General features: G+C 61.2%; 110 protein-coding genes, 2 tRNA genes, 3 rRNA genes and 1 other RNA gene (1 of these 116 cut by a window edge). 65 read left to right on the forward strand and 51 right to left on the reverse strand.

Annotated features, from left to right (window positions below):
• Positions 1-7: 7 nt before the first annotated feature.
• On the reverse strand, positions 8-193 hold the full coding sequence (locus M1D97_RS10465) for a Cro/CI family transcriptional regulator (RefSeq protein WP_456267678.1): 186 nt from the start codon (positions 191-193) through the stop codon (positions 8-10).
• 55 nt (positions 194-248) lie between these two features.
• Here M1D97_RS10465 and M1D97_RS10470 point away from each other — a divergent pair, with 55 nt between their 5' ends.
• The 13 genes from M1D97_RS10470 (at position 249) to M1D97_RS10530 (ending at position 6,613) form a co-directional block, all read left to right on the forward strand.
• Positions 249-1,016, forward strand: coding sequence for an XRE family transcriptional regulator (locus M1D97_RS10470; RefSeq protein ID WP_456267679.1), 768 nt, complete (start codon positions 249-251; stop codon positions 1,014-1,016).
• A 148-nt stretch (positions 1,017-1,164) separates the two neighbouring features.
• Positions 1,165-1,542, forward strand: a complete 378-nt coding sequence (locus tag M1D97_RS10475) for a helix-turn-helix transcriptional regulator (RefSeq protein WP_456267680.1) — start codon at positions 1,165-1,167, stop codon at positions 1,540-1,542.
• On the forward strand, positions 1,539-1,685 hold the full coding sequence (locus M1D97_RS10480; RefSeq protein WP_456267681.1) for a hypothetical protein: 147 nt from the start codon (positions 1,539-1,541) through the stop codon (positions 1,683-1,685). The genes M1D97_RS10475 and M1D97_RS10480 overlap by 4 nt, the downstream gene beginning before the upstream one ends.
• Before the next feature lie 29 nt (positions 1,686-1,714).
• A complete protein-coding gene (locus tag M1D97_RS10485) occupies positions 1,715-1,906 on the forward strand; it encodes a hypothetical protein (RefSeq protein WP_456267682.1) in 192 nt (63 codons plus the stop codon).
• The gene (locus M1D97_RS10490; RefSeq protein ID WP_456267683.1) at positions 1,903-2,112 is read left to right on the forward strand and encodes a hypothetical protein; all 210 of its coding nucleotides are present in this window, start codon (positions 1,903-1,905) and stop codon (positions 2,110-2,112) included. Before M1D97_RS10485 ends, M1D97_RS10490 begins: the two co-directional genes overlap by 4 nt.
• Positions 2,109-2,294: a hypothetical protein gene (locus M1D97_RS10495; protein ID WP_456267684.1), complete on the forward strand. Its 186-nt coding sequence runs from the start codon at positions 2,109-2,111 to the stop codon at positions 2,292-2,294. Before M1D97_RS10490 ends, M1D97_RS10495 begins: the two co-directional genes overlap by 4 nt.
• On the forward strand, positions 2,287-2,436 hold the full coding sequence (locus M1D97_RS10500; protein WP_456267685.1) for a hypothetical protein: 150 nt from the start codon (positions 2,287-2,289) through the stop codon (positions 2,434-2,436). The genes M1D97_RS10495 and M1D97_RS10500 overlap by 8 nt, the downstream gene beginning before the upstream one ends.
• 64 nt (positions 2,437-2,500) lie before the next feature.
• The gene (locus M1D97_RS10505; RefSeq protein WP_456270210.1) at positions 2,501-3,235 is read left to right on the forward strand and encodes a DNA cytosine methyltransferase; all 735 of its coding nucleotides are present in this window, start codon (positions 2,501-2,503) and stop codon (positions 3,233-3,235) included.
• A 90-nt stretch (positions 3,236-3,325) separates the two neighbouring features.
• On the forward strand, positions 3,326-4,207 hold the full coding sequence (locus M1D97_RS10510; RefSeq protein ID WP_456267686.1) for a DNA adenine methylase: 882 nt from the start codon (positions 3,326-3,328) through the stop codon (positions 4,205-4,207).
• Positions 4,204-4,533: a hypothetical protein gene (locus M1D97_RS10515; protein WP_456267687.1), complete on the forward strand. Its 330-nt coding sequence runs from the start codon at positions 4,204-4,206 to the stop codon at positions 4,531-4,533. The genes M1D97_RS10510 and M1D97_RS10515 overlap by 4 nt, the downstream gene beginning before the upstream one ends.
• Positions 4,534-4,535: 2 nt before the next feature.
• Entirely contained in the window at positions 4,536-4,799 is a 264-nt protein-coding gene (locus M1D97_RS10520; protein WP_456267688.1) for a helix-turn-helix transcriptional regulator, read from the forward strand.
• Positions 4,800-4,877: 78 nt separating this feature from the next.
• Entirely contained in the window at positions 4,878-6,116 is a 1,239-nt protein-coding gene (locus tag M1D97_RS10525; RefSeq protein ID WP_456267689.1) for an AAA family ATPase, read from the forward strand.
• Positions 6,113-6,613, forward strand: a complete 501-nt coding sequence (locus tag M1D97_RS10530; RefSeq protein WP_456267690.1) for an RloB domain-containing protein — start codon at positions 6,113-6,115, stop codon at positions 6,611-6,613. Before M1D97_RS10525 ends, M1D97_RS10530 begins: the two co-directional genes overlap by 4 nt.
• Here M1D97_RS10530 and M1D97_RS10535 read toward each other — a convergent pair.
• From M1D97_RS10535 to M1D97_RS10545, 3 genes are all read right to left on the reverse strand, one after another.
• The gene (locus tag M1D97_RS10535) at positions 6,597-7,781 is read right to left on the reverse strand and encodes a tyrosine-type recombinase/integrase (protein ID WP_456267691.1); all 1,185 of its coding nucleotides are present in this window, start codon (positions 7,779-7,781) and stop codon (positions 6,597-6,599) included. The genes M1D97_RS10530 and M1D97_RS10535 overlap by 17 nt on opposite strands.
• Positions 7,782-8,081: 300 nt before the next feature.
• Positions 8,082-9,569, reverse strand: a complete 1,488-nt coding sequence (gene trpE / locus M1D97_RS10540) for an anthranilate synthase component I (RefSeq protein ID WP_456270211.1) — start codon at positions 9,567-9,569, stop codon at positions 8,082-8,084.
• Positions 9,570-9,767: 198 nt separating this feature from the next.
• Positions 9,768-10,442, reverse strand: coding sequence for a phosphoglycolate phosphatase (locus M1D97_RS10545; RefSeq protein ID WP_456267692.1), 675 nt, complete (start codon positions 10,440-10,442; stop codon positions 9,768-9,770).
• A 224-nt stretch (positions 10,443-10,666) separates the two neighbouring features.
• On the opposite strand from M1D97_RS10545, the gene M1D97_RS10550 reads away from it, so the two are divergent.
• The 4 genes from M1D97_RS10550 to M1D97_RS10565 all read left to right on the forward strand — a co-directional run bounded on the left by M1D97_RS10550 (position 10,667) and on the right by M1D97_RS10565 (position 15,134).
• Positions 10,667-11,965 carry an NAD(P)/FAD-dependent oxidoreductase gene (locus tag M1D97_RS10550; RefSeq protein WP_456267693.1) on the forward strand — a complete coding sequence of 433 codons (1,299 nt, stop codon included), beginning with the start codon at positions 10,667-10,669 and terminating at the stop codon, positions 11,963-11,965.
• 189 nt (positions 11,966-12,154) lie between these two features.
• Positions 12,155-13,222: a LacI family DNA-binding transcriptional regulator gene (locus tag M1D97_RS10555; RefSeq protein ID WP_456267694.1), complete on the forward strand. Its 1,068-nt coding sequence runs from the start codon at positions 12,155-12,157 to the stop codon at positions 13,220-13,222.
• Between the two features lie 70 nt (positions 13,223-13,292).
• Positions 13,293-14,045 carry a sugar phosphate isomerase/epimerase family protein gene (locus M1D97_RS10560; RefSeq protein WP_456267695.1) on the forward strand — a complete coding sequence of 251 codons (753 nt, stop codon included), beginning with the start codon at positions 13,293-13,295 and terminating at the stop codon, positions 14,043-14,045.
• Positions 14,046-14,144: 99 nt separating this feature from the next.
• On the forward strand, positions 14,145-15,134 hold the full coding sequence (locus M1D97_RS10565; protein ID WP_456267696.1) for a 2-hydroxyacid dehydrogenase: 990 nt from the start codon (positions 14,145-14,147) through the stop codon (positions 15,132-15,134).
• Positions 15,135-15,417: 283 nt separating this feature from the next.
• Here the strand turns inward: M1D97_RS10565 and M1D97_RS10570 are convergent, their stop codons facing one another.
• The 3 genes from M1D97_RS10570 to M1D97_RS10580 form a co-directional block, all read right to left on the reverse strand.
• Positions 15,418-15,729, reverse strand: a complete 312-nt coding sequence (locus M1D97_RS10570) for a GIY-YIG nuclease family protein (protein WP_456267697.1) — start codon at positions 15,727-15,729, stop codon at positions 15,418-15,420.
• Positions 15,713-16,408: a ribulose-phosphate 3-epimerase gene (rpe, locus tag M1D97_RS10575; RefSeq protein ID WP_456267698.1), complete on the reverse strand. Its 696-nt coding sequence runs from the start codon at positions 16,406-16,408 to the stop codon at positions 15,713-15,715. The genes M1D97_RS10570 and rpe overlap by 17 nt, the downstream gene beginning before the upstream one ends.
• 144 nt (positions 16,409-16,552) lie before the next feature.
• Positions 16,553-16,729, reverse strand: a complete 177-nt coding sequence (locus tag M1D97_RS10580) for a hypothetical protein (protein WP_456267699.1) — start codon at positions 16,727-16,729, stop codon at positions 16,553-16,555.
• Between the two features lie 180 nt (positions 16,730-16,909).
• Here M1D97_RS10580 and ggt point away from each other — a divergent pair, with 180 nt between their 5' ends.
• From ggt to M1D97_RS10605, 5 genes are all read left to right on the forward strand, one after another.
• On the forward strand, positions 16,910-18,628 hold the full coding sequence (gene ggt, locus M1D97_RS10585) for a gamma-glutamyltransferase (RefSeq protein ID WP_456267700.1): 1,719 nt from the start codon (positions 16,910-16,912) through the stop codon (positions 18,626-18,628).
• A gap of 178 nt (positions 18,629-18,806) precedes the next feature.
• Positions 18,807-19,826 (forward strand): thiosulfate ABC transporter substrate-binding protein CysP, encoded by a 1,020-nt coding sequence (gene cysP / locus M1D97_RS10590; protein ID WP_456267701.1) that lies wholly within the window; start codon positions 18,807-18,809, stop codon positions 19,824-19,826.
• Complete coding sequence (gene cysT, locus M1D97_RS10595) at positions 19,826-20,662, forward strand: sulfate ABC transporter permease subunit CysT (RefSeq protein ID WP_456267702.1); 837 nt, start codon at positions 19,826-19,828, stop codon at positions 20,660-20,662. Before cysP ends, cysT begins: the two co-directional genes overlap by 1 nt.
• Position 20,663: 1 nt before the next feature.
• Positions 20,664-21,491, forward strand: a complete 828-nt coding sequence (gene cysW / locus M1D97_RS10600) for a sulfate ABC transporter permease subunit CysW (protein ID WP_456267703.1) — start codon at positions 20,664-20,666, stop codon at positions 21,489-21,491.
• Positions 21,488-22,546, forward strand: a complete 1,059-nt coding sequence (locus M1D97_RS10605) for a sulfate/molybdate ABC transporter ATP-binding protein (RefSeq protein ID WP_456267704.1) — start codon at positions 21,488-21,490, stop codon at positions 22,544-22,546. Before cysW ends, M1D97_RS10605 begins: the two co-directional genes overlap by 4 nt.
• A gap of 81 nt (positions 22,547-22,627) precedes the next feature.
• Here M1D97_RS10605 and M1D97_RS10610 read toward each other — a convergent pair whose 3' ends face one another.
• The 3 genes from M1D97_RS10610 to M1D97_RS10620 form a co-directional block, all read right to left on the reverse strand.
• Complete coding sequence (locus tag M1D97_RS10610) at positions 22,628-23,305, reverse strand: thiopurine S-methyltransferase (protein ID WP_456267705.1); 678 nt, start codon at positions 23,303-23,305, stop codon at positions 22,628-22,630.
• 2 nt (positions 23,306-23,307) lie between these two features.
• Positions 23,308-23,919 (reverse strand): TIGR04211 family SH3 domain-containing protein, encoded by a 612-nt coding sequence (locus M1D97_RS10615; RefSeq protein WP_456267706.1) that lies wholly within the window; start codon positions 23,917-23,919, stop codon positions 23,308-23,310.
• Positions 23,920-24,121: 202 nt separating this feature from the next.
• The gene (locus tag M1D97_RS10620; protein WP_456267707.1) at positions 24,122-24,448 is read right to left on the reverse strand and encodes a DUF1820 family protein; all 327 of its coding nucleotides are present in this window, start codon (positions 24,446-24,448) and stop codon (positions 24,122-24,124) included.
• Positions 24,449-24,777: 329 nt separating this feature from the next.
• Between M1D97_RS10620 and miaB the strand changes: the two genes are divergently transcribed.
• The 7 genes from miaB to M1D97_RS10655 all read left to right on the forward strand — a co-directional run bounded on the left by miaB (position 24,778) and on the right by M1D97_RS10655 (position 32,604).
• The gene (gene miaB, locus M1D97_RS10625; RefSeq protein WP_456267708.1) at positions 24,778-26,127 is read left to right on the forward strand and encodes a tRNA (N6-isopentenyl adenosine(37)-C2)-methylthiotransferase MiaB; all 1,350 of its coding nucleotides are present in this window, start codon (positions 24,778-24,780) and stop codon (positions 26,125-26,127) included.
• Between the two features lie 162 nt (positions 26,128-26,289).
• Positions 26,290-27,291, forward strand: coding sequence for a PhoH family protein (locus M1D97_RS10630; protein WP_456267709.1), 1,002 nt, complete (start codon positions 26,290-26,292; stop codon positions 27,289-27,291).
• Positions 27,288-27,815 carry an rRNA maturation RNase YbeY gene (gene ybeY, locus M1D97_RS10635; RefSeq protein ID WP_456267710.1) on the forward strand — a complete coding sequence of 176 codons (528 nt, stop codon included), beginning with the start codon at positions 27,288-27,290 and terminating at the stop codon, positions 27,813-27,815. Before M1D97_RS10630 ends, ybeY begins: the two co-directional genes overlap by 4 nt.
• Positions 27,812-28,705, forward strand: coding sequence for an HlyC/CorC family transporter (locus tag M1D97_RS10640; protein ID WP_456267711.1), 894 nt, complete (start codon positions 27,812-27,814; stop codon positions 28,703-28,705). Before ybeY ends, M1D97_RS10640 begins: the two co-directional genes overlap by 4 nt.
• A gap of 95 nt (positions 28,706-28,800) precedes the next feature.
• Positions 28,801-30,288 (forward strand): apolipoprotein N-acyltransferase, encoded by a 1,488-nt coding sequence (gene lnt, locus M1D97_RS10645; RefSeq protein WP_456267712.1) that lies wholly within the window; start codon positions 28,801-28,803, stop codon positions 30,286-30,288.
• Positions 30,289-30,318: 30 nt separating this feature from the next.
• Positions 30,319-31,062, forward strand: coding sequence for a YdcF family protein (locus tag M1D97_RS10650; RefSeq protein ID WP_456267713.1), 744 nt, complete (start codon positions 30,319-30,321; stop codon positions 31,060-31,062).
• 141 nt (positions 31,063-31,203) lie between these two features.
• Positions 31,204-32,604 carry an MFS transporter gene (locus tag M1D97_RS10655; protein ID WP_456267714.1) on the forward strand — a complete coding sequence of 467 codons (1,401 nt, stop codon included), beginning with the start codon at positions 31,204-31,206 and terminating at the stop codon, positions 32,602-32,604.
• A gap of 4 nt (positions 32,605-32,608) precedes the next feature.
• On the opposite strand, the gene M1D97_RS10660 is transcribed toward M1D97_RS10655, so the two are convergent.
• A complete protein-coding gene (locus M1D97_RS10660; protein WP_456267715.1) occupies positions 32,609-33,163 on the reverse strand; it encodes a zinc ribbon-containing protein in 555 nt (184 codons plus the stop codon).
• Between the two features lie 259 nt (positions 33,164-33,422).
• Here M1D97_RS10660 and leuS point away from each other — a divergent pair, with 259 nt between their 5' ends.
• The 6 genes from leuS to M1D97_RS10690 all read left to right on the forward strand — a co-directional run bounded on the left by leuS (position 33,423) and on the right by M1D97_RS10690 (position 39,973).
• Positions 33,423-36,014: a leucine--tRNA ligase gene (gene leuS, locus M1D97_RS10665; protein ID WP_456267716.1), complete on the forward strand. Its 2,592-nt coding sequence runs from the start codon at positions 33,423-33,425 to the stop codon at positions 36,012-36,014.
• A gap of 83 nt (positions 36,015-36,097) precedes the next feature.
• Positions 36,098-36,643: an LPS-assembly lipoprotein LptE gene (locus M1D97_RS10670; RefSeq protein WP_456267717.1), complete on the forward strand. Its 546-nt coding sequence runs from the start codon at positions 36,098-36,100 to the stop codon at positions 36,641-36,643.
• Positions 36,644-36,656: 13 nt separating this feature from the next.
• On the forward strand, positions 36,657-37,730 hold the full coding sequence (gene holA / locus M1D97_RS10675) for a DNA polymerase III subunit delta (RefSeq protein ID WP_456267718.1): 1,074 nt from the start codon (positions 36,657-36,659) through the stop codon (positions 37,728-37,730).
• Between the two features lie 4 nt (positions 37,731-37,734).
• On the forward strand, positions 37,735-38,829 hold the full coding sequence (locus M1D97_RS10680; RefSeq protein WP_456267719.1) for a DUF5924 family protein: 1,095 nt from the start codon (positions 37,735-37,737) through the stop codon (positions 38,827-38,829).
• Between the two features lie 98 nt (positions 38,830-38,927).
• Positions 38,928-39,380: a transcriptional regulator SlyA gene (slyA, locus tag M1D97_RS10685; RefSeq protein WP_456267720.1), complete on the forward strand. Its 453-nt coding sequence runs from the start codon at positions 38,928-38,930 to the stop codon at positions 39,378-39,380.
• Between the two features lie 134 nt (positions 39,381-39,514).
• Positions 39,515-39,973 (forward strand): universal stress protein, encoded by a 459-nt coding sequence (locus M1D97_RS10690; RefSeq protein ID WP_456267721.1) that lies wholly within the window; start codon positions 39,515-39,517, stop codon positions 39,971-39,973.
• Between the two features lie 87 nt (positions 39,974-40,060).
• On the opposite strand, the gene M1D97_RS10695 is transcribed toward M1D97_RS10690, so the two are convergent.
• Positions 40,061-41,977 (reverse strand): ATP-binding cassette domain-containing protein, encoded by a 1,917-nt coding sequence (locus M1D97_RS10695; RefSeq protein ID WP_456267722.1) that lies wholly within the window; start codon positions 41,975-41,977, stop codon positions 40,061-40,063.
• 124 nt (positions 41,978-42,101) lie between these two features.
• Between M1D97_RS10695 and M1D97_RS10700 the strand changes: the two genes are divergently transcribed.
• On the forward strand, positions 42,102-42,953 hold the full coding sequence (locus M1D97_RS10700; protein WP_456267723.1) for a TatD family hydrolase: 852 nt from the start codon (positions 42,102-42,104) through the stop codon (positions 42,951-42,953).
• 21 nt (positions 42,954-42,974) lie between these two features.
• Positions 42,975-43,490: a hypothetical protein gene (locus tag M1D97_RS10705; RefSeq protein ID WP_456267724.1), complete on the forward strand. Its 516-nt coding sequence runs from the start codon at positions 42,975-42,977 to the stop codon at positions 43,488-43,490.
• An 18-nt stretch (positions 43,491-43,508) separates the two neighbouring features.
• On the opposite strand, the gene M1D97_RS10710 is transcribed toward M1D97_RS10705, so the two are convergent.
• Entirely contained in the window at positions 43,509-44,090 is a 582-nt protein-coding gene (locus M1D97_RS10710) for an elongation factor P hydroxylase (RefSeq protein WP_456267725.1), read from the reverse strand.
• Between the two features lie 148 nt (positions 44,091-44,238).
• On the opposite strand from M1D97_RS10710, the gene M1D97_RS10715 reads away from it, so the two are divergent.
• Both M1D97_RS10715 and M1D97_RS10720 read left to right on the forward strand, forming a co-directional pair.
• A complete protein-coding gene (locus M1D97_RS10715; protein ID WP_456270212.1) occupies positions 44,239-45,618 on the forward strand; it encodes an MATE family efflux transporter in 1,380 nt (459 codons plus the stop codon).
• Between the two features lie 175 nt (positions 45,619-45,793).
• Positions 45,794-46,489 carry a hypothetical protein gene (locus M1D97_RS10720; RefSeq protein WP_456267726.1) on the forward strand — a complete coding sequence of 232 codons (696 nt, stop codon included), beginning with the start codon at positions 45,794-45,796 and terminating at the stop codon, positions 46,487-46,489.
• Here the strand turns inward: M1D97_RS10720 and tusA are convergent.
• The 7 genes from tusA to M1D97_RS10755 form a co-directional block, all read right to left on the reverse strand.
• Positions 46,486-46,737, reverse strand: a complete 252-nt coding sequence (gene tusA, locus M1D97_RS10725) for a sulfurtransferase TusA (RefSeq protein ID WP_456267727.1) — start codon at positions 46,735-46,737, stop codon at positions 46,486-46,488. The genes M1D97_RS10720 and tusA overlap by 4 nt on opposite strands.
• A 32-nt stretch (positions 46,738-46,769) precedes the next feature.
• Positions 46,770-47,852, reverse strand: coding sequence for a 23S rRNA (cytidine(2498)-2'-O)-methyltransferase RlmM (rlmM, locus tag M1D97_RS10730; RefSeq protein ID WP_456267728.1), 1,083 nt, complete (start codon positions 47,850-47,852; stop codon positions 46,770-46,772).
• Between the two features lie 196 nt (positions 47,853-48,048).
• Positions 48,049-48,164 (reverse strand): 5S ribosomal RNA (gene rrf, locus M1D97_RS10735).
• A 108-nt stretch (positions 48,165-48,272) separates the two neighbouring features.
• Positions 48,273-51,166: ribosomal RNA gene (locus M1D97_RS10740) — 23S ribosomal RNA — on the reverse strand.
• 352 nt (positions 51,167-51,518) lie between these two features.
• Positions 51,519-51,595 (reverse strand) — tRNA-Ile (locus M1D97_RS10745).
• 71 nt (positions 51,596-51,666) lie between these two features.
• Positions 51,667-53,206 (reverse strand): 16S ribosomal RNA (locus M1D97_RS10750).
• Together the 16S, 23S and 5S rRNA genes with 1 tRNA gene alongside form the textbook arrangement of a ribosomal RNA operon.
• 478 nt (positions 53,207-53,684) lie before the next feature.
• Positions 53,685-54,431: a GntR family transcriptional regulator gene (locus M1D97_RS10755; RefSeq protein ID WP_456267729.1), complete on the reverse strand. Its 747-nt coding sequence runs from the start codon at positions 54,429-54,431 to the stop codon at positions 53,685-53,687.
• 152 nt (positions 54,432-54,583) lie between these two features.
• On the opposite strand from M1D97_RS10755, the gene pabB reads away from it, so the two are divergent.
• The 4 genes from pabB to M1D97_RS10775 all read left to right on the forward strand — a co-directional run bounded on the left by pabB (position 54,584) and on the right by M1D97_RS10775 (position 58,650).
• Entirely contained in the window at positions 54,584-55,951 is a 1,368-nt protein-coding gene (pabB, locus tag M1D97_RS10760; protein WP_456267730.1) for an aminodeoxychorismate synthase component I, read from the forward strand.
• A 108-nt stretch (positions 55,952-56,059) separates the two neighbouring features.
• Entirely contained in the window at positions 56,060-57,124 is a 1,065-nt protein-coding gene (locus M1D97_RS10765) for a FecCD family ABC transporter permease (protein WP_456267731.1), read from the forward strand.
• Positions 57,121-57,927: an ABC transporter ATP-binding protein gene (locus M1D97_RS10770; protein ID WP_456267732.1), complete on the forward strand. Its 807-nt coding sequence runs from the start codon at positions 57,121-57,123 to the stop codon at positions 57,925-57,927. Before M1D97_RS10765 ends, M1D97_RS10770 begins: the two co-directional genes overlap by 4 nt.
• Positions 57,928-58,029: 102 nt before the next feature.
• A complete protein-coding gene (locus M1D97_RS10775) occupies positions 58,030-58,650 on the forward strand; it encodes a phosphoadenosine phosphosulfate reductase domain-containing protein (protein WP_456267733.1) in 621 nt (206 codons plus the stop codon).
• Between the two features lie 111 nt (positions 58,651-58,761).
• Here M1D97_RS10775 and cysB read toward each other — a convergent pair whose 3' ends face one another.
• Positions 58,762-59,733, reverse strand: coding sequence for an HTH-type transcriptional regulator CysB (gene cysB / locus M1D97_RS10780; RefSeq protein ID WP_456267734.1), 972 nt, complete (start codon positions 59,731-59,733; stop codon positions 58,762-58,764).
• A gap of 169 nt (positions 59,734-59,902) precedes the next feature.
• On the opposite strand from cysB, the gene M1D97_RS10785 reads away from it, so the two are divergent.
• Positions 59,903-60,682 carry a sulfite exporter TauE/SafE family protein gene (locus M1D97_RS10785; RefSeq protein ID WP_456267735.1) on the forward strand — a complete coding sequence of 260 codons (780 nt, stop codon included), beginning with the start codon at positions 59,903-59,905 and terminating at the stop codon, positions 60,680-60,682.
• Between the two features lie 125 nt (positions 60,683-60,807).
• A complete protein-coding gene (gene trxA, locus M1D97_RS10790; RefSeq protein WP_456267736.1) occupies positions 60,808-61,131 on the forward strand; it encodes a thioredoxin in 324 nt (107 codons plus the stop codon).
• 77 nt (positions 61,132-61,208) lie between these two features.
• On the opposite strand, the gene M1D97_RS10795 is transcribed toward trxA, so the two are convergent.
• From M1D97_RS10795 to M1D97_RS10825, 7 genes are all read right to left on the reverse strand, one after another.
• Positions 61,209-62,303 (reverse strand): AI-2E family transporter, encoded by a 1,095-nt coding sequence (locus M1D97_RS10795; RefSeq protein WP_456267737.1) that lies wholly within the window; start codon positions 62,301-62,303, stop codon positions 61,209-61,211.
• Positions 62,304-62,367: 64 nt separating this feature from the next.
• Positions 62,368-63,570: a Bcr/CflA family multidrug efflux MFS transporter gene (locus tag M1D97_RS10800; RefSeq protein ID WP_456267738.1), complete on the reverse strand. Its 1,203-nt coding sequence runs from the start codon at positions 63,568-63,570 to the stop codon at positions 62,368-62,370.
• Between the two features lie 62 nt (positions 63,571-63,632).
• Entirely contained in the window at positions 63,633-64,124 is a 492-nt protein-coding gene (locus M1D97_RS10805; RefSeq protein WP_456267739.1) for an STAS domain-containing protein, read from the reverse strand.
• Positions 64,117-65,259, reverse strand: coding sequence for a PP2C family protein-serine/threonine phosphatase (locus M1D97_RS10810; protein WP_456267740.1), 1,143 nt, complete (start codon positions 65,257-65,259; stop codon positions 64,117-64,119). Before M1D97_RS10810 ends, M1D97_RS10805 begins: the two co-directional genes overlap by 8 nt.
• Positions 65,260-65,291: 32 nt before the next feature.
• Positions 65,292-66,032, reverse strand: a complete 741-nt coding sequence (locus M1D97_RS10815; RefSeq protein WP_456267741.1) for an MlaA family lipoprotein — start codon at positions 66,030-66,032, stop codon at positions 65,292-65,294.
• A gap of 186 nt (positions 66,033-66,218) precedes the next feature.
• Positions 66,219-70,190 carry an ATP-dependent RNA helicase HrpA gene (gene hrpA / locus M1D97_RS10820; RefSeq protein WP_456267742.1) on the reverse strand — a complete coding sequence of 1,324 codons (3,972 nt, stop codon included), beginning with the start codon at positions 70,188-70,190 and terminating at the stop codon, positions 66,219-66,221.
• 170 nt (positions 70,191-70,360) lie between these two features.
• Entirely contained in the window at positions 70,361-72,037 is a 1,677-nt protein-coding gene (locus tag M1D97_RS10825) for an AMP-binding protein (protein WP_456267743.1), read from the reverse strand.
• Positions 72,038-72,220: 183 nt separating this feature from the next.
• Between M1D97_RS10825 and cysK the strand changes: the two genes are divergently transcribed.
• Positions 72,221-73,189 (forward strand): cysteine synthase A, encoded by a 969-nt coding sequence (gene cysK / locus M1D97_RS10830; RefSeq protein WP_456267744.1) that lies wholly within the window; start codon positions 72,221-72,223, stop codon positions 73,187-73,189.
• A gap of 91 nt (positions 73,190-73,280) precedes the next feature.
• Here the strand turns inward: cysK and M1D97_RS10835 are convergent, their stop codons facing one another.
• Genes M1D97_RS10835 through M1D97_RS10845 form a run of 3 tightly spaced genes read right to left on the reverse strand, consistent with a single transcriptional unit; the run spans position 73,281 to position 76,316 of the window.
• The gene (locus M1D97_RS10835; RefSeq protein ID WP_456267745.1) at positions 73,281-74,069 is read right to left on the reverse strand and encodes a class II glutamine amidotransferase; all 789 of its coding nucleotides are present in this window, start codon (positions 74,067-74,069) and stop codon (positions 73,281-73,283) included.
• The gene (locus M1D97_RS10840) at positions 74,062-75,846 is read right to left on the reverse strand and encodes a VWA domain-containing protein (protein WP_456267746.1); all 1,785 of its coding nucleotides are present in this window, start codon (positions 75,844-75,846) and stop codon (positions 74,062-74,064) included. The genes M1D97_RS10835 and M1D97_RS10840 overlap by 8 nt, the downstream gene beginning before the upstream one ends.
• A 5-nt stretch (positions 75,847-75,851) precedes the next feature.
• Positions 75,852-76,316 carry a hypothetical protein gene (locus tag M1D97_RS10845; protein ID WP_456267747.1) on the reverse strand — a complete coding sequence of 155 codons (465 nt, stop codon included), beginning with the start codon at positions 76,314-76,316 and terminating at the stop codon, positions 75,852-75,854.
• Positions 76,317-76,367: 51 nt separating this feature from the next.
• Here M1D97_RS10845 and M1D97_RS10850 point away from each other — a divergent pair, with 51 nt between their 5' ends.
• Entirely contained in the window at positions 76,368-78,464 is a 2,097-nt protein-coding gene (locus M1D97_RS10850; protein WP_456267748.1) for a S9 family peptidase, read from the forward strand.
• 88 nt (positions 78,465-78,552) lie between these two features.
• On the opposite strand, the gene M1D97_RS10855 is transcribed toward M1D97_RS10850, so the two are convergent.
• The 7 genes from M1D97_RS10855 to ffs form a co-directional block, all read right to left on the reverse strand.
• A complete protein-coding gene (locus tag M1D97_RS10855) occupies positions 78,553-79,002 on the reverse strand; it encodes a YcgN family cysteine cluster protein (RefSeq protein ID WP_456267749.1) in 450 nt (149 codons plus the stop codon).
• 20 nt (positions 79,003-79,022) lie between these two features.
• Complete coding sequence (locus M1D97_RS10860; RefSeq protein ID WP_456267750.1) at positions 79,023-79,334, reverse strand: YcgL domain-containing protein; 312 nt, start codon at positions 79,332-79,334, stop codon at positions 79,023-79,025.
• Between the two features lie 28 nt (positions 79,335-79,362).
• The gene (rnd, locus tag M1D97_RS10865; RefSeq protein ID WP_456267751.1) at positions 79,363-80,517 is read right to left on the reverse strand and encodes a ribonuclease D; all 1,155 of its coding nucleotides are present in this window, start codon (positions 80,515-80,517) and stop codon (positions 79,363-79,365) included.
• Positions 80,518-80,637: 120 nt separating this feature from the next.
• Positions 80,638-81,261: a recombination mediator RecR gene (gene recR / locus M1D97_RS10870; protein WP_456267752.1), complete on the reverse strand. Its 624-nt coding sequence runs from the start codon at positions 81,259-81,261 to the stop codon at positions 80,638-80,640.
• A gap of 14 nt (positions 81,262-81,275) precedes the next feature.
• Entirely contained in the window at positions 81,276-81,602 is a 327-nt protein-coding gene (locus M1D97_RS10875; protein WP_456267753.1) for a YbaB/EbfC family nucleoid-associated protein, read from the reverse strand.
• Between the two features lie 49 nt (positions 81,603-81,651).
• Positions 81,652-83,820 carry a DNA polymerase III subunit gamma/tau gene (gene dnaX / locus M1D97_RS10880; RefSeq protein WP_456267754.1) on the reverse strand — a complete coding sequence of 723 codons (2,169 nt, stop codon included), beginning with the start codon at positions 83,818-83,820 and terminating at the stop codon, positions 81,652-81,654.
• Between the two features lie 242 nt (positions 83,821-84,062).
• An RNA gene (ffs, locus tag M1D97_RS10885) (signal recognition particle sRNA small type) lies at positions 84,063-84,159 on the reverse strand.
• A gap of 191 nt (positions 84,160-84,350) precedes the next feature.
• Between ffs and M1D97_RS10890 the strand changes: the two genes are divergently transcribed.
• From M1D97_RS10890 to M1D97_RS10905, 4 genes are all read left to right on the forward strand, one after another.
• Positions 84,351-85,019 carry a response regulator gene (locus M1D97_RS10890; RefSeq protein WP_456267755.1) on the forward strand — a complete coding sequence of 223 codons (669 nt, stop codon included), beginning with the start codon at positions 84,351-84,353 and terminating at the stop codon, positions 85,017-85,019.
• Positions 85,020-85,022: 3 nt separating this feature from the next.
• Positions 85,023-86,390 carry a sensor histidine kinase gene (locus M1D97_RS10895; RefSeq protein ID WP_456267756.1) on the forward strand — a complete coding sequence of 456 codons (1,368 nt, stop codon included), beginning with the start codon at positions 85,023-85,025 and terminating at the stop codon, positions 86,388-86,390.
• On the forward strand, positions 86,390-87,496 hold the full coding sequence (locus M1D97_RS10900; RefSeq protein ID WP_456270213.1) for an ABC transporter substrate-binding protein: 1,107 nt from the start codon (positions 86,390-86,392) through the stop codon (positions 87,494-87,496). Before M1D97_RS10895 ends, M1D97_RS10900 begins: the two co-directional genes overlap by 1 nt.
• A gap of 71 nt (positions 87,497-87,567) precedes the next feature.
• On the forward strand, positions 87,568-88,329 hold the full coding sequence (locus M1D97_RS10905; RefSeq protein ID WP_456270214.1) for a TlyA family RNA methyltransferase: 762 nt from the start codon (positions 87,568-87,570) through the stop codon (positions 88,327-88,329).
• 6 nt (positions 88,330-88,335) lie between these two features.
• Here M1D97_RS10905 and mscK read toward each other — a convergent pair whose 3' ends face one another.
• Entirely contained in the window at positions 88,336-91,734 is a 3,399-nt protein-coding gene (gene mscK / locus M1D97_RS10910) for a mechanosensitive channel MscK (RefSeq protein WP_456267757.1), read from the reverse strand.
• 196 nt (positions 91,735-91,930) lie between these two features.
• Between mscK and M1D97_RS10915 the strand changes: the two genes are divergently transcribed.
• The 4 genes from M1D97_RS10915 to M1D97_RS10930 all read left to right on the forward strand — a co-directional run bounded on the left by M1D97_RS10915 (position 91,931) and on the right by M1D97_RS10930 (position 93,948).
• Positions 91,931-92,836 (forward strand): phospholipase A, encoded by a 906-nt coding sequence (locus tag M1D97_RS10915; protein WP_456267758.1) that lies wholly within the window; start codon positions 91,931-91,933, stop codon positions 92,834-92,836.
• 92 nt (positions 92,837-92,928) lie between these two features.
• Positions 92,929-93,255: a DUF883 family protein gene (locus M1D97_RS10920; protein WP_456267759.1), complete on the forward strand. Its 327-nt coding sequence runs from the start codon at positions 92,929-92,931 to the stop codon at positions 93,253-93,255.
• 86 nt (positions 93,256-93,341) lie between these two features.
• Entirely contained in the window at positions 93,342-93,680 is a 339-nt protein-coding gene (locus tag M1D97_RS10925) for a phage holin family protein (protein ID WP_456267760.1), read from the forward strand.
• Positions 93,667-93,948 (forward strand): YqjK family protein, encoded by a 282-nt coding sequence (locus tag M1D97_RS10930; protein ID WP_456267761.1) that lies wholly within the window; start codon positions 93,667-93,669, stop codon positions 93,946-93,948. Before M1D97_RS10925 ends, M1D97_RS10930 begins: the two co-directional genes overlap by 14 nt.
• A gap of 48 nt (positions 93,949-93,996) precedes the next feature.
• On the opposite strand, the gene M1D97_RS10935 is transcribed toward M1D97_RS10930, so the two are convergent.
• Together M1D97_RS10935 and gnd are read right to left on the reverse strand one after the other, a co-directional pair.
• On the reverse strand, positions 93,997-95,178 hold the full coding sequence (locus tag M1D97_RS10935) for an NAD(P)/FAD-dependent oxidoreductase (RefSeq protein ID WP_456267762.1): 1,182 nt from the start codon (positions 95,176-95,178) through the stop codon (positions 93,997-93,999).
• 98 nt (positions 95,179-95,276) lie between these two features.
• Positions 95,277-96,272 carry a phosphogluconate dehydrogenase (NAD(+)-dependent, decarboxylating) gene (gnd, locus tag M1D97_RS10940; RefSeq protein ID WP_456267763.1) on the reverse strand — a complete coding sequence of 332 codons (996 nt, stop codon included), beginning with the start codon at positions 96,270-96,272 and terminating at the stop codon, positions 95,277-95,279.
• A 351-nt stretch (positions 96,273-96,623) separates the two neighbouring features.
• Between gnd and M1D97_RS10945 the strand changes: the two genes are divergently transcribed.
• Both M1D97_RS10945 and acuI read left to right on the forward strand, forming a co-directional pair.
• Entirely contained in the window at positions 96,624-97,895 is a 1,272-nt protein-coding gene (locus M1D97_RS10945; RefSeq protein WP_456267764.1) for an acyltransferase family protein, read from the forward strand.
• A gap of 536 nt (positions 97,896-98,431) precedes the next feature.
• A complete protein-coding gene (acuI, locus tag M1D97_RS10950) occupies positions 98,432-99,418 on the forward strand; it encodes an acrylyl-CoA reductase (NADPH) (protein ID WP_456267765.1) in 987 nt (328 codons plus the stop codon).
• 87 nt (positions 99,419-99,505) lie between these two features.
• Here acuI and M1D97_RS10955 read toward each other — a convergent pair whose 3' ends face one another.
• Positions 99,506-99,802 carry a hypothetical protein gene (locus M1D97_RS10955; protein ID WP_456267766.1) on the reverse strand — a complete coding sequence of 99 codons (297 nt, stop codon included), beginning with the start codon at positions 99,800-99,802 and terminating at the stop codon, positions 99,506-99,508.
• Between the two features lie 483 nt (positions 99,803-100,285).
• On the opposite strand from M1D97_RS10955, the gene M1D97_RS10960 reads away from it, so the two are divergent.
• Positions 100,286-101,470 (forward strand): tyrosine-type recombinase/integrase, encoded by a 1,185-nt coding sequence (locus tag M1D97_RS10960; protein ID WP_456267767.1) that lies wholly within the window; start codon positions 100,286-100,288, stop codon positions 101,468-101,470.
• Between the two features lie 314 nt (positions 101,471-101,784).
• Here M1D97_RS10960 and M1D97_RS10965 read toward each other — a convergent pair whose 3' ends face one another.
• From M1D97_RS10965 to M1D97_RS10985, 5 genes are all read right to left on the reverse strand, one after another.
• Positions 101,785-102,123, reverse strand: coding sequence for a LysR substrate-binding domain-containing protein (locus M1D97_RS10965; RefSeq protein ID WP_456267768.1), 339 nt, complete (start codon positions 102,121-102,123; stop codon positions 101,785-101,787).
• A gap of 858 nt (positions 102,124-102,981) precedes the next feature.
• Complete coding sequence (locus M1D97_RS10970) at positions 102,982-104,172, reverse strand: MFS transporter (RefSeq protein WP_456267769.1); 1,191 nt, start codon at positions 104,170-104,172, stop codon at positions 102,982-102,984.
• Positions 104,169-104,576 (reverse strand): GlcG/HbpS family heme-binding protein, encoded by a 408-nt coding sequence (locus tag M1D97_RS10975; protein ID WP_456267770.1) that lies wholly within the window; start codon positions 104,574-104,576, stop codon positions 104,169-104,171. Before M1D97_RS10975 ends, M1D97_RS10970 begins: the two co-directional genes overlap by 4 nt.
• A gap of 148 nt (positions 104,577-104,724) precedes the next feature.
• Positions 104,725-105,414: an IclR family transcriptional regulator gene (locus M1D97_RS10980; protein ID WP_456267771.1), complete on the reverse strand. Its 690-nt coding sequence runs from the start codon at positions 105,412-105,414 to the stop codon at positions 104,725-104,727.
• A gap of 113 nt (positions 105,415-105,527) precedes the next feature.
• On the reverse strand, positions 105,528-105,899 hold the full coding sequence (locus tag M1D97_RS10985; RefSeq protein ID WP_456267772.1) for a winged helix-turn-helix transcriptional regulator: 372 nt from the start codon (positions 105,897-105,899) through the stop codon (positions 105,528-105,530).
• Between the two features lie 228 nt (positions 105,900-106,127).
• Between M1D97_RS10985 and M1D97_RS10990 the strand changes: the two genes are divergently transcribed.
• The 7 genes from M1D97_RS10990 (at position 106,128) to M1D97_RS11020 (ending at position 110,657) form a co-directional block, all read left to right on the forward strand.
• Positions 106,128-106,715, forward strand: a complete 588-nt coding sequence (locus tag M1D97_RS10990) for an NAD(P)H-dependent oxidoreductase (RefSeq protein ID WP_456267773.1) — start codon at positions 106,128-106,130, stop codon at positions 106,713-106,715.
• Between the two features lie 29 nt (positions 106,716-106,744).
• The gene (locus M1D97_RS10995; RefSeq protein ID WP_172977712.1) at positions 106,745-107,092 is read left to right on the forward strand and encodes a cupin domain-containing protein; all 348 of its coding nucleotides are present in this window, start codon (positions 106,745-106,747) and stop codon (positions 107,090-107,092) included.
• Positions 107,093-107,211: 119 nt separating this feature from the next.
• Positions 107,212-107,919 (forward strand): SDR family NAD(P)-dependent oxidoreductase, encoded by a 708-nt coding sequence (locus tag M1D97_RS11000; protein ID WP_456267774.1) that lies wholly within the window; start codon positions 107,212-107,214, stop codon positions 107,917-107,919.
• 102 nt (positions 107,920-108,021) lie between these two features.
• The gene (locus M1D97_RS11005; RefSeq protein WP_224908279.1) at positions 108,022-108,738 is read left to right on the forward strand and encodes a glutathione S-transferase family protein; all 717 of its coding nucleotides are present in this window, start codon (positions 108,022-108,024) and stop codon (positions 108,736-108,738) included.
• A 137-nt stretch (positions 108,739-108,875) separates the two neighbouring features.
• Positions 108,876-109,550, forward strand: a complete 675-nt coding sequence (locus M1D97_RS11010) for an NAD(P)H-dependent oxidoreductase (RefSeq protein ID WP_456267775.1) — start codon at positions 108,876-108,878, stop codon at positions 109,548-109,550.
• Positions 109,550-109,951 carry a cation:proton antiporter domain-containing protein gene (locus tag M1D97_RS11015; protein WP_456267776.1) on the forward strand — a complete coding sequence of 134 codons (402 nt, stop codon included), beginning with the start codon at positions 109,550-109,552 and terminating at the stop codon, positions 109,949-109,951. The genes M1D97_RS11010 and M1D97_RS11015 overlap by 1 nt, the downstream gene beginning before the upstream one ends.
• A gap of 115 nt (positions 109,952-110,066) precedes the next feature.
• Positions 110,067-110,657, forward strand: a complete 591-nt coding sequence (locus M1D97_RS11020; RefSeq protein ID WP_456267777.1) for a hypothetical protein — start codon at positions 110,067-110,069, stop codon at positions 110,655-110,657.
• 367 nt (positions 110,658-111,024) lie between these two features.
• Here the strand turns inward: M1D97_RS11020 and M1D97_RS11025 are convergent.
• The 4 genes from M1D97_RS11025 to M1D97_RS11040 all read right to left on the reverse strand — a co-directional run.
• Positions 111,025-111,112 (reverse strand) — tRNA-Ser (locus tag M1D97_RS11025).
• An 82-nt stretch (positions 111,113-111,194) separates the two neighbouring features.
• Positions 111,195-111,755 (reverse strand): nitroreductase family protein, encoded by a 561-nt coding sequence (locus M1D97_RS11030; protein ID WP_456267778.1) that lies wholly within the window; start codon positions 111,753-111,755, stop codon positions 111,195-111,197.
• Positions 111,756-111,769: 14 nt separating this feature from the next.
• Positions 111,770-112,594, reverse strand: coding sequence for an NADPH-dependent 7-cyano-7-deazaguanine reductase QueF (gene queF / locus M1D97_RS11035; protein WP_456267779.1), 825 nt, complete (start codon positions 112,592-112,594; stop codon positions 111,770-111,772).
• A 2-nt stretch (positions 112,595-112,596) separates the two neighbouring features.
• Positions 112,597-113,016: the 3' portion of an ABC transporter permease gene (locus M1D97_RS11040; protein WP_456267780.1), read on the reverse strand. It continues 354 nt past the right edge of the window; the window shows 420 of its 774 coding nt (coding positions 355-774); its start codon lies beyond the right edge, outside the window — the gene reads right to left on this strand; it ends in the stop codon at positions 112,597-112,599.

The raw sequence follows: 113,016 nt of genomic DNA on the forward strand, positions 1-113,016 counted from the left end.
TACATGGTCAGGCGACGCTTAAAGGCTTCCTGTCAGCTTTTAAGCGACCGCGAGTCAAAGACTCGATCTGAAATTGACGCAGCATCGGGATGCTTTCGCCCCACAAAGTGATTGCCGATGCGGAAATGCCGAGGGCTTTGGCCAGATCGATTTTCCTGCCGCCGTAGTAATTGATTGCTTCATCCAAGGTCATGAGGAATCTCCCGTTGATGCCAAAATTTAAGCATTCTCAATTAAGTGCGTCAAGCATGCTTAAAAACATCTCGTTTAACCTTGCTAAAATGGACATCACAGAAAGAATCGCTAAAGCGATAGAACACTCGCAGATGAGCAAATCCGGCATCGCAAAGATGTGCGGGGTTTCCCCTTCAGCCATTTCTCAGTGGCTGAACTCGGAAACCAAGGCTCCCACAGCTGCAAACCTACTGAAGCTCTCCAGGGCTACAGGGGTTTCCTATGCCTGGCTGATAGAGGGTACTGGTGGAATGCTGGATATACATACAGTAACATCAGACACAGGTCCTAAAGAGAACGCCAAATCACTGGGTCACGTCGTACCCTTCGAGGACGACGACCAGTTGGCACCTGGGGAGGTTGCTGTGTCTTTTTTCAGGGAAGTAGAGCTATCCGACGGGAGCGGTGGCTTTGCTGTTCAGGAAGTTCGCGACGAGTTCATGCGAATGCCTCTGCGGGAGCTTCAGGAAGCCGGTGTTGAGCCATCGCTTGCAGCATGCATAGTTGTATCTGGCGACTCGATGGAGCCCGTTTTGCCCGACGGCTCCACTATTGCGATAAACAAGGGCGTGACGCGCATCAAGGATGGAGAGATATACGCGATCGACCATGGCGGGTTACTTCGTGTAAAGCGCTTGTATCGACTCCCGCATGGAAGAATCAGCCTCAGAAGCTTCAATTCTCAGACTCATCCGGACGAAGACCTCTCAGCCGAAGAATCAAAAGGTTTAAGGATTATCGGCCACTGCTTCTGGTGGAAGGTGGTCAGAAAGTTCAGTTGATATAGCCAAATTCCAGAGGCCTTCATTCGAAGGCCTTTTTTTACCTTCAATTTAAGCATTCTGAAAAAAAATCGGGTTAAGCGCTTGACTGAATAATTTAGCATGCTTAACCTATTTCCATCAGCTCAACGCAGGGACTGGTGGAAAAATGAAAATCATCGAATCAAACGGCTGGAAAGCGATCACGCCAGAGAAGCGTGACGGACAGCACTTATCCCCGAAGCAGGCGCTCTACCTTCTGGGGCTCGCCCAGGGCATGACGCAAAAGCAGATTGCCAGGCAGTACGGCGTCAATCCAAACACCGTGACGGTCGCCATGCGCGTCATCTATCACAAGTTGCAGGTCGAGCGCGCCACGGCCGCCGTGGCCGAGGCCATGCGCCGGGGATGGATCAGTCCGCTGTGCATCATGCTCGTGATGTTCTCGCTCTCTGCCGGCATGAACCAGCAGGCCGTGCGGGTACGCCCTACCCGCCAGCAAACCGCCAGCTCTATCAGCGCAACGCGTCGGGAGATGTCGGCATGATCCGCACCACTCGCATCAGCACCCCGCGCGGGCCGGTTTCACTCGCCTATAGCACGCCTACCCGTGCCGCCGCCGAGCTGGCGGCACACAATGGCTGGCGACTATCAGTACGCGCTGGCCGGCTGGCCATGGTCGAGCAATAGGCATCATTCGAACAAAGCAGGAAGCAATCATGCACGTCACTACTCACCCCGGCGCAGAGGGCGCCACTCACGTCACGCTGCGCGACGACGATGGCAACGGCGTTGATGCCTTGAATATGTCGCCATTCATCTTTGAGCTGTTCCTAGCTTACTGCCAGACCATGACAGAGCGCGAAGCATTCGTATTTACCCGGGACGGCAAACAGCAGGAGGCCGCATGACACCGGCCACCGAAGCAGCCGGTATCAGCCTGCTGCAGGAACAACAGGCCATTGATATCGTCGTGCAGTCACTACTGGCGGACGCCGACAAGAAAGAGCGGCACTGCCTGATCAATCGCCAGCTCTATCGAATCACCGCCGAGCGCCTTACCGAGCCGGCTGAGATTGAGGCCGCGACACATCAAATTGTTGGAGACCGATCATGACGCGTAAAGAAGCAGCATCCATCGCCGCCGGAATTGGTTTTGTAGTTCTTTGGCTGGTCGCCATCGCAATGGGTGCCGCTGCCAAATTCCGGGCGCAGCACCAGAGCTGCATCAAAACCGGTAAAAGCACTCTCCACTGCTCACAGGGTTATGAGCCCGACAGGGAGGACGGTCATGAATGAAATGGAAATCGGCGGCTGGATTCTGTGGAGCATCACAGGCGGTGGATATGCACTGGTCATGCTATTCATGGTCGGTGCCGTGTGTATCAACCCGCGCGACCCAGTTGATCCGCCAGCGACGGCAGGAGACAGAAGTGAATGAGCTGGCTCTTTTCGCAGGCGCTGGAGGCGGCATTCTCGGCGGGCACCTGCTCGGATGGCGAACCGTGTGCGCAGTTGAACGTGATGCCTACTGCGCATCCGTTCTGGCACAGAGACAAAACGATGGAGCCCTACCGGTTTTCCCGATCTGGTCTGACGTCACGACTTTTGACGGACGCCCATGGCGAGGAATTGTTGACGTGGTTTCAGGCGGATTTCCTTGCCAGGACATCAGCGCCGCAGGATCCGGCGACGGACTCGAGGGGAAGCGATCGGGACTCTGGTCACACATGGCGCGGATCATTCGCGAGATACGACCACGACGCGTGTTCGTGGAAAACAGCCCAATGCTCACTGCTCGAGGACTCGGACGAGTACTCGGAGACCTGGCCGAGATGGGGTTCGATGCGCGCTGGGGTTGCCTATCCGCTGCCGACACAGGCGCTCCCCATAAGCGAGACCGATTCTGGCTTGTGGCCGACACCGACGGTATGTGGGAACTACAACAAGCCGGGCAAGGGAAAGAGCGGCACCGGGTTGGCCACGGCAGTCACCAAGTGGCCCACACCAACGGCCAGTGCCTGCAAGGGGTCGAGCCCGGGGGCACTGAAACGGAAAGACGGACGCAGACGCGACAACGACCGACTCGATCATGCCGTTATGAGCCGCGAGGGTGGCCAACTGAACCCGGAATGGGTCGAGTGGCTGATGGGATGGCCAATCGGCTGGACCGCATTAAAGCCCTTGGAAATGGACAGGTTTCGCGAGTGGCAGCAACAGCATTCGACTGCCTCCGATGAGCATGAGATCGCCGCCAGCCAATCATCACCGCATCCGCTGGGCCCCAAGGTCGCGGCATGGGTGCGAGAAATCGAACAGGGAGTAGAGGCATGACGAGCTTGCCACCCGTAATGCGCTACCACGGTGGGAAGTGGCGCGTCGCTGACTGGGTTATCTCGCATTTCCCGCCCGCCACACTTTATGACACCTACGTCGAGGCATTCAGCGGATCCGCCAGCGTCCTGATGCGCAAACCCCGCAGTCAGTACGAAGTTTACAACGACCTCGACAGCGAGATTTGCAATGTCTTTCGCGTGCTACGCGATCCATCCCAAGCCGAGCGCTTGACCGAGCTTTTGATGATGACGCCGTACTCGCGCGATGAGTTCGATCTGACGTACCGCGAAGAATCGTCAGACTCGATCGAGCAGGCACGCCGCACATTGTTTCGCGCTGCCTCCGGATTCGGATCGGCGTCAGCGACCAAGGGCCGGACAGGTTTTCGAGGGTTTTCCGGCAGTGAAGGACGCGGGGTGAACCCAGCCGACTATTGGGCCCGTTATCCGCAGCATATCGCCGCATTCTGTGAGCGTCTGACCGGCGTCGTGATCGAGAACAGACCGGCTATCGACGTCCTGAGAGATCGTGATGGTGAGCGAGTGCTGCATTACGTGGATCCGCCATACGTCACAAGCGCACGAGTCATGGAAGCCAATGCACGCTATTACCGCCATGAGATGACCGATGATCAGCACATCGAGATGATAAAGGCTGTGCAGGGCCTCGACGGTTTTGTGGTTCTGTCGGGGTATGCCACTGATCTTTACGCCGATCGCCTGCAGGGCTGGCAAATGCTGAATCGCGACGTCACTGCCGGCGGCAATCGCGGGACAGTGAAGCGAACAGAATGCCTCTGGCTTTCTCCGCGAGTATCTGACGCATTATCTCGAGCGGAACAGCAGGCAGATATGTTTGCTGGGGGCGTGGCATGAGCAAGACAAGGCCGCTGCACTGGCAGGAACCGGCCACGGCGCCCTGCCCGAGCTGCAACGGCACTGGTGAGTGGTCGGGCATGTTTTCGTCCGGCCCGTGCGCGACATGTGACGGCACCGGACTGGTCGGCGAAGACAGCGAACCACTGCCGCTGCAGGATCTACTGCCGGTCATGCGCCGTCAGCGCGACCGCCAGCACAACCGACTCAAGCGGCTCTGGGGTACGCCGGGCGTGCCGGAGGCTGTCGAGCGTCACCGCCAGCAGCAACAGCAGAACGAGCGTGATCAACACTCAGAGCGAAAACGGCAACTGAAGGGAGCGTGACCATGGAAATGCAAAGCGATGAACGGCTGATCAGCCTGGTCGAACGGATGGAGGCGGCGCTGGCGAACCAGCCCGAGCAGGAAGTGCTGCTGTCGATGAATGACGTGTGCGATCGCACCGGCTACAGCAGCACCAAGATGTATCAGATGGTACGAGACGGTCATTTCCCGGCCGGGCGCCGGATGTTCAACGGCGGCGTGCGCTGGCGGGCTGCCGATGTGAACGACTGGATCAAGCAAGAATGGGAGCGATCAAAAAAAGTGTAACCACACTAGGAATTTGACACAAAAATGTGAAAAAATGCTTCTATTGACATCGTGCATAAGCACTTAAAGGGTACTTTCATGTACATATTAAATATAGATTTTAAAAACTTTTATTCTGTAAAAGAAGAAGTAACTCTGGATTTTACATGTAAATCCAAAGAAGATGATCATTATCTTTATGATGGTAAAAAAATAAACAAAATTAGCGCTTTTTTCGGTGCGAACGGATCAGGAAAAACCAACCTTCTAAAAGCTCTGGCTTTCTTAAACTATTTTATGCTGGGCTATAATCCTAACAATAAGCAGGATATAGCTTATGAAGGTCATGCATTATGCCCAAGCGAAGAAGAGTCATATTTTTGCCTTGAATATATTAATGAAAATGAAAAATTTAAATTAAGAACGACTCTTGCAGAAAAGAAAGTAAAAGAAGAATCTCTTTTATGGTTTAATCCTGAAACAAAAAAATATCTAAAAATATATGAAAGAAAAGTAAGCGAAAACATATCGAAAATAACATCATCTCGGAAAATAAAAATTCCCAGCATAGCTTATAGTTCTACACTTGATTGCTATTCTCTTGGATCAATGCTTAATAGCCTTGCCAGTGAGCTTAATCTTGAAAACGACTTTCCTCTTTTGTTTAAAGGTATCGATGGCTTCAAGCACATCCAAACAAATATAAGGGAACAAGGTAAAGATGAGGACCACTTTGAAGCTTTAATGTCTCTTTCTGAATCACTAGTAGACTACAAGCCGGTTCTTAATCTTATACAAGAAGTAGTTTGCAAACTCGACTTGGGTATAGATAGCTTAAAGTTGGACAAGATACAATACCGTGCGAATAAGGAGATGGAAGAACAAAATATTATCTTTGCAAACCATGTTGACTCAAATGGTAATGAATACTCTTTACCATTTTTTAAGGAGTCTACTGGGACTCAGAAAATACTGAGCGCGTTATGGAGGCTACTACCCATAATGGTCTCAGGTGGTGTTGCTGTGTACGATGAGCTTGATAGCGACTTACACCCATATATGATGTCTTTCATCATAGAAGTTTTTATGAACCCAGACATAAATATTGGTAAAGGCCAGCTAATATTTAGTGGCCATACTTTAGAGGCAATGAAAGAACTTGGTCGGCACCAAATTTACTTTGTAGAAAAAGATGACCTTTGTACTTTTTGCTATAGAGCAGACGAAATTGAAGGTCTCCGTACCGAGGACAACATCTATAGAAAATATATAAAAGGAGGGCTCGGGGGAATTCCTGAGCTTGATGCTTCAGAGATCGACTTAGGGGAAATTAAATGAGTAAACGTGCCCCTAGAATAAAACTTATTGTTTCAATAGTGGTAGAAGGATACACGGAGAAAGCTTTTTTTGAGTTACTCCGTGAATATTTTTCAGACTCTAGGTACAAATTCAACATTAACAATCGCAAAGGTGGAAGCCCTGAAGCAATTTTAGAACATGCAAAAGAGGAATCTAAAGACTGTGAACAAACTTACATGGTAATCGATAGCGACAAAGGTAACATCAGAGACATTGAAAGAGAATCGCAAAGAGAAAATATAAATGTTATTTTAAACGAGCCTTGTATTGAGAGAACTTTCTTGAACATCTTGGGCGAATCAGCACCTGAGTCAAGTCAAAACTGTAAAAAGAAATTTCAAAGATACATTAACACTGAAAAAGTAGACAAGAGAATTTATCGTAGCCATTTCACTAGAGAGTTATTGCTTGAAAAGCAAAGACACAACACTACTTTAAAAGCCATGATCGCTATATTTGTTAATGGACAAAATTAGTTATTTCGTCAATGTAATCAGCCCACCACTGTAGCATGCGGCGTCGATCATCCAAATAGTCTGCATGATTGTACGCCGCTCTCACCTTGTCGCCTGGCGAGTGCGCCAACTGCTTCTCGATCAGGTCACCCCGCCAGCCGTGCTGATTCAGCAGCGTTGAGGCCGTCGCGCGGAACCCGTGACCGCTGAACTCCCCACCCCAGCCCATACGCATCAGCGCCGTATTGATGGTCGTGCTCGTCATGAAGTCGTTCGGATGACGGTTGTTCGGGAACATCACATCCCTGCCCCCGGTGTATCCGTGTAGCTCGGTCAGCAGCGTCATGACTTGATCAGACAGCGGCACCACATGCGGCACCCTGCGCTTCATCTTCTCTTTCGGCACCCGCCATTCCCGCCGCTTCCAATCGATCTCCTGCCAGAGCCCTTGGCGCATCTCTCCCGTTCGCAACATCGTCAACATCAGCACCTGCATCGCGATCTGCGTCAGCCGGTAACTCTGTGATCCATCAATATCGCGCGCCAGATTCGCCAGCCGCGCTGGGGTTAGGCTGGTGGAGTGCTTGGTGGGTACACGCCGGATAGTGCGCCTCAGCGCCTGCGTAGGATCAGACTCGACGCGTAGAGTATTGATGGCATGGCCATAGACGGCGCCGATCCATTGCCGGCACAGCGTGGCCACCGATGGCGCGCCGCGGTCCGAGATCGCGGTGATCAGCTCGAGTATGTCCGCCGGCGTGACCTCACGGACAGGTCGATCACCCAAGGTTGGCAGTATGTCGCGATCGAGCCCCTTCCTGACCTGCTGACAGTAGTAGGCCGACCAGCGCGGCGATTCGTTGGAGTACCACTCTTCGGCCAGCTTGCCGAACGTGTTTACCTGCTCGCGCCTAGCCGCCAGCCGCTCGGCCTCGCGCGCCTTCTTCGGATGCACACCCCGGGCCGCCTGATCCTTCGCCCAGTCCCGCGTGGCACGCGCTTCCTTGAGCCCGACTCCCGGATACTGCCCGATCGTGAACATGCCCTCTTTGCCGTCCACGAAGTAGCGCACCCGCCAGCTTTTCCGGCCGCTGGGCTGAACGTCCAGATACAGGCCGTTATCATCCGCCAGGCGGTACGCTTTCGCCTTCGGCTTTGCCTGTCGCGCCTTGGTGTCCGAGATCGCCATGCTGGGTAAAAACTCCGCATTCGCCTAGGTAAAAACGATTTACCCAGCATTTTACCCAGATCATGGCAGGATGGTCATGCACTGCTATGCACCAAAAAGGAAAAGGCCCCGCCATTGGCGGGGCCTCAAGAGCGGCATATGTCTTTATATACAGTACATGGGAGGGGCGTAGTGATTATCGATCATCAGGATTTTCATGGCTTTCCCTCCCCACGATGGCCGGGCGGTCGGTACATCGACTCAAAAGCGACCCGGCCGGTATTCTGTGTTGGCGCCCGGATTTCGAAACAAGATCCGGCGCTATTCGAGGTTGTCCAGTCCGCGTTCCGCCATGGCAACGGCGCGGAACATGGCACGGCGCTTGTTGAGCGTCTCCTGCCATTCATTATCGGGGTCGGAGTCGGACACGATACCACCCCCGGCCTGCACGTGAAGCTCCCCGTTTTTGATCACGGCGGTGCGGATGGCGATCGCCATGTCCATGTTGCCCTGCCAGGAGAGATAGCCCACGGCGCCGGAATAGATACCGCGCTTGACCGGCTCGAGCTCATCGATGACTTCCAGCGCGCGCACCTTGGGCGCACCGGAGAGCGTGCCGGCCGGGAAGGTGGCGCGCAGCACGTCCATCGGCCCGAGTGACGGCTTGAGCCGCCCGGTCACGTTGGAGACGATATGCATGACGTGCGAATAGCGCTCGATGGTCATTTTATCGGTCAGCTCGACCGAGCCGGGCTCGCTGATGCGCCCCACGTCGTTGCGTCCCAGATCGATCAGCATGACGTGCTCGGCGATCTCCTTGGGGTCACCGAGCAGGTCCTGCTCCAGCGCGCGGTCCTCCTCCTCGCTGGCCCCGCGATGCCGGGTGCCGGCAATCGGGCGCAGCGTGACCTCGTCGCGGTCCAGGCGCGCCAGAATCTCGGGCGAGGCGCCCACGACGTGGTGATCGCCGAGGTTGAAAAAGAACATGTAGGGCGACGGGTTGAGGCTTCGAAGTGCGCGGTACAGATCCAGCGGCGGCGCCTGATAGCCGATGGTCATGCGCTGGGACGGCACGCACTGCATCAGATCGCCGGCCGCCACGTAGTCGCGAATGCGCGCCACGGCATCCTTGTAGCCCTGCTCCGAGAAGCTGGCAAAGAAGTCGTCCTCGGCCACTGCACTGCGGCCGGTGCCGGGGCTCTGGGTGGTCATCGGCGTATGACGCAGCTGATGCTCGAGCGTGGCCAGCCGCGCCCGGGCCTGCTCGAGCGCATCGGCCTCGCCCGGGTCAGCGTGGACCAGCAGCGTGAGACGCCCCGACAGGTTGTCGAAGACCACCAGCTCATCGGCCACCATCAGCAGAATGTCGGGCACATCGATCGGGTCGGGCTTTTCGACCCCGCGCAGTCGCGGCTCGATCAGGCGGATGGTGTCATAGCCGAAATAGCCGACCAGCCCGCCGTCAAAACGCATCGCATCATTGGTCTCGGGGGCCCTGAAACGCCTTCGAAACTGCTCGATCCACTCGAGCGGGTCCTCGACCTCACTGGCGCCCTGCAGGTAGTCATCGACGTAGTGGCGTACGGTAAAGCCGCTGACCTCGATGCGCTCGCGACACGGCAGTCCGATAATCGAGTAGCGACCCCACTTCTCGCCACCGGTGACCGACTCGAGCAGAAAGCTCCAGGGGGCGTCGGCAAGCTTGAGATAGGTCGACAGCGGTGTCTCGAGATCGGCCAGCACCTCACGGGTGATCGGAATGCGGTTGTAGCCTTCGGCGGCGAGTTCGGCGAAGCGCTCGGATGTCATCATGTCGCTGGGTCCTGTAAAAGAGAAACAATACGTCGTGGCTGTTCGGGCGCCGGCATCACCAGCGCCAGCGCTTGACGTTTCTCATCAATCCGCAGGCCTTTGAATCGAGTGACATGATGGTATCTCGCAAGCTGAAATGTCCTTCGCGGGAAGGGAGAAAAGGGGCGAGCAGCGCCGCCATGGCGCGCTTCAACCCTAAACGAGTTCCTCAAGTGAATCAAGAAGATGGTCGGGGTTCAACGCCGCGATGGGCTCGCCGTGATTGTAGCCATAGGTGACGGCCAGACAGCGACAGCCCGCGGCTCTGGCGGCCTCTACATCGCTGCGTGAATCGCCGATCATCAACACCCGCTCGGGGGCAATATCCAGCGCGCGAGCAACATGCAGAAGCGGCGCCGGATCGGGCTTTTTCTCCGGCAGCGCCTCGCCCCCCAGGGTATGGGTGAAAAAGCCTTCCAGTCCCATGGCCTCAAGCAGCGAGTCGATAAAACGTGACGGCTTGTTGGTCACCAGCGCCTGATGGATACCGCGCTCGCGCTGCGCCTCGAGACAGTCGATCACGCCCGGATAGCAGTACGTGCTGGACAGCATGTGCTGCTCGTAGAACTGCATGAAAAGTGCCAGCGCATCGTCAAGCTGTGCGCTGTCGGGCCCTTCGGTGCCAAAGGCGCGGGCGTGCAGCAGCGCCCGCTCGACCAGCCGCCTCGAGCCGTTGCCCACCCAGTCCCGCACCCGCTCGATACCGACGGGGGCCAGATTCATGGTGTCGAGCACGTCATCGACGGCCCGCGCCAGATCCGGCGCCGAGTCGATCAGGGTGCCATCCAGGTCATAGATGATCAGATCAATATTGTGGAGCGCATCGTGCATTATCGGGCCATCGCTACGGGTGAATTCGGGGCATGATGCCCCCATATACAGGAAAGCGGGTCTTCCGGCGATCGCCGGATCGAATGCGCCGCTGCAGTGTCGAAAGTATCGGCGCCAGCCGATGACATGTCACGGTTCATTGTGACCGGAAGCCTTCAGGCCGTGGTCCGGGCGCCGGACCACCGCCTGAACGTTTCCCCCCTTTATTTTTTACGGAGCAATCAATGGCGACTCCTCGCATTGTGGTCGTCGGTGGCGGTGCCGGCGGCTTTGAACTGGTGACGCGCCTGGGGCGCAAGCTGGGCAAGTCAAACAAGGCCGAAATCATTCTGGTCGATCGCAACCCGACCCACATCTGGAAGCCGCTGCTGCACGAAGTGGCCGTCGGCGTCATGGACTCGAGCCTTGATGAGGTCTCCTATCAGGGCCATTCGGCCAATGCCGGCTATCGCTATCAGATCGGCACGCTGTGCGGTCTCGACCGCGAACAGCGCCAGATTCGTCTGGCCGCCATTCACGATGATAAAGAACGTGAAGTCCTGCCCGAGCGGCGGCTCGACTACGACTATCTGGTGCTCTCGGTCGGCAGCGTCTCCAACGACTTCGGTACGCCGGGAGTGGCCGATCACTGCTATTTTCTGGACAGCGTCAGCCAGGCGGAAGCCTTTCGCAAGCAGATGCTCAACACCTTTCTGCGCTGCAGCAACCGTGAGGAGTCGGGCAAATCCGGCATGTCGGTGGCCATCGTGGGCGGCGGCGCCACGGGCGTAGAGCTCTCCGCCGAGCTTTTGAACGCCACGCAGATGCTTCACGGCTATGGCTTTAGCCGCATCAGCCGCCAGCAGCTCAAGATCCATCTGCTGGAAGCCGCCCCGCGGGTGCTGCCGGCCCTGCCCGAGCGTATCAGCCAGTCGGTACACCGCGAACTCGAGCAACTGGGGGTGGAGATCCACACCGATACCCGCGTCACCCAGGCCGACGAGCAGGGCTTCGAGATTGCCGATGGCTCACGCATCGATGCCGACCTGACCGTCTGGGCGGCCGGCGTTCGCGCCCCTGCCGTCATGTCGGAACTGGGGCTGACCACCCAGCGCAACCACCAGCTCGTCGTGCAGCAGAACATGCAGAGCGTGGATGACGAACGTATCTTCGCCCTGGGCGACTGCGCCGCCTGCCCGCAGCCGGGTGACAAGATGGTCCCGCCGCGCGCTCAGGCGGCCCACCAGCAGGCCAATACGCTCTACAAGAATCTGAAAGCGGCCATGGCCGGGCGCCAGCTGAGCGATTTCCACTACAAGGACATGGGATCGCTGATCTCGCTGGCACACTTTGATGCCGTGGGCAATCTCATGCGCGGCGCCTCGGCCCGGGGCGTTCTGGTCGAGGGCTGGCTGGCCAAGATCTTCTACGCCTCGCTCTATCGCATGCACCAGGCCGCCATCCACGGCTACACGCGCACCGGGATTCGCATGCTGGTCGATCGCATCAACACGATTATTCGCCCGCGCCTCAAGCTGCACTGACCCCTGCCCGCTTCCGGGGCCGCTCGATGGCGGCCCCTGCCATCGCTTCCCCGCCTGTCAGTGCCGCCCGGCCGGGCCGTTCCTGCGACCAAGGTCTGGTTTCCCATGCCCCCGTCATGTCACATCCTGAACCGACAATGGGAACGTTCCCAGACATTATTTCACCGTTTCGGCAAATCAGGCAGCGCCATGACAGCGTCCCGTCCATCAGCGTCCAGCGGTGAACGCCGCCGCCCGACCATCCACGATGTGGCCCGCGATGCCGGCGTCTCCAAGACCAGCGTCTCGCGCTATTTCGGGTGCGAACGCGCCCTGCTGTCCGATGCCATGATCGAGCGCATCGAGACCGCCATCGAGCGCCTCGGCTTTGCCCCCGACCGCATCGCCAGCAGTCTACGCGGGCGCCGCACCGGTCTGATCGGCATGGTGGTGGCCGACATGCGCAATCCTTACACCGTCGACATGCTGCATGGCGCCGAACAGGCCTGTCGCGATCATGGCTATTCGCTGCTGGTCTGCAACACCGACAACGATGACCGGCTCGAGCGCCGGCACCTGGACGTGCTGCACGGCTACAGCGTCGAGGGGCTGGTCATCAATACCCCGGGCGGCAACGTGGCACCACTCACCGCCCGCCAGGAGGAAGGTCTGCCCATGGTGCTGGTGGATCGCCACATCGACGGGCTCGACTGTGACATGGTCGGTCTCGACAACGAGCAGGCGGTCACTCTGGGCGTGTCGCACCTGGTCGAGCAGGGCTACCAACGCCTTCTGATGATTACCGAACCGGTCGCCGGGGTCAGCTCGCGCGAATCGCGCGCCCGGGTCTTCCGGCGCCGGGCCCATGAGGCGGGCCTGCCCGCCACGGTACATGAGGCCGCCGGAGACGCCCTCGAGCCGCCCGGCCTGGCCGTCACGCTGGATCAGTGGCTGAAGGCAGACGATACCCCGGGGGCCCTTTTGTGTGCCAACGCCGTGGTCACCCTGAAGGTGTGCCACGCCCTCTCCGCCCTGCTGGCGGCGCCGTTCGAGCGGCTCGGCCTGCTGGGCATCGATGAGCCTGCGTGGAGTGCACTGGTGGGCCCGGGCATCACGACCGTGGCCCAGCCGGTCGGTGACATCGGCTACAGCGCCATCGAGACGCTGATCGATCGGATCGGCAATACGACGAGCGCACCGCAGACGACCCTGTTTCCGGCGCACCTGTACTCGCGCGGCTCCACGACACTGAACACGACATGCGCCTGTCGCCCTTGATCAATGTCGGTTGCGACACGACCACATCCTCCGATCTCGTTTTCCAACCACAGGACACAAGGAGTCTGCCATGGGTCCGGTCATGATCTGCACCTCCGCCTTCGGCACCGATACGGTCACGCGACTGGGTCAGGCCGGCGTCTGTGACCATATCCGGGCGGCCGGCGCCCAGGGCGTCGAGATTCGTGAAGAGCTGCTGGGCGAGCACGACTGGCCCCTCGAGCAGCTGCGCGCGGCGATCGAGCAGGCCTCGCTGGTCTGTGCCCTGTCTGCCGCCACGCTACTTTTCGACAGCCAGGGCCGGCTGAACGCAAAAGACATGGCCCAATCGCTGGCACGCGCCGAGGCGCTGGGGGCGCAGTGGATCAAGTTCGGGCTCGGCCAGCTGTGCGCCGAATGCATCGACGACGGTGCCGCCGCGCTTGAGGCCGGGCTGGCCGGCCACACCCTGCCGGTGCTGATCGAAAACGATCAGACGCCCTGCGGCGGCGACCCGCTGATTCACGCCGCCCTGCATCGCACACTCGATTCGGCGCAGCTCGGCACGACGCTGGATCTGGGCAACGGTTACTGGACGGACCATGACCTGTCACAGGCGGCCCGTCGACTGGGGCCGCGGGTGCGCTATGTCCACTGCAAGGCCGTCACGCATACCAGCGGTGTGCCTCGCGCCTGCCCGCCGGATGACGCCACGCGTTCGCACTGGGCCGAGCTCTGGCACCATTTCCCGGCCGGGGTACCGCGGGCCATCGAGTTCCCGCTGGACCATGACGACCCGGAGAGCACCGCACGTCATGTCGAGCGACTGCGGTCGCTGGCCTGAGCGCCGTCGGGCCCATGACACCACGGCTGTTTACCCCCATCACCCATCAGACCGGAACGCTGCCGCCGGCAGCTCCTTCCGGTAACACCAGGAGAGATCATGTCTTCAAGGAAAACGGTCATTGTCTATCAGCGCGCCCTGAAGCCGGCCCTGCGGGACAAGCTGGAGCGTGAATGCGAGGTGCTGGATTTTTCGCAGACCTCGAATCTGACGCAAAACGATGACTTCCAACAGGCGCTGTCCCGGGCCCACGGCCTGATCGGCTCCAGCGTCAACCTCACCCCCGAACTGCTCGATCAGGCGCCCCATCTCGAGGTGGTCTCGAGCGTGTCGGTCGGTGTGGACAATTACGACATCGACTACCTGAGCAAGCGGGGCATTGCGCTGTGCCATACGCCGGACGTGTTGACCGAGACCACTGCCGACACGGCCTTTCTGCTGATTCTGGCCAGCGCCCGACGCGCCGTGGAAATGGCGGAGATGGTGAAACAGGGCGAGTGGACCGGCGGTATTGCCGAGCCGCAGTTCGGGGTGGACGTACAGGGCAAGAAGCTGGGCATCATCGGTATGGGCCGCATCGGCGCGGCGATCGCCCGGCGTGGCAGGTTCGGCTTCAACATGTCGGTGAGCTATCACAACCGCTCGCGCCATGAGGATTTCGAGCGCGAGCTGGGCGCCGACTGGCAGGAACTCGATGATCTGCTGCGCGAGTCGGACTTTGTCTGTGTGACCGTGCCGCTGTCCGATGCCACACGGCACATGTTCGGCAAGCGCGAGTTCGAGCTGATGGGTGACAACACCATCTTCGTCAACATCGCCCGCGGCGGCGTGGTGGACGAGCCGGCCATGATCGAGGCGCTGCAAAACGGCACCATCCGCGCCGCCGGTCTTGATGTCTTCGAGACCGAACCCCTGCCCGCCGACTCCCCGCTGGCGCACATGGACAACGTCGTCGCCCTGCCCCACATCGGCTCGGCCACCCATGAAACCCGCTACGCCATGGCCGAGCTTGCAGTGGACAACGCCCTGGCGGTGCTCCGGGGAGAAAAACCGCGCGCGCCCTACAACCGGGACGCGCTGGAGCGCTGAGCACCAGGGCGCTGCCGGTCGATGCGACAGCGACCGACAGGCATGAAAAACGCCGGCTCGGGAGCCGGCGTTTTGTCGAGCGTTTTCCACAGCGAGAAAACAGGGCACCTGCGGCTTATGCCGACATCAGCGGCCCCGGGGTTGTCGGGTCGTCCCTGCGCCCCCTTTTGATGCATGGCTAATGACAACAAGACAGTATTTCAGGTTTCGGCTCGAGGAACAGGGCAAAAGACAGGTGATGGCCTGCACGTCTGCCGGGTCAGGCCATCGCCCTGCCGGCTGGTTATTCATCGGGGAGTCTGCCCGACTCGATGATGGCCAGACGCTGAAGACGGGAGAGTTTCTTGATACGTCGCTCGAGGCGAAGCGCCCGGCGCCTGTCACCGACCGGGCAGGCAAATCGCAGCTGCAGTGGCCCCTTGCCACGCAGCGATCGGGCGCAGCGCGTCCCGCCGCGCTGATGCTCGTCAAAACGGCGCGCCACGTCCGTGGTCACGCCGGTATAGAGATGCCCCAGCCGGTTTTCGATGATGTAGAGCGACCACACCGCAGGCCCGGATGCCACATCGACCCGGCGGTCAGCCCGGCAGACCATCCAGCGGTTCCCTGAAGGCGCGCATGATTGAATCGTAGCGGTTCGGATCCGACTCGCTGCGTTTGGCAAAGATGGAGGAGCCGGAGACAAAGGTATCAGCGCCGGCCGCAGCAATTTCGGCGATGTTGTCGGCGTTGATGCCGCCGTCGACTTCAAGGCGGATGGGCTTGCCGGTGGCATCAATCATGGCGCGTGCCATGCGCAGCTTGTCCATCATGGCGGGAATGAAGGACTGCCCGCCAAAGCCCGGATTGACCGTCATCACCAGCAGCATCGACAGCTTGTCGAGAATGTGATCCAGCGTGGACAGCGGCGTCGCCGGGTTGAGCGCCAGCCCTGCGGTGGCGCCGCCGTCGATGATCAGCTGCAACGAGCGGTCGATGTGCAGACTGGCCTCGGGATGAAAGGTGATGTGGTTGGCACCGGCATCCAGAAAGGCACGGATCAGGTCATCCACCGGCGATACCATCAGATGAACATCAATCTCGGCGGTCACGCCGTAGTTGCGCAGGGCATGGCAGACGGCCGGCCCAAAGCTCAGGTTGGGCACATAATGATTGTCCATGACATCGAAATGCACCATGTCGGCACCACTGGCCAGAACATCGTCCACTTCCTGCCCCAGACGTGCGAAATCCGCCGACAGAATGGAAGGCGCAATCCTGAAGGGTTGTTGCACTGTAAACACCTCATCAAACCGGTTTGATATCAATCAGCGTATACCGCGATCACACAGGGTAACAGGGTTACGCCGACCGGACGTCAACACGCGGCACAAAAAAGGGGCCGCAACGGTGCGGCCCCTGATCAAAACGCTGATCGATCAGTTTTCACACTCGTAGCGCTTGACGGCATCGAGCGCCTCCTGCTCGGTCTCGTACTCGCTGAGCAGGGTGTCGGTGTCGGGGTTGACGCCGCGGACTTCATACACGGTTTTGCCACACCCCTTTTCGACCTTCTTGACGCAGGCAGTGCGGGGCGTGGGCGTTTGATCAGGCATGGCAATAACCTCTGTGTGAACGTGCGAAAATCACTATAGCGCATCCCCGCCGGAAGGCGAGCCGCCGGCCGGTCTGTCGAAACGGTCCGGCTTTTGAAAGCCGGGCGGGTATTCTATTTTGGCAAGGCTGCATTAAACCGGGCTGATGCAATAACGTAAACAACCACAAGGGGAACGCCAATGCGGGCAAGAACACGATGGACGCTGGCCGGTATGCTGATCATGCTGATATCACCGGTCGCCGGCGCCCAGCCCCCGATCATCGAGGGCGAACGCTTTCATGCCGAGCATGGAGAGCACGCCATGGTCGTCACCAGCCATACACTGGCAAGCCGGGTGGGCCGCGACATCCTGCGCGAGGGCGGCAACGCCGTGGACGCCGCCGTGGCCATCGGTTTTGCGCTGGCCGTGGTTCAGCCCCGCTCGGGCAATATAGGCGGCGGCGGCTTCATGGTGATCTCCGATGAAAAAAGCGGCGATGTGACCTCGATCGACTATCGCGAAACCGCTCCCGCCGGCGCCTCCAGGACCATGTTCCAGGATGACGAAGGCAACGTGATCGAAGAGGCCTCGCGCTTTTCGGCCAACGCCTCGGGCGTGCCCGGTACGGTCGCCGGCATGGCAATGGCGCTTGAGCGCTTTGGGACCATGTCGCTGGATCGGGTTCTGGCCCCCGCCATCCGCCTGGCACGAGACGGCTTTGCCGTCCCGCAACGTTTCGCCGATGGCCTCAACGGCAGTCGCGAACGGCTGGCGCAGCGCGACGGCACGCGCCGGCTATTCTACAAGGCCGACGGCAGCGACTGGCGTGCCGGCGAGGTGTTCAAGCAGCCCGAACTGGCCGCCACGCTGACCCGCATCGCTCAAAACGGCCCGCGCGAGTTCTATGAGGGCGAGACGGCCCATCAGCTGGTCGAGACCCTTCAGGCCCATGGCGGCATCATGACCCGGGCGGATCTGAAGGATTACCGGGCCATCGAGCGCGCGCCGGTTCACGGCACCTATCGGGGCTACGACATCTACGCGATGGCCCCGCCCTCCTCCGGTGGCGTGCACATCGTGCAGATTCTCAACATGCTGGAAAACGATGACCTCACGGACATGGGCTTTGGCTCGGCGGCCACCATGCATCTGATGAGCGAGGCGATGCGTCGCGCCTACGCCGATCGCTCGAAGTATCTGGGTGACCCGGCCTTTTTTGATGTCCCGGTCGAGGCGCTGACCTCGAAGGATTATGCCCGCGAGCTGCGTGCGCAGATTTCTCCTGACCGCGCGACGCCCTCTGACAGCATCGGTCCGGGCAACATCACCCCGTATGAATCCAGTGAAACCACTCACTATTCGGTCGCCGATGACTCGGGGCTGGCCGTGGCCAACACCTACACGCTCAACTTCAGCTACGGCTCCGGCATCGCCGTGAACGAGGCCGGCTTTCTGCTCAACAATGAAATGGATGACTTCTCGGCCAAGCCCGGCGTGCCCAACGCCTACGGCCTGATCGGCGGCGAAGCCAATGCCGTGGCACCCGGCAAGCGCATGCTCTCCTCCATGACGCCCACCATCGTCAAGCGCGAGGGCAACAACTTTCTGATCACCGGCAGCCCCGGCGGCTCCCGCATCATCACCACCACGCTTGGCGTCATCAGCAATGTGATCGATCACGGCATGAACGTTCAGTCGGCCGTCAGCGCGCCACGCCTTCACGATCAGTGGCTGCCCGATGAACTTCGCATCGAGGATGGCTTCAGCCCGGACACCGTGCGCCTGCTGGAAGACATGGGCCATCACGTGGTTCAACAATCGGCCATGGGCGCCAGCCAGTCGGTCCTGATCAACGAGGACGGTTTTCAGGGCGGCGCCGATCCGCGCCGGGAAACTTCCTCGGCGATGGGGCTCTGATCCCGCCGGCAGGCGCGGCCATGGCGCGTCTGCCGGCACACCCCTGCCCGGACTTAAAGAACGAAATGGCATAACCGGATGGATTGTCATTCCCGAAGGTTTTGTTTAGCCTTTGCTCAATGCCGGAATGACCGGCGTTCGATAACAATCCTGCCGATCAGATGCCGGGGAACATGACATGTCCGTACGCTCGACCCTTCTACGTCGCATGGTGGCGACCGCCGCGCTGAGCATGGCGCTTGGCAGCACGCCGGCCGTCAGCGCCGACCGCGAGCTGCTCAACGCCTCCTATGATATCGCGCGCGAGCTCTTTGCCGAACTCAATCCGCAGTTCATCGAGCAGTGGCAGGACGAACACGATGAATCGGTCAGCATCAAGCAGACCCATGCCGGCTCCTCGACCCAGGCCCGCGCCATCCTGCAGGGCCTGCGCGCGGATGTCGTGACCTTCAATCAGGTTACCGACGTCAACGTACTGGCCGAGAAAGGGGGCCTGATTCCCGACGACTGGCAGTCGCGTCTGCCCAACTACAGCTCACCCTATTACTCGACCATGGCCTTTCTGGTCCGAAAGGACAATCCAAAGGATATTCGTGGCTGGTCGGACCTGGCGGACGATGACGTGGCCCTGGTGTTCCCCAACCCCAAGACCTCCGGCAATGGACGCTACACCTATCTGGCGGCCTGGGCGGCCAGCAATCACGACAACGGCGGTGACGACGACGCCACACGCGACTACATGAAGCGGATGCTCGCCAATGTCGAGGTCTTCGACACCGGCGGGCGCGGCGCCACGACCACCTTTGCCGAGCGCGGCATTGGCGATGTGCTGATCACGTTCGAGTCGGAAGCCAACAACATCCGCAACCAGTACGGTCCGGATGACTACGAGGTTGTGGTGCCCTCGGTGGATATCATGGCCGAATTCCCGGTGACCTGGGTGGACGAGAGCGTCGAGCGCAACGGCACCGAGGATCTGGCGAAGGGCTATCTGGAGTATCTCTACTCGCCCGAGGCGCAGCGCACGCTGGCGCAGTACTACTATCGCGTCAACGATGACGACATCAGCGAGGAGTTCGCCGATCGCTTTCCGCAGACCACGCTGCTGCGGGTCGAGGAAACCCTGGGGAGCTGGGAAGATGTGATGCAGACACATTTTGCCAGCGGGGGTGAACTCGACCAGCTGCAGCGGCGTTGATGCGTGCCCGCACCGCCCGGGTTCTGCCCGGGTTTTCACTGTCACTGGGTGTGACGCTGCTGTTTGTCTCACTGATTCTGCTGCTGCCGATGACCAGTCTCATCGGCCAGCTGTCGAGTCTGTCGTGGTCGCAGTACTGGGCCGCGATTACCGATCCGCGCCTGATTGCCAGCTATCGGGTGACGCTGCTGGCCGCACTGGCCGCGTCGCTGTTCAATGCGCTGTTCGGCCTTTTGATGGCCTGGGTGCTGGCGCGCTACACGTTTCCCGGCAAGCGCATTCTGGATGCGCTGATGGATCTGCCCTTTGCCCTGCCCACGGCCGTGGCCGGCATTACGCTGGCCACCCTCTATTCACGCAACGGTGCGGTCGGCAGCCTGCTCGATCCGCTGGGCATCGAGGTGGCCTACACCTGGCTGGGCATAGCACTTGCCATGGCCTTTACCAGCGTGCCCTTTGTGGTGCGCACGGTGCAGCCGGTGCTGGAGGATCTGCCCGCACAGGCCGATGAGGCCGCACTGACGCTGGGCGCCAGCAACCTGTACGCCTTTCGCCGGGTCATCCTGCCGCACATCTGGCCGGCCGTGGTCACCGGCACCGGGCTCTCCTTTGCCCGCTCACTGGGGGAATTCGGCGCGGTCATCTTCATTGCCGGCAACATGCCCTATCGCACCGAGGTGGTCTCGCTGATGATGGCCACGCGCCTGGAGGAGTACGACTACGCCGGGGCCGCCGCCATCGCATCGCTGGTGATGCTGGTATCACTGCTGCTGCTGCTGGCCATCAACCTGTGGCAGGGGCGTTTCTATCGCCGTCTGCATGGCGGGAGGCACTGACATGAAGCGCATTGGAGATGGCACCGCCACGCGCGTGGGACTGATCACGCTGGCCGTGGTGATGACAACGCTGTTTCTGGTCATCCCGCTGGCCGGCATCTTCTATCAGGCGTTCGCCGAAGGCCTGGCACCCTTCTGGCAGAACCTGACCAGCAGCTTTACCCGGGAGGCGATCGGCCTGACGCTTTTGATCGCGCTTTTGACCGTGCCGGTCAATCTGATCTTCGGCATCTTTCTGGCCTGGCTGGTCACCCGCTTTAGCTTTCCCGGCCGACGCCTTTTGCAGACGCTGATCGACATTCCCTTTGCGGTGTCGCCGGTGGTCGCCGGCCTGCTCTATCTGCTGCTGTACGGCCGCACCGGCTGGCTGGGCAGCGTGCTGTCCGAACACGACGTGCAGCTGATGTTTGCCTGGCCCGGCATGGTACTGGTGACCATTTTTGTCACCTGCCCCTTCGTGGCGCGCGAGCTGATTCCGCTGATGCAGGCCCAGGGCAGCGCCGAGGAAGAAGCCGGCGTGACGCTGGGCGCCGGCGGGTGGACGCTCTTTCGCCGCATCACCCTGCCCAACATCCGCTGGGCGCTGGTCTATGGCGTGATTCTGACCAACGCTCGCGCCATCGGTGAGTTCGGCGCCGTGTCGGTCGTGTCGGGCAGCATCCGCGGCGAGACCATCAATCTGCCGCTGCAGGTGGAGCTTTTGTATCAGGATTACAACACGGTAGGCGCCTTCACCAGCGCCGCACTGCTGGCGGCACTTGCCATCGTGACACTGATGGTCAAGGCGCTGCTCGAATGGCACACCCATCGTCGGGAGAAAACAGCATGAGCATTACCGTAAGCGATGTCTCCCGACGATTCGGGAGCACCACGGCCCTGCAGCCGCTGTCGCTGGAGATCAAAAAGGGCGAGATGGTCGGCCTTCTGGGGCCGTCGGGTTCCGGCAAGACCACGCTTTTGCGCATCATTGCGGGCCTTGAAATGCCCGACAGCGGCTCGATCCATTTCGGCGACCGGGACGTGACCCATGTGCATGTGCGCAAGCGCCGGGTCGGGTTCGTGTTTCAGCACTACGCGCTCTTTCGTCACATGAGCGTGTTCGAAAACGTGGCTTTCGGCCTGCGGGCCCGGCCAGCCAGCGAGCGTCCGTCCAGCGCCGAAATCCGTGATCGAGTGCAGCATCTGCTCGAGCGCGTGCGGCTGGACGCGCTGGCCAGACGCCTGCCGTCCCAGCTTTCCGGCGGCCAGCAGCAGCGCGTGGCACTGGCCCGGGCCCTGGCGGTCGAGCCCGAAGTACTGCTGCTCGATGAACCCTTCGGGGCGCTGGATGCGAAGGTCCGCCTGGAGCTGCGTCGCTGGCTTCGGCATCTGCACGAGGAGTTCAACTTCACCAGCGTCTTCGTGACCCACGATCAGGAGGAGGCGCTCGAGCTGTCCGACCGTGTGGTGGTCATGAGCAATGGCCGCATCGAGCAGATCGACACGCCCCAGGCCCTTTATCGTGCGCCGGCCAATCGCTTTGTCTTCTCGTTTCTGGGCGAAACCAATCGCTTCGGCGGCGAGCATCATAACGGGCGACTGCAGCAGGGAGACGCCTGGATCGCGCTATCGCCGTCGGATAGTGCTGCCGATGAGGTGCTACTGCGGCCCCACGAGCTGATGCTGACCACCGAGCCGGACGCGCGCGCCCATCTGCCGGTCAGGGTGGATGCCGTGTCACCGGTAGGCAGTGACGTGCGCGTCGAGCTGACGGCCGACTGGATGGACACGCCCTGGCTTGCCAGCATCACCCATCACGACTTTGATCGCCTGCAGCCTGAACGCGGCAGCGATTTTTATCTGATTCCGTCGCGCTATCACCGCTTCGCGCCTGACGCCGCCTGAACGCTCTGACGCCTGGTGACAGGCATGAGCAGGCGGTCGCTCGGCGCTCGGCGCTCGGCGCTCGACAGTTGAGGATATCCTTCAGGAGAACAGCGGTGCCCGGCGCCGCAGCCGCCAGGCGATATCGGTCATGCCGCGCTCATCAGGCTGCTCTCCCAGTCGCGTCAGCTCGAAGTTGGGCGCAAAAAGCTGCTCCACCTCGGCATCGGTGACCACATGGGGCGGCCCCTGATCGCGACGCTCGTCGCGCACCATCGAGATCAAAAGCCCCTCCACCCCGGGCCGGCACAGCTCGGCCAGCTTGAGTGCGTAGCGCTGACGGGCCGCTTCGGGCAGGGCGATCAGCGCGGCCCGGTCGTAAAAGGCATCGATGTCGTCACCGAGGCCGGCGTCCAGGTGAAAGAAGTTGCCCACATCCAGCGTGACGCCTGCCCGACCGGCACGAGCGAGGCTTTCGAAACGCTGGAAATTCGGCCGTGACAGGGCGTGAGGCAGCGCCTCCTCCTGCGCCCTGAACCAGCCCCTGACGGCCTCTTCCACCAGCTCAACGCCCAGTACGGGGTGACCCCGCCGTGCCAGCCAATCGATGTCACCGCTTTTACCACACAGCGGCAGCAGTACGCGGGCCCCGGCGGCGATCGCCAGCGCCGGCCAGTAACATGCCAGCAGGGGCTGGACGCTGTCGCTGTGAAAACCGATGCGCCCTTCCCGCCAGCGCTCGAACCACTGATCGTCTTCCTGTCCGGAAACGGGCGACATGATCAGAACCAGCGATCGCGCTTTTTACGACGCCTTGGCAGATGCGGCACCAGAAGCCCCACCACCAGCCCGGCACCCGCTACACTGCCGCCATAGACGAAGTAGCGCATCAGCAGGTCTTCACGCTCGGTGTCCAGCTTCGCCTGATACTCGCGCATTTTCGATTGCGCCTGAGTGAGCTGGGCATTGAGGTCGTCATTGGCGGTCTGGAGTTCGTTGACCCGTGACTGGCTGCTCTGCAGCGAGCCTTTCATGTCAGCAACACGCTGATTCCACTCCTCATCGATGCCTTCCAGACGCTGCGTCAGGGTCTGCACGCGCTCCTGCATTGCCGGCATCCGCTCCTGCACGCTCTGCTCGGCCTGCAGATCATCGCTGGGAATCCAGACAGTGTCACCGCCTTCGGTGCGAATGCGGCTGTAATCGCCCTGGGCTTCAAGCAGCGTGACACGCTGACCGGCGTCCACGGTGCCCACAATGCGATAGCTGTCGGTGGGGCCGCTTCGCACATAGGTCGACAGCGAATCACTGACCCAGCGGGCTTCTTCAGCGTGGGCGGTGCTGATACCGACACCCAACAAAATACCGACGCAGAGTTTTCCGATTGTTTTCATGGTGCAGTCACTGGCTCGTCAAAACATCAAGTTCACGTCATGGTGCCTGAGCCGGGCGTACCGATTACCTGATCCCCGCTGCAGTCGCTCATCCACAGTTTCTGTGGATAACCTACGGGACAACCTGATCACATGAGTCACAAAGCGCCCGACTGACAGGCCATGACACCATTTTGTTCAAAAATTGTTCACACTTGAGGGCTTACTCGTCACGGGGTGGCCAGTGCATGGCCCCCGGAAAGGCGGTCACGTTGCCCTCTGCCTTGACCGCCCGGGGCTGGCCCTCACGCTCGACTTCATCGATGCGAACGATGGCATTCATCGGCAGATAGCTGCGCGAGACGCCCTCGAAGGTACGGCGCAGTTTTTCGGCGCCGGGGTCGACCACCAGTTTCGTGTCATCGCCGAACACCAACCCTTCGATTTCGATAAAGCCCCAGAGCTCGCTTTGAAAGATATCGCGCGCGTAGAGCTCCCAGAGCTCGCCCTGCTGCAGAAAACTGATTCTGTAAAGTGGCCTTGCCGCCATGTACGCTCAATCCTCACTGTGTTGCGCCGGACCGATGCCTGCTGCGGCCGCATGAGGCCACAACAAGCGCGGGAGTCTATCACAGGCTTTTACGCTGATGGCGAGCGTCGCAGGCCTGCTCACGCGTTGATACACAAAGACCATTTTTCACTACACACGCGCGTGCTGGCCTGTACCGGTGCCCTTGCGTATAATTTCGCCATTCCGGGTCGCCACGCGACCGCTCACGACACCTCTTCTCGATGACCCGGCGAAGGCACGGCCGTTTCATGCCGTTTTCGCCGGTGCATCGTCCGACACCCATTTTCCTGTATGTGTACCCAAGGCCCATGACGAAGAAACTCTTCATCAAGACCCACGGCTGCCAGATGAACGAGTACGACTCGGCTCGCATGGCCGACCTGCTGGGCGACTCCCATCAGCTCGAGCTGACGGACAACGAAAACGAGGCCGATGTCATCCTGCTCAATACCTGCTCGATCCGCGAAAAGGCGCAGGAGAAGGTCTTTCATCAGCTCGGCCGCTGGAAAAGACTCAAGGCAGCCAACCCGGATCTGGTGATCGGCGTCGGCGGCTGTGTGGCAAGTCAGGAGGGCGACAACATTCAAAAGCGCGCCCCCCATGTCGACATGGTCTTCGGCCCGCAGACCCTTCATCGCCTGCCGGACATGATGAACAACCGCAACGACAGCGGAAACCTGATTTCGGTGGTGGATGTCACCTTCCCCGAGATCGAGAAGTTCGATCGTCTGCCGGCGCCCAACTCCGATGGCGCCTCGTCGTTCGTGTCGATCATGGAAGGCTGTTCGAAATACTGCAGCTTCTGCGTGGTGCCCTATACGCGCGGCGAGGAGATTTCACGCCCGTTCGAGGATGTGCTCGATGAGGTCGTGCATCTGGCCGACCAGGGCGTACGCGAGATCAATCTGCTGGGGCAGAACGTCAACGCCTATCGCGGCATCGACGACAGCGGCGAGGAAATTGACCTGGCCGAAATGATTGCCGCCGTGGCCGCCGTGGACGGTATCGATCGCATCCGCTTCACGACCTCGCACCCGGTAGAATTCACCGACAGTCTGGTCGAGGCCTTCGGCGAGATTCCGGAGCTGGTGAGCCATCTGCATCTGCCGGTGCAGTCGGGCTCCGACAACATCCTCAGGGCGATGAAGCGCGGCCACGGTCGCGAAGAGTATATCGCCAAGATGGAGCGCATTCGCGAGAAGCGTCCGGACATCAGCTTCTCCTCGGACTTCATCATCGGCTTTCCCGGCGAGACCGAGCAGGACTTTCTGGACACGATGGACCTGATCGAGCGCATCGGCTTTGATCACTCCTTTTCGTTTGTCTACTCCAAACGCCCGGGCACACCGGCCGCCGACCTGCCCGATGACACGCCGGAATCGGTCAAGAAAGCGCGCCTGAAAATCCTGCAGGATCATATTTCTCAGAATGCGATGCAGATCTCGCGGCGCATGGTGGGCACGACCCAGCGCATTCTGGTGTCGGGCTTTTCGCCGAAGGATCCGGGAGAGCTGTCCGGGCGGACCGAAAACAACCGCGTGGTCAACTTCAAGGCGGCCAATCCGATCGATCTGATCGGCTATTTTGTCGATGTTGAAATCGTGGAGGCCTTCCCCAACTCTTTAAGGGGTGAGCTGGTCTCTGACAAAAAGTACTGAGTCGACGGGGGGGATCACGTCGCATGTACCGGACCGGTGCGCCATCGCGGGCAGCGACCCCTGATGGCGCTTCATCCCTGCCGATCGGACAATTGGTGCTATTGTCTCCGGACAGGATCACAGCCAGGCTGCCCTTCAACGACGCAACGACCGGACTCAACATTGACCCAGAAAACTGCCAACGCGCATCGTATTCTTCAGCTGTCGCTGGAACCCAATGACCCCATGCGGCTGGCCAATCTCAGCGGTCAGCAGGATGAGCATCTGCATCTGATCGAGCAGCGTCTCGAGGTCACCGTTCGCAATCGTGGCAACGAGTTTCAGCTGGCCGGCAATGCCGCCCGCGTCAAGGCGGCCGCCAACGTGCTGGAGCATCTGTACCGCGAAACCCAGACGCAGACCCTGTCGCCGGAAACGGTCCATCTCTACCTGCAGGAGTCGGGCCTTGAATCGATCGCCGAGGATGAAGACGATGACCTGCCGCGCGAAGGCGTGATCCTGCGCACACCGCGGGCCGTCATCAAGCCGCGCGGACAGAACCAGCAGCAGTACGTCGAGCGCGTTCGTAACCACGACATCAATTTCGGCATTGGTCCGGCCGGTACCGGCAAGACCTATCTGGCCGTCGCCGCGGCCGTTGAAGCGCTCAACCAGCAGGACGTCCGCCGTATTCTGCTGGTGCGACCGGCGGTCGAGGCGGGTGAAAAGCTGGGCTTTCTGCCGGGCGATCTGGCCCAGAAGATCGACCCCTATCTGCGCCCGCTCTACGACGCGCTCTACGAGATGCTGGGCTTTGAGCAGGTCAACAAGCTGATCGAGAAACAGGTCATCGAGATCGCGCCGCTGGCCTACATGCGCGGACGCACGCTCAACAACGCCTTTGTCATTCTTGACGAGAGCCAGAACACCACGCGCGAACAGATGAAGATGTTTCTGACGCGTATCGGTTTCGGCTCCACGGCGGTCATCACCGGCGACATCACGCAGGTGGATCTGCCCCGCGGCACGAACTCGGGCCTGATTCACGTGCTCAATGTGCTCAAGGACATCGACGGCATCAGCATGACCCGCTTTGCCTCCAAGGATGTGGTTCGCCACCCCCTGGTCGCACGCATCATCGATGCCTATGAAGCGCATGAGTCCGAAGAGGATCGCCACTCATGAGCGATGCGGTTCATGTCGACCGCCAGGTAGCGGTCGACCTTGACGCCCTCCCCGACGAGCAGGCCCTCGAGCGCTGGCTTCTGGCGGCGCTTGAACACTTTCCGGGCGAATCGCGTCGCGAGATGACGGTGCGCTTTGCCAGCGAAGAAGAGAGTCGCAGTCTCAATCACGACTATCGCGGCCGGGACAGGTCGACCAACGTCCTCTCCTTTCCCTTCGAAGCGCCACCGGGGGTTCCCCTGCCCCTGCTCGGCGATCTCGTGGTCAGCCCTCACGTGGTGGCGCGCGAGGCGCTCGAGCAGCACAAGCGTCTCGAGGATCACTTCGCCCACATGATCGTGCATGGTACGCTTCATTTGCTGGGCCTTGACCACATCGACGACGATGAGGCCGAGGCCATGGAACAGCTCGAGCGGGACATCCTGTCCACGCTGGGCATTGCCGATCCCTATGCTGTTGCCCCGGAAGCCCCGGAAATGCATGACAGCCATCAGGTATCCGAGGAGAAGAGAACCGACGCATGAGCGATGACCGACCGGCAAGTCAGCCATCCCGATCCTGGCTTGACAAAATAATCGGCGCTTTTTCCGGCGATAACGAAGAACCCAGCAGTCGCGACGAACTGATCAGCTTTCTCAAGGAAGCGTCCACGCGGCTGAGCCTCGATCAGGATGGCGTGACCATCATCGAGGGGGCCTTCGATATCAGCACCATGCAGGCCCGCGAGGCCATGGTACCCCGTTCCCAGATCGTGGCCATTCAGGCCGATCACTCTCCCGACCAATGCCTGCCCATCATTCGCGAGACCGCGCACTCGCGCTATCCCGTCATCGACGACAACCTTGATGAAGTCGTGGGCGTTCTGCTGGTCAAGGACATGCTGCCGCTGATCCTGCAGGACAGCGAGGAGCGCGAGCGCTTCAGACTGCGCGAGGTATTGAGATCGGCCCTGTTCATCCCGGAATCCAAGCGGCTCAACAATCTGCTGCGCGAGTTTCGCGATACGCGCAACCACATGGCCATCGTGGTGGATGAATATGGCGGCACCGCCGGCATCATCACCATCGAAGACATTCTCGAGCAGATTGTCGGTGACATCGAGGACGAGCACGATATCGATGAGGAAGACGATATCCGTGATCTGGGCAACGGCACCTACGCCGTCAAGGCCCTGACCCCCATTGATGACTTCAACGAGCGCTTTGAAACCAGCTTTTCCGACGAGGAGTTCGACACGGTTGGCGGGCTGGTCATGCAGCGCTTCGGTCACCTGCCGGCACGCAACGAGTCCACCGAGCTGGAGCACTGGCGCTTTACGGTCATGAATGCCGACAGCCGCCGCATCCGCTGGCTGCAGGCCGCCCGGACCGATGCCGGCAACACTGCGGGCGACGAGTCCCGCCCCGATCATTGATTCAGGGCACCGGCAGGGCTGAACACCGGCCAGCCTTGTGAACCTCATGGCGGGCAGGCATGATCGCCTGCCCGTTTTCTGTCAGAGGATGCAGCATGGTCTCCCTTCTACAGCGTCGCGGCGCCGGTTCACTGCTGGCCCTGCTGGCCGGCGGACTCACGACATTGACCTTCGCGCCCTTTGACCTCTGGGGGCTGGGGCCCGTGGCGCTGGCGGCATTTTATATTGCCCTTCAGCACATCAACCTGCGCCGGGCGCTATGGCGGGGCTGGCTGTTCGGCGTCGGTCTGTTCGGCAGCGGCGCCTCCTGGGTCTATGTCTCGATCCATGACTACGGCAATACCGGCGGACCGCTGGCCATTGTGCTGACGGTGCTCTTTATTCTTGCCATGGCGCTTTTTGTGGTGCTGCCGGCGCTTTTGTACCGTCTCTGCGCCGCCTCCAGACTGGACATGGTGGCCTTTGCCGGCGCCTGGACGCTGAGCGAGGCGTTTCGCAGCTGGGCCTTTACCGGCTTTCCCTGGCTCTTTCTGGGCAGCGCCCACGTCAGCTCGCCGCTGGCCGGACTGGCACCGCTGGGCGGCGTCTATCTTGTCTCGCTGGTCGTGGCCCTGAGCGGCGCCCTGCTGGGCGGCATGCTGCTGTCGCGCCGCTGGTGGCTCGCAGCACCGCTGGCCGCGCTGTGGCTGGTTCCGCTCATCCTGCCCACCCAGTGGGCCAGACCGGCAGGCGAGGACGTCACGGTGTCGCTGGTGCAGGGCGATCTGGCCCAGCTGAGCAAGTGGACCCCCGACGGCCAGCGCGATGCGGTCAACACCTATTTCCGGCTGACCCGCCAGCACGGACTGGACAGCGACATTGTCATCTGGCCGGAAACGGCCCTGCCCATGCTCGAACAGCAGGCCATGCCCTTTTTGCAGCGCGTGCAGTCAACGCTGCCGGCAGACAGCACCCTGATGACCGGCATCATGCAGCGTGATCAAAACGCCACGTTCTACAACAGCATGATTTCGCTGGGCGATCGCCCGGGGGAGTATCGCAAGGCGCATCTGGTGCCCTTTGGCGAGTACCTGCCACTTGAACCGCTGCTGGGCGGGCTGCTGCGGATCTTCAATATTCCGATGGGCAATATCGGCGCCGGCGGCGATGACCAGCCACCGCTGCAGAGTCACGGCCTGCGCCTTGGCGTCGCCATCTGCTATGAAATCGTCTACCCCGACCTGGTGCGGCAGCGCGCCGAGAACGCCAATGCGCTGGTGACCATCTCCAACGACACCTGGTTCGGTCACTCCATCGGGCCGCTACAGCACATGCAGATGGCACAGCTCAGGGCGCTGGAGAACAATCGCTATGTGATCAGGGCCACCAACAACGGCATGACGGCGATCGTGGCACCCGACGGGCAGATCACGGGGCAGGCGCCACGCTTTGAGCCGGCCGTGCTCAACGGCGCCGTTCGACCGATGGAGGGCCTGACGCCCTTTACACGCACGGGGAGCTGGCCGGCGCTGTTTCTGGCACTGTTAATGCTGCTCGGCGGTGGTATCTTGCGCGTTCACCGGCGCAAACAACGCACCTACTGATCCCTTGATGCCCTGGCAGAGACCTCGCCCATGCTGACGCTTTTAAAAATGTACATTTTGCCGCCGGGCATTATCATCGTGGCGCTGCTGTTTGCCCTTGTGATCGTGTGGCGCTGGCGCCGGCACTGGGGGCAGCGCCTGGCCATTGCCGTCGTGCTGGTGTTCTGGGCGCTGTCGACGTCGCGGGTTGCCGACCTGTTGATGGACCCTCTGGAAACCGCCGTGCCCATTGCCACCCAGCAGCAGTGGCACCAGGCACAGGCCATCGTCATTCTCAGCGGCGGACGTCTTTTCGGCCAGTCACAGCTCAACGACTTCGATGACGTCACGCCCATGGCCATGCAGCGTCTGGCCGATGGTGCCCGCGTCAAGCGCGAAACCGATCTGCCGGTGCTGGTCGCCGGCGGCGGCGGACAGCGCGGCACACGACGCCCGCCCGAAGCGGATCTGATGGCGTTTCGCTTTGAGAGCAGTTTCGGCCTGCCCGTACGGTGGCGGGAGATCCAGAGCCACAATACGGAGCAGAATGCGCTCTATAGCGGCCGGATCCTGCGCGAGGAAAACATCGATACCATCATTCTGGTGACCAGCGCCTGGCACATGCCCCGTGCCGCACGCGCCTTTGAAAACGAAGGCCTTGAGGTACTGGCCGCGCCGACCGGGTTCACGGCCCGTGCAGGCTTTAGTCTGTCCAGCTTCTCCCCGAGCGTGACGGCACTGGAGCACAGCTACTGGGCGCTGCATGAATATCTCGGCCTGATCGCCGGCCGATAGCCTGTCGCCCCCCTTTTGATGCCACCCGGCGTCGCCCCTGACAATGCGGGTGGCGCTCTGGCGAGACCGGTTGATTCGGCTGATGGCAAACTGAACCGGCAGCGACGCTGTCTCCATCGATCCCTGTTCAGGAACGCCATCATGTCCAATAACAATCATGCCGGTCCCGCCAGCGGTGACGCCCACCACACAGCCCCCCTGGCGCCGGAACAACGCAAGGCGATGCATCAGGTCATCATTGCCTCGGCCATCGGCAATTTCGTTGAGTGGTTCGATTTCGCCGTTTACGGCTTTCTCGCCATCATCATTGCCCAGCATTTCTTTCCGCCGGGCGAGCCGGCGCTCGCCCTGCTACAGACCTTTGCGGTGTTTGCCGTCTCCTTTGCCCTGCGCCCCATCGGCGGTCTGTTCTTCGGCAAGCTGGGCGATCGCATCGGACGCAAGCGGGTACTGGCCATCACCATCCTTCTGATGGCGGGGGCCACTGCGCTGATCGGGGTGCTGCCGACCTATGGCGCCATCGGCGTTGCCGCACCGCTGCTGCTGGCGCTGGCGCGCTGCATTCAGGGCTTTTCAGCCGGTGGCGAGTACGCCGGCGCCTGTACCTATGTGCTCGAACATTCGCCCACCCATCAGAAGGCACGCTATGGCAGCCTGATTCCGGTGTCCACCTTCATGGCCTTTGCCGCGGCGGCCGGGCTGACCCTGCTGCTGGGCGCCATCATGTCGGAAGGCACCATGCAGGCCTGGGGCTGGCGCATTCCGTTTCTGATCGCCGCACCACTGGGCCTGATCGGGTTGTACATGCGCTTGCATCTGGAAGAGTCCCCCGCCTTTAAAACGCTGCAAAAGGCGCCCGAGACGCCGCATGCCACGGTCAGCGAAACGGTGAAGGCGCATGGCGCCACCATCGTCTGCCTCAGCGCCTTTATCTCCGCCACGGCGCTGTCGTTTTACATGTTCACGACCTATCTGGTGACCTATATGCAGGTCGCGGGCGACGCCACCATCACGACCGCCCTGCTGGCCAGTCTGGGGGCGCTGGTGTTTGCGGGGCTGCTCTGTCCGGTCATCGGGCGGCTGTCGGATCGGATCGGGCGACGCAACACCATCCGCGGTGCCTGTCTGTCCCTGATGGTGGCGGTCTTCCCGGCCTATTATCTGGCCGGCAGCGGTGAGCTGTGGCTGGCCATGCTGGGCGCTGCCCTGCTGGCAGTCGGTGCGGTCATGTGCGGCGTGGTGACGGCGGTCCTGATGGCCGAGCAGTTTCCGACCCGGGTGCGCTATACGGCGTCGGCGCTGTGCTACAACGTGGCCTATACGATTTTTGGCGGTACCGCGCCATTGATCGCCACCTGGCTGATTGATCTGACCGGGCACTCGCTGGCGCCCGCCTTCTATCTGATCGCCATCGCGGCGCTGGCGCTTGTGGGCGGTTCACGCCTGCCGGAATCCGCCCACCGGGCACTGGATGATCATGAGGCCGACTGGCATGACCGCCCTGCTGCCAAAAAGCAGTCAGCCACGGCCATGCCGTCCTGATCGATCAGGACGGCGCGCGCTGGAAATAGCGATGGCCACACTGGTGGCAGGGTTCCAGCAGCTGGCGATAGTGCAATATGACCGGATGCCCGCAGTGGACACAGGCCATGCGTCCCGGTGCCACTACCTCGCCTTCGGTATAGTCAGCGCGCGCGACCTCAAGCTCTTCCTCGAAACGCTGCTGATCCAGCGCCGTGCGATCGGCCACCGACAAAAGCCCCTGACGCAGACGATCGGACAGCATGCTCAGATCGATGCCCAGAAAGCCGGCCAGGCTCTCGCCACCGCTGGTCAGATAGCGGCGAAAATCGCTGATATCGCGCTCCACCCAGGCGCGCAGAATGGCCAGCTCATCGCGGGTAAACTCCTCGACGTCCGCCTCGAAGCTCAGGGACTCATCAAGCTCCTGCTGCATCCCCTCGCGGGAGAGGGTGTCGCTGCGGTCGTTAAAGCGCGCCACGATACGCTCATAGGCCTCTGACAAACGGTTATTGCCCTGCTCGCCGGCGGCGTCGGACGCCGTATCGTGGTCTCTTGCGGGTTTGTCATGCTCAGCCATGGTCGAGCTCCTTGCGTGTGTGCCCAATGATGTAAACGTTGCGGCCCGGGCCTACCTGTCACTAGCCGAGTCGGGTATCCTTGATCACCATCAGCGGCCGGATCGATGTCGTCATTTCAAGCATTGACGGCTCAGGGCGCGCTGTCCAGAACGGTGTCATGACATCATGACGTGGTTCTGCCGCCTCGACGACCGGTCATTCGGCCCGCATACATTTTCAGGGCGTCGCTGCCCAACGCCAAGGCTCAAGACGGACACGATGGACGCACAATACAACCCCTTCGAAATCGAACGCACCGCCCAGCAGTTCTGGGAAAAGAACCGCTGTTTCAGGGCGGTTGAAGATGCCAATCGCGAAAAGTATTACAGCCTGTGCATGTTCCCCTACCCCAGCGGCAAACTGCACATGGGACACGTGCGCAACTACACCATCGGTGATGTCATCTCCCGCTTTCAGCGCATGCAGGGCAAGAACGTGCTCCAGCCGATGGGCTGGGACGCCTTTGGCATGCCGGCCGAAAATGCCGCCATCAAGAATCGTGTCGCTCCCGGTGACTGGACCCATCAGAACATCGACTACATGCGCGACCAGCTCAAGGCACTGGGGTTTGCCTATGACTGGGACCGCGAGTTCGCGACCTGTGACAGCGACTATTACCGCTGGGAGCAGTGGTTTTTCGCCCGTCTGGTCGAGAAGGGGCTGGTCTATAAAAAGAATTCCACGGTCAACTGGGACCCGGTAGACCAGACCGTGCTGGCCAACGAACAGGTCATCGACGGCCGTGGCTGGCGCTCGGGTGCGCTGGTGGAGCGCCGTGATATCCCGCTGTGGTTTTTAAAGATTACCGACTACGCCGAAGAGCTGCTGGCCGATCTCGAGCATGTCGACTGGCCCGAGCAGGTCAAGACCATGCAGCGCAACTGGATCGGCAAGTCGCGCGGCCTGGAACTGAGCTTTGAGGTGGCCGACGACGGCCCGGCCCTGCCGCAGGACGGTGCACAGCTGACGGTGTTCACGACCCGTCCGGATACCCTGATGGGCGTAACCTACCTGGCCGTGGCCGCCGATCATCCGCTGGCCGAGGCGGCCAGCGCCCATGTCGATGGCATGGAGGCCTTTCGTCAGGAGTGTCGTCAGGGCGGCACCTCGGAAGCCGACATGGCCACCATGGAGAAAAAGGGACTGGCCACCGGCTTTGAGGCGGTGCATCCGATCAGCGGTGACCGCCTGCCCGTGTTCGTGGCCAACTTCGTGCTCATGGAGTACGGCACCGGGGCGGTCATGGCCGTCCCGGGACACGATCAGCGTGACTGGGAGTTCGCGACCAGGTACGAGCTGCCGATTCGCCCGGTCATTGCCGATAGCGACGGCAAAACACCCGACCTGAGCGAGGGCGCCTTCACCGAACACGGCACGCTGATCAACTCCGGGGACTACAACGGCCTGGATTTCGACGCGGCCTTTTCCAGCATCTCGTCACGACTGGAGGAGGCAGGCCGCGGCGTCGTGAAGACCAACTTCCGCCTGCGCGACTGGGGTGTGGCCCGCCAGCGCTACTGGGGGGCACCGATCCCGGTCAAGTATGGCCCCGAGGGTCAGACCGTACCGCTGACCGACGACGAGCTGCCGGTCGAGCTGCCTCGCGAAGTCGAGTTCGACGCCACCGGCTCGCCGCTCAAGAAAATGCCCGCCTTTTACGATCTGGGTGATGGCTGGGTGCGCGAGACCGACACCTTCGACACCTTCATGGAGTCGTCCTGGTACTACGCGCGCTTTTGCTGTGCCGACAACGATCAGGCCATGCTGGATGAGCGCGCCAACTACTGGCTGCCGGTCGACATCTACATCGGCGGCATCGAGCACGCCATTCTGCACCTGCTCTATGCGCGCTTTTTCCACAAGCTGATGCGCGATTTCGGCCTGGTCGAGAGCGATGAGCCCTTCAAGCGGCTGCTCACCCAGGGCATGGTGGTTGCTGAAACCTTCTACCGCGACCTGCCGGGTGGCGGCCGCGACTGGTTCAATCCGCTGGATGTCACGGTGGATCGCGACGAGCGCGGCCGCCCGCTCACCGCGCGGCTGATCAGCGACGGCGAGCCGGTGACGCCCGGCGGCATCGAGAAGATGTCGAAGTCGAAAAACAACGGCGTCGACCCGCAGTCGATGATCGACCGTTTCGGCGCCGATACCGTCCGTCTTTTCATGATGTTTGCCGCGCCCCCCGAGCAGTCGCTCGAGTGGTCCGATTCCGGTGTCGAGGGCGCGCATCGCTTTCTCAAGCGCCTCTGGCGTCAGGTGATCGAGCACATCAATGCCGGCACGCCGGAGACGCTGGCGCCCGATACCCTGACCGACGACCAGCGCACCCTGCGGCGCAAGACGCATGAGACCATCGCCAAGGCCAGCGACGACATCGGCCGGCGCGTCACCTTCAACACCGCCATTGCCGCCGTCATGGAGCTCTCCAACGCGGTCTCGCGCTTTGAGGACGACAGCGCCCGGGGGCTTGCCGTGGCGCGCGAGGCGCTGGAGACCTGCGTGCTGCTGCTGGCCCCCATCACACCGCATGCCATGCATGCCCTCTGGCAGCATCTGGGGCACGAAACGCCCGTGATCGATGCCGGCTGGCCGCAGGTCGACGAGCAGGCGCTGACGCGTGACAGCGTCGAGCTGGCCGTCCAGGTCAATGGCAAGCTCAGGGCGCGTATCAATGTGGCCAGCGACGCCCAGCGTGATGATATCGAACAGGCCGCCATGGTGGACGCCAACGTCGAACGTCATATCGAAGGCAAGACCGTGCGCAAGGTGATCGTGGTGCCCGGCAAGCTGATCAATATCGTGGTTGGCTGAGCCGACGCCTCATGAATGTCCCGCCGGCGACGGCGGGAACGCACGATGATCGCCCTGGCGTGATGGCATACAAGGAGTTCAAGGTGAAAAGACGCTCGTTTGTGGCAGGCCTGGCAGGTGCCGGCCTTGTACTGGTACTGGCCGGTTGCGGATTTCAGCTGCGTGGCACGGGTCCCGGCAGCACCCTGACGCTGGGTGAGCTGGCGCTGGACAGTGACGGTGGCCCGACCAGTGAACTGACCCGTGAGGTGAGCCAGGAGCTCAACAGCGCCGGTGTCACGCTCACCGACCAGGCCCCGCTGCGGCTCAATCTGGGGTCGGAGGCGCTCCGGGAGCGGGAGTTGACCTATGGCGACGCCGGCACCCAGGAGCGCCAGCTGACGCTGACGCTGCCCTGGTCGCTGCAGCGGGTGGACGATGGCGCCTATCTGGCCAGCCAGGAAGAGGTGACCGTATCGGGCACCTTCTATACCAGCAGTGACCAGCTGCTCACGCGTGACGATGCCCGCAATGCCCTGACCAGTGATCTGCGTCAGGAGGCCGCTCGTCGCCTGATTGATCGGCTGCAGACCTATCAGCCCGACAGCACCGGGACGGTTCGGCCCGCATCGACGGCACCCTCGTCCTGAAGGATCGACCTGAATGAGGGTCTACCCCGACAAGCTGTCCGAGCAGCTCGCGCGCAAGCTTTCGCCCATCTATATCGTGGCCGGTGAAGAGCCGCTGCTGCATATGGAAGCCTGTGACGCCATCCGTCATCGCGCCCGCGAGGCGGGTGTCGAGGAGCGCGAGATCCTGCAGGTGGAACAGGGGTTTGGCTGGCATCAGCTGATGGAAAGTGCCAACAGCCTGTCGCTGTTTGCCACATCCCGGCTGATCGAGCTGCGACTGGGGTCGCAGTCCCCGGGACAGGAGGGCGGGCGTGCGCTGGAAGCCTACGCGCAGCAGGCCGACGACAGCAGCGACATCCTGCTGATCAGTGCCGGTCGCATGGAGCGGCGCCTGCTGCAGAGCAAATGGTTCAAGGCGATCGAGAGCAAGGGTGTGCATGTGCCGGTGTGGCCCATCGACCATCAGCGGCTGCACTTCTGGGTGCGCGATCGCGCCGGACGTCACGGCCTGGAACTCGACCAGGAAGCGGCGAAACTGCTGGCCGAGCGCACCGAGGGCAACCTGCTGGCCGCGGATCAGGCGCTGATCCGGCTGGCGCTGGTCCACCCGGCCGGGGCTCGCCTCAATGCCCGCGCCGTTGCGGCCGATACAGAAGACAGTGCCCGTTTTGATGTCTTCAACCTGACGGATGCCTGCCTGCGCGGCGAGCGTGACCGGGCGGTCAAAATCGTGTCAGGCCTGAGAGAAGAAGGCATCGAGGCGCCTGTGGTGCTGTGGGCACTGACTCGCGAGCTGCGTACGCTGCTCTCCGTTCGGCAACACATGGATCAGGGCCAGAGCCTTGAACATGCCTGCAAGGCCCAGAAACCCATGATTCCGGAAAAGCGTCGTCCCCAGTATCAGCAGGCCCTGAAACGCCTCCCCCTGAAACGACTGCACAAGCTGCTGTTGCTGTCGCAGCGTATCGATCAGGCCATCAAGGGCGCCGCGCCCCTGCCGACCTGGGCGAGCCTGAGTGATCTGGCCCTGACACTGGCCGGTGGCCGCGGCATGCTGGCAGAAATGCCGGACAGCTACCGCATCACCACCGGTGGGCGTGGATAGTCCCATGACAAGCGCGTCCAATCTTGTGCCTGCACGGCTGGAGCGGCTTTATCACTGGCTGCGTCGCTACTCCTGGCTATGGCCGCTGATCAGCTTTGGCAGCGGCCTTTTCAGTTTTTTCCTGATCAGCCGCCAGCAGGATCTGGGCGCCTGGCTGGCGCTGGCACTGATGCTGACCTGGCTTTTGCTGTCGCTTGAAAGCCTCTGGAGCTGGTGGCATCGTCATCGCGAGCACTCCTCACTGCCGCGGCTTCTGGCCACCTTCTGCGCCCAGCTGACCCATCAGGAGACCCTGTTCTTCTGCCTGCCCTTTTTTCTGATTACCACCGTATGGCGCAGCGGTCAGGCCATCTTTACCGGTCTTCTGGTCCTCTGCGCCATTGTCTCCATCGTTGACCCACTCTATTTCCGCATTGCCGAAAAGCGTCGATGGCTCTATTTCAGCTATCACGCCCTGTGCGTGTTTGCCGTGCTGCTGGTGGTCGGCCCGCTGCTGCTGCGTCTTTCCACCGGCACCAGCCTGCTGCTGGCCGCCATCGTTTTCCCGTTGATCGCTCTGCCCAGCCTGATCAGCATTTTGCGCCCTGACCGGGCCTGGCGCTGGCTGGCACTGGTCGTGCTGGCCGCGGCCATCAGCGGTGGCGCCTGGGCCATGCGCACCTTCATTCCGCCCGCGACCCTCTGGATCGATGCCAGCGCCCTGTCTCCTTCATTCGATACGGCCGCCCGCGAGCCACAGGGCAGCATGGCCCTGACAGCCGATAACCTTCGCGCCCGAGGGCTTTACGCCTTCACGGCCGTGCACGCTCCGCTGGGGCTCAACGAACACATTCGCCACGTCTGGCGCCACAATGGTCAGGTAGTGGATGAAATCGAGCTGACCATCCAGGGGGGGCGCGATCAGGGCTATCGCGCCTGGTCACGCAAGCAACACTTCGGACCTGATTCTGAAGGCGCGTGGCAGGTTGATGTCGTAACGGATGCCGGACAGCGGCTGGGCGTGATACGCTTTGATGTGGTCGGCGATGCCGACCGGGCCCGCAGGGTCGAGGGGCGTCTCGACAGAACGCCCGGCATCGGCTGGCTGCGCCGGCACTGAAAGCGCTGATCCGCGCTCTATCGGACAAAAGTTAACTTGCATCGAGGCGTGGTCATTCGCAAGAATCAGCGCCCGATCCATCATGACCAATGGATAACATGCACGAATCTCTCTGCCTCAAGGTTTCGCGTGTACCTCGCCTGTGGCGCGCTGTCATCGACAAGCGCCTGGCGCCGCTCGGCATGACGCATACGCGCTGGGTAACGCTTTATCACCTGTGGCGCCATGGAGACGGCCAGGCACAGTGTGATCTGGCCCGTACCATCGGCGTTGAGGCGCCGTCACTGGTTCGCACGCTCGATCAGCTGAGCCAGCAGGGCCTGATCGAGCGCCGCCCCAGCGAGGAAGATCGTCGTACCAAGCTTGTCTATCTCACGCCCAGGGCCGCCCCGCTGCTTGAAGAGATCGAGAAGGCGGTCAACGACGCCCGCGGCGATATGCTCAAAGATATCAGTGAAGAAGACCTTGAGCATTTCGAGCGCGTGCTGGCCCTGATTGAAAGCAATGGTAGCCATGAGCTGTCGCTGCGCGACAGCGACCCGGCGTCCTGAACCGGCGTCTCTCGCAAGCACTGCCACCTCTTCCCTACTGCCCTGTCAGCGGCTAAATTAAGATCGTTGCTGCTGACAGGGTATTCCCGACACAGAACCACTCGCCTCGGATAAAAGGACGGGAGAACAGGGACATGAGCGAACACTATCAGCACGTACTGGTAGCCGTTGATCTGACACGCGATTCGGGACTGGTTCTGGCGCGCGCCATACGCATCGCACGGCGCAATCAGAATGCACGGGTCTCCATCATTCATACGCTGGAGCCGCTGGGATTTGCCTACGGCGGCGATATCCCCATGGACCTGACCAGTATTCAGGATCAGCTCGATGGCCATGCCAGAGAGCGTCTGGCCGAGGTGGCCGACCCGCACGGCATTCCGCGGGAAGATCAGCATGTCATGGTGGGCATGCCCGACGCCGAAATTCATCGCTTTGCCGGAGAGCACAAGGTGGATCTGATCGTGGTCGGCTCCCACGGCAGAACCGGGTTTGCCCTGCTGCTGGGCTCGACCTCCACCGGCGTACTGCACGGGGCCAAATGCGATGTCCTGGCCGTACGGGTCGGCAAGGAAGGAGAAGCCACCGAGTAACCCCCGAGGCACCGTTTACAAAAGGGGGCACCGTTATCAGCGGTGCCCCTCTTTCCATTACCTGTACGCCGCAGCAGCTATCGACATTCAGCTACTGTCGCTTTCCAGCTCCAGCCAGCGCTCCATGGCTTCTTCAAGTTCCTGCTGGGCATTGCCGTGATCGGCCAGCGTCGCATTGATGCTTTCGCTGTCCTGCTGATAGAAATCGGGCGAAGCGATCGTTGCTTCAAGCTCGGCGATACGGGTTTCAAGCTGTTCGATCTGACCGGGAAGCTGGTCAAGCTCGCGCTGCAGCTTGTAGCTGAGCTTTTTCCTGGCAGGCGCCGAAGAGGTGCTCTTCTCCTGAGCAGGCGTTTTTTCGGACGCTGTCCTGTCGCTGTCTCCCTGCGTTTTCCCGCGTATTTCGCCGGGTGCCGGCGGTAGCCTGCCCCCCTGGCGAACCCAGTCGGTATAGCCGCCGACATAGTCGCGAATGACACCCTCGCCTTCAAAGGCCAGCACGCTGGTCACCACGTTATCCATGAAGGCACGATCGTGGCTGACCAACAGCAGGGTGCCATCGAAGTTGATCAGGAGCTCCTCGAGCAGCTCCAGCGTTTCCACGTCCAGGTCGTTGGTCGGCTCGTCGAGTACCAGCACATTGGCCGGCTGGGTAAACAGCTTGGCCAGCAGCAGTCGATTGGATTCGCCGCCCGACAGGGCCCTGACAGGCTGACGCGCCCGGTCGGGCGAGAACAAAAAGTCCTGCAGGTAGCTCATGACATGACGGTCGCGCCCGTTGATGGTGACCTGATCGCGCCCACCGGCCACGTTGTCCAGCACGGTGGCATCGAGATCCAGCCCGGCGCGGAGCTGATCGAAATAGGCCACCTTCAGGTTGGTGCCTTCCCGGACGCTGCCTTCCTGGGGGGCCAGTTCTCCCAGCAGGATCTTCAACAGCGTGGTCTTGCCGGCACCGTTGCGGCCGATCAAGCCGATGCGATCGCCGCGCTGGATCTCGATGGAGAGATTGCGGACCACCCACTCCTGGCCGAACCGGTGGCTGACGTTTTCGAGTTCCACGACGCGCTTGCCGCTGCGCTCGCCACTGTCGACATTGAGATTGGCACTGCCCTGGCGTTCACGGCGTTCGGCACGCTCGGCGCGAAGCTTTTCAAGCGCGCGCACACGCCCTTCGTTGCGAGTCCGCCGCGCCTTGACGCCCTGACGGATCCAGCGCTCTTCTGCCGCCAGCTTCTTGTCAAACTCCTCACGCTCGCGCGCCTCGACCTCGAGCTCATGCTGCTTCTGGGCCTGGTACTTGTCGTAGTCCCCCGGATAGCGTCCGAGGCGGCCGCGATCCAGCTCCAGAATGCCGGTCGATAGACGCTTCAGAAAGGCACGGTCGTGGGTAATGAACAGCACCGAGCCGTTGAACTGCAAAAGCTGCTCTTCCAGCCAGTAGATGGTATCCAGATCCAGGTGGTTGGTCGGCTCATCCAGCAGCAGAACGTCGGGATCGACCACCAGAGCACGCGCCAGCGCCACACGACGTCGCCAGCCCCCCGATAGCCCCTCCATCATGGTGTTGGCCGGCAGCCCCAGACGGGTCAGTACGGTATCGATACGCTGGTGGTAGGACCAGCCATCACGCGCTTCGATGGCCGTTTGCAGCGAGGCCATGCGGTCCATGTCGGGATTGTCGGAGTCGATCAGATGCTGGTATTGACTCAAGAGCTCGCCGGTCTCGGGCAACCCTTCGGCGACCACGTCGAAAATGGTGCGCCCCTCTGCCGGCGGTAGATGCTGCAACAGCGTGCCGACCCGAAGCCCCGGCATGCGCCAGATGTTGCCGCCGTCCGGCAGCGCACGCCCCTCGATCAGGGACATCAGGGTGGATTTGCCGGTGCCATTGCGACCCACCAGCGCCAGACGCTCGCCCTTCTCCAGTACGAGGTCGGCGCCATCGAGCAGCACATGTGTGCCGTAGGCCAGTTGAAGCTGTTCCAGTCGTAAAAGCGTCATGGAGCTCTGCAAATTGGTGAAAGCGTTTGCGAAGCCATCATTGTATCGCATTCAGCGGGGCCATGGCTGCCGGGCGGTGGGACATCGATGAAGGCGCTGTCCTACAATGGCAGCCGGACATACCATGACCCACGGAGACGGCATGCTGCCTGACGCCCTGTGCTTTCAATCACCGGAACCGTTGATCGATATCGGTGCCAACCTGACGCACGAAAGCTTCAACAACGACCTGGACGACGTGCTCGAGCGTGCCGCACGGGCCAACCTGACGGCGATGGTGCTGACCGGCACGGATCGCTCAAGCATCGAGGCCAGTGCCGAGCTCACCGAGCAGGCGCATCCCGTGGCCCTGTATGCGACCGCCGGGTTGCACCCCCATCATGCCGACGAATTCGACAGTTCGCTGCAGCGCTTTATCGAGGGCTATCTTGATCACCCTCGGGTACTGGCCGTCGGTGAATGCGGTCTGGATTATCATCGCGACTTTTCCTCGCCGGCCGATCAAAAGCGCGCTTTCGAAGCGCACCTTGAGATGGCCGCGCGCACGAAAAAACCGCTGTTCCTGCACGAACGTGATGCCGGCAGTGACATGCTGGATATGCTGGGGCAGTGGCGCGATGACATCGGCCCGGCCGTCGTTCACTGCTTTACCGGTGAGAAGGCAACGCTTCATGGCTATCTGGATCTGGATCTTTATATCGGCCAGACCGGCTGGCTATGCGATGAACGCCGCGGCGCGCATCTGCGCGAGCTGGTCGGTGATATCCCCCGCGATCGATTGATGGTAGAGACTGACTGCCCCTACCTGCTGCCGCGCAACCTGCCCGCCAAACTCAAGGGTCGACGCCACGAGCCGGCCCTGCTGCCCTGGATTGCCCGGGAGATCGCCGCCTGTCGCGGCGTCAGCGAGGCCGTCCTGGCCCGGGAAACCACGGCCAATGCACGCCGCTTTTTCAACATGGCGGATTCACACTAATCGTTTCAGGACACGATACTCATGCAGGATGAACACGATTTCTCTCACGCCGAGGGCCTGACGCTGCCCGGTTTCATCGCGCTGGAAAGCGGTGAAGGCGATGTGCCGGTCGCCATCGCCTGGACACTGCCGGATGGCCGGATCAAGCAGACCCTGATTCAGCCCGATGAAGCGTGGCTGGAAGACGAAACAGCCAGTCTGGGGGATTATCACGCCGATGAACTGCTGACGATGGGCGTGAGCGTCAGTGATGTGATCCGCGAACTGGAGGCCGATTATTTCGGCAGCACGCTCTACAGTGCGAACCCGGAGCAGGATGACGCGGCGCTTTCACGCATCTTCAAGGCCGTGGCCGGCAGCGCCTTTGTGACGATTGCCGGGGCCGGCGCGCTCTACAGCGACCCCGAGGAGTGGCATCAGCAGCGCCACGAGATGTTCAACGAGATGGGGCTTGAGCCGGGACGCGCCGAACACGACCTGGAAACGCTGCTCAAGCTGCATGTCCGCTGGGCCGACGATGACATGCTGGCTGAATGAGCCGCCTCCGATGACCGATCAGCACGTTGCTGCCGGCTGATCAAGCCGGTCGGTCGCACAGCGTACTGCCTGTTCGAGCGACCGGCCTTCGACGAAAAACGCTGCCAGCGCCCGGCGAAAGGCGTCCGCCCGCGCCGGAAGACCCTCGATGAGATAGCGCTGTCGCCGCGCTTCGACTCTGGCAGCAAAAGCGTCGCGATCCACGTCGGCACTGCCTTCGAGATTGTCCACGCTGACGTTGAAGCGCCGGCCGCAGGCCAGTGTCAGACTCTTTTCGATGGCCTGGGGGGCAATCTCGGCCGCTTCGAACGCTTTCTGGGTGTCATCATCGCGGCCATCGGGCATGTACCAGTAGCCGTAATCCTCCAGCAAGCGCCGTCGGGCGCCCGCGATACACCAGTGGCTGATTTCATGCAGGGCACTGGCGAAATAGCCGTGGGCAAAGACGATACGGTGACAGGCATGCGTCTCGTCGGCTGGCAGATAGATGGGCTCATCGTCGCCGCGCACCAGAATCGTTTGCCAGGTCGTTGAAAACACCTGATTGAAAAGCATCACCAGCTGTTCAACCCGGCGCTGTTCATGTTGCTCGAATGCCACGGGTGTCTCCTGAAACATGATATCGGCGCAACACTCTATCATGAGCTTCAGAACGCGGGGGCTTTGCTACAATGGCGTTTTCCTCTGGCTGGAGCCGGTCTTGTTGCGTATTGATCCCCACGCCTGTCGTCTTGAAACCGCGGCCCTGATGCGCCTGGCGATGCCGATTCTGGGCGCCCAGCTGGCTCAGGCGGCCATGAGCACCGTGGATGTCATGATGTCCGGCCGCTCCAGTGCCACGGACCTGGCGGCCGTCTCGGTCGGCGCCAGCCTCTGGGTGCCCCTGATGCTGTTCATGACAGGCACCCTGATGGGCCTGACGCCCATCGTTGCCCAGCACCTGGGGGCCCGACAACAACACGACATTCGACCTGCCGTGCATCAGGCCCTGTGGGTTGCCCTGCTGCTGGGGCTGACCGCCTGCGGATTGATCTGGCTGATGGCCGAGCCGGTCTTTACCTATATGTCGGTGCCCGAGGCAGTGGCCGACGCCTCAACCCGATATCTGCATGCCGTGGCGTTCGGCATGCCGGCCGTTGCGCTCTATCAGGCCCTGCGCGCCTTTTCCGACGGGGTCAACCATACCCGCCCGGCGCTGTGGATCAGCCTGATCGGCCTGGCAGTCAATATTCCCTGCAACTATCTGCTGATCTTTGGCGGCGACGGTGTGACGTCACTGACAGGGGTCGCCATCCCCCTGCTGGAGCACCTGCCGGCCCTGGGCGCGACCGGATGTGGCATCGCCACGGCGATTGCCATGTGGGTCATGTGTCTCTGCATGGCCCTGTATACCCGCCATGCCCGGGTATATGCCCCCATTCAGATATGGCAGGGAGTCAGCCGGCCCGATCTGCGACTGACCGCGGAGCTTTTGCGGATAGGGCTGCCGATCGGTGTGGCCATTTTCACGGAAGTCACCTTGTTTGCCCTGATTGCGCTTTTTGTCGCAAGTTTCGGGGAAATTGTGGTGGCAGCGCATCAGGTTGCCCTCAATTTCACCTCGCTGCTGTTCATGCTGCCGCTGTCGCTGGGCATGGCGCTTACCGTTCGGGTCGGCAACACCCTGGGCCAGGGAGACAGCCGGCGAGCGCGCTTTATTGCCTGGAACGGTGTCGGCATGGCCCTTGTCGCGGCACTGCTGATCGATGTGATATTGGTGGTGGCCGCCCATCCCATCGTGGCCCTTTATTCGAGCAACATCGAGGTACGCGCGCTGGCTGCCAACCTGATATTGCTGGCCGCTGTCTATCAGATTTCAGACGCCCTTCAGGTGAGCATGGCGGGCGCCCTGAGAGGCTACAAGGACACGCGCATCATCATGCTCATTACGCTGGCTTCCTACTGGATTGTCGGCATGGGGGGCGGACACCTTCTGGGCAGCGGCATCCCTGATGTCCTGCCAGGCCTGGGAGTGTATGGCTACTGGCTGGGGCTGATTGCCGGACTCAGCGTGGCGTCCGTTCTGCTTGGACTTCGCCTGCGCCGTACCGCCGGGCACTACCGCCGTCAGACAGGCAACCCTGCCTAGTTCATGCCTGCCGGTTGCAGCCGCCCTTTGCCGGTTGCCATGACACCATGGTCTGCGGTATGACATTCATGACGTCAGGTGTGCTAATAGTTAGAAACGTCCCGGGCTTGATGATCGGGACATCAGCCTGATCGAGGACAGGGATATACCGGACAGATAACCGGAGGGGCAAGCCATGGATACGATGTCAACTCATCGGATGAAGGTTATCGACCTGGAGAGCGTTCGTCAGCAGCGGTGCAGGCGACATCGCATCGTTCGCATGGCGCCTGAACTCGATGGTCTTGAAATGCTGTATCAGCTGGCAAGTGATCCTCACTCCCTTTATGGCATGCCGGTACTGGCCTGGGGGTTACAGGAGGATGGTCAGGTCGTGGGGCTGGTGCCCTGGCTGGATTGCCTGACACGCTGTTCGGCGCTTGAAGACCCGGAGCAGGGTCGTTTTGTGGGCTATCGCGATCCTGAAACGGAGTTCTTCATGGATTCGGCGCCGCTTCACAAGGTGGTCGAGCTCGAGCACGCCGCGGCCTACTTCGAGTACGAGCATGACAGTGATCCCTGCATCATTCAGCATCTGCCCGATACGCAGGGCACCCACGCCCTGTGCCATGCACATGATGACAGCTGGCAATTGAAGCAGGTTCACGGGTGGTATCTTTATAGCGACGGCAATATCGAAGCGCTCTTGCAGGATGAGGAGCAGGCCTGCGACGAGCCGATCCTGCCGGGGGATGACTGTCTTTATGCCGGCCACACCCGACATGAGTCGCTCTATCTGTTTCAGCGTCCGATTGCCAATCGCATTCGCAGTCAGGACCCTGCCACACTCGAGGCGCTATCGGTCATGATGGTGACGCAGGATCGCTATTAACCGCTGGCATCGGCAAGACGCACGTAGTAGCGCCACGTTCCCGCTTCCTCGCGCTGGTCAATCAGCTCATGGCCCAGGAAGGTACAGAATTTGGGAACGTCGCGCGTGGTGGCCGGGTCGGTAGCGATGATTTCAAGCACCTGCCCCGGCGCCATTTCCCTGACGCGATTATGCATCATCATGATGGGCTCGGGGCAATAGAGCCCGGAGGTATCAAGCGTTTCGTTGCTTTCGGGTGTTTCGGACACTGATCTCTCCTGTCTCGTTGTATGAACACGCGTTAGACAATAGCCACATAAACGGTGACTTCTTCGCGATCATGATAAAGGTGACGGCATCTGATATGTGCCCTGCCCCCTGCCCTTTCAACACACTGATGCAAGCGTTCAAGGCACTGCTCGACCTCGTGCCAGCGCTGCTTCATCGGTAGCTTGAGGTTAAAGATCGCACGCCGTGTCCAGCCGTTTTCAAGCCACGCTCCCATGAGCCGGGTCACCCTGGCCGGCTGATCGACCATGTCGCATACCAGCCAGTCCAGCCGATGCGGCGGCTGCCAGCTATAGGCGTCTTCACGCAGGTGCTCTACCTGTCCGGTATCCAGTAAAGACGCCTGCATGGGGCCGTTGTCGATGGCATACACGTTCATGCCGCGCTTGACCAGCTGCCAGGTCCAGCCGCCGGGCGCCGCGCCCAGATCGGCCGCCCACATGTTGTCGCCCAGCAGCTCATCCCACTGCGATGGTGCAATGAAGGTATGCCAGGCCTCTTCGAGCTTGAGAGTCGAGCGACTGGGCGCATCGTGCGGGAAACGAAGGTGGCGAATGCCGTTCGGGTAGTCGCTGCGATTGCCCGGAAAGCTGATGGCCACCTGCACCTGATCGCCGGCGGTCCAGAAAAGGTGCAGCCATCGCTTGCCTGCCTTGCGCCGAAGGGCGCCGCATTTACGGCTGGCGCTTTCCAGCGCCTTCTGAATCGACTTGCCAAGTCCCGTCAACGCCTTGCCATCATTGGTATCCGGGATCTCCTGGCAGATGCGCTCAAAGCTCCAGCCGCTCTCGCGAATCAGGGTCATGACAGGCGATATCCGATCTTCGCGGTCCAGGTCAAACAGGGGCGGAAAAGCGACCAGCGTCTGCCTTGGGAACACCAGGGTATCAAAGGATAGCTGCCTTTGAAGCGCATGTGCCGGCTGATGATCTGCCATGACATAACGTACAAAGCCCGTATTGGCAGCCGCAATCGGATAGCCGTTGGCGCCGAGCCGGGCGGCTCGGGTGGTTATCTCTGCAGCCAGATCCGCCTCGAAGCCGGCGCGGCAATAAAGCAGTATTTCGCTGGCAACACGATCGGCGTTTGCAGACATAGGGGATATCACTCCGGAGAGGCGATGCATGGAGAGCCCCCATTGTACATGATCGTCGATCAGGAATACGGGTCTGGTGGCAAGCGCCCAGGCGCCGCGCGCCGGTCACGTCAGTGACCGGCGGCCGCGGCCCGGCGGTTTTTTCGAGCGCACATAAAAGAACCCCGGTCCTTTGGGACCGGGGTTCGGAAGGGGTGCCTGACGATGACCTACTCTCACATGGGGAGACCCCACACTACCATCGGCGCGGAGCCGTTTCACTGCCGAGTTCGGGATGGGATCGGGTGGGACCGGCACGCTATGGTCGTCAGGCAATTCTGCAGACCGGCTGCTTTCGAGCAGCGGGTCGTAATCGGGATCATGCTGATCGATACGTTCCGTGTATCCGGCGTCGTGTGACGCGAACCACTTGGGTGTTATATGGTCAAGCCTCACGGGCAATTAGTACGCGTCAGCTCAATGCATTGCTGCACTTACACACCGCGCCTATCGACCTCGTCGTCTTCGAGGGCCCTTCAGGGAGCTCGAGGCTCCAGGGAAGTTTCATCTTGAAGGGGGCTTCCCGCTTAGATGCCTTCAGCGGTTATCCCGTCCGCACATAGCTACCCGGCGGTGCCATTGGCATGACAACCGGTACACCAGCGGTGCGTCCACTCCGGTCCTCTCGTACTAGGAGCAGCACTTCTCAAACTTCCGACGCCCACGGCAGATAGGGACCGAACTGTCTCACGACGTTCTAAACCCAGCTCGCGTACCACTTTAAATGGCGAACAGCCATACCCTTGGGACCGACTTCAGCCCCAGGATGTGATGAGCCGACATCGAGGTGCCAAACACCGCCGTCGATATGAACTCTTGGGCGGTATCAGCCTGTTATCCCCGGAGTACCTTTTATCCGTTGAGCGATGGCCCTTCCATACAGAACCACCGGATCACTAGAACCTGCTTTCGCACCTGCTCGACATGTCCGTCTCGCAGTCAGGCACCCTTATGCTCTTGCACTCATTGCACGATTTCCAACCGTGCTGAGGGTACCTTCGTGCTCCTCCGTTACACTTTGGGAGGAGACCGCCCCAGTCAAACTACCCACCACACACTGTCCTCACACCGGATCACGGTGCGGAGTTAGAACGCCGATGATGCCAGGCTGGTATTTCAAGGTTGGCTCCACCCCGACTGGCGTCGGGGTTTCAAAGCCTCCCAGCTATCCTACACAAGCAACATCAGCGTCCAGTGTGAAGCTATAGTAAAGGTTCACGGGGTCTTTCCGTCTAGCCGCGGGTACACTGCATCTTCACAGCGATTTCAATTTCACTGAGTCCCGGGTGGAGACAGCGTGGCCATCATTACGCCATTCGTGCAGGTCGGAACTTACCCGACAAGGAATTTCGCTACCTTAGGACCGTTATAGTTACGGCCGCCGTTTACCGGGGCTTCGATCAGGAGCTTCGCCCCGAGGGGCTAACACCATCAATTAACCTTCCGGCACCGGGCAGGCGTCACACCCTATACGTCCGCTTACGCGTTGGCAGAGTGCTGTGTTTTTAATAAACAGTTGCAGCCACCTGGTCACTTCGGCCGGTCGCCGCTCGAGCCGCGAGGGCTGTCACGGTTACCGGCGCACCTTCTCCCGAAGTTACGGTGCCATTTTGCCTAGTTCCTTCACCCGAGTTCTCTCATACGCCTTGGTATTCTCTACCTGACCACCTGTGTCGGTTTGGGGTACGATCGCATGTTATCTGAAGCTTAGAGGCTTTTCCCGGAAGCGTGGCATCAGTGACTTCCAGACCGTGGTCTGTTCGTCTCGTGTCTCGGCTTGAAGAGGACCGGATTTGCCTGATCCTCAGGCCTACGCACTTTCACCGGGGCAACCAGCGCCCGGCTCACCTAGCCTTCTTCGTCCCCCCATCGCAATAACATCCGGTACGGGAATATTGACCCGTTTCCCATCGACTACGCCTTTCGGCCTCGCCTTAGGGGTCGACTCACCCTGCTCCGATTGTCGTCGAACAGGAACCCTTGGTCTTCCGGCGGGGCGGGTTTTCACCGCCCTTGTCGTTACTCATGTCAGCATTCGCACTTGTGATACCTCCAGCATACCTCACGATACACCTTCGCAGGCCTACACAACGCTCCTCTACCGCGCATCCAGAAGGATGCACCCGCAGCTTCGGTACCCGGTTTGAGCCCCGTTACATCTTCCGCGCAGGCCGACTCGACCAGTGAGCTATTACGCTTTCTTTAAAGGATGGCTGCTTCTAAGCCAACCTCCTGGCTGTCTGTGCCTTCCCACATCGTTTCCCACTTAACCGGGATTTTGGGACCTTGGCTGGCGGTCTGGGTTGTTTCCCTTTTCACAACGGACGTTAGCACCCGCTGTGTGTCTCCCACGCTGTACTCACCGGTATTCGGAGTTTGCCTCGGGTTGGTAAGCCGGGATGGCCCCCTAGCCGAAACAGTGCTCTACCCCCGGTGGTAATACGTGAGGCGCTACCTAAATAGCTTTCGAGGAGAACCAGCTATCTCCGAGCTTGATTAGCCTTTCACTCCGATCCACAGCTCATCTCAGCATTTTTCAACATACTTGAGTTCGGACCTCCAGTCAGTGTTACCTGACCTTCATCCTGGCCATGGATAGATCGCCCGGTTTCGGGTCTATTTCCAGCAACTAGTTCGCCCATTTAAGACTCGGTTTCCCTGCGCCTCCCCTATTCGGTTAAGCTCGCTACTGAAAATAAGTCGCTGACCCATTATACAAAAGGTACGCAGTCACCTAACAAGTAGGCTCCCACTGCTTGTACGCACACGGTTTCAGGTTCTATTTCACTCCCCTCGCCGGGGTTCTTTTCGCCTTTCCCTCACGGTACTGGTTCACTATCGGTCAGTCAGGAGTATTTAGCCTTGGAGGATGGTCCCCCCGTCTTCAGTCAGGGTTTCACGTGCCCCGACCTACTCGATTTCACAATGCTCGGATTTCGGCTACGGGACTATCACCCGCTATGGTCAGACTTCCCAGACTGTTCGCCTATCGGTTGCACTGCTTAAGGGCTGCTCCCCGTTCGCTCGCCGCTACTGAGGGAATCTCAATTGATGTCTTTTCCTCGGGGTACTTAGATGTTTCAGTTCTCCCGGTTCGCCTTCATGAGTTATGTATTGGCTCATGAATACTTACCTGATGGTAAGTGGGTTTCCCCATTCGGAAATCGCCGGGTCGCAGGTCATTTGCCACCTCACCGACGCTTATCGCAGGCTGTCACGTCCTTCATCGCCTCTGACTGCCTAGGCATCCACCGTGTGCGCTTGATCGCTTGACCATATAACCCCAAGGGGTCCGGTCACGATCACACGACATTTCGCCGGATACGTCCAAAACGTATCACAACTTTTACGTTGTCTGCCGGCCGGGTCACAACGCTCATCGCGGAGATGAGGTGTTCACCGACCGGCAGGTCAGCATGATCCACATTGTTAAAGAGCGGTACTGTTGAAAAACAACAGTCAGAAATCATGTCGATGATTGTCATCATCATGACTTTTGACTGTGGCTTCATCAAGGAAAGTAGAAGACTGACCACCGGGCTGTATGGTGGAGCCAGGCGGGATCGAACCGCCGACCTCCTGCGTGCAAGGCAGGCGCTCTCCCAGCTGAGCTATGGCCCGACAGGTTGGTGGGTCTGGGCAGACTTGAACTGCCGACCTCACCCTTATCAGGGGTGCGCTCTAACCAACTGAGCTACAGACCCAAGCAGTCTTCGCTCTATCCGATCAGGCAATTTGTGTGGACGCGCTGACTCGCGAGAACACGTTAGTCGTTTAAGGAGGTGATCCAGCCGCAGGTTCCCCTACGGCTACCTTGTTACGACTTCACCCCAGTCATGAACCACACCGTGGTGATCGCTCTCCCGAAGGTTGAGCTAACCACTTCTGGTGCAGTCCACTCCCATGGTGTGACGGGCGGTGTGTACAAGGCCCGGGAACGTATTCACCGCGCCATTCTGATGCGCGATTACTAGCGATTCCGACTTCACGGAGTCGAGTTGCAGACTCCGATCCGGACTGAGGCCGGCTTTTTGGGATTGGCTTCACCTCGCGGATTCGCAACCCTTTGTACCGGCCATTGTAGCACGTGTGTAGCCCTGCTCGTAAGGGCCATGATGACTTGACGTCGTCCCCACCTTCCTCCGGTTTGTCACCGGCAGTCTCCCTGAAGTTCCCGGCCGGACCGCTGGCAAAAAGGGATAGGGGTTGCGCTCGTTACGGGACTTAACCCAACATTTCACAACACGAGCTGACGACAGCCATGCAGCACCTGTCTCTGCGTTCCCGAAGGCACTCTCCCATCTCTGGGAGATTCGCAGGATGTCAAGAGCAGGTAAGGTTCTTCGCGTTGCATCGAATTAAACCACATGCTCCACCGCTTGTGCGGGCCCCCGTCAATTCATTTGAGTTTTAGCCTTGCGGCCGTACTCCCCAGGCGGTCGACTTATTGCGTTAACTGCGCCACCAAACCCTCAAGGGGTCCAACGGCTGGTCGACATCGTTTACGGCGTGGACTACCAGGGTATCTAATCCTGTTTGCTACCCACGCTTTCGCGCCTCAGCGTCAGTGTCAGTCCAGAAGGCCGCCTTCGCCACTGGTATTCCTCCCGATCTCTACGCATTTCACCGCTACACCGGGAATTCCACCTTCCTCTCCTGCACTCTAGTCTGCCAGTTCCGAATGCCGTTCCCGGGTTGAGCCCGGGGCTTTCACATCCGGCTTGGCAGACCGCCTACGCGCCCTTTACGCCCAGTAATTCCGATTAACGCTTGCACCCTCCGTATTACCGCGGCTGCTGGCACGGAGTTAGCCGGTGCTTCTTCTGTGGGTGATGTCCTTCATGCCGGGTGTTAACCGGCATGCCTTCTTCCCCACTGAAAGTGCTTTACAACCCGAGGGCCTTCTTCACACACGCGGCATGGCTGGATCAGGGTTTCCCCCATTGTCCAATATTCCCCACTGCTGCCTCCCGTAGGAGTCCGGGCCGTGTCTCAGTCCCGGTGTGGCTGATCATCCTCTCAGACCAGCTACGGATCGCGGCCTTGGTGAGCCGTTACCTCACCAACAAGCTAATCCGACATGGGCTCATCCGATAGCGCAAGGTCCGAAGATCCCCTGCTTTCTCCCGTAGGACGTATGCGGTATTAGCTCGGGTTTCCCCGAGTTATCCCCCACTACCGGGCAGATTCCCATGCATTACTCACCCGTCCGCCGCTCGTCAGCGGGTAGCAAGCTACCCCTGTTACCGCTCGACTTGCATGTGTTAGGCCTGCCGCCAGCGTTCAATCTGAGCCATGATCAAACTCTTCAGTTCAAGATGAAGCTTTGAGATTCTTTAATCGACACTGCAAAAGCAGTCTCGAAAGGCGAATCAATCCGGGCTCGAGGTCAAACTGATACTCTTGACGAGTGTTCGTCTGCTCGATTATCTATGTGACTGGTGTCACACGAGCCAGACGCCCACACAAATTGCCTGATCGACTTGTTAAAGAGCGTCTCGAAGATGTTGTCAGCTGCCGTTGGCGGCTGCTTCGAGAGAGTGGGAATTTTACAGCCCTGCATCGAAAAGTCAACTACTTTTTTTCGATGCGGAAGTCAGCGGCTGGAATCGAATCCTGATTGAAGCGACCAAAACATTAGTCAAAACAATCACCTGCAGACTTCCCCGCTGCCTCGTCGCCGTGTGCTCCGTGGCAGCGGATGCGTACTTTATAGATCAGACCGGATGCGTGCAACCCCTTTCGACAAAAGATTTCACGATAATGTCATGGCACTATATAAGCGATGACGACTCAATCGCGCGGTGCGCGGCGTGGCAGGGTCTTTCTGCCCCCGGGGATTTCCTGATCATCGAGCGACATGGCATAGCGTTCTGCCACCGTCTGTCTGGCAGCAATGACATGCCGGCGCATCAACTGCTCTGCCAGCTCTTCATCGCCGGAAGCGATGGCATCCACGATACGGTGATGTTCAATAAAGGCACGCTGGGGTCGCCCACCCCGGGCACTGTATTGCGTCCGGTATAGCCGCACCAGATAGTAGAGGTCATCGCACAGGGTGGTCATCAGCATGCGATTGTGACTGCCCCGCACGATGAGATAGTGAAAATCGAGATCCCCCTCACGCTGATAGTAGGCTTCGGCCTGATCCAGATCACCCTGCTCTTCATGCGCCACCAGGACATCCCGCAGTGCCTGAACCTCATCGACCGTCATGTGACGCGCTGCCAACCTGGCCGCCATGCTTTCCAGCGCTTCGCGCATGTCGAAGAGTTCGAGCAGCTCACGCATCGACAGCTTGACCACTCTGGCACCGACATGAGGCTCCCGCTCGATCAACCGATGCGCCTCCAGTCGGCGCATGGCTTCGCGCAGCGGCCCGCGCGAAATGCCATAGGTCTGGGCAAGTCCGGGCTCGGTGATCTTGCTGCCGGCCGGCAACTCACCGCGTACGATGGCATCCTGAAGCTGTTGAAAGACTCGCTCGGCAAGCGTTCGCGCCTCTAGAGGAGGCTCGCCGGAAGAATTCGTTGAAGTCATGGGCATTGTCAACAATCAGGGAAATACCATCACAGTACGACATACGACAGGCAAAGACCAAAGTTGTGATGTCAGCCCATCATGGCTGCCCGGATAGACAGGGCCCGTTCCTGCTAGACTCTCACTTCCGCTAAAGCCTGTGATACATGACCATGTCTGCCGATCCTTTACTAGTTCATCCCCTGCCCTACCAGGCTGACCCGGCCTTCTGGTTTGAAGGACTGCGTCATCGCCCCGAGGCGATCCTGCTCGATAGCGGCCGGCCTTATACACAGTCGGGACGCTTTGACATCATGAGCAGCGACCCGATTGCCATCATCGAAGTGGACGCTCAGGGTCAATACCACAGCACAAGACCGCTCTCTGCCACTACGGCACTAAAAGCGCAGCGCGAGCTTTTACACCACCTCGAGACAATCCCGCCGGATACCGCCGAAGACATTCCCTTTACCGGTGGACTCATGGGGTACTGGAGCTATGACTTCGGCCGCCTGCTCGAAAGGCTTGAAAGCCGCGCAGCTGCCGATATCGACCTGCCGATGGCCAGACTCGGCCTTCATGACTGGGCGTTGATTCAGGATCATCAGCGACAGCGCAGCTATCTCATCGCCACCGCCGAGCGCCGTGATCAGGTACTGACGTGGCTTCGGACGTCACAAGACGATGACGATACCGCCTTTGCGCTGACCACCAACTTTGGCGCCGATATCGATCGCGCGGCTTATGGCGAGCGCTTTCAACGGGTCAGCGACTATCTACATGCCGGCGACTGCTATCAGGTCAATCTGGCCCAGCGCTTTCAGGCACGGTGTGAGGGAGATAGCTGGAATGCGTATTGCAGACTGCGTCAGGCCACACCGGCGCCCTTTGGCGCCTGGCTTTCGTGGAACGACCGTGACGGCCGTGAACGCAGTATTCTGTCTCTCTCCCCCGAGCGGTTTTTGCACCTGCAGGACCGCCAGCTGATGACCAGCCCCATCAAGGGGACACGCCCGCGAGGCCTCACCGCCCTGGAAGACCAGAAGCTGGCCGACGACCTGACCGGCAGTCTCAAGGACCGCACCGAAAACGTCATGATCGTGGACCTGCTGCGCAACGACCTTGGCCGGGTCTGTCGCGCCGGGACGGTACGTGTACCGGCACTGGCGGCGCTGGAAAGCTATCGCAACGTGCATCATCTGGTCAGCACCATTACGGGTGAGCTTGCCGCGGGACTCGATGCCATCGACGCCCTGGCTGCGGCCTTTCCCGGCGGTTCCATCACCGGTGCGCCCCGCATCCGTGCCATGGACATCATCGACGAACTGGAAGGTACGCGCCGCGGCCCCTACTGCGGCAGCGTCGGCTACATCGACCAGCGTGGCAACATGCATACCTCCATCGCCATTCGCACCCTGTACCGGGAAGACGACACCCTTTATGTGTGGGGCGGCGGCGGGCTTGTCGCAGACTCTGATGAAGAGAGTGAATACATCGAGACACTGGACAAGATTCGCCATCTGATGCAGGCCCTGACATAAACACGCCTGTACGCTCAGGCAGGCGATGTTTATGATTGATAACCATTCCAATCACCACGGGCATTTCCGCCCGCCGCAGAGAATGCCGATGAGCGCTGGTAGCCCTACATGACAGTCACCGCCCCTACTCCAGACTCCAGTATCAACAGATATCTTCAGCGGCGGCGGCGACACTACTGGCTACTGGCCATCACGGCGGTGCTCACACTGTGCTCACTGGTGGTTGATGTGGCGACCGGCCCCGGCCAGTACAGCATTGTCGATATCCTGCGTGCCATCGTCTCGCCGGATGAGGCCCCCCGTGCCATTGCGGTCATTGTCTGGGAGATTCGCCTGCCGGTCGCCCTGATGGCCATCATGGTGGGCATGTCACTGGCCAGCGCCGGCGCCGAGATGCAGACCATCCTCAATAACCCACTGGCGGACCCCTTTACACTGGGTATTTCGGCAGCAGCCAGCTTTGGTGCCGCACTTGCCATCGTGCTGGGCGTGTCACTCTTCCCGGCCGCCAGTGAGCTTCTGACCACGCTCAACGCCTTTATCATGGCCATGGTGGCCTCGCTTCTGATCTGGCTGGTCAGCCGCCTGCGCGGCGTCAGCGTGCAGACCATGGTACTGATGGGCATTGCCCTGATGTTCTTTTTCAATGCCACCCTCGGCATCCTGCAGTATGTGGCCTCGGCGGAGTCCCTTCAGCAGCTGGTGTTCTGGTCGCTGGGCTCGCTGTCGCGGGCCAGCTGGTCAAAGATCGCCATCGTGACTGCAGCACTCTTGATCACGCTGCCCATCTTCTTTTTTGCCGGCTGGCGCCTGACGGCGCTTCGCATGGGCGACCTGCAGGCACGGGCGCTGGGCGTCAATGTGGGCCGACTGCGCCTGACCGTACTGCTTTGCAGCTCTTTGCTGGCCGCCACGGCCGTGGCCTTTGTCGGCATCATCGGCTTTATCGGTCTGGTAGGCCCGCACATTGCCCGCATGCTGGTCGGTGAGGACCAACGCGTCTTTCTGCCCATGTCAGCACTGACAGGGGCCCTTCTGATGTCACTGACCTCCATCGTGTCCAAGACCCTGGTCCCCGGCGTGCTGCTGCCGGTCGGCATCATCACGGCGCTGATCGGTCTGCCGTTTTTTGTCTCGCTGATTCTCAAGAGCCGGCGCGAGGTGTGGGGATGAGCCTCCGGATTGAATCGCTGTCGGTACGCTTTGGACGTACAAAAATCCTGAACGATGTCAGCGGCCTAAAAGCGCGCCCGGGAGAGCTGACGGCCCTGATCGGCCCCAACGGCGCGGGCAAGTCGACGCTGCTGAAAGCCATCGCCGGTATCGAAACGTCAACCGGCCATATCGACCTTGATGAGACGGCATTGAACACGCTGGATATTACCCAGCGCGCCGGACGCATCTACTACCTGCCGCAGGATATTACCTCGCGCGCAGCGCTCAGCGTGTTTGAAGCCGTCCTGCTGGCACGACGCACCACCCACCGAAGCGATCGGCAAAACGACCTGCAGCGGGTACAGCACACCCTGCAGACCCTGGAGCTGGAGCAGTATGCCGAGCGCGATCTCGGCCAGCTCTCCGGCGGACAGCGCCAGCGGGTAGCCATCGCCCAGGCCGTGGTCAGGGAGCCGAGGGTGCTCATGCTGGATGAGCCGACCAGCGCACTGGATCTGCATCATCAGCTGCAGGTGCTCGAGTGGCTGGTCGCTCTGGCCCGGGAACAGCAGATGATCATCGTCCTCGCCATCCACGACCTGAGCCTGGCGGCACGCTTTTCCCGCCACATGTGGCTCATGGGGGCCGGCGGTGTGGTACGCGCCACGGGAGCGCCCGAAGAGGTGCTGACCGAACAACGCCTGCGGGAGGTCTACGCCATCAGGGCGCATGTCGAATGGCCTGAAGGCGAGCCGCCGCGCGTCACGCCGCTGGCCGCCACGCGCCAGCTCGGTACGCAGGCCGACGGACAGGACTTCTAAACTTCGAACCAAATGGTATTGGGGAGAGGCGCAGGTGGTTTGCTATCGTGCCTGCCAAACGGCTCCTGACGGGGCATCCACGATTGATGATGGAGATGGCAAATGTCGCTGGATATCGATGATATCAATACAAGACTGGGCAACGATCCGCAGGCACTGGTGGAATGGGCACTGTCGCTCGACAGGCGCCCCATCTGCACCACCAACTTTCGCCCCTTCGAGGCCGTCATTCTGCACATGGTGACCCGTGTTCGTCCCGACATTCCCGTGGTCTGGATGGATTCCGGTTACAATACCCCGGCCACCTATCAGTTTGCCGATGACGTGAGCCAACAGCTCGGCCTCAACCGCATCATCTATCTGCCCCTGCGTACGCGCGCGCATCGTGAAGCCGTGGAAGGGCCGACCCCGGCGCTGGACGATCCACGCCACGAAGCCTTCACAAAGGAGGTCAAGCTGGAGCCTTTCGAGCGTGCGCTTCGCGAAACCAACCCGGGCGTCTGGTTCACGGCGCTGCGCGCTTCCGACACGGCCACCCGCGCGCAGATGCAGCCGGTCAGCGTCAATCAGGATGGCCTGATCAAGGTCGCTCCCGTGCTGCACTGGAGCAGCAAGGACATGCATGAGTATCTGGTCAGGCATGGCCTGCCCAACAACTTCGATTACTTCGACCCGACCAAGGGTGAAGAAACCCGCGAATGCGGTCTGCACCTGCAGCACTGAAACCTCGACACATATCGCCTGGTCGGCATCAAAAAAGGCTCGCCATTCTCTTGGCGAGCCTTTTTACATGGTGCCCAGGGTGACATGGTGCCCCGGGTCGTCGACCGAAGACTATCTGACCGGCAGCTCCATGTGTTCGAACAGGGCGTTTTCGGCGTGCGGACTCGACTCCAGCGCCGCCTCGACCGTATCGCGGTCCAGATGAGCGGCAAACTCATGAATGAAATCAAACATGTAGTTACGCATGAAGGTGCCGCGCCGAATCCCGATCCGGGTGACCGAGCTTTCAAAAAGATGGCTGGCATCGATCGCCACCAGATCATGATCTGCCACCGGATCAACGGCCATGTGGGCCACGATCCCGACGCCCAGCCCCAGCCGGACATAGGTCTTGATGACATCGGAGTCCGCGGCCGTCAGCACCACATTGGGCGTGATACCGTGCGCCTTGAAGGCATCATCAAGCTGGGAGCGGCCGGTAAAGCCGAAGGTGTAGGTCACCAGCGAATGCTGACCGAGCGCCTCGAGGGTCAGATGAGAGTCCCCGGCCAGCGGGTGATCCCTGGGTACCAGTACACACCGATTCCAGCGATAGCAGGGCAGCAGAATCAGATCGTTGAAAAGATCCAGCGACTCCGTACAGATGGCAAAGTCCGCCATGCCCTCGCAGACCATCTGGGCAATCTGACGCGGCGTCCCCTGCTGCATGTGCAGGGCCACATCCGGATAGCGGCGGGTAAAGCCGCTGATGACGGCCGGCAGTGCATAACGGGCCTGGGTATGGGTCGTGGCAATCGACAGGCTGCCACGACGATCGTCGCTGAACTCCTGCGCCACATGACGGATATCATCCACCTTGCGCAGCACCTCACCGGCGAGGTCCACGATGGGCCTTCCCGCCGGCGTGATTCTCGTCAGATGTTTGCCGCTTCGCGCAAATATTTCGATGCCCAGCTCATCTTCCAGCAGCCGGATCTGTTTGGAGATGCCGGGCTGGGACGTAAAAAGACTCTGTGCCGTGGCAGAGACATTCAGATTATGCCGGGAAACTTCCCAGATATAGCGAAGCTGCTGAAGTTTCAAGGCATTAACCTCCTGCAGGATGAGCCCGGAAGCCGGATAAAAAGGGACGTAACATCGCCTGCTAATGCTATCAGGGTCTAAAATAATGAACAATCATTCCTTTTCAGAATAAAAGATTACCCCTAGATTCCTGCAGCGCAAAGCTCTTGCCAACGCCACGGGATCCAGCATGTCACTTATCGATTTTCTGCTTTATGTACTGGCCGGCGCAGGCGTCGGTATCGCGGTAGGACTGTCCGGCATCGGCGGTGGCTCCCTGATGACCCCCCTTCTGCTGACCTTCGGATTTCCCCCGCATGTTGCCGTGGGAACCGACCTGTTATATGCCGCCTTTACCAAGATCAGCGGTATCTTCAGTCATCAAAGGCAGGGACACATTGACTGGAAGGTCACGCTGCGCCTGTCTGCCGGCAGTGTCCCGGCAGCGATCGTGACCGTCTTTTTGCTGAACCATTTTTTCACCGGCGCCCATGACTATAGCGCCCTGATTACCACAACACTCGGGATCATGCTGATCCTCACTGCCATGGTATTGATCTTCAAGACACCGCTTCAGCGCTGGACCGGTCATGGCGATCGCTGGGTCAATCGCCACGTTGCCCCCCTGACGCTGGTGGCCGGGATTGTTCTGGGGATATGCGTTACGCTGTCCTCGGTAGGCGCCGGCGTCTTCGGCACGGCCGTGCTGATGCTGCTCTACCCCTTTTTCTCTTCGGGTCGAATCGTGGGCACCGACATCGCTCACGCCGTGCCCCTGACGCTGGTGGCCGGCGGTGGCCACCTGCTGCTGGGCAACGTTGACTTCGCCCTGCTGCTGGCCCTGCTGGTCGGCTCCGTACCGGCCATCCATCTGGGGGCCTGGCTTTCAAGATATCTGCCGGACAATCTGCTGCGCGCCATGCTGACGCTGCTGCTGCTGAGCATGGGCATCCGGTATGCGTTTTTCTGAGTCGGCGGCGGGGGTTAATCGCTTTGTTCAATGGACATCATCGCAGAGACACATTTGCCTCACCTCTGGCGACCCGCTAACATCCCTTGTCATACAGCCTGTACATGCAATCACTGGAGTAAATCATGGCTAACAACATTGACGTTACCAGCGCCAATTTCGACCAGGAAGTCATGCAGGCTGACAAGCCTGTCCTGCTGAAGTTCTGGGCGCCCTGGTGCGGTCCCTGCAAGATGATGGCCCCCGTCGTGGATGAAGTCGCCGAAGAGAAGTCGGGTGACCTCAAGGTCGTCAGCATCAATGTCGACGATGCTCAGGACATCGCTGCCGAACAGGGCGTCCGTGGTGTGCCTACTGTCGTCATGTTCAAAAACGGCGCCAAGGTCGCTTCCCTGGTCGGTGCCCAGTCCAAGACACAGCTGGTGCAGTTTATCGATCAGAACGCCTGATCAGAGCCTGCCGGACAATAAAAACGCTCCCCATCGGGGAGCGTTTTTTTATGTCCTGCCCTTGCCGTCATACCGGCTCAAGCGCTGCGGTCTTCCGTAGGCATGCCTTCCCTGGCCCGTCGCCGCCGCTCTCGATTGGGGCCCAGCAGTATCGACAGCCAGCGGGTATCGGGATGACTGTCGAGCAAAATCTTGAGCGACATGGTCAGGGGAACCGACAGGAAAAGCCCCACCGGGCCGAACAGCCAGCCCCAGAATACCAGCGACATGAACGCCGCCAGGGTGGACATTCCCAGCGTCTGCCCCATGATGCGGGGTTCGATAAGGTTACCCAGCACGAAATTGATCGTGATGTAGGCACCGCTGAGAATGGCAGCCTTGACGACGCCGCCCTCCGGCATGACCAGGGTCAAAAGCACCGCCGGCACCGCCGCGATGATGGAGCCGATGTTGGGAATGAAATTGAGGAAAAAGCCCAGCACCCCCCACAACAGTGCGAACTCGACCTGAAGGATCAGGCAGCAGGCGGCCACCAGCGCCCCGGTCACGGCGCTGATGACTGTCTTGACCAGCAGATAGCGCTGTAGCGTTCTGGAAAACTGCGTAAAACGCGCCAGGCTGCCGTGGGGCTGCTTGATCGCCTGGGACAGCTTGTAGGGAAAATCCAGCGTTTCATACAGGATAAAGATGATCAGGATGATAATAATGCCGAGCTGGGTAATGAAATTACCGATACCGCCCAGCAGCGATGGCAGGGAGTCCATCATCATGCCCGGATCCAGCGCCTCCTGAAGCGCTTTTGCATCAAAGGGCAGTCCGAGCGCATCGAACCACTGCAGGAGTCCTGCATAATGATCCGCCAGCGCCTGTTCCATTTCCGGCAGCTGATCTACCAGATCGCCCAGACGCGCCGTCACCAGCCAGATCAGCAGCGCGCTGACCAGTGCCACGACGAACAGCACGCACAGGATCGATAGATTGACGCTCATGCCACGACCATGGAGCCACTTGACCGGGCGGGAACACAAAATCGCAATAAACAGCGACAGGAGTACCGGGATGAAAAGACCGGCCCCCAGCTTCAACCCCGTCACGATGATGACCAGCGACGCAAAGGTGAGTATCAGGTGATAGGGAAAATGGTGCTGATCCTGCCCGGGGTCGTATTTCATGCCCGCCTCTCGAATGCTGATATCACACATTGCTACAGCCTGCACCCATCGTGCAGTACGCGGTTTACGATGCCTTCTCGCCGGCACGAACGGATGGCGTCAGTACGCGCAAGAGCGTATTGGCGCAAAGGCTGGCACCGACCATGCCCAGTACCATCGGCCAGATACTGGCCATTTGAAGCCCGCTGACCAGCGCGCCTGCCAGCCCGCCAGCCGTAAACTGCAGACTGCCCAGCACGGCATTGGCCGTGGCGCTCATGCCGGGGAAGTGATCCAGCATGGAAGAGACGGCATTGGGGGAAATCAGCCCATTGACCCCGACAAAAAACATCACCAGCACCACCATCCACCATAGCGTATCCAGCCCCGTCAGGACCGTCAGAACGATCAACACGCCGGCGCTCAGCTGAATCCCCAGTCCCAGCCTGAGCAGCTGCTGAGGAGAGTAGCGTGCCAGCAGACGTATGTTCAGCCGATTGGACAGTGCCATGACAACAATATTGGCACCAAAAATGAACGGATAGAGCTGACTGGAAACACCGTAATGCTCCATATAGACATAGGGAGAGCTGTTGATAAAGCTGAACATGCCGGCAAAGGACAGCGCGACGGCCGCAATATAGCCCATCGCTTCGCGATGTTTGAGCACCAGCGCATAGTTGCGCATGACCTGTCCGGCCCCGCGAGGGGCACGGTGCTCCGGCGCCCGCGTTTCGGGCAGATAGGTCACGATCAGATACAGCAACGCGGCACCATAGAGCGCCAGAAACAGAAATATGGCCCACCAGTCGACCAGCGTCAGCAACAGGCTTCCAACGGTCGGCGCCACCAGCGGTGCCAGCATCAGAATCATGACCATGGTGGACAGGACACGCGCGGCCTCTCGTCCCGAAAAGCAGTCACGCACAATGGCCGGTGAGTTGACCACACAGGCGCCGCCGCCCAGCGCCTGCAGAAACCGCAGCACCATGAGCGCCCAGAAGGTATCGATCTGTGTGATCAAAAGACTGGCCAGGGTAAAGGTCGTGATGCCGCCCAGCAGCACCGGCTTGCGCCCTACCCGATCCGACAGGGGGCCAAAGATCAGCTGGCCCAGCGCCATGCCCAGCAAAAAGATGCTGATCGACAGCTCGGTCAGATGAATATTGGCATCGATGTGTTGGGCAAGGGCAGGAATGGCAGGCAGGTAGGCGTCGATGGCAAAGGGTGCCAGTGCCGTATTGGCGGCCACCAGCAGCGCCAGACGTCTGGCCCCGATAATAGGCAAGTTGTTCTCCAGATCAGGTCATGAGGGTCATGCTTTCCCCGGCGGGAGCACGATCACCGTGATCAGGTGTCGCGCTGGGCTTCCAGCAGATCAATGAGCGGCTGAAACTCGAGACGGTTGTGCTCGCTCATCGCGGCCAGCGTGCGGTGTGCTTCGATGATGCGCGCCCGCAGCGCTTCCTCGCTGGTTTCCATGGCGGGGATATCACTAAAGGTAGCAGGCTCTGACCAGGGGATATCGATAATGGTGACATATTGCTGAAATCCCATGACGTCCAGCATGCGCCTGACATCAGGGTGGTCCACGGCCACCAGCGGTTGACCGGCAATGCGATGGCGTACGGCCATTGCGATCTTGGCGAGAAATCCCAGCGCCGTGGAATCCATGTTGGTCACCTGGCGCAGATCGATGATGACGCGCTCGAGTCCCGGCAGCTCCGCCAGCGGCTGTACCTGCTGGTCCAGGGTGGCGCAGAGGGTCAGGCGCACATCGCCGGTCAGTCTCAGCACAAAGGTGCCGTTTTCGAAAGCCGCCTGGAGTCGTCCTTCATCCATCGTTGAAACCGCTCAGGGTAAGAAAGGTAATGTCATCCGGTAACGCATCGGACAGGGCCAGCGATGATTTCAGATCACTGATGCTCTTTGCATTGCCGATATGCTCGCACAGGGCAGACAGTCGATGATCGAGATTGTCTCCCGGCAGACAGTCAAAGACCCCATCAGAGCAGAGCCAGAGCCTGAAATCCGGCGGCAGCTCACAGTGATAGGTCGGATACTCGACGTCCGGAAACAGGCCGACCGCGGGTCCCTCCCCCTCCAGCTGACGCACCCCGTCCCTGGTGGCCAGAATCGGCATGGGCATCTGGGCGCCCAGCGAGTAGTGCAGCATGCGGGTATGGCAGTCGATAACGCCGACCATGATGGCCGCGTGCTTGCCGACGCCCGTATCCAGCAGCTCCCGATTGAGTCGGGCCAGCCATCTGGCAGGCAGATTTTCCGGCAGACGCGCGTTCCAGCGCGACAGCCAGCGCTGAAAGAGTGCCTTGAGCAGTACCGTGACAAAGGCCGACGAGGCCCCATGCCCGGCCACATCAGCAAAACAGAACAGGACATGACGCTCGCCATGGGCCTGGTAGTCAAGGAAATCCCCCGACAGGTACAGCGAGGGCGCCATCCAGTAGTCGCCCTCGATCCCGTTGAGCCTGGTACACGGCATCGGCTGCAGCCGCCGTTGAATCTGCCCACCGGCCTGAAGATCGGTACGCAGCGTGCTCAGATGCGTCTGGAGCTGCTCATTGAGCTCCTCAAGCCGATCCCGGTCACGCAGGGCCGCCACCTGCAGGCGCCGCGACTCCATGGCCCGCAGCATGAGACGACTCAAAAGCGCCTCCTGCCCGACAGGGTCGATCATGTAATCGATGACACCGGCCTCCACCGCAGCCAGTAGCGCCTGGCTGTCGCGCGTCTGACTGATAACGATCACGGGCAGGCGCCGGGCCAGCGATGCCCAGCCCGGAGCCGGGACGAGCTCGGCCGCCACGATCAGACCATCCGCGTTGTCGGGCAGTGTCTCGATATCATCGGCCGTCAGCAGCGTGAATCGATCACATGCCGACAGCGACCGATAGAGCGCGTCGCGACGCGCGCCCGGCGCATCGACAAGCGCTATCCTATCCGTCGTGACGGGCATGAACGCTTTTCCGTCGTGGTCGTTTGAGGCATTCAGTCCGCAAAGTCACTGTCATCGAACTCGAGATCGTCGCTGGCGAAGGGATCTTCACCGGAACGGCCGTCATTGATCAGAAACGCCCTGCGCTGCAGGTAGGCATCACGAATGAACGAATAGCGATCGCCGCGAATCAGCTGTTCGCGATCCAGTAGCGACGCTCGCGTCTGTACCAGATCAATGAAGCGTACGCTCCAGCGGGTGACATCGTCATCGATGTAGGTGACCGGATCAGTATACCAGTCCACCGGCATACCGGCCGTATCACGCACGGTGCTTGGCCCCAGAAACGGCAGGACCAGATAGGGACCCGAGCCCACGCCCCAGGTCGCCAGGGTCTGGCCGAAGTCCTCGTCGTGCTGATCGATGCCCATGCGGGTGGCAGGGTCGAGGAAACCACCCAGCCCCAGCGTGGTATTGATCAGGAGTCTGCCCAGCGACGTGCCCGCATTGGTCAGCTTCCACTGCAGCAGACTGTTGAAGGAGTTGCTGACTTCCCCCAGGTTGGAGAAGAAGTTGCCGACACCTTCCTGCACCGGTGTCGGCGTCACGTAATCATACCCCTGCGCGACCGGCTTGAGCGCATAGCGATCCAGCGTGTCGTTAAAGGAATATACCCCGCGGTTGAAGCCCTCCCAGGGGTCCTGGGGGTTGCTGTCCTGCGTTTGCGCACCGGCACAGCCTGCCAGCGTGACACAGGTAAAGGTTGCCGCGGCGATATTCGTCCATGTCTTCATTCGTTCACCCTGTCCCTCTTGTATCTGCAGTATTACAGGACACTGCATCGTATTGTGCTGCAGCAACCCTCTGATGGTCGTTCCCGCAGGCTCGATCGCTGATTTTAATAGCGCGCAAAGGGTTCTGACGCCGCATTGTCAGCCGATTTCAGGCCACTGTACAGTCCATTGACCATCAGTCATGGGTCAGGAAGCCGTGATCTCCTGCCACTGGCGCTCCAGACGCTTGGCCGACACCGGTGCCAGCGTTCCCAGCTGCTGGGCAAACAGTGATACCCGCAGCTCCTCGAGCCACCATCCAAAGGCTTCCAGCGCCTGATCCTGGACAGCGGATGCGCCGTTTCTGGTGCGACGTTCGTCGAGCCGGCGCTGAAAGTCATTGACCTCCTCCATGGCCAGCTGGTCGCGTCGCACCTCGCGCGGCGCCTTTTCGACCCGGATTTGAGCCGCCTCCATATAGCGCGGATACTGGGCCAGCCACTCACCGGCCGCGCTGATAAAGCCCGGATAGACCAGTCGCTGCATCTGGGCACGGACATCACTCCAGCTCAGCGCGAGATTGAAGGCCACCCTGCCCTTGAGCGCCTTGCTCACCTCCAGATGGCGCTTGAGAATCTGCTCCAGCAGGGCCACCAGTGTTTCGGCCGTCTCATGTAGACGCGAACGCTCGCTGTCGAGACGCGCCTCGAAGGCCGCCTGATCGCGCGGTAGCGGATCGAAGGCGAATACTCTCAGGAATACGGCCTCGATGAAATCATCCACCAGATCCCGCCGCGTGCCGACATTGGCATAGAGCAGCACGCAGCGCTCAAGCCCGGGGAGATCGCGCGCCAGAAAGCGGACCTGATCCGGCAGGCGGCGCATGGCCAGCCGCTTGATGCCGTGGCGATGCTGCTCGTGCGCCTTGTCGGGATGATCAAAGAGCGTCACGCCCAGCGTATCGCCTTCATCCACCAGCGCCGGCCAGGCCTCGACCCGAATGCCGGCCTGATCTCGCACATGGGATGACGGCAGCTCACCGGCCGGGAACTGCGTCAGCCCCTGCTGCGACAGGGCATCACCGGCCATGGCTTTCGTGCCGGCCTCGGCTTCGCGCTCGAAGCGCTCGATCAACGCGTTCAGATCACGCCCTTCTCCCAGCACCCGGCCGTCATGATCCACCACGCGGATGTTCATGATCAGATGCAGCGGCAGCTGCTCCGCGCGCCACTCATCGTTTGGCAGACGAATGCCGGTCTTTTGGCGCAGAAACTCGGCCAGCGCCGAGGTCAACGACACACTGCCCGGCGTCAGCGCCGACAGCGCGGCATCCGCCCAGTCCGGAATCGGCACCACCTGCCGGCGATACTGCTTGGGCAGCGACTTCATCAGCGCGATTACCTTGTCGCGGCGCAGCCCCGGTACCAGCCACTCGAGACGCTCTTCCGGCAGAGTGGAGAGCATCGATGCCGGCACTGTCACGGTGACCCCGTCGTCCGGCTCGTTTGGTGCAAAATGATAGCTCAGCGGATAGCGAATCCCGCCGCCCTGATGGCTCAGCTCCAGCGTATCAGGGTATTGTTCGACCGTGACCTCGCTGGCCTCGCGTGCCAGCAGGGTCTCCCGGTCGAGAAACAGGATGCTGTTGTCCTGCTGCTCGGCGTGACGCCGCCAGCGCTCGAAACTCTTGCCGTTATAGATATCGGCCGGCAAACGCGCATCATAAAATTCAAACAGCGTCTGCTCATCAACCATGATGTCGCGACGCCGCGCCCGATCCTCGAGATCCTCGACCTCCTCGATCAGCGCCCGGTTGTGCTCGAAAAATGCGCCCTGCGTCTGAAACTGCCCCTCCACCAGCGCGTGGCGGATAAACAGCTCGCGGGACTCCTCGGGGGCAATGGGACCGTAGTGCACCTTGCGCCGGGCCACGATGGGCAGCCCGAACAGGGTCACCTGTTCAAACGCCACCACCTGGGCACGCTTCATCTCCCAGTGCGGCTCGCTGTAGCTGCGTTTGGTCAGATGCGTCGCCAGCGGCTCGATCCACTCCGGACGGATGCCTGCTACCTGCCGGGCGAACAGCCGCGTGGTTTCCACCATTTCACCGGCCATGATCCATTTGGGCTTGCGTTTGGCGAGACCGGACCCCGGGTGGATCATGAACTTGCGGTTACGCGCCCCCAGATACTCCCGCGGCTCCTTGTCGGAGGCGGCATGCATGCCCAGATTGGACAAAAGTCCGGTCAGCAGCGCCTGATGCAGGCGATCGATGTCGGGCTCCCCCTCGTTTTCAACCAGCGAGAGCTCGCGGGTCAGCTGCTTGAGCTGGCGGTAGGTGTCATGCCATTCGCGCAGGCGCAGATAACTCAGATAGTTGTCGCGGCACCAGCGCCGCAGCTGATTGCCCGACAGCTCGGCGCGACTGGCTTCAAACCCCTGCCATAGATTGATCCAGGCGGTGAAATCGGAATCCTTGTCCAGCCACTGACGATGCTTCTGATCGGCCGCCTCACGCTTGTCCGCCGGGCGCTCCCGCGGATCCTGAATGGACAGCGCGCTGACCACGATCAGCGTTTCGCGCAGACTGCCGAACTCACCGGCCGCCAGCACCATGCGCGCCAGGCGCGGGTCGATCGGCAATCGCGCCAGCTGTCGGCCGGTTTTGGTCAGATGCTGACGCTCATCCACGGCACCCAGCTCAAAGAGCAGACGAAAACCATCCTTGATAAAGCGGCTGTCCGGGGCGTCCACAAAGGGGAATTGACCAATATCACCCAGCCCGAGTGACAGCATGGAGAGAATGACCGAGGCCAGATTGGTGCGCTGGATTTCAGGCTCGGTATAGGCCGGACGCGACAGATAGTCCTCTTCGCTGTAAAGGCGAATACACACGCCCTCGGCGATACGACCGCAGCGACCGCGACGCTGATCGGCGCTGGCCTGGCTGATCGGCTCGATCGGCAGGCGCTGTACCTTGGCGCGATAGCTGTAGCGACTGATGCGCACCAGCCCCGGGTCGACTACGTAGCGAATGCCGGGTACGGTCAGCGACGTCTCCGCCACATTGGTCGACAACACGATGCGTCGTCCGGTATGCGGTGCAAACACGCGGTTCTGCTCGCTGTTGGACAGTCGCGCATACAGCGGCAGCACTTCGGTGTCGCGCAGTTCGAGCCGGCGCAGCGTATCGGCGGTCTCGCGAATTTCGCGCTCGCCCGGCAGAAAGATCAGGATATCGCGCGGCCCGGTATACCAGCGTTTTTCACGCTCGATGCGTCCGATCTCCTCGATCGCCGCCACGATACCTTCCTGCAGCGTCTGATCCTCCTCCTCGTCTTCCTCGCGCACCAGCGGGCGGTAGTGCGTCTCCACGGGATAGGTGCGCCCGGAGACCTCGATGACCGGGGTCGGCGTGACAGTGCCATCGTCGTGATGCTGACCGAAGTGGCGCGAGAAGCGATCCACGTCGATGGTGGCCGAGGTAATGATGATCTTGAGATCGGGACGCTGCGCCATCAGACGCTTGAGATACCCCATCAAAAAATCGATGTTGAGACTGCGCTCGTGCGCCTCGTCGATGATGATCGCGTCGTAGCGCAAAAGCTGCGGATCATGCTGGGTTTCGGCCAGCAGGATACCATCGGTCATCAGCTTGACCCGGGTGGTCGCCTCGGTCTGGTCGGTGAAGCGCACCTGATAGCCGATGGCGCTGCCCAGCGCAGTGCTGGTTTCCTGCGCCAGGCGCTGCGCCACGCTGCGCGCCGCCAGTCGACGCGGCTGGGTATGCCCGATCACGCCGCGCACGCCAAGTCCCAGCTCCAGACAGATCTTGGGCAGCTGGGTGGTCTTGCCGGAGCCGGTTTCGCCGGCCACCACCACCACCTGATGATCGCGAATGGCCTCGCGTATATCATCGCGGCGCTCGGCGACCGGCAGTTCCGGCGGATAGTCCAGCGTCACGTTCTGCTCGCGCCGCCCCTGTACGAGGGCTGCCGAGCGGGTCAGCCGGGCATCGATATCCTTTAGCGCCTTGTCCACGGGCTGACCGCGCCGGATACGCCCGGTCAGGCGTTCCAGCCGCTGCCCCTGCGCCGCGGCATCACTGATCAGCGCGTCATCGAGGCGGCGACGCAGAGACGCAAGCGCCTCCTGCGCCGACTCACCAGAGTAAGTCACGTTATCGCTCAAGCTACCCTCTGGACCATTGAAACCGCCGGAGCGGTAGTGACAACGGCCATGGCATCCACCATGGCCGTCCGGGAGAAAAGTGGTCAATCAACCGCGCCCTATTGTAGCGCCAATGGGGGGCCGGCAGCCAACGGGCAGGCGCCCGGCCGCCTCCGGTGTTACCCGGCGTGATCGGCCAGTTCGTCACGCAGCGCGCGGCGCAGCACCTTGCCGACATTGCTGCGCGGCAGCTGATCGCGATACTCGAATCGCCTGGGCACCTTGTAGCCGGTCAGCTCCTGTCGACACCACGCCTTCAGCGCCCCGGCATCCGGGCTGACCCCGTTGCGCGGCACGATAAAGGCCACCACGACTTCACCGCTGTCCTCGTCCGGCACGCCGATCACGGCCGCCTCGTGGATATCCTCGTGACGCAGGAGCACATCCTCGACCTCGTTGGGATAGATATTGAAGCCCGAGCTGACAATCATGTCCTTTTTGCGATCCACGATGCGCACAAAGCCGTCACGTTGCAGCACGGCGATATCCCCCGACCGGACCCAGCCATCCTTAAAGAGCGTGCGGGCCGTCTCCTCGGGCAGGTTCCAGTAGCCCTTCATGACCTGCGGTCCCTCCACGCACAGCTCGCCGGGCGTGTCGTACCCCAGCGGCCGGTCATTGTCGTCAAGCACCTGCAGCCGGGTACCCGCCACCGGTCGACCGATCGCCCCCGGCTGAATCTTGTCCGGTGGGTTGACGCAGACCACCGGTGACGTCTCGGTCATGCCGTAGCCTTCCAGCACTTCAGAACCGGTAATCTCGTGCCAGCGGCTGGCCGTGGTGGTGTTGAGCGCCATACCGCCGGAGACGCTGAGCTTCAGGTGACTGAAATCCAGTTTCCTGAAATCCTCGCGCCGACACAGCGCTGCAAACAGGGTATTGAGCCCGATAAAGGCAGAAAACGGATATGTCGCCAGCGTTTTGATAAAGCCGTCGATATCCTTCGGATTGGGAATCAGCACGCTGTGATTGCCGGTTTCGCAGCCGAACATGCAGTTCACGGTAAAGGTATAGATGTGATAGACCGGCAGCGGGGCAATGATGGTTTCCTGCCCCCGCGTCACGGCGCTGCCCAGCACCTCCCCGGTCTGGCGCATGTTGGCCACCAGATTGGCGTGCGAGAGCATGGCGCCCTTGGGCGTGCCGGTGGTGCCGCCGGTATATTGCAGGATGGCCAGATCATCATCGCGGCCCCAGCGGTCCTGAACCACCTGCCCCTTGTGTTTCAGAACCTGACGCATCGAGACGGCGCCGGGCAGATGGTAGCGCGGCACCTGGCGCGCTATGTAGCGAGCGCCAAGGTTGTACTTGAGACGCGAGGGCCAGGGGTGAAGATCCGCCACCTCGGTGACGATGACGTGGTCGATCGTCATGCGCTCGAGAACGGCTTCCAGCTTGTGGGCCATGTGGGCAAAGACCACGACCCCGGTGACGCCGGCATCCTCGAACTGGTGGTGCATCTCGTCGGCGGTATACAGCGGGTTGGTATTGACCACCACCAGTCCGGCCTTGAGGGCCCCGAAGACCGCCACCGGGTACTGCAGGAGATTGGGCAGCACGATCGCCAGGCGGTCACCGGGTGACATGGCGGTCTGCGACACGACCCAGTGCGCAAAGCGGTCCACCAGGTCCTTCATGGCCGCGTAGGTCAGCGTGTGCTCCATGCAGGTAAAGGCCGGGCGATGAGCATACTGCGTGCAGGCCCTTTCAAACACGTCGAGAATCGACCGGTAACCGTCATCCTTCTCAAGCGCTGGCCCCTCAAGCAGTGCCGGTGCCGTCGTCATCTCGCTCATGCCCTCTCCCGATCATCATGGCGCTTGCGGCCAAACATCGTTTCATGGAAAGCCCCTAAAATAGCATGAAAGCTCGTGATCCGGACGCAGGCGTCGGGACTCGACGCGCGTCACGGCCCTCGACACAATACGACAGACCCTTTCACTGCCCCTTCGGGCAGCCCATTGATCATGGAGCACGCGATGAGCAGGATTCTGGAAGACAACTCTCAGGCAATCGGACAGACCCCGCTGGTCAGGATCCGGCATCTGACCGACCACCCTCGCGTGTATGCCAAGCTCGAGTCCCGCAATCCGGCGCTGTCGGTCAAGTGCCGTATCGGCGCCAACATGATCTGGGATGCCGAACAGCGCGGCGCCCTGAAGCCCGGCATGTCGATCATCGAACCCACCTCCGGCAACACCGGCATCGCCCTGGCATTCGTGGGCGCCGCCCGCGGCTATAGGGTCAAGCTGACCATGCCGGCCTCGATGAGCATCGAGCGGCGCAAGGTCCTCAAGGCGCTGGGCGCCGAGCTGGTGCTGACCGAACCGGCCCGCGGCATGAAAGGCGCCGTCGAGCGCGCCACCGAGCTGCGCGACGCCGAGCCCGAGCGCTACTTCATGCCGGCCCAGTTCGAGAATCCGGCCAACCCGGAAATTCATGAAAAGACCACCGGCCCCGAACTCTGGGACGCCACCGACGGCGATCTGGACGTGCTGGTGGCCGGCGTTGGCACCGGTGGCACCATCACCGGCATTTCCCGCTATTTTGAGACAACGAAAGGCAAGGCGCTGCACAGCGTGGCTGTCGAGCCGCTTGAATCGCCCATCATCGGCCAGCGCCTGCGCGGTGAAGACCTGACCCCGGCGGGTCACAGGATCCAGGGTATCGGCGCCAATTTCATTCCGACCAATCTGGATCTGGACATTGTCGATCAGGTGGAAGCCGTCAGCAGCGACGAGGCCATGGCCATGGCGCGTCGCCTGATGCGTGAGGAAGGCATGCTGGTCGGCATCTCCTGCGGCGCGGCCATGGTCGCCGCCCTGCGGCTGGCCGACGACCCGGCTTACAAGAACAAGTCCATCGCCGTGATCCTGCCCGACAGCGGCGAGCGCTATCTCTCCACCGCGCTCTTTGAAGGGATGTTCAGCGAAGAAGAGCTGAGCTGAGAGGCGTTGAGATGAGAGAAACGTCGCAGACATCTGTCGGGTCTGCGGCGTCTTTCATGGGGTGCCAGGCGCGCCTCGGCCCGGCGCGTTTTCAGGCCAGCACGGCTTCCGGGGTACTGACCGCGCACTGCTCGCCGTTGCAAAAGGCCATTGCCTCGCCGGGGTGCATGTCCTTCCAGCCCGATTCACTGGTCAGGGGCGCCGTTGCCAGCAGGGTATAGACCGTGGCGCTGTGACAGTATTCGGCAAGATCGATATGCTCGCCGCTGTCCAGCGACGTGACGGTGCCAAAGGGCGCCCGGCGCGTCAGCCAGCACATTTTCTTGCTGCAGTAGGTATAAAGCGTTCGGCCGTCGCCGAGCATCATGTTGAAAACGCCCATGCATGACAGCCGCTCCCCGCACTCGCGCAGCAGCCCACACACGGCAGATGAGTCACCGCAATCCACCGTCGACAGCTGATCGAGCAGCCAGCAGAAAACATGCTCGCCATCCGTGGTCCCCAGTGGGACAAATCGGCCGGAAAGTTCGAGTGCCTCGAACCCTTCAAGCTGCCCCTGCATGGTGTAGCACCAGCGCCGCCCCTTCATGGTCTGCGTGAATGGATAGGTGTTGCGGACTTCGACACTGCCCTCATTGGCATGGCGAAGATGGCCCAGCATGGTCAGAGCAGGAATATCGTCGTAACCGAGCAGTTCCGCCAGCGGTGAGTCCGTGGCCGGGCGTACATCATGAAAATCGTGATAGCCGTCACGGCGGTAAAAGCCGATACCGAAACCGTCACGATGGGGGCCGTTGACGCCCCCACGATGCTTGAATCCACGCCAGCTGAAGCCGGTAGTCACCGGTCGGTTGGCGTTCATGCCGAGTAGCTCACACACTCGGGTCTCTCCTTTGTGGGGGACGCCGACGTCGCAGGCGACGCCGTCGATAGGCAAGCAGTAGATAGAGCAGCAGCAGCGCGCCGGCGACCCACCACGCCCGCGGGTCCTGCAGCCACTGCATGGCCTGTGCTCTGGCGGCCGGCCAGTTGTCCTGCGCCAGCTGCCACAGACGCTGCAGCGACCATGATGGATCCGCCTCATCGCCCTGTGGGTCAGCCATTCGTTCGCCGCTGATCGCATCGCGATCGAGACTTGCCCCGGACAGTCGGGTCGCGGCGTCCTGGTTAAGCATGACCGGCGGCAGCGGGATCTCGAGAATGCGATTGTCCAGCGCCACCGTGGCCGTCAGGGCGACCGACACGGACTCATCGGGGAGCGTGTCGGGCAGCGTGACCTGCCAGCGGCTCTCCCCTGCAGGCGCAACGTCAAGCGTCTCTCCCAGCAGGGTGGCATCGATCCGGGTATTATCCTGCGTCAGACGGGGCCAGGTCGCCGTCAGCGCGATGCGGGACTGATCACCGGCCAGCGCGGCATCGATGATCGGCACCACATTGACACTGCGCGTCAGCAGTCGAGCGAAGGTGTCGCTGCGCGCCTGAAGCGCCAGCTCGGCATTGCCTGTCCGGTCGATGTGCTCGAGCCGGCCACGGTAATGCCCGTCCGCCTCATGCTGCAAACGTGTGCTGGTGATCTCTTCGTCCGGGCCTCGCAGCACGGCATCGACCGACGGCCGCTGCGCCGGGTCGTCGCCCCGGTCGATATCGCCTTCCAGCCAGACCTCGAGCGGCTGATCGACATGCGCGTACAGTGTGGCCGGTATATCGGCGCTTCGCAGCCTGAGCGGCGAATCGATCAGAATCCGTGAGCCGGCCCCGACCGGTCCTTCGATCTGCCACTGCCCGGCGGCGGGCTCGGGCACGGTAATCAGCTCATAGCGATCATCATGGCGCCAGCGACTCGCCGCCCCCGGCGCGTCGATGCTCAGACGCTCACCATCGGGGCTGACCAGCGTGATCGGACCTTCTTCCCGGTCATGAAAGATCAGCGCCGTAAACTCGCGCACCTGATCGTCGACCTGAAATTTTTTGTCTTCCAGTGGCAGCTGCTGGCGCGGTGCGACCTGATTGAGCACGTCCAGAAAGGAGCGCAGAAGCGCTCGGGAGTCTTCCGCCACCGAGGCCAGCCCGCCGGTCTCCTGAGAGATGGCGCGCATCAGCTCGATGTCGGCATTGCGGGAAAGCGCAATGGTGTGAATGACCACGTTGCGCCCGGCCAGATCCGGCGCCAGCGTATTGATGATCCTCTCGCGCGAGGCGCGGTCCCGGGCGGGCTTGTCGCTGATGGCGGGGATATCCACCATGCCGTCGGTCAGTACGATCAGATGCGTGCGGCCATCGCCCGTGACGCCCTCGGTCGCCAGCTCGAGCGCCGATTCGAGATCGGTGAACTGTTCATAGCGGGTCAGCTGCGGCAGAACGGACAGCGCCCGCTGGCGCCACTGATCGTTGACCGCGCCCATGGCCAGCGGATTGGCCACCTGCTGACCGAAGGTCCAGAGCCCGGCACGCGCCTCGTCGGGCAGTAGATCGACCAGCAGGCGCACGCCGCTGGCACGCAGGTTGTCGGGGTCGTTGGCCTTCATGCTGCCGGAGACATCCACCGCCAGGCGAACATCCCCCTGCTCCGGGGCGGCACCTTGTGGTGACGCCTGAGCAGGCAGTGCCATCAGGGCCAGCAATAACCATGCCCCTGTCATCAGCCACCGATACAGCATAGCGTCTATCTCCCGAGCGAAGGCTCTCGACGCGCTGGCGCCTCCTCCCGACGTCGGCGGGAGACATCACGATCGGCGCCGTTGCCGCCGGTTCCGGCACTGCCGGGGCGGTCATCGTCGCTTCGATCATGGCCACCGCGCCGGCCGATAAAGAAGGTTACCAGCATTCCCAGCAGCGCACCGATCGCCAGCAGTACGCCGCCAAAAAGGGCCTGGCCGCCATTGTGCTGCAGGATGCCGACTGCCGTGACCACCAGCGAGGGTGCCCAGCCCGAATAGCCAAGCTCCGATTCCGGTCCCGGCACCGAAAAGAAGGCCGGCATCCAGAGCAGCCCCGCCACCGCGCCCGTGATCAGCCAGCGCGGCAGGCGTGGCAGAAATGAAATGGCAAAATAACCGAAGACCAGCACCGCCACGGATAATACGAACCAGCATAGCCACAATAGTGGGATCGAGTCTGAAATCAGCACGCCCTTGATACCTCCGGGTTAAATACAGCGATCAATGTTACACTGCACACCATGAAAGAACACCCATCCCCCGCGCCGGTTGCGCGCTTCAGGAAAGTCGAAGATCCCCACTGGCACTGGCTTGAAAACCGGGATGACCAGGCGGTGGCCGAATTTCTTGAAGCCGTGAACCTTGAATGTGATCGGTGGTTTGAACCACTCGATGCACTGACACAGACCCTGTTTGACAGCCATCTCGCCCGTCGCGAGCTTTCGGTGACCGGGCTTGCCACGCCGTTTGACCACTTCGTGTACTGGAGCGAGACGGCATCCGATGCCGACTATCCGGTCTTCTGGCGCCATCCGATCGGCGAGCAGTTCGACCATCTCGACAGCGAGCGCCGCGGCCACGAGTGTCTGATCGATCTGCAAACGCTCTCGCAGCATCACGGTTTTCTCGAGCTGGGCGATCTGGCGCTGTCCGAAGACGAGCAGTGGATGGCCTGGACGCTGGACACCCAGGGCAACGAGTATTTCGACCTCTATCTGCGTCATCTCAGCGGTGGCGAGACCCTCCGTCTCGAGCGCGGCATCGGCCCCGATCTGTGCTGGGCGGAAGACAACGCCACGATCCTCTTTACGCGCTATGACACCACCCAGCGCCCGGCCACGGTCTGGCGCCGCCATCGCGACCATGACGACGCGGTCTGTCTTTTTGAAGAAAGCGATGTCGAGTTCTGGGTCGGTCTGGACAAGACCCGTTCACGTGAGTGGCTGGTCATTCACAGTGCCTCCAAGGACACCAGCGACACCCATCTGGTTCCCGCCGCCGCCCCGGAAACACCGCCATGGTGCTTTCATCCGCGCGAAACCGGCGTGGAGTACGGTATCGACCACCGCCCGGGCATGTTCTATGTGCTCCACAACAAGGGCGCCGTGCACTTTTGCCTCGAGCGCGCCGCGGAAGAGACGCCGGCACAGTGGCGATCAATGATCGAACACCGCGCCGACACGACGCTGGAAGACGTGGATGCCTTCGCCTGGGGGCTGGTGCTGACCGAGCGGGATCACGACAGCGCCCAAGTGCATCTGCGTCTGATACAGCTCGATGCACATCACGACGTGACCCGCGACGAGTGGCTGCCCATGGCGGAAACGCCCTGCAGCCTCGCCCTGGCCGACACGCCGCATTTCGATACCCGTCATCTTCGGCTGCACGAAGAATCCTTTACCACGCCACCGCGCTGGATCGAGTTCGATATCGACAGCAGCGAACGCCGTCTGCTGCGTCAGCAACCCGTGTATGGCGACCTGCAGCCCGGGCATCTGGCCTGCCGTCGTATCTGGGCCACCTCCTTCGACGGCGAACGCGTGCCGGTGTCGGTGGTTGCCCGCGCCGACCTGATCGACCGCGGTCCGCTGCCGACGTTGCTGTACGGCTACGGCGCCTATGGCCAGACGCTGGACCCCTGGTTTTCGATCTCGCGTCTGGAGCTTCTCACACGCGGCGCTGCCTTTGCCGTGGCGCACGTGCGCGGCGGCGGTGACCGGGGCGAGCCCTGGTATCTGGCCGGCAAGCTGGCGCACAAGGAAAACAGCTTTCGCGACTTCCTGGCCGCTCGCAACGTGCTGGTGGAGCACGGCTTCGCCGAAGAGCGTCACGTGGCCGCCTACGGCGCCAGCGCCGGCGGTCTGCTGGTGGCCGCCAGCGTCAACCTCGATCCTCAGGCCTTCTGCGCTGCCGTGCTGGATGTGCCCTTCGTCGATGTGCTGCGCACCATGGAAAACCCCGATCTGCCACTGACCACGGCGGAATACACCGAGTGGGGCAACCCCGAGGAGCCCGACGCCCATCGCCGCATCAAGAGCTACTCGCCGCTGAACAATCTGGAGCCCGCCCCCTGGCCGGCGGTCTATCTACAGGGCAGCTGGCACGACTCAAGGGTGCCCTACTGGGAGCCGGCCAAGCTCTATGCGCGCCTGATCGAGCTCGATAGCGCCCGCGGCCCGGTGCTGCTGCGCACCGACATGAGCGCCGGTCACGGCGGCGCCTCGGGGCGCTTTCATGCCTGGCGTGATGTCGCCCGACAGGATGCCTTTATCCTGTGGGCGCTGGGGCTGGCGGAAACCGGGCCGACGCCCGGGGCGTCCCTGTCCTGCGATGAATAGGCACTGACTCTCCGATCGGGCGCATCGCAAAGGGGCGCTTTTCATCAATGAAAAGCGCCCCTTTGCATGAGGCCACGTGACGGCGGTTTCAGGACCGGCAGGGCATCACGGCGATGATATAGTCCTCGTAGTCCTCTTCGGGCACGACCGCCTCACTGACGGCCATGCCGTGCATGCTGACACCGGCACGGCGCGCGCCGGACGAATCGCCGCTGCGCAGCGGGTGCCACCGCGGCAGCGACTTCCCCTGTGCCAGACGCCGATAGCCGCAGGTCTCGGGCAGCCAGTGAAACGCGCGCACCCGCTCCGGTGTCAGCTGCAGACAGTCCGGCACCCGGTCAAAGCGGTGCTCATAGTCGCTGCAGCGACAGGCCTGCGTATCGAAGAGCTGGCAGGCCACCGACAGCGTCACGATCTCCTGACTCTCCTCGTCCTCGAGCCGGACCAGGCAGCACTGTCCGCAGCCGTCACAGACAGCCTCCCACTCCTGAGGCGTCAGTTCCTCGAGCTGGAATCTTTCCCAGAAGCGCTCACGCATATCACTCTCCAGAGCATCCATCAGGGGGCCTTGTCGTCGTCTGTCCGGGCGCTGACGTCAAAGGCCAGATCACGCGTTCGGGCATCCCCGCCGGGCGGCATCTGCAGGTAATACCCCTTCTCCTTCAGGGCCTCGATAACCCGGGCGGTCTCGACACGAGCGAGCGTCCGCTGCGGCGTCATGACCATTATCATGATGGATTGCGGGGTACCAAAGCCTGCCAGCAATTCTTCGGGGACTACTGCCAGCCCGCGCGTACGGTCCACATAAAGAAACATCTCTTCGTGACGCGGGCTCTTGTAGATCTGACACAACAGTGGTGTCGGGGTCATGGTGTTCTCCACGGACAGACCGGGCGCCTCAGCGCTTGTCAGGGGCGCCGGCCGGGGCACGAGAGCGTCCCGACAGGGCCGATACCAGGGCGTCATTGAGCACGTTACCGCGCCACCCCGTCATGAAGGGCCAGTCGGTGCCCTGAAGATCCGCGCTGATCCAGCGCTCCAGCTCGCGCCGGGTCACCAAAACCTCCGAGGGCAGCGACAGCGCCCCGGCGCGCTCGTTGACGGCTGCCTTGAGCGCCTTCATGCGCTTTTTGTAGGCGTCGCTGACCGGAGACGGCAGAACAGAGGGCAGCACGGCATCGTCGAGCAGCGCCGCCTGTTGAATCAGCTCGAGCAGTACATCCCCTTCCCGCTTGATCAGCGAGGGCTTGACGCCCTCCACCTGAGACAGCTCATAGCGGTTGGCCGGCAGCGCCGCCGCAATCTCCATCAGAACGGCGTCGCTGGCCAGCCAGTTGCGGGGCAGATTGCGCTCGCGCACGGCGCGCTCGCGCCAGGCACACAGGCGCTGAAAGGCCGCCAGCTGACGCGGCTCGAGCCGCCAGGCGTTGCGGTGACGCAGATACCAGCGCTCGTCATCGCGCGTGCCGCGCGCCGCCTCGACCAGCGCCCGACAATCCTCGAGCAGCCATTCGAGCCGATCCTGCCGGCGAAGCCGATCCTGCTGGCGCTGCCAGATCAGCGACAGCCAGGTCACATCCAGCGCCGCATAGCGACACTGCTCTTCGCTCAGCGGGCGCTGCAGCCAGTTGGAGCGGGTTTCCCCCTTGGGCACGTGCTGCTCGGCCCAGTGGCTGACCAGCCGCTGATAGCTGATGGAGCTCTCCTCGCCCAACAGCGCGTGGGCCAGCTGGGTATCCACGACCGGAGACGGCACGTCCCCCGCCCAGCGGGTGAAAATCTCCATGTCCTCGCTGCAGGCGTGCAGTATCTTCAGCGGCCCGCCGTCCCCCAGCAGGGCGCGCAGCGAAGGGGTGGGCGCCACCGCCGTCGGATCGATCAGATACACCACATCAGCATCGCCCAGCTGGATCAGCGCCGGTACCGGATAAAAGGTGGTTTCGCGCATGAACTCCGTATCCACACCGATCGCCTCGCGGGTGGCGAGGTCAGCGCAGGCGTGCTCGAGTGCCGCCTCGGTGTCGATAAAGTGCCAGGTGACATCAGTGGGCATGGTCATTCCGTCTACGGCTGCCGATCGGCACGCGGGCCGGCCGGCAATAAAGTAAAACAAGCCGCATCGCGGCTTGTGGCATTCCTCATGAGCGCATTGCTGCGCGGGAGTCGTGATCGCTTACGTCGACCCCTGATCCTGCTCGCCAAAGGGCTGACGCCCCATGAAGGCGCGTGACAGCGTGCCGCCATCCACATACTCGAGCTCGCCGCCCATGGGCACGCCATAGGCCAGACGCGAGCAGCGCACCCCCTGCGCCCGCAGCTGCTCGGCGATATAGTGCGCGGTCGCCTCACCCTCCACGGTGGGATTGGTGGCCAGAATCATCTCTTCCAGCTGGCGTTGATGCACCAGCGCTTCGAGCTGATCCAGCCCCAGATCGTCCGGGCCGATGCCGTCGATGGGGGAGAGATGGCCGTGCAGCACGAAATAGCGCCCGTGAAAGCCGCCGGCCTCCTCGATGGCCAGCAGATCGGCCGGCGACTCCACCACGCACAGGGCGCGATCATCGCGACGCGTATCCTCGCAGATACTGCAGTACCGGCTCTCCGTCAGGTTACGACAGCTGTCGCAGTAGCCCACGTGCTCGAGCGCCTCGCCCAGCACCTCCGCCAGACGACGACCACCCTCGCGGTCACGCTCCAGCAGATGAAATGCCATGCGCTGCGCGGTGCGGGGGCCAACGCCCGGCAGCACCCGCAGCGTTTCGAGCAAACGATCGATCAGCGGTGAAAATGTCGCCATGAATGATACGTATCCTAGAACGGCATCTTGAAGCCGGGCGGCAGGTTCATGCCTTCCGTGACTTCTTCCATCCGGGTGCGCGAGTTGACTTCCACCTTGCGCACGGCATCGTTGACGGCAGCGGCCAGCAGGTCCTCGAGAAACTCCTTCTCTTCCTGCATCACGGCCGGGTCCAGCTCGATCGATGTGACATCGTGACGGCCGTTCATGGTCACCTTGACCATGCCCGCACCGGACTCGCCATGCACTTCGGTGTCAGCAATTTCTTCCTGCACCTTTTGCATCTTGTCCTGCATTTCCTGAGCCTGCTTCATCAGGTTGCCCATGCCACCCTTCATCATGATTGCCTCCCTCGAGATTGTTCTCTCAAACCGTTGTCGATCAACATGGTCATCTACTGCCACCGGCATCGTCCTGCTCGAACGAGGTCACGCTGCGTTCCAGCAGGCGAGCACCGAAGACATCCTGCAGGGACTGAATATGCGGGTCATCCTGCAGGGCTTCAATGGCGCGCTGCAATCGCGCCTGCTCGAGGCGGGCACGGCGTCGCGCCGGCGTCTCGGTGTGCTCATCGATCTCCCCTACCTCGATGGTGACCCGTCGGGACAGGCCGCGCGCCGCCAGGGCCTTTTCAAGACGCTCGCGATGCACTTCGGCATTCATGGCGCTCTGGGAGTGATGCAGCCACATCCCGAGATGCGCCCCATCATCATGGTGCACAACGCAGTTGGCCACCAGGTTGGCGGTCATGCCGGACAGCCCGAGACCGGGAAAGAGCTCGAGCCAGCGCTGGTTGTCGAGCGGCGTGTGGTCCGCCTCGACCGGCAGGGCCCGGGGCGCCTCGAACGCCGTCTCGTCCTCGGCCGCTGTTTCCGGCGCCGGCGGCGCGGGCTCATCGGAGAGCCCATCCACCATGGCTTCCAGCGCACCGGCCTGAGCGGCGGCGTTCTCCCCCACCGCTTCATTCATGTACTCATCGAGCGCGTCGTCCTGCTCGTCTGCCGCCCCGGGCATCTCGCCGTCCGACTGCCCCGCATCACTCTCGGGTGCCGTTTCGAACAGTGCCTGATGCGTATCCGTCACCGCGGGTTCATCCGGCGTCACGACCGGCTGGACATCGTCGGCAGGAGCCGTCTCGCCCACTTCCTCGTGCAGCGCTTCACCGTAGGCAGCGCTTTCGGCCGCATCCGCCAGCGACACGGCAGCGTCACTGTCATCCCATGGCGGCGCCGGCTCGGGGACGGCCGGCTCCTCGGGGGGAGCCGGCTCGACAGGGGGCGGCTCATCAGCAACCGGTGCCGTGTCGGCGGCGGCCGAATCGCTTGCCACCGGAGCCTGTTCCCGAGGGGGCGCCTCTGCGGGCGCGGCCCCGTCCGGTGCAACCTGCGGCGGAGCCGCCGCATCGGCTGACGGCGACGACGTTGATGATGCACCACCGCGGATCGGCAGCGGCGTGCTCTCGGGGGCGGGCGCGCCCTGCGGGCGGAAGGCCAGCATGCGCAGCAGCGTCATCTCCAGCGCCGTCCGCGGCTCCGGCGCATGGTCCATGTCGCCACGGCCGTTGAGTGCAATCTGGTAGTAGAGCTGCACGTCTTCAGGGGTGAAGTGCGCGGCCAGTGCCACCAGCGCCTCGCGATCGCCCTGGGCGTTGTCCAGCGCCGCCGGCACCATCTGCGCGATCGCCAGCCGGTGAAAGACGCCGCACAGCGCATCGAGCACGCCGGCGAAATCCGGTCCCTGCTCGGCCAGATGCGCCACGCGCGCCAGTACATCCGACGCATCGCCGCCGGCCAGCGACTCGGCCAGCGCCAGGATCTGGCGATGATCGAGGGTGCCAAGCATCGCGATCACGTCGTGTTCGCGCACCTCGCCGTGGCCAAAGGCAATGGCTTGGTCGGTCAGCGACATGGCATCGCGCATGGAGCCGTCGGCAGCGCGGCCCAGCAGCCACAGCGCCGCGGTATCAAAGGCGGTCTGTTCCTGGGTCAGCACATGATCAAGGTGCTCGACGATGCGCTCGGGCGTCATGCGCTTGAGGGCAAACTGGAGACAGCGCGACAGCACCGTGATGGGCAGCTTTTGCGGGTCGGTGGTCGCCAGTAGGAACCTGACGTGCGGCGGCGGCTCTTCCAGTGTTTTCAACAGCGCATTGAAACTGTGCGCCGACAGCATGTGCACCTCGTCGATGAGATACACCTTGTAGCGCCCCTGGGTAGGCGCATACTGGACGTTGTCGAGCAGCTCCCGGGTATCCTCGACGCGGGTACGCGAGGCGGCATCCACCTCGATCAGATCCACAAAGCGGCCCTGGTCGATATCCTGACAGGTTCGGCACTGCCCGCACGGCTGTGAGGTGACGTCGGTTTCACAGTTCAGACACTTGGCCAGAATGCGGGCCAGGGTGGTCTTGCCCACCCCGCGCGTGCCGGTAAACAGATAGGCATGATGCAGTCGTCCCTGGTCAAGGGCATTGACCAGCGCCCGGCTGACATGCTCCTGCCCTATCAGCTCGTGAAATGTGCGCGGCCGCCATTTGCGGGCCAGTACCTGATAGCTCATGCAGCGCTATAGCCTGTAATCAAAGCGGTGGAGTGTCGACGCATGACAAGGGCGTCGATGGGATGGCCAGGCCGCCCATTCTATCGACCGGGCGCACGCGCGCCAATCAATCCCTGTTACCGGACAGAAGGATCCGCTCGGCAAGAGACACGGTCGGACGCAGTTCGACATGCGGACATTGGCCGCTATGGCATCGTTATCGGGAGATCATGCGGGAAAGTGCTTCAAGAGAGGGTGGCAACCCTCAACAGCCACATCCCGGCACACGCATCCATCACTACCGTTGCTCCCTTCCGGGCCTGGCGGGGTTCGCGATATCGCGTTGCGAGAGGACCATCGAGGGTCACCATTACTGAAGATCGAAGGGCGTTACCGGCCGGGCTGCGACCTGCCCCGATCAACCGAGCGCGCATCTTATCAGCGCCACCGGCCCATCGCAAGCCATGCCGCCACGGGATCGCAACCATCGTGAGGCGCGGGCCGTCCAGGGTAGACTGACGCCCTTTCCGTTTCGTCGCTGCGGAGCCTTCATGGCACTACTGCTCATCGAGGATGACGTGCTGCTGGCACAAACACTTGAAACACTGCTGCTCGATCATGATGAACAGCTGGCAGTCATGACGCGCGGTGATCATGCCTGTGAGCATCTCTCGAGCCCCCGACAGCTTGACCTGGTCATTCTGGATCTGAACCTGCCCCATCGCAGCGGTCTCGAGGTGCTGACCACGCTGCGTCAGCACGACATCCGAACCCCGGTGCTGATTCTGACGGCGCGCGCTTCGGTCGAGGATCGCGTGGCCGGTCTGGACCTGGGCGCCGATGACTATCTGACCAAGCCCTTTTCGCTCGACGAGTTCGAAGCGCGGGTACGCGCCCTGTTGCGCCGGGCGCGACCGGCGGTGTCCGAGACCCTCGCGCTGGGCCAGCTGACCCTGCACATGGCGACCCAGCGTCTCGAGCTGAACCACATGCCGCTGGCGCTGCCCGCCCGGGAGCAGCGCCTGCTGACCGCGCTGCTGCGCCATGGCGAGCAGATCATCAGCCGCGCCAAGCTGATGCTCGAGGCCTTTGGCGGCGACGACACCCTGGGCGATAACGCCCTGGAGGTCTACATCCATCGCCTGCGGCGGCGCCTCGACGGCAGCGATCTTCGCATTCGCACCGTGCGCGGCATGGGCTATCGCCTGGAGCGACACTGAGTCATGGCATCAGCGGCGAGCCTTCACCGTCGTCTGCTGGGCGGGCTCTCCCTGCTGCTGCTGTTGACCTGCATCCTGCTGCTGCTGCAGTCCTGGTACGGTGCACAGCGCAGTGCCGATCGCGCCCATGACCGTCTGCTGGCCTCGGCAGCCCGGGTCATGAGCGATCATGTCAGCTGGCGCGATGATCGCCTCTGGTTCGATGTGCCTGCCTCGGCGCTGGACATGCTGGCACCGCACGGCGATGAGCGGGTCTTCTATGCCCTCGTCGATCACGACGGTCATCCGGTCAGTGGCAATGCCGATCTGGCGGCACTGGTATCGTCCCTGCCCGCCCCCGGCACCTTTCAGGCCGGTCCGGCAGAGTCCGGGGACCTGTCGCTGCGGGTGGGGGCCCTGGGGGCACGTCTGACCGGCTGGCAGCACCGCGAGCCCTATACCCTGCTGGTGGCCCATACGCTGGAAGCGCGACGCGCCATGACGCTTGAGCTCTTTCGCGACAGCAGCCTGCGCCTGGCCGGCATCGTGGTAATGGCCGTGGCCGGGCTTTTAGCGACCCTGCGCCTGGCGCTGCGCCCGCTGAATCACCTGCGGACACGATTGAAGGCCCGCACGGCACACGATCTGGCCCCGCTCGATGTGACCGTGCCGCGCGAGCTCGAGGAGCTGCTTGCCGCGCTCAACGCTCTGCTGGCCCGCCAGCGTCAGGTGCGCATTCACGAACAGCGCTTCATCGGCGATGCCTCGCATCAGCTGCGCACGCCGCTGGCCGGCATCGCCGCCAGCGCCGAGCTGGCCCTTCGAAGCAGCGACACGCACCGCTGGCAGCAGGCCCTTCACGAGATTCAGGGCGGCACGCGCCGCGCCACCCGCCTGGCCGAGCAGCTGCTGTCGCTGACGCGTCTTGACTCGCCCGAAGCGCCCGTCAAGCGCGTGCCGATCGACCTCGAGACGCTGGCCCGCCACGTGCTGACACGCTCGCTGCCCGCCGCCGACAGCGGCGGTATCGACCTCGGGCTTGTCGACCCCTGCCCGGCCCTGATGATCAGCGGCAACGACTGGCAGATCGAAGAGGCCCTGGGCAATCTGATCGATAACGCCCTGCGCCATGCTCGCAGCCGGGTTACCGTGGGCATCGATGCCGCCCGCCGGGTGCTGTATGTCGAGGATGACGGCCCGGGCATCAGCGCCGAAGATCGAGCGGATGCCCTGCGGCCGTTTCATCGCTGTCAGGAACAGGGCACCGGCAGTGGCCTGGGACTGGCCATCGCTGATGGCGTGGCCCGGGCCCACGGCGGCCACATTGTCATGTATCACCGCTTTGACGGCCGTTTCGTGATCGGCCTGTCTCTGCCCGGAGAGACGTCGTGATGTCGAGGTATTTCAAGGCGCTGCAGCGACTCGTGACTGTCGGACTGCTGCTGGCACTCGCCGGACCGACCGTCGCCGGGGAAGTACCTCCGTCATCCCGGGATCATCTGCGTTTTCCCGGCAGTGGCAGCGAGCGGCTCAACATCCAGGGCGTGGCGGAAACCGATATTCTGCGTCCGGTACTCGAGGCCTTTCATCAGCGCCACCCGCAGATCACGCTGGACTATCGTGACGTCTCGCGTGGCGATCGGCGACAGCCCGGCCGGATTTCCCCCGACGTCGATCTTTTGATGTCCTCTGCCATGGCGCAGCAGTACCGGCTGGCCAATGCCGGCCTGGCCCGATCGCTGGGCGAGGGCGTCATCAATCCTGCCTGGCCGCAGCGCGCGCGCTGGCGCGATGAGCTGATCGGGCTGACCCATGAGCCGCTGGTGATGGTCTATCGCCGCGAACTCGCCGACATTGCCCCGCCCCCTGAAGATCATACGGGCCTGCTGGCGCTGCTGACGCAGCACAACGCGGCGCTCACGGGCCGCGTGGCCACCTATGATCCGGCACGAAGCCCGACCGGCTTCATGGCGGCAGCTCAGGATGTGGCCCGTTCGCAGGAGGCCTGGACGCTGTTCGAGGCCATGGGTGCCGCCGGAACGCAGCTGCTGGACACGACCGACGACATGCTCGAAGGGCTGATCGAGGGACGCTATCTGATCGGGTACAACCTGATCGGCTCCTACGCCCGTCGCGCCGTCAAGGCCCATCCCGAACTGGCGCTGCAGGTGCCCACCGACTATGCGCTGGCGCTGCAGCGGCTGGCCCTGATCCCGACCACTGCCCCACATCCTGAAACGGCCCGGCGCTTTCTGCGCTTTATCACCTCAAGCGAAGGCCAAGAGATCATGACCACCCGGACCCCGCTGGGCAGCCCGCTCTTGACGCAGGCCGACCCCGAGCAGCGCCGTGACTCGCTGGCGCCCATCCGGTTGACGCCGGGGCTGCTGGCACTGATCGACCCGCTCAAGCGCGAAGCGCTGCTGGATCACTGGCAGACAATCTTTACCGCCGGTGACGCGACTGTCCCGCAGGTCCCTGACGACGAGGTAGAATAAATGCCCTGAAGGGCCTGGCAACGAGGCAGGGCCCACTTCCCCTTGTATGGCAGGACAGGAACATGAGCAGGATGTTACGTGTCGATCAGCTGCTGGTCGCCCAGGCGCTGGTCCGGTCACGCACGCGCGCCCAGCGCCTGATTCGCCACGGCCGGGTACAGCTGATCAATGAGGGGCAACCACGCACCCTGACCCGGCCCGGCGAAAAGCTCCCGGAAGCGAGCCGCTTTCATGTGGTGGAAGACCCCGAGGAGCGCTACGTCTCGCGGGCGGGACTCAAGCTCGAGGCGCTGCTCGCGGCCACCGGCGTGATTCCCGAGGGACTTGCGTTTGTGGATGTCGGCCAGTCGACGGGCGGCTTTACCGACTGCCTGTTGCAGCACGGCGCCGCACGCGTCATCGGCATCGAGGTCGGCCACAACCAGCTCGATCCGCTTTTACGCGAGGATCCTCGCGTGCACTGTCTGGAGGGCGTCAATGCCCGCCAGCTACCGGTCGAGTCCATCATGGCACTGGCCCCCGATGGGCTGGCAGGCGCCGTGATGGACGTGTCGTTCATCTCCCAGACGCTGATTCTGCCTGAACTGGCGAAGCTGCTGCCGACCGGCGCGCACCTGCTCAGCCTCGTCAAACCCCAGTTCGAACTCTCCCCCGAGCAGATCGGCAGCGGCGGCATCGTGCGCGATGCGCGCCACTACACACAGGTCGAGACACGTCTGCGCACCTGTTGTGAGCAGACCGGGTTCACCCTGCACTTTTGGGGAGAGAGCCCGATTACCGGGGGTGACGGCAACCGGGAGTTCCTGCTGCACGCCACGCGCGATGCCTGCTGAGAATGCTCAGGGCAGCTCGCCGGGCGTGACGTCGCCCGGATCGCCATCATGGGCGCTGCTGGCATGGGGTGACGGGCGACCGTCCCGCGTGCCCTTCTGCTGCACCAGGCGCTTGTCGCCGTCTTCGTTGTGCAGCCACACATCCATCTGCTGGAACGCCACGCGCAGGCCGTTGGACCGGAACTCGGCATCGACCCGGCGGTTGATCTCATCGGTGACCACCAGCCGGTCGATCAGCTCATTGACGAACACCCGCAGCTCGAAGTTGAAGGCGTCCTGGCTATAGGCCATGCAGAACACCTGCGGCTCGGGGTCGGCCAGTACCTTAGGGTGCTCATCGGCAATGCGGCGCAGAATCCGGTGGGCCAGGTCGAGATCGGTGCCGTGCGCCACGCCGAAGGTCAGCACGACGCGCGTGATGTTGTCGGTCAGTGACCAGTTGATCAGCTGATCGGTCACGAAGGTCTTGTTGGGGATGATGATCTCCTTGCGATCAAAATCCGTGACCGTGGTGGCGCGGATGCGAATCCGGCTGACCGTACCGTGCAGATTGCCCAGCGTAATGGTGTCGCCGATCCGGATTGGCCGCTCGAACAGGATGATCAGACCCGAAATGAAGTTGGCAAAGATCTCCTGCAGGCCGAAACCCAGCCCCACCGACAGCGCCGCCACCAGCCACTGCAGCTTGTCCCAGGTTACGCCCAGCGTCCCCAGGGCGGCCACAATGCCGCTGCCGACAATGGTATAGGACAATAGTGACGTGACGGCGTAGGCGCTGCCCTGCTTGAGGTTGAGCCGGGAGAGCACCATGACCTCCAGCAGCCCCGGCAGGTTACGCGCCATGATCACCATCAGTCCGACGATGATCAGGGCGGTCATGACATCCGCCAGCGTCACCACATTGACGGCACCGCCCGCGGCCTCGCCCTCCTCGATCTGCCCGATATTGACGTTGTCGAGATAGGAGAGCACGCCCAGCAGATCGGCCCAGACCAGATACAGCACGCTGATGAAGATCAGAAACAGGATCAGCTTGGACAGACGCAGCGACTGCTGATTGACCTGCTCCATGTCCAGTGGTGGCTCCTCGATCAGGTCCACGCCGCTTTCGGCGGCGCCGTCACGCCCCTGGGCACGCCGGCGAGCGACGGCGCGGCGATAGGCCAGTCGCCGGGCGGCCACCGCGAGCCCGCGGACCACGCTGGCCTCGACCAGCAGCCACAGCGCCAGGATGTAGAGCGTCAGAATAAAGCGGCCACACAGGCGCAGCGCCGTGTATTCGTAGCCAGAGAGGATCATGCCGATCAGCGCCAGCGGCACCATGGCAAGCGCCACCCCCAGCAGCAGCCGGAAAAGGCGCACGCCCATCCAGGGCACGTGGGCCAGGATCAGGCGCAGCATGAACACGCTCATGGCCATCAGCCCCGCCAGCATGATCAGTAGTGCCAGTGGCTGCTCGGCCAGCCGGCTGTCGGCCTGCTCGGCGATGCCGGCCACCACGACCACCGGTGCCACGCTGCACCCCAGCCAGAAGATATTGCGCCGCAGCCGCTCGACGTAGGGCGCCGGCCAGTGAAAATGGCGCGTCGCCACCCCGTCGGGCACCAGCAGACGCCGGATGAGCCCGAAGACCTGCAGCGCCAGCGCCAGCTGCAACAGGGCCCGGCCCAGCGACACGGCGAATCCCTCCCCGCCCAGCCACAGGGCAATGCCCGCTGCCAGCAACAGCAGGGGCAGCGTCGAGGAGAGAATCAGGTTGAGCGCGATTGCCCGCGGCGTATGCAGCTGCGTATCCCGCTTGAGACGACCGATCTGATCGTGCAGCGCCAGCAGATAGGCCTTGATGCGACGGCGAAAGAAGGCCATCAGGGCGGCCACGATCAACAGCGGCAGGGCCAGCAGCGCTTGTGGTGAAGGCAGTGCCCGGAGCGACCCCAGGGTCTGAAGCCACTGCCCTGCCATCAGCTGCTGCCCGAGACGGTCCGGCAGCTCCCGGAGCCAGGACAGGCCCAGCGGCTGCCCGTTGGCGACCCAGAACAGCTGCTCTTCGATGGTATCGCGTACCGAGCGGCTGATCTCCAGAAGCTGTTGCTGGTTGAGCTGGACATCGATGGCCCGGCTCAGCAGATTGCCATACTCCCGATCCAGCTGATCGAGCAGATCACGACGCATCTCGAACGTCTGCAGCAGCGCCCGACGGGCCCGGGGCGGCAGTGGCTCTTCTCCTTCAAGATGCGTCTCGATATAGCGCGACGGGTTGGCCAGCGCCTGACGGGACTGTCCGACATCAAACTGGCGCAGGCGCAGATCACCGATCTCTTCCTGCAGACTGCGCTGATTGTCGACCTCCGGCAGCGCCCCGCGCTGCTGACGCAGCACGCGTGACAGCAACAGACTGCCCCGCAGGGCCTCGATCTGCTCGTTGAGCGTGCGCTCGACCTGGCGCACCTGCTCGAGCCGGGCGCGGGTATTGATGCCATTCCGGATCATCGTGTTGGCGCGATCAGTGGTCCGCAAAAGCTCCCGGGCCAGAACTCGATTCTGCGATCGCGCGTCATCCACGACCGGATTACTGATCCGATCGTGGTCACCCATGTGAGCCGCCTCGGCGATGGCCTGTTCGGAGGCGTCGCGCCGCTTTTGATTGATGGCTTCCTGCAGCACCAGCAGGGCGTTCTGATTGATCTCGATCTGACGCGCCAACAGCTCTCGATGCACCTGATTAACGTCACGCAGTATCGTGCTGTTGGCCAGCTGACGCTGCCCCAGCTCGATGCGGGCATCCAGCAGCGCCATGCGGACATTGACCAGCTGACGCCGTTCGCTGCTCGGCGCACGGCCATCACCTGCCTCCAGCGAGTCGCTGAGCCCTTGCTGCTCGCGTCGCGCCTCGCTGATGGTGGCCTGCACCCGTTCCGGCAGGGTCTGGGCACTGATCAGGGCCCGTGTGACATCACTGAGCTGCTCCTGCTGACGCTTGAGCGCCTCGACGGTAGTGCCCAGTCGCTGCTCGAGCTGCTCGAGCGAGCCATTGGCCAGCGCTTCGCTGTCCAGCGTCTGGTCACTCTCCAGTCCCTGCAATCGATTCTGATACTCACGCCGCTGCCGGTCGGCCTGATTGACCCGTTCCTCGAGCGCGGCGCGTTCCTGCTGCGTGTTTTCCAGCGCCTCGAGGGCGTCACGCGTTTTGTTCAGTGTTTCCAGTGCCTGCTGGTCGGCCGCACTCCGGGGATCATTGCTTTCGATCCGGCTGATCTGCTCATCGATGGACTGGCGAGAGGGCATGCCCTGCTCGCCGGCCAGCGCCGGGGAAGCCATCAACCACAGCATTACCATCATCAACAACAGCATGCTCCGATACATCGAAGCCTTGACGGGTGTTACCACGCTGGCCATACCCCACATGGATGAACATCTCTGGATTAGAACTTTTTGCGCAGACATAATATCGCGCTACCAGAAAATAACTAAAACACTTCCCGGAACGGCCGATAATCACGGCCATCCCGGCAGGACCTGCTTCCCTTCTTATCGGGCATGCCGAATTCAGGGCGCCATGATAAGCTCATCACGACGCCTGTCACCTCTGGAATGGACCACTATGACTCATCGTGTTCAACGTCTGTTGCTGGCGCTGCTGCCATGCACGCTGATGATCACTTCTCCGGTACATGCCGATAGCGGCAGTGACGGTACGACCGGCAACGAGCGCGACCGACAGGCACTGGAACGACAGGCCATGATGAACCCCGTGGCCATTACGGTGTACAAGCGCAACTATCTGATGCCCTACACCTACAACAGCCGCCCCAACGCCGAGAACTTCAGGGAAATCGATGAGGCCGGCGTCGACCGCGGCGAAGTCAAGTTCCAGTTCAGCGTCAAGGTGGGGATTCTCGACGACATCTTTGGCGATAATGGCGATCTCTATTTTGCCTATACCCAGCGCTCGTGGTGGCAGGCCTACAACGCCGATGCCTCCTCACCCTTTCGCGAAACCAACTATGAGCCGGAAGTCTTTATAAGCTTCGATAACGACTGGGATGTGGGCGGCTGGAACAACACGGCCAACCGGGTCGGATTATTGCATCAATCCAACGGTCGCTCCGATCCGCTGTCGCGCAGCTGGAACCGCATCTATCTGGACAGTATCTGGCAGCGGGGTAATCTGACCCTGTCAGTGGCGCCCTTCTGGCGCATTCCGGAATCCAGCAGCAATGACGACAATCCGGATATCGAGGATTATGTCGGCTATGCCGATATTACAATGAGCTATCTGTTCGACAATCAGCACGAAATTACGCTGCTGGCCCGCGGCAATCCTGCCGAAGGGCATTTCGGCAGTCAGCTGGATTACTCCTTCCCGCTTCACGGCAAGATCCGGGGGCTGGTGCAGTATTACGAGGGCTACGGTGAAAGCATGATCGATTACAATCACTACAATCGTCGCCTCGGCATCGGCTTTTCCCTCAACACCTCATTTCTGGGCATACCGGACACCATGTAAGGCGTTAATCCGCGCATAATTCTTTACATTGAAGCCGACGCCCAGACTGCTATGATGGTGACGCAACCTTATTGTCAACGGAGGGACATCGCATGGCCATGAAGCCTGTCAGGGGTAATGAAAACGATAGCCAGGAGCAACTGCGCGAGGATCTGCGCCAACTCTCCAGCACGATCGAGGAGTTGATGCATGCCACCGCCGATGACTCTCGTGAAAACGTGGCCCGCCTTCGTGAACGTGCAGAAGCGAGGCTTGTAGAAACCCGGGAGCGCCTGTCGGCCAGCGGCGAACGCGTTCGCCATCAGGCACAGGACAGCATGGAGTGTGCTGACCAGTACGTCCGCGACAATCCCTGGAAAAGCGTCGGCTACGGCGCGGCCATGGGTGTCGTGGTAGGCCTGATTCTCGGTCGCAGCTGATGTCTTCCGGTAGCGGCCCAGCCGAACGTGTCATTCAGGCTGCGCGGCGTCTTCTGAGAAGCCTTCTTGATACTGGCGAGACGCGCTTGCGTCTCGCCGTTGTCGAGCTTCAGGAAGAACGCGCCAGGCTCTTTTCGCTGCTTTTGCTGTCGGGCGTCGCTCTGCTGCTGTTTGCCTTTGGCATCGGCATGCTGATGCTGCTGATTATTGTCGCCTTCTGGCAGGACCACCGTCTGATGGCCATCGGCATTGCAGCCGCAGTGCTGATTGTATCGGGTCTTCTGGTATCGCTACGTGTGCGCGCCATCTCGCGTGAACCAAGTCTTTTGCGTTCCACGCTTGCTCGCTTTAGTGAAGACAAGGAACTGCTGGATCAAACGCGTATCGACCACACCCGTGTGGGAGAACGGCATGAAGAAAGATGAACTGGCAGTCCGACGCCACCGCTTTGAACAGCGCATCATGCAGGAGCGCCTGGAGATCGCGGGTGGCGTGCGCGACTGGCGCAACGCCACCGCTCCGATCGATCAGGGGTGGCAGCAGATGGCCCGCTACAAGGGACCGATCCTGCTGGGATCGGGACTTCTCGTTACCCTGCTGTCACGCAACAAGGGTCGAGTGGGCAGGCTGTTCAAGCGCGCCGTTGTCGTCTACACAATGGGGCGGCGTGCCAAAAAGATGATCGGCCGCTAGTACGATCACTCCCCGGCCGCATGAAGGCCGTTTTCCCGTGCACAGGTGCTAGAGCGCCTGTGCACAGGCATAACCCGACGCCCACGCCCACTGAAAGTTGAACCCTCCCAGCTGCCCCGTGACATCAAGGGCTTCACCGATAAAATGCAGCCTCGGCCGGCTTTGAACGGCGAAACTCTTTGACGAGATGGTGCGCGTATCAATGCCGCCGATGGTCACTTCTGCCGTTCGCCACCCCTCGGTCCCTGCCGGTTTGATCGTGAAATCCGTGATCTGCCGGGCCAGTGTTTCAAGCTTTCGGTTGCTCAGATCCGCCATGACGCCGGAAATACCCAGCCACTCTTCCAGCGCCTGCGCCAGCCTTCTGGGCAGATGCTCGCCCAGCCAGCCACCGAGCGTTTTTCTGGGGGCATCCTGTCGTACACCCTTGAGCGTGGCTGACAGATCGTCGACATCGGGCAGCCAGTTGATATGGACCGCTTCACCGCCCTGCCAGTGACTTGACGCCTGCAGGACGGCAGGTCCCGAGAGACCGCGATGCGTCAACAGCGTCGCATCCCGGTAGCAGCCTTCACCGCATCGCACAACGGTCGGCGCCGATACACCTGACAAAGCCGCCATGCGCTCCTTCCATGGCATGTCCAGCGTCAACGGCACCAGGGCCGGGCGCGGTGTGATCACATCAAGGCCGTACTGGCGTGCCACGTCATAGGCGAAACCGGTGGCCCCCAGTGTCGGGATGGAGAGACCACCGGTGGCCACCACCAGGCGATCGGCCAGCACTTGCCCCGAGGACGTTGACAGCTCGACGCCCCCCTCCCCGACATCAACGTGCTCGATCGATGTCGACAGCCTGAGCTCTACCCCGGCCCACTGGCATTCGGTCAAAAGCATATCCACGATCGGCTGACTGGAGTCGGCACAAAACAGCTGACCCGGCGCCTTTTCGATCGGTTCGATGCCGTGACGCTCGACCATTTCCACGAAATCGATCGGTGTATAGCGCTTTAATGCTGAAATGGCGAAGTGGGGATTACGCGAGAAAAAATGGCCGGGCGCCGTGGCCATGTTGGTAAAATTGCACCGCCCGCCACCCGACATCAAAATTTTCTTGCCGGGGCGCTTGACGTGATCCAGCAGCAGGACACTTCTGCCGCGATAACCAGCCTGAAGAGCACACATCATGCCCGCAGCGCCGGCACCAATGATCACCACATCCCAGTGATTCATTCGCTTTTCATACCCTCGTAACGGATCACACGGACCCTTTTCCAAAAAGAGAAAGGGGCCGCAAAAGCGGCCCCCGTTCGTTGAATGATGCCAGAGCCCTATTCGTCGGGCGACATGGGCTTTTCCACATGGCCCCCGAACTGCTGACGCATGGCGGACAGCAGTTTTTCACCGTAGGTATTGTCGGTGCGCGAGCGAAATCGCGTGAAAAGTGCACTGGTCAGCACGTTGGCAGGTACGGCCTCTTCAATGGCCGCTTCAATGGTCCAGCGCCCCTCGCCGGAATCCTCGACCTTGCCACTGTACTGCTCAAGGTCATGATCTTCGGACAAGGCGATCGAGGTCAGGTCCAGAAGCCACGAGGAGATGACACTGCCGCGACGCCACAGCTCGGCGATATCCGCCAGATCCAGATCGTAGCGCTCGCCTTCCGGAAGGGTATCAAGATTGCGGTTCTTGAGAATATCGAAGCCTTCGGCATAGGCCTGCATCATGCCGTATTCGATACCGTTGTGAACCATCTTGACGAAGTGGCCGGAGCCAACCGGGCCGCAGTGCAGGTACCCCTCCTCGGCACGAGGATCAAAACGCTCTTCCTTGCGACCGGGCGTCTTGTCGATGTCGCCGATACCGGGTGCCAGCGTGTTAAAAATGGGATCGAGTTTTTCGACGATGTCCTTTTCACCGCCGATCATCAGGCAGTAGCCACGCTCACGCCCCCACACGCCGCCGGACACTCCGACATCGACGTAGTGCAGGTCCTTTTCACGCAGCTCGCGGGCGCGACGGACATCGTCCTTGAAAAAGGTATTACCGCCCTCGATGAGCGTATCACCCGGCTCCAGCAGCCCGGAGAGCTGGCTGATGGTGGATTCGGTAATCTCGCCGGCAGGCAGCATCAACCAGATACTGCGTGGTGCGGGTAATTCTTCCACCAGCGCCTTCAGGGAATCGGCGCTATCGGCGCCATCCTTCTGGAGCGCCTCTCTCGCCTCATCACTGGTATCGAATACGGCGCATTCGTGACCGGCATCCATCAGGCGGCGGGTGATGTTGCCGCCCATTCTGCCAAGACCAACAATTCCTAGTTTCACTATCGCGCTCCCGTCTCGTTACGAGTCAGACCGCCCGGTCCGACCACGTCAGTATCGTGACAACGAGTTTAACAAAGGAGCCTGTTTCACGCCTCTTGTCGCGACTTGCGCTCACGAATTCCTGATAGTCGTCAACTATTAAAACCCTTGTTCACTATGCCAATTTGCTCGGGCTTTTAGATGAGCCTTAAGCCGCGCCGCCGGCCGCTCAACCCGGCACAGAGCGCACATTCATATCGCGCACCCTATCCACTAATGTGTATTGCCAACGTTACTAAAAATGACTTTATAAATCATTTTTTAACATTTTAATCATCCATCCGTTCCCACGAGCCCAACAGGGAGTGTTTTATGCACCGGGAAAAATTCATTGCTCTGGACTGGTTACGTTTTGCGCTGGCGATCTACCTGGTACTTTTCCATACGCTCAAGGAGTATGGCGAAATCAAGGGCATCCAGTGGATCTATAGCAGCATGAGTCTGGGTTTTTACTCCACGAGCACCTTCTTCGTGCTGTCCGGTTTCCTGCTGGCTCATGTCTATATCGGCAAGAACCAGGGTCGCGGCCTCGACTACAGACGCTTCTGGATCAAGCGTTTCGCATCGCTGTATCCCATTCATATTCTTGCGCTGGTGATCGTACTGCCGCTGGTCGTCATCAATGCAGGGGGGCTTGCACAGATCACGGTAACGCCCAATACCAATGACTGGGCTGAAGGCAGTGGTATCGCCTCTCACACGCTCGGTATGGGTGGGGTTATCAGTAATCTCCTGCTGCATGTCAGCCTCCTGCATGCCTGGAGCCCCTTTTATACCACCTTCAACTTCGCGACCTGGTCCCTGTCGGCGCTGTTTTTCTTTTATCTGGTATTTCCCTTTATTGGACCTGCTCTGGCACGCCTGCATCGCCCGCTGCTGGCCCTCATGGTCATTGGCCTTGTGTATGCGGTACCGGCGCTATACATGTTTTTCGCAGGTATCAATGACAACGTCATCGCGCACGGCGCCATGCATCGCAATCCCCTGATCCGGCTTCCCGAGTTTCTGGCAGGTGTCGTGCTGCATCAGGTCTATCTGCGCCACAAACTGCTGATGGCGTTTTTGTTCAGCGCGCGCGGGATGATGCTTTCCCTCGCTTTCATTCTGGGCTGCTTTGCCTTCAGTGCCTGGATTCATGCCGAGGTCAGGGGGGGCTGGTACTACCTGCTGCATAACGGTCTGCTGCTGCCGTCACAGCTGCTGCTGGTATTGATGTGCGCCTGGTTTCAACCCGACAGCGAGACTGCTCAGGCCAGACTGGCCTCACGGCTGGGTGTGGCATCGCTGTCCATCTTTGCCCTGCATACCCCGCTCAACATGATTTCTTCAAAGGTTGAAAAACTGATCCTCGGGGCGATCGAGATGCTGACCACTCAGGCACCGATTTCCGTGTCGTCAATGATCAGTCTGGGTAGTGAGCAGGCCCGCGAGCTCTGGATGTATCCGTTTTTCCTCGCTGCCGTCGTGGTGGCCTGCGTACTGTTTCAGGAGCAGCTGGTGAATCGTATGCGCACGTTTATCCAGAAACGGCTTTTAAACAGGGAAAAGCGCCATCGCCCTGAAGTGCTTCGGGGCCATGCCTGAGTCGAACGCTTCAGAGAAATATCCTGAATTAAAATTAAGTTACCAAAATAAACATTTCATGTAACAATAGGGTCACGTTGCCGGTGAACAACCGCAACGGTATTTCAGGCCGGTACTGCCCCCTCGCAGCCGGCCTTTTTTATATCCACGAACAGCCGACGACCGACTCTTTCACCGGCGGGCCTGCATGGACAGGTATCAAGCGGGCACATCCCTGTGCAGAAGGCTTTCCGTGACCGTCCAGGCGTCCTGCCTGCAGACAGTATCCGACACGCTCCTTTAGCCGGATTTGATATACGTCAAGGCCCTACAAAGCGTTACCTTTAAACCGCTTTACGCCGTCATGTCCTGCTACCAGCCAGGGTTTGTCGATGGCATCTGCCCTGCCTGCCGATACCGGCCATATCGCCCTCAGCGCGTGGCCCTGCCTGCAATGATACGCTTTAAAGGGCTACCGAATGCGTCATGCCCCTTTTTTCCACGGGAGCCTGTCCTGACGCCGATATCGATCCGGATGTTCGATCAAGGAGCACACCATGTTTCATGCCATGCTGATCCAGAAAACAGACGCGTCATCGGCCAGTACCACAGTGACCGAACTGCCCTGCGACGCGCTTCCCGACGGCGATGTGCAGGTGCGCATCGACTGGAGCACGCTCAACTACAAGGATGCACTTGCCATCACCGGTAGAGGATCGGTGGTTCGCCATTTCCCGATGGTGCCGGGTATCGATCTGGCCGGCGTGGTCGAACACAGCGACAGTCCGGAGTGGTCACCCGGCGATTGCGTGCTGGTCAACGGCTGGGGCATCGGTGAAAGTCACTGGGGCGGGCTGGCACAGAAGGCACGACTGACCTCGCAGTGGCTGACACCGCTGCCCGACGGCCTGAACGCGAGACAGGCCATGTCGATCGGTACAGCGGGCTATACGGCCATGCTGAGTCTCATGGCACTCGAGCGTCACGGCCTGACCCCCGATCGCGGCGATGTCCTCGTCACGGGCGCCAGCGGTGGCGTGGGGACATTTGCCATCATGCTGCTGGCAAGGCAGGGCTATCGCGTCATTGCCGCTACCGGTCGCAGCGAAGAGCAGGACTATCTCAAGGCCCTGGGCGCCTCGGAAGTCATTCACCGCGATGAACTGGCCACTCAGGGCCGTCCGCTGGGCAGGGCACGATGGGCAGGCGTCATTGATTCGGTGGGCAGCCATACTCTGGCCAATGCCTGCGCCCATACCCATGAAGACGGGCTGGTCGCGGCCTGCGGCCTGGCTCAGGGGATGGACTTCCCGGCGACCGTGGCCCCCTTCATTCTGAGAGGCGTCACGCTTGTGGGCATCAACAGCGTGACAAGGCCACAGATCGAGCGCCGGAACGCCTGGTCACGACTGGCTCGCGAGATCGACACCGACATGCTTGACACCACGACCCGCGGCATCGGCCTGTCCGAGGCCATCACTGCCGCCGACGAGCTGCTGGCCGGCAATATTCGGGGCCGGCTGGTGGTCAACGTCAACGGCTGAGTCTCGACGGCCCGGCAACACAACAAATGTTGAGCCATCAAAAAGGCGCTCGGTGCGTCACCGAGCGCCCTGATATCTCATGAAGGGCTATTCCTTGATGAGCTTTCCCCAGTCCTCGTCGCTTTCCTCGACGACGATATTGATCATGCACCGATGCAGATCCGGATTTTCATCGCTGACCAGATATTGAAAGAGACGGCTTTTCACCCGGCCGGCGAGACCTTCACCTTCTCCCCCGACATGATGAATCTGCACATGATCGCCGACGGCGGGCAACGTCGGCGGCTTCGCTGTCTGCTCATCGGTGACATTGACGGCGTCACCTGTATCGACGGGCTGCTCGGCGCCTTTGGGGAGATACTGATAATTGAAGTAGTAACGCATGGTCTCTCCTGCTCTGATCTGATTTCAGCGTTCAGCGTGGACCGGAAATGGCCGGCACGAAAGCCGGCTCTTGTGCGCTATCAACTTCCGGAGGCCACATCGATCTTTCCACCTCACCACACTGTCTGGCCATGGGATGGAGACACGAAAAAGGGGCGCCGGGCATCGTTGCCTGGCGCCCCTTCAATATTTCGTGATACGCAGGACCCGGCGCTCCGCTGCGCGACGAGACCGCTGTCCTGTCTGACGTCATCATCCGGACATGAAAAAGCCGACCCTGATGGTCGGCTGATTCCGAATTCGTGGCGGAGGGGAAGTCCGTTGAATTAACTTCCCAGGATATCCTGAAAGCTCTACGTATCCATTTTATATCAGACACTTGTGTTGCACCAACGTCCCACAAGGTCTATCGTAATCCAATCAACCTGGGGGACCATTTGGGGGACTATCCCCTTCCAGGGAGGTAGGGGAGGTAGGGCAGCGATGGCAATACACAAGCTCAGTCCACGCAAGGTCGCAACCGCGGGGCCTGGCAAGCACGAGGATGGCGGGGGCCTTCGTCTGGTAGTATCAGAGGGGAGAGCAAAGAAGTGGGTGCTCCGATTCACACTGAAAGGCAAGCGCCGTGAGATGGGGCTAGGAAGCTTCCCAGACACCGGCTTGGCTGATGCTCGTCGAAAGGCTGAGCATTATCGTCGTCTCGCCAAGGACGGAGCCGACCCGATTCATGCGCGAGATACAGAACAGCAAGAGACCTCTACGCCAACCTTCACGAGTTGCGCAGCTCGGTACATCCAATCCCATCGGCGCAGTTGGCGCAATCCGAAGCACGCTCGACAGTGGGTCAGCACGCTGAAAACGTATGCTCGCCCACTAATTGGCAATATACCGGTGGACAAGATCGACACCCAAGATATCGTATCGATTCTCAATCCCATTTGGGTATCAAAGACAGAAACAGCGAAGCGGGTACAGGGGCGAATCGAAAACGTTCTGGACTATGCCGCAGCTCACAAGTACCGCTATGAATCCAATCCTGCGAGGTGGCGTGGCCACTTGGACAAGCTGCTGGCCAAGCCCTCCCGGGTCAAGACGGTCAGCCACCACCCGGCTATGCCATACGATGAAGTTGCTGCCTTCATAGCCGAACTTCTGGGCTATACCAGCATTTCCTCCAAAGCGCTGCGGTTTCTGATCCTCACAGCGACGAGGACTTCGGAAGTCCTGCTCACGGAGTGGCCGGAAATCGACCTCGAGAACGCAACCTGGACGATACCAGCTGAGCGCATGAAAGCGCGCCGGGAGCATAGGGTTCCGCTATCCACCCAGGCAGTGTCATTGCTTGCCGATTTGCCGCGAGTGCAGGGTAACCCATACGTATACCCTGGAGCACGGCTCGGCAAACCCCTGTCGAACATGGCGATGCTGCAACTGATGCGCGGTATGGGATATGGCGTCGATGGCGAGCGTGGCGACTACGTACCCCATGGCTTCCGCTCGAGCTTTCGCGACTGGTCAGGTGAGGTTTCCAGCTATCCGCGGGATGTCGCCGAAATGGCACTGGCCCACACCATTGAGAACAAGGTAGAGGCGGCATATCGCCGTGGCGACCTTTTCGAAAAGCGGCGGGCGATGATGCAGGAGTGGGCTGATTTCATTCAAAAATGAGTTGTAACCCGACCCCCTACATTGGGGTGGTTTTCGCATGGACAGGCTAAAGAGAGATCACTATTATTATTTCCCCAGCCGGCTTTGCACAAGATTACTATCGAAATGACATTCCGAGCCTAAAGAAAAAGCCCCTGTATGGCGCCGAGCACTATGGCCAAGACCAATATAGCGACCTCCATGAAAAGGGTGCTGGGCGCAACCACTGATTTGAAAGATGGCTCGGTGACGGCCGCTCGGCCAGGGATGGCGCCCATGGAAGAAGCTCCTTTCGGCTGACGTCGGGACGCTTGTCAAGCCAGTGCGATGGGTCGTCACCAATCGAACTCTTCGCGCAAGCCTTGAACGATATTCTTGACCATCTTGAAGACTTCCCTGGCCCCCCGGCTGATGGGACGACTTGTTGTGCTGATCAAAATGGCCTGGCGGGTCAAGACGGGATCGATGATGTGGCTGGCACTCAGGTGCCCTTCTGCCACTTCTTCGAACACCGCCTGGGGACTCAAAATGGTGAAACAATCATGCTGTTTGACCACATCCTTTTGAACCTTCAATGAATCAGCTTCCAGCACAATGTTAAGCCGTACCCCATGGCGTTTGGCAGTGTCATCCACCAAGACTCTTAAGCCATTGGGATAGATCGGCAAGACCATTGGCAACCCCTGCAGAGCCTGGAAAACCACGGCAGAGCCTGTCATATGCCAGACGCGACAACTTTGCCCCTGTAACTTGGGACAAGCTGGTCCGGCATGGTTGGTCAGGTCAGAACGGTAGGGACGTTCATGATGGCGGGGAATACAAAAGGTTATCGTGAAGACCGGACCGGGTGGGTATTAACACGGCGCAGCATGCCGTATTCCTCAGCTCGAGACATTCGGATCGTGGCAGTCAGTAGATACTGCCCTACACCAAACGCTTCTGCCCCGGCACGACCTCCATTGCAGCCTGAGTACTAAAGGTAACTGCCACGACAATGTCTGTAGGGAGGTTTTGTCCCGCAGCCTCAAGGCCGAGGCGCTCCATGGCGGGCGATTTGAAACCCGAGACGCCATGCGGCGGCAAGTGTTCGAGAACATCGAGAAGGACGGCAACCGGCAGCGCCGGCGCAGCGCGCTTGGGGTGAGAGTCCAGAGGCCTGAATGATCGCTTCGCTCCGTATCCGTGACGGCTGGACTACGACACCGAGACTCGACGAGGACCAGGCCAGTGGTTATGACGCCATCCTGTTTGCAGGTTGTCATGGTGCGGGCAGGGACTTCCCGAGTGACGTAACCATTCCGGAGCTCGCCGCCAGCCACTACACCATTGGCTTCGTGGTGGCCTTATGCCAAGAGCCGGAAGCACTCACCGACCTCGAGGCGGCCAGCGCCAAGCCCCTAGCAGAAAAAGCGAGTCGCGGGTTTACCGCCACGAGGAAGAGCGAACAATCGGCCTCAAGCCCTTATTGCCCTGCCTGCCCGGCAATGCCCCCTTCGCAAAGGGGGCCGGGGCCTTGTAGAACGACGGCTCCATCACGCCATCGCCTCGGCGACACAGGAGCGGTTCACCCGCCCCTGGAGCCGCAGCGCGCCCAGCGCCAGCACCGCCAGTCCACTTCCGGCCAGCGGCGTCATCCCCAGCGCCTCCTGTGCGACCAGCGCACTCCCCACGGCGGAGCCGGCCGAGATGCCGATGTTGAACGACGAAATGTTGAGCGCCGAGGCGAAGGCCACCGCCCGCGGCCGATGCTGTTCGGCAGACGCCAGCATGCCGGCCTGAAATGCCGGCGACAGTCCGAAGGCCAAGGCACCCCACACTGCCAGCCAAATCGGCATCAGCCACCTCGCCTCTCCCCAAGCGTAAATGATCGCCAGGATCGCCGCCAGTCCGAAAAGCAGCCAGGCGACCGTGCGCCGCCAGCCGATGGCGCCGACCAGTCGCCCGCCCATCAGGTTGCCGACCAAGGTCGCGCCACCGAAGACGACCAGCAGGCCACTGGCTGCCGCCGTGGAGAAGCCCGTCTGCTCGGTCAACCAGGCGCTGATATAGGTAAACAGCGGGAAGGTCGCCCCGAAGCCCAGCGCCGTCAGCGCCATGGTCAACACGATGACCGGATGCCTCAGGGCCGACAGCTGCTCCCCCCAGCCACCCGTCGGCTGAGCCGCCAGATGTACAGGCACCCAACGCCACAGCGCGATGAGCGCGATGACCGCCAGTGCCAGAATCACCACGAAGGGCATCCGCCACCCCATGCCGTTCCCCAGCAGGCTGCCGACCGGCACGCCAACGACCATGGCCAGCGTCAGCCCCGAGAACATCAGCGCGATGGCACTGCCGGACTGCCCCTCCGGCGCCAGCCGACTGGCCACGGTCGCCCCCAACGCGAACAGGGCACCATGTGCCACGGCGGTGATTACGCGACCGAGCATCAGGCTGGTGAAGTCCTGGGCGATGACCGCCAGCAGGTTGCCGATCACGAAGAATGCCATCAGCCCCGTCAGCACCCGACGAGGCGGAAAGCGGGACAGCGTCAGCATGAGCAGCGGCGTACCGATCGCCAGGGCCAGCGCATAGCCACTCACCAGCGCGCCGGCACGATCCTGAGTGACACCCAGGTCGGTGGCGATCGCGGGCAGCACCCCGACCACGATGAACTCCGCCATGCCGATGGCAAAGGCGGCCACCGCCAATGCCAGGACGGCAGGATGCTGGCCGCGCATCATGCCGCCTCCCGGGCCATCAGGCGCGGCCCCAGCTGGGCAAGGGTCTCGTCCAGTTCGACGGTTGCGCCGGCCACACCGACCGCCCCGACCTCGCGCTGTTGATCGTCGCGCAGTACCACGCCGCCCCCGAAGCTGATCAGGCCCCCGTTGGTATTCTCCAGGGTATAGACGGCCTCCCCCGGGGCGGCGATCTGGCCCAGCTGGGCACTGTCGGTCTGGAACAGCGACGCCGTACGCGCCTTCTTGATCGCGACATCGATACTGCCGGGAACCGCGCCATCCATGCGTTCGAAGGCGACCTGGAGGCCGCTGGCATCCACGATGGCCAGCGAGACGGCGAACCCCTCATCGGCGGCGGCCTGGCGGATACCAGCGATGATGTGGTGGGCATCGTCAAGGTGCATGTCATTCTCCTCAAGAATTCTGTCAAGATCAGCGCCGTCGGCGACGACGCGGTGAGGAGCATGCCGGTGCCACGCAGGCTGGCAAAGGGGGAAGCGGCGGATGCCGACCAAGATTCGACAATGTCGAACGGCGAGGAGGATAGGAGGATCAGCGCGCCAGCAGCTGCTTCGCCAACCGATTCAGCCGCGACTGCGACCAGCGCGAGGCGGGTCCCGCCATGCCCAATGCCGCCACGCAGTCGCCCCGCTGCCGCAAGGGGATCGCCAGGCAGCAAAGGCCCGCCTCGACGTCCTCGAGGTCCAGTGCAAAGCCCTGGCGGCTGACCTCACGCAGTTGAGCCTCCAAGGCAGCATTCAGGGGCCCAGTACGCCTGACCTGACGTAGCAGGTCATCATCGTTGGCCAGGAAGACATGGCCGATCGCCGAATGCCGCAGCGACTCCCGGCGTCCTCGCGGACTCTGGACACGCCGCGGCTGTCGTCCCTCCACGGCCTCGAGATACAGATACTGCTGGCTGCCGCAGGGCGCGGCCAGATAGACCGTCTCATCACTCAGCGCCGCGGCTTCTTCCAGTAGTCCGCGGTAATGATGACGCAGTTGCTCACGCTCCTGTGCCAATGGCTCAGCCAGCTCGTCAAGACGCAACCCAAGCCAGTAGCCCTCGGCCAGGCGCCGGACGTAGCCCAATGCCACCAGGGTATTCAGCAACCCGTGAACGGTGGTCTTGCCCAAGCCCACCTCAGCGCTGAGATGGGCCAATGTCTGCGGCTTGTCGGCGCGTCGTAACGCCTCGAGCAGCAGAAAGCTGCGCGACACCGACTGGATCATCTTCTGCATGGGTATGCCTCGTCGTGTCGGTGGGGCCGATTCATGGGGCCTCCTTGATGTCCCTGTGAAAACCTGGAGGCGTCAACGAAGCCCGAGGCGATCCGCCCACTGTCTACACCCCGTCACTCCTCCAGGACGTCCGCCGGCAAAGCCTCGCTCCACTCGCGCAGCTCATCGAGCACCCTGATAGCCGTTTCACCGAGCGGCGTAATGGCATATTCGACAATGACGGGCGAGGTGTCGCGCACGTGGCGGGAGATCAATCCCTTCGCCTCGAGAAAACGCAGTCGCTCGGTGATCATCTTCTTGCTGGCCCCTCCCACCATCCGGGCCAGGTCATTGAACCTTACCGGCCCGTCATTGATGTGCCACAGCAAGGACCCCGTCCACTTGCCACCGAGAATTCGCATACCCGTCTCGATGGCGCAGGGTTCCACGCAGGGCGAGGCGACCCGACGCCGGCCTTTTTCATCAACAGTCACAAACGCTTCCAATCGAACGCCTCCTATCTTGTTCCGCCCAAGGCCAACTCGGGATGCTGGGCCTGGAAGCCCTGCGCCGCCTACCAGGCGAGCACCATGCCTGAGTTGGGACTTCACAGCTTTCCAAATAACCAGATTACTAGAAGTATACTAGTTGTCTTTACTCACCTCGTACTTCATCTTAACTCCCGCAGTGCTTGCTGATCCACTACTAATTGCCATTCATGGCGGGAGGACTTCATGTGTAACGTATTAATTATAAACGGCCACCAGCCCTATCCATTTGCCAAGGGCACACTCAACGACAGCCTGGCTGAGCGCGCGCGCTCCCGGCTGGCCGACCAGGGACACGAGGTGCGCGTCAGTCGCATCGCCGAAGGGTATGACGTCGATCAAGCCATTGCAGACCACCAGTGGGCCGACGTCGTGATCATGCAGTTCCCGATCAACTGGATGATGGTGCCCTGGTCCTTCAAGAAGTACATGGATGAGGTCTACACCGCCGGCATGGACGGCCGTTTCTGCAACGGCGACGGTCGCACCGCCAAGAAACCGAAAGAAAACTACGGTCTTGGCGGTACTCTCACCGGCACACAGTACATGCTCAGCGTCACGCTTAACGCCCCGGCCGAAGCCTTTGATGACCCCGAGGAACCTTTCTTCGCCGGCAAGTCGCTGGATGACTTGGTCGCCCCCGTGCATCTGAACGCACGCTTCTTCGACATGAGCCCACTGCCGACCTTCGGCGCTTTCGACGTGATGAAGAACCCCGACATCGATAGCGACCTCGCACGCTTCGATGCCCACCTCGAGCGCGTCTTCGGCTGATGCCTCCGTCACCTTCAGGAGAACATCCAATGACAACACCTCAATGGCCTGACGCTGGGCACCCGGTTCCGCTGGCCGACCAGGCCTCTCCGGAGTTCTACCGCGAGCTCATCAACACCGGTGAGACACGCCTGGTACACATGACCATGGCCCCCGGCGCCGCTGATGCGCCTCACCGCCATCCCGAAGAGATCGTCTACTTCCTGTCTGCCGGCCGCCTGCGCATCGCGCTGGAAAGTGGCGATGTCGTAGAGCGTGACGTGGTAGCAGGGGACGTCATGCATAACGAGGCCTGGGCCCACCAGGTGACCAACGTTGGCGCGACTTCCGTCGAGGCCATCATTTTCGAACGCCTGGATCGCGACGACCTGGCGTAACCCCACTTATCTCGAGGAGAGAGACGATGAAAACCATTCTGATGACAGGGGCCGGCAGCGGTCTGGCGGAAGGTGCCGCACTGGGACTGGCGCAGTAAGGACACCGGGTCATTGCCACGGTGGAGATCTGGCCACAGGTATCGGCCCTGAAAGAGAAGGCGCAGCAGCTGGGGGTTCGCCTGGAGATCGAAAAGCTCGACATCACCGATGCTCAGGATCGCGACAGCATCTTTGCGCGCTACGGCGCCGAAGTGGATGTTGTGGTGGCTAATGCGGCGATCGGCGAGACCGGCCCCATCGCCGAAATCCCCGTGTCGCGCGTGCGCAAGGTCTTCGAGACAAACGTCTTCTCGACCCTCGAGTTCGTCCAGCCTTACGCCAAGACCTTCGCCAACCGCGGCCAGGGCAAGATCGTCCTGGTATCTTCCATCGCCGGCTTCACTACCTTCCCGTATCTCGCGCCCTATGTCGCGTCCAAGCATGCCCTGGAAGGTATTTCTCAGCTGCTCCACGAAGAACTGGCACCGCTGGGCGTGAAGGTCGCCACCATCAACCCGGGCCCCTTCCGTACCGGTTTCAACGACCGCATGTACGACACCCTCGACCAGTGGTACGACCCAGAGACAAACTTCACCCCTGAGGCGCCGATCCGAGAGACCCAGCAACTGTTCGCCGGGGACGATCTTCAGCTTGACCCCTCATCCATGATCGATGAAATGGTGCGCCTCATCCCGCTGGACGAGCATGCCTTCCGCAACGTGCATCCCGCACGATTCGAGGAAGACGTAAAGCGCTACCAGGAGAGCCTTTGGGACCGTCAGATGTGACCGTCCACAGGCAACCGGAGATGCGCGTCGGGCCCGATGCAAGAAGGTAGCGGGCCCGACGAGCAACGCCCTACATCGCGTTACCCCATGAGGACGTTCCCTATGTCACAGCCGGATATTCACCTGTACACTGCCGCCACCATGAACGGTTACAAGCCGGTCATCTTTCTGGAAGAGGCGGAGGTGCCCTACGAACTGACCTTCATCGACTTCGGCAAGAAGGAGCAGAAGGCACCCGACTATCTCAAGCTCAACCCCAACGGGCGCATTCCCACCATTGTCGACCGAGGCAATGACGACTTCGCCGTGTTCGAGAGTGGCGCCATCCTGTGGTACCTGGCCGAGAAGTACGACCAGTTCCTGCCCAGAGAGGCCAAGGCCCGCAGCGAAACGCTACAGTGGCTGATGTTCCAGATGGGGGGCATCGGTCCGATGATGGGCCAGGCCATGTACTTCCAGCGCATCGCTGCTCCCAATGGTCAGGAAGAACCCTTCTCCATCAAGCGCTACGTGGATGAGTCCCGTCGCCTGCTGGAGGTCCTGAACACCCGCCTGGAAGGCCGCGAGTGGCTGGCGGGGGATCAGTACACCATCGCCGACATGGCGACCTACCCCTGGGCCCGCGCCTACGTCTGGGCCAAGGTGTCGATCGACGGTCTCGACCACCTGAAGGCCTGGTTCGAGCGGCTCGATGCACGCCCCCAGATTCAGAAGGCCTTGACCATCCCTAAGGCACAGCCCGCCTTCTGGGGTGACGCCGACGAAAGCGAGTTTCTCAAAGAAAATGCGGCACGCTTTTCCTCCGATGTCAGGAAGTGAGAGCCCATCACGGCTGCACGAGAATGCTTGACCGTGAACCCGTCAGGATAGTCGTGAGTGGCCTCACACTGGGAGTGTGAGGCCACTCGCTTGGCGCTCCACAAGCGCGTGGAGATCAACGATAAAGAGAGAGTCCCATGAAGGTACTCGTCTACCTCGCTCATCCACGACCTGATCGCTCAGAGGTCAATGCCACGCTCTTTCGTCAGGCAAGCAACGCCGGACATGTGACCAGCGTCGATCTCTATGCCACCTACCCTAGCATGGACATCGACATAGACGCCGAACAGCGGCGTCTCGTGGAACATGATGTTATCGTCTTTCAGCATCCATTCTATTGGTACTCCTGCCCAGCACTGCTCAAGGAGTGGATAGACCTGGTGCTGGAATACGGCTTCGCCTATGGCCCTCAGGGACAAGCGCTCAAGGGCAAGCAGGTGATGCATGTGATCAGCTGTGGTGCCGCTCGGCATGCCTACACTCAGGAGGGCTACAAGGGCGTCACGGTGCCCGAACTCCTACGGCCTTTCAAGGCAACATGGCAGCTTTGCCAAGTGGAGTGGCTGCCCCCGCTGGTGCTGTTCAATGCCGGCAGGGCGGAGGCAGATGGGCGTCTCGATGAGCACTGCCAACACTACCGTGCCCTGCTCGACCTGCTTCATCACACCCCTCTGCATGCCGCTCAGCTGAGCCGTCACGCGCTCTTTAATGACTACCTCAGCGACGCGCCTTTCGACACGAACCATGAGATGTCATCGGCCTCGTCCTTGGGATCATCTCCTTCTTTTCACTCACCGCACGGACGAAACTGATGGATTTACTGGCAGCGGGGTTCGTCTATCTGGCGGCGGCCGTTATCGCCGTGCCACTGACCAACCGTCTGGGGCTGGGATCGGTGCTCGGCTATTTGATCGCTGGGGTGATCATCGGTCCGCTCTTGGGGGTCGTGGGGCAGGAAGCCACCGAGGTGCAGCACTTCGCCGAGTTTGGTGTGGTGATGATGCTGTTTCTGGTCGGATTGGAACTTCAACCCTCCCAGCTGTGGGCCATGCGCTACCAGTTGGCAGGACTTGGGGGGCTCCAGGTCGTGCTCAGCACGGTGGCGATAGGCGGCGTGGCCTGGTGCTTCGGGCTTTCCTGGCAGAGTGCCTTGGCGCTCGGCATGATCCTCGCGCTGTCCTCTACGGCCATCCAGATATACAGGCAGCGATAGAGCTGAACAAATCAATTGGCTTAACTCTCAAAGAAACTTAAGCCTGCTACCAGACGAGTACTTTGAATGGATAAAGATTGATGAGCGTGCATGTTACTGGGCTTGGGGATGGCTAATGCTAACTTATCTCGACGAACCACCAGCCAATCCTGACGGAAGCAAATCGTACCCTCCTACAACTGAGTTCCAGAACAGCTTAACAAGCTTGCCTATCAGCTCCAAAGAAAGGTTTAATTCGATAGTTTATTTTTTCGACACTCGACCAGTAAATTTAGAACAAAAAAAGCAACTTATTGAGCACATGAAAAAAATATGGATAACGGTTTTGGACAACCCTCATCCATTGAAATTTATTGACCCTTCAAATGATCAACAGTGCACCTGGGCGTGGGAATACTTGCAAAAACATGGTTTCAGCATGCCCATTTTCAGCCCGACAAACAACAAAGAGCTATACCTTTCAGCCGTTGCCTCCATGGATTTATCTGGTGTTCATAGAGATACAAGAAGAATTTTCCTGATGAACATGAAAAAGGCATGTGATCAGAAAAAATATCGCGAGAAACTAAAAGGAAAAAAGCCTTTAAATACATTCATCAACGAAGATTCCAAGCAGAGACTGGATTGGCTAGCCAAGCAGCGCGGGCAAAATATAAACAAAACAATCGAGTGGCTGATCGACAAAGAATATGACAGTCATATTTGAGAATATTAAGCGGACCTCCCGGAGGAGTGCTCCAAGTAACGGCCCGCAGTCTCACCCTTGATGATCTCGATCTAGTCCTATGCCCTGCATGCATGCAGTTGTTCAGGCTCTGCAGGGGATAGAAGGCGAAATTGATCTCTGGGCCAAGGGTCGGCTACAGCCGAGGAGTGACAGGGCACCAATGACGTTGCCGAGGGAAAGGCTGGCACCTGACCCCGGCCCGCTGCCACAGATGGCGAAGGATGGCTCAAGGGGGGCTGAATGACACGGCCCCCCATTACAAAAACGATTGGGGGACTGAGCGGGGGACTGGGCATGGTCAGAAAAAAGAAAAAGCCGCTGAAATCAGCGGCTTATCTATATTCGGTGGCGGAGGGGGAGGGATTCGAACCCTCGAAGCCTTTCGACTTACACACTTTCCAGGCGTGCTCCTTCGACCACTCGGACACCCCTCCGCATTGTCATCCGCGCAGACTGACCTGCGAGAACGGCGCACATCCTGACACGATGGCCTGACGATTGCAAGCATGGATGCGCTTAACCCGTGATACGCTCGACAAAATCAGCAGGTTCAAGCGATTTCGGTGTCCGATCGCCCCGGACACAATGTCCCAGATAGAGAAAGCCCACGAGCTCGTCGTCCTGATTCAGCCCCATCGCCTGATGGACATGCTGATGATGGGCAAAGCCGCCGGTACGCCACATGGCACCCAGCCCCTGGGCGTGCGCGGCATACAGCATGGCATGGGCCGCACACCCGGCCGAGATGACCTGTTCGATACGCGGCACCTTGTGATCGACCTTCACTGCCGCGATCACGGCAATCACGACAGGCGCACGCAGGGGTTTGCTGCGCGCCTTATCGAGCGTTTTGTCGCTGACCTCCGGGTTGTCTGCCAGCTCGGCCCCTGCAAACAGCGACCCGAGCGTCTCTCGACCCTGCCCGCTGTATTCGATAAAGCGCCAGGGGCGCCGCTCACCGTGATCCGGGGCTCGCAGGGCGGCGCGGTAGATCAGCGTCATCTGCTCGGCCGTCGGCTCGGGCCCTTCCAGACTGGCGTGGGACTGACGCTCCAGCAGCAGTGTCATGGCATCCATCTTGCTCTCCCGGCTCACTGGCGCATCAGGCGCAGTGTCTTGATCGGTGCCTCGCCGGGCAGCGCCCGCCAGGGGCTGATGTCCAGCCCGCCGCGGCGCACATAGCGCGCCATGACCAGCAGCTGGTCCGGCTCGGCCTCGCGCAGGATATCCATGAACATGCGCTCCACACAGTGCTCGTGGAACTCCTGGTGCTCGCGAAAGGAGATGATATAGGCCAGCAGCGCATGATGATCCAGCGCCGGGCCGCGATAGCGGATCAGCACACTGCCCCAGTCGGGCTGCCCGGTGACCGGACAGTTGGACTTGAGCAGATGCGAGTGGATGGTCTCCTCAACGATGTCGCTATCGGTGATGATCAGCTCCGGGTCGGGCTGATAGGTATCGACCTCGACGTCAAGATCGTCCAGACAGAGCCCGGGCAGCCGTCCGGGGGCCAGCGCCATGTCATCGACGCCGAACAGCGTGACCTCCACCTCGGCATCCACCACCCGCGACAGATCCTGTCTGAGGATGCGGCGCACCTCGACCGAGGAGGCAAACCGGGTCTGGTTGAAGCTGTTGAGATAGAGCTTCCAGGACTTCGACTCGATCAGATACGCCGAATCGGCCGGCACCCGAAAGCGCGCGATGGCCACCACCGGCTTGCCGGTCGGCGTCAGCCAGGAGAGCTCAAAGGCCTGCCACTCATCCTCTCCCTCGAAGGGAAGATCATCCTCATCCAGATCCAGCGACGCCCGGTTGGCACTACGCGCGATGGGATACAGCAGTGACGGGTCGTACTCGGTGATGTAGGCACTGGTGTGTCCCAGTGGCGCATCCTTCAGGTCGTCGCTCATGATCAGCTACGCAGCCCCTTGCCACGGCGCAGCAGCCATATGGCCGCGGAAAAGAAAATCGCGATAAACACCGCAATGGCTCCGACAGCTGCGCCAACATTGATATCGGAAACGCCAAGAATACCGTATCGGAACGTGTTGACCATATACAGAATCGGATTGATCAGGGAAACGTTCTGCCAGAACTCCGGCAGTGTATGGATCGAATAGAACACGCCGCCCAGATAGGTCAGCGGTGTCAGCACGAAAATGGGCACGATCGAGATATCATCGAATTTCTTGCCCAGCAGCGCATTGATAAAACCGCCGATGGAAAAGAGCACGGCAGTCATGATCACGATCAGCGTGGTCAGAATCGGGTGCTGGATATTCAGATCGGTGAAAAACAGCGAGACGGCCGTCACGATAATGCCCACGGCCAG

This window comes from Kushneria sp. AK178 (assembly GCF_053903105.1).

Bases quoted from the DNA above. Each gene is read 5' to 3' on its own strand.
- M1D97_RS10810 (WP_456267740.1), bottom strand. From the start codon at position 65,259: ATGCCCGTCACGACGGATAGGATAGCGCTTGTCGATGCGCCGGGCGCG.
- M1D97_RS10805 (WP_456267739.1), bottom strand. From the start codon at position 64,124: ATGGATGAAGGACGACTCCAGGCGGCTTTCGAAAACGGCACCTTTGTG.
- leuS (WP_456267716.1), top strand. From the start codon at position 33,423: ATGGACGCACAATACAACCCCTTCGAAATCGAACGCACCGCCCAGCAG.
- M1D97_RS10770 (WP_456267732.1), top strand. From the start codon at position 57,121: ATGAGCCTCCGGATTGAATCGCTGTCGGTACGCTTTGGACGTACAAAA.
- M1D97_RS10620 (WP_456267707.1), bottom strand. From the start codon at position 24,448: ATGGCGGCAAGGCCACTTTACAGAATCAGTTTTCTGCAGCAGGGCGAG.
- M1D97_RS10975 (WP_456267770.1), bottom strand. From the start codon at position 104,576: ATGCACCTTGACGATGCCCACCACATCATCGCTGGTATCCGCCAGGCC.
- M1D97_RS11010 (WP_456267775.1), top strand. From the start codon at position 108,876: ATGAAGGTACTCGTCTACCTCGCTCATCCACGACCTGATCGCTCAGAG.
- recR (WP_456267752.1), bottom strand. From the start codon at position 81,261: ATGGCGACATTTTCACCGCTGATCGATCGTTTGCTCGAAACGCTGCGG.
- M1D97_RS10920 (WP_456267759.1), top strand. From the start codon at position 92,929: ATGGCCATGAAGCCTGTCAGGGGTAATGAAAACGATAGCCAGGAGCAA.
- M1D97_RS10515 (WP_456267687.1), top strand. From the start codon at position 4,204: ATGAGCAAGACAAGGCCGCTGCACTGGCAGGAACCGGCCACGGCGCCC.
- M1D97_RS10555 (WP_456267694.1), top strand. From the start codon at position 12,155: ATGACAGCGTCCCGTCCATCAGCGTCCAGCGGTGAACGCCGCCGCCCG.
- M1D97_RS10485 (WP_456267682.1), top strand. From the start codon at position 1,715: ATGCACGTCACTACTCACCCCGGCGCAGAGGGCGCCACTCACGTCACG.
- M1D97_RS10860 (WP_456267750.1), bottom strand. From the start codon at position 79,334: ATGACCCCGACACCACTGTTGTGTCAGATCTACAAGAGCCCGCGTCAC.
- holA (WP_456267718.1), top strand. From the start codon at position 36,657: ATGAGGGTCTACCCCGACAAGCTGTCCGAGCAGCTCGCGCGCAAGCTT.
- M1D97_RS10720 (WP_456267726.1), top strand. From the start codon at position 45,794: ATGGATACGATGTCAACTCATCGGATGAAGGTTATCGACCTGGAGAGC.
- M1D97_RS10695 (WP_456267722.1), bottom strand. From the start codon at position 41,977: ATGACGCTTTTACGACTGGAACAGCTTCAACTGGCCTACGGCACACAT.
- M1D97_RS10755 (WP_456267729.1), bottom strand. From the start codon at position 54,431: ATGACTTCAACGAATTCTTCCGGCGAGCCTCCTCTAGAGGCGCGAACG.
- M1D97_RS10825 (WP_456267743.1), bottom strand. From the start codon at position 72,037: ATGAGCGAGATGACGACGGCACCGGCACTGCTTGAGGGGCCAGCGCTT.
- M1D97_RS10965 (WP_456267768.1), bottom strand. From the start codon at position 102,123: ATGGTCTTGCCGATCTATCCCAATGGCTTAAGAGTCTTGGTGGATGAC.
- M1D97_RS10470 (WP_456267679.1), top strand. From the start codon at position 249: ATGCTTAAAAACATCTCGTTTAACCTTGCTAAAATGGACATCACAGAA.
- mscK (WP_456267757.1), bottom strand. From the start codon at position 91,734: ATGTGGGGTATGGCCAGCGTGGTAACACCCGTCAAGGCTTCGATGTAT.
- M1D97_RS10715 (WP_456270212.1), top strand. From the start codon at position 44,239: ATGCGCCTGGCGATGCCGATTCTGGGCGCCCAGCTGGCTCAGGCGGCC.
- M1D97_RS10565 (WP_456267696.1), top strand. From the start codon at position 14,145: ATGTCTTCAAGGAAAACGGTCATTGTCTATCAGCGCGCCCTGAAGCCG.
- M1D97_RS10850 (WP_456267748.1), top strand. From the start codon at position 76,368: ATGAAAGAACACCCATCCCCCGCGCCGGTTGCGCGCTTCAGGAAAGTC.
- rnd (WP_456267751.1), bottom strand. From the start codon at position 80,517: ATGCCCACTGATGTCACCTGGCACTTTATCGACACCGAGGCGGCACTC.
- cysK (WP_456267744.1), top strand. From the start codon at position 72,221: ATGAGCAGGATTCTGGAAGACAACTCTCAGGCAATCGGACAGACCCCG.
- M1D97_RS10610 (WP_456267705.1), bottom strand. From the start codon at position 23,305: ATGTCGCCCGTTTCCGGACAGGAAGACGATCAGTGGTTCGAGCGCTGG.
- M1D97_RS10655 (WP_456267714.1), top strand. From the start codon at position 31,204: ATGTCCAATAACAATCATGCCGGTCCCGCCAGCGGTGACGCCCACCAC.
- M1D97_RS10500 (WP_456267685.1), top strand. From the start codon at position 2,287: ATGAATGAAATGGAAATCGGCGGCTGGATTCTGTGGAGCATCACAGGC.
- M1D97_RS10955 (WP_456267766.1), bottom strand. From the start codon at position 99,802: ATGCGTTACTACTTCAATTATCAGTATCTCCCCAAAGGCGCCGAGCAG.
- queF (WP_456267779.1), bottom strand. From the start codon at position 112,594: ATGAGCGACGACCTGAAGGATGCGCCACTGGGACACACCAGTGCCTAC.
- M1D97_RS10550 (WP_456267693.1), top strand. From the start codon at position 10,667: ATGGCGACTCCTCGCATTGTGGTCGTCGGTGGCGGTGCCGGCGGCTTT.
- M1D97_RS10660 (WP_456267715.1), bottom strand. From the start codon at position 33,163: ATGGCTGAGCATGACAAACCCGCAAGAGACCACGATACGGCGTCCGAC.
- slyA (WP_456267720.1), top strand. From the start codon at position 38,928: ATGCACGAATCTCTCTGCCTCAAGGTTTCGCGTGTACCTCGCCTGTGG.
- M1D97_RS10815 (WP_456267741.1), bottom strand. From the start codon at position 66,032: ATGAAGACATGGACGAATATCGCCGCGGCAACCTTTACCTGTGTCACG.
- M1D97_RS10465 (WP_456267678.1), bottom strand. From the start codon at position 193: ATGACCTTGGATGAAGCAATCAATTACTACGGCGGCAGGAAAATCGAT.
- M1D97_RS10905 (WP_456270214.1), top strand. From the start codon at position 87,568: ATGTTACGTGTCGATCAGCTGCTGGTCGCCCAGGCGCTGGTCCGGTCA.
- cysW (WP_456267703.1), top strand. From the start codon at position 20,664: ATGAAGCGCATTGGAGATGGCACCGCCACGCGCGTGGGACTGATCACG.
- M1D97_RS11030 (WP_456267778.1), bottom strand. From the start codon at position 111,755: ATGGATGCCATGACACTGCTGCTGGAGCGTCAGTCCCACGCCAGTCTG.
- M1D97_RS10480 (WP_456267681.1), top strand. From the start codon at position 1,539: ATGATCCGCACCACTCGCATCAGCACCCCGCGCGGGCCGGTTTCACTC.
- ggt (WP_456267700.1), top strand. From the start codon at position 16,910: ATGCGGGCAAGAACACGATGGACGCTGGCCGGTATGCTGATCATGCTG.
- M1D97_RS10490 (WP_456267683.1), top strand. From the start codon at position 1,903: ATGACACCGGCCACCGAAGCAGCCGGTATCAGCCTGCTGCAGGAACAA.
- ybeY (WP_456267710.1), top strand. From the start codon at position 27,288: ATGAGCGATGCGGTTCATGTCGACCGCCAGGTAGCGGTCGACCTTGAC.
- M1D97_RS10895 (WP_456267756.1), top strand. From the start codon at position 85,023: ATGGCATCAGCGGCGAGCCTTCACCGTCGTCTGCTGGGCGGGCTCTCC.
- M1D97_RS10680 (WP_456267719.1), top strand. From the start codon at position 37,735: ATGACAAGCGCGTCCAATCTTGTGCCTGCACGGCTGGAGCGGCTTTAT.
- M1D97_RS10705 (WP_456267724.1), top strand. From the start codon at position 42,975: ATGCAGGATGAACACGATTTCTCTCACGCCGAGGGCCTGACGCTGCCC.
- rlmM (WP_456267728.1), bottom strand. From the start codon at position 47,852: ATGTCTGCAAACGCCGATCGTGTTGCCAGCGAAATACTGCTTTATTGC.
- M1D97_RS10775 (WP_456267733.1), top strand. From the start codon at position 58,030: ATGTCGCTGGATATCGATGATATCAATACAAGACTGGGCAACGATCCG.
- M1D97_RS10530 (WP_456267690.1), top strand. From the start codon at position 6,113: ATGAGTAAACGTGCCCCTAGAATAAAACTTATTGTTTCAATAGTGGTA.
- M1D97_RS10525 (WP_456267689.1), top strand. From the start codon at position 4,878: ATGTACATATTAAATATAGATTTTAAAAACTTTTATTCTGTAAAAGAA.
- M1D97_RS10560 (WP_456267695.1), top strand. From the start codon at position 13,293: ATGGGTCCGGTCATGATCTGCACCTCCGCCTTCGGCACCGATACGGTC.
- M1D97_RS11015 (WP_456267776.1), top strand. From the start codon at position 109,550: ATGGATTTACTGGCAGCGGGGTTCGTCTATCTGGCGGCGGCCGTTATC.
- M1D97_RS10795 (WP_456267737.1), bottom strand. From the start codon at position 62,303: ATGAAATACGACCCCGGGCAGGATCAGCACCATTTTCCCTATCACCTG.
- trxA (WP_456267736.1), top strand. From the start codon at position 60,808: ATGGCTAACAACATTGACGTTACCAGCGCCAATTTCGACCAGGAAGTC.
- M1D97_RS10700 (WP_456267723.1), top strand. From the start codon at position 42,102: ATGACCCACGGAGACGGCATGCTGCCTGACGCCCTGTGCTTTCAATCA.
- M1D97_RS10605 (WP_456267704.1), top strand. From the start codon at position 21,488: ATGAGCATTACCGTAAGCGATGTCTCCCGACGATTCGGGAGCACCACG.
- M1D97_RS10580 (WP_456267699.1), bottom strand. From the start codon at position 16,729: ATGCCTGATCAAACGCCCACGCCCCGCACTGCCTGCGTCAAGAAGGTC.
- M1D97_RS10765 (WP_456267731.1), top strand. From the start codon at position 56,060: ATGACAGTCACCGCCCCTACTCCAGACTCCAGTATCAACAGATATCTT.
- trpE (WP_456270211.1), bottom strand. From the start codon at position 9,569: ATGACATCCGAGCGCTTCGCCGAACTCGCCGCCGAAGGCTACAACCGC.
- M1D97_RS10935 (WP_456267762.1), bottom strand. From the start codon at position 95,178: ATGAATCACTGGGATGTGGTGATCATTGGTGCCGGCGCTGCGGGCATG.
- M1D97_RS10520 (WP_456267688.1), top strand. From the start codon at position 4,536: ATGGAAATGCAAAGCGATGAACGGCTGATCAGCCTGGTCGAACGGATG.
- acuI (WP_456267765.1), top strand. From the start codon at position 98,432: ATGTTTCATGCCATGCTGATCCAGAAAACAGACGCGTCATCGGCCAGT.
- M1D97_RS10510 (WP_456267686.1), top strand. From the start codon at position 3,326: ATGACGAGCTTGCCACCCGTAATGCGCTACCACGGTGGGAAGTGGCGC.
- cysT (WP_456267702.1), top strand. From the start codon at position 19,826: ATGCGTGCCCGCACCGCCCGGGTTCTGCCCGGGTTTTCACTGTCACTG.
- M1D97_RS10545 (WP_456267692.1), bottom strand. From the start codon at position 10,442: ATGCACGATGCGCTCCACAATATTGATCTGATCATCTATGACCTGGAT.
- dnaX (WP_456267754.1), bottom strand. From the start codon at position 83,820: ATGAGCTATCAGGTACTGGCCCGCAAATGGCGGCCGCGCACATTTCAC.
- pabB (WP_456267730.1), top strand. From the start codon at position 54,584: ATGTCTGCCGATCCTTTACTAGTTCATCCCCTGCCCTACCAGGCTGAC.
- M1D97_RS10785 (WP_456267735.1), top strand. From the start codon at position 59,903: ATGTCACTTATCGATTTTCTGCTTTATGTACTGGCCGGCGCAGGCGTC.
- M1D97_RS10650 (WP_456267713.1), top strand. From the start codon at position 30,319: ATGCTGACGCTTTTAAAAATGTACATTTTGCCGCCGGGCATTATCATC.
- M1D97_RS10570 (WP_456267697.1), bottom strand. From the start codon at position 15,729: ATGGTCTGCCGGGCTGACCGCCGGGTCGATGTGGCATCCGGGCCTGCG.
- M1D97_RS10900 (WP_456270213.1), top strand. From the start codon at position 86,390: ATGTCGAGGTATTTCAAGGCGCTGCAGCGACTCGTGACTGTCGGACTG.
- M1D97_RS10875 (WP_456267753.1), bottom strand. From the start codon at position 81,602: ATGATGAAGGGTGGCATGGGCAACCTGATGAAGCAGGCTCAGGAAATG.
- lnt (WP_456267712.1), top strand. From the start codon at position 28,801: ATGGTCTCCCTTCTACAGCGTCGCGGCGCCGGTTCACTGCTGGCCCTG.
- M1D97_RS10855 (WP_456267749.1), bottom strand. From the start codon at position 79,002: ATGCGTGAGCGCTTCTGGGAAAGATTCCAGCTCGAGGAACTGACGCCT.
- M1D97_RS10970 (WP_456267769.1), bottom strand. From the start codon at position 104,172: ATGATGCGCGGCCAGCATCCTGCCGTCCTGGCATTGGCGGTGGCCGCC.
- M1D97_RS10640 (WP_456267711.1), top strand. From the start codon at position 27,812: ATGAGCGATGACCGACCGGCAAGTCAGCCATCCCGATCCTGGCTTGAC.
- M1D97_RS10890 (WP_456267755.1), top strand. From the start codon at position 84,351: ATGGCACTACTGCTCATCGAGGATGACGTGCTGCTGGCACAAACACTT.
- cysP (WP_456267701.1), top strand. From the start codon at position 18,807: ATGTCCGTACGCTCGACCCTTCTACGTCGCATGGTGGCGACCGCCGCG.
- M1D97_RS10960 (WP_456267767.1), top strand. From the start codon at position 100,286: ATGGCAATACACAAGCTCAGTCCACGCAAGGTCGCAACCGCGGGGCCT.
- M1D97_RS10840 (WP_456267746.1), bottom strand. From the start codon at position 75,846: ATGCTGTATCGGTGGCTGATGACAGGGGCATGGTTATTGCTGGCCCTG.
- M1D97_RS10475 (WP_456267680.1), top strand. From the start codon at position 1,165: ATGAAAATCATCGAATCAAACGGCTGGAAAGCGATCACGCCAGAGAAG.
- M1D97_RS10980 (WP_456267771.1), bottom strand. From the start codon at position 105,414: ATGCAGAAGATGATCCAGTCGGTGTCGCGCAGCTTTCTGCTGCTCGAG.
- M1D97_RS10915 (WP_456267758.1), top strand. From the start codon at position 91,931: ATGACTCATCGTGTTCAACGTCTGTTGCTGGCGCTGCTGCCATGCACG.
- M1D97_RS11005 (WP_224908279.1), top strand. From the start codon at position 108,022: ATGTCACAGCCGGATATTCACCTGTACACTGCCGCCACCATGAACGGT.
- miaB (WP_456267708.1), top strand. From the start codon at position 24,778: ATGACGAAGAAACTCTTCATCAAGACCCACGGCTGCCAGATGAACGAG.
- M1D97_RS11020 (WP_456267777.1), top strand. From the start codon at position 110,067: ATGCTAACTTATCTCGACGAACCACCAGCCAATCCTGACGGAAGCAAA.
- M1D97_RS10535 (WP_456267691.1), bottom strand. From the start codon at position 7,781: ATGGCGATCTCGGACACCAAGGCGCGACAGGCAAAGCCGAAGGCGAAA.
- M1D97_RS10495 (WP_456267684.1), top strand. From the start codon at position 2,109: ATGACGCGTAAAGAAGCAGCATCCATCGCCGCCGGAATTGGTTTTGTA.
- M1D97_RS10945 (WP_456267764.1), top strand. From the start codon at position 96,624: ATGCACCGGGAAAAATTCATTGCTCTGGACTGGTTACGTTTTGCGCTG.
- M1D97_RS10930 (WP_456267761.1), top strand. From the start codon at position 93,667: ATGAAGAAAGATGAACTGGCAGTCCGACGCCACCGCTTTGAACAGCGC.
- M1D97_RS10615 (WP_456267706.1), bottom strand. From the start codon at position 23,919: ATGAAAACAATCGGAAAACTCTGCGTCGGTATTTTGTTGGGTGTCGGT.
- M1D97_RS10995 (WP_172977712.1), top strand. From the start codon at position 106,745: ATGACAACACCTCAATGGCCTGACGCTGGGCACCCGGTTCCGCTGGCC.
- M1D97_RS10690 (WP_456267721.1), top strand. From the start codon at position 39,515: ATGAGCGAACACTATCAGCACGTACTGGTAGCCGTTGATCTGACACGC.
- M1D97_RS10990 (WP_456267773.1), top strand. From the start codon at position 106,128: ATGTGTAACGTATTAATTATAAACGGCCACCAGCCCTATCCATTTGCC.